Here is a 112,035-nt window from a genome sequence, read left to right as displayed (position 1 = left end):
TCCAAGCTGGGCGACGTTACCCTGTACGTCGACTGCGACGTGATCCAGGCTGACGGTGGCACCCGCACGGCGTCGATCACCGGCTCCATGGTTGCGCTGATCGATGCCTTGAAAGTCATCAAGAAGCGTGGCGGCCTGAAGGGCGGCGACCCGATCAAGCAGATGATCGCTGCGGTTTCCGTGGGCATGTACAAGGGGGAGCCTGTGCTCGACCTCGACTACCTGGAAGACTCGGCCGCCGAGACCGACCTGAACGTGGTGATGACCAGCGCTGGTGGCTTCATCGAAGTCCAGGGCACTGCCGAAGGCGCGCCGTTCCAGCCTGAAGAACTGAACGCCATGCTTGAGCTGGCGAAGAAAGGCATGAACGAGATCTTCGAACTGCAAAAGGCCGCATTGGCCGACTGACCGGACTGCTCCAGGCAAGGAGGACACCATGAGTGACGAACAACTGCCGCTGCCCACGCCGAGCCAAGAGGTGCGTCAGTGGGCGATGTTCTGTCACCTGTCCGCCCTGCTGGGGATCTGGATTCCGTTTGGCACGATCATTGGCCCGCTGATTCTCTGGCAAATGAAGCGCGAGATGGACCCGTTCATCGATGCCCAGGGCAAGGAGGCGCTGAATTTTCAGATCACCGTCGCGATCGCCTCGGCTATCTGCTTCCTGTTGATGCTGTTGATTATCGGGTTCTTCCTGTTTGGCCTGATCGCAATCGGTGCGCTGGTGCTGACGATCATTGCCGGGGTGAAGGCCAATGAAGGGCAGCCTTATCGGTATCCGTTCACCTGGCGATTGATCAAATAAACAGCGAAGTTCCCTTGTAGGAGCGAGCTTGCTCGCGATGGTCGGTCAGATACATTGATGTCGACTGACACACCATCGCGAGCAAGCTCGCTCCTACAGGAAAGCAAATCGCCCACAAAAAAGCCGACATTGCTGTCGGCTTTTTTGTGTCTGCGAAACGACGCTTAAATGGTCAGCGTCCAGTCGTAGTCCACGATCAGCGGCGCGTGTTGCGAGAACCGCGGCTGGCGTGGCAGGCGTGCGCTGCGTACGAAGCGGCGCAGGCCCGGGGTCAGCAGTTGATAGTCGAAGCGCCAACCGAGGTTGAGCATCTCCGCCTGTTCGTTGTCCGGCCACCAGCTGTACTGGTCGCCTTCACGGCTGACTTCCCGCAGGGCGTCGACATAACCCATGTTGCCGACAATCTCGTCCATCCAGGCACGTTCAGGTGCCAGGAAGCCCGGGGATTGCTGGCTGTCGCGCCAGTTCTTGATATCCAGCTTCTGTTGCGCCACGTACAGCGAGCCACAATAAATGTACTCGCGACGCTTGCGTCGCTGTTTATCCAGATAACGGGCGAAGTCGTCCATTAGCTTGAACTTCTGGTTCAAGTCTTCATCGCCGTTCTGCCCCGAAGGGAGCAGCAAGGTCGCGATGCTGACCTTGTCGAAATCGGCTTGCAGGTAGCGCCCGTAGCGGTCGGCCGTCTCGAAACCGAGACCGCTGATGACAGCCTTCGGTTGCAGCCGCGAATACAAAGCCACGCCACCTTGGGCGGGGACTTCGGCATCGCAGGCATAAAGGAAGTATCCATCCAGTTGGAAGGCTGGATCGTCCAGTTCAAAGGCGGAGGCGCGGGTGTCCTGCAGGCAGATGACGTCGGCATTCTGTGCCTGCAGCCAACTGAGCAAACCACGCTCGACTGCAGCCTGAATACCATTGACGTTCACACTGATGATCCGCATAAATGGCCCCAAAAATCGCGTGCGTGTATGATACACGGCGTCAAGCTAATTAGCTAAATCCGTGGTATTTGGGGTTTTTTCATGCAAGCGTATCAGCGCGATTTCATCCGTTTTGCCATCGATCGCGGCGTTTTGCGCTTCGGTGAGTTCACCCTGAAGTCCGGGCGCACCAGTCCTTACTTCTTCAATGCCGGCCTGTTCAACTCGGGTTCGGCCCTGGCGCAGCTGGGTCGTTTCTACGCCGCCGCCATTGCCGAGAGCGGTATTCCTTTCGACGTGCTATTTGGCCCGGCCTACAAGGGCATCCCTTTGGCGGCGACCACCGCCGTGGCCCTGGCCGAGCATCACAACCGTGACCTGCCATGGTGCTTCAATCGCAAGGAAGCCAAGGCCCATGGCGAAGGCGGCAGCCTGGTCGGCGCACCACTGACCGGCGACGTGTTGATCATCGACGACGTGATCACCGCCGGCACCGCGATTCGTGAAGTGATGCAGATCATCGCCTCCCAGGACGGCGCCAAGGCCGCCGGTGTACTGATCGCCCTGAACCGTCAGGAGCGTGGTAACGGTGAGCTGTCGGCCATCCAGGAAGTCGAGCGTGACTTCGGCATCCCGGTCATCAGCATTGTTTCGCTGAACCAGGTGCTGGAATTCCTCGCTGACGATCCGCAGCTCAAGCAGCATCTGCCTGCCGTGGAAGCGTACCGCGCCCAGTTCGGCGTTTAATCGCTATTCCCTGTGGGGCGCTTGTGTGGCGAGGGAGCTTGCTCCCGCTGGGCTGCGCAGCAGACCCAAGAATGTTGTGAGCACTGCGCACTCAAGCGGGAGCAAGCTCCCTCGCCACAAAAAAACAGCTTTCCATAGAGAATACGGCGCAAAAAAAGACCCCGCTCAGCCAGGCCGAGCGGGGTCTTTTTTGTATGCGCTAGCGCTTAAGGACGCTTGCGATTGCTGATCAGGGTGCCCACGCCGGTATCCGTGAAGATTTCCAGCAGGATCGCATTCGGTACACGACCATCAATGATCAGCGAGCTGCCCACGCCGCCCTGGACCGCTTCCAGTGCGCAACGGATCTTCGGCAGCATGCCGCCGTAGATGGTGCCGTCGGCGATCAGATCGTCGACCTGCTGGGTCGTCAGGCCGGTCAGGACCGTCCCTGACTTGTCCATCAGGCCGGCAATGTTGGTCAACAGCATCAGCTTCTCGGCTTTCAGCGCTTCGGCGACTTTACCGGCCACCAGGTCAGCGTTGATGTTGTACGACTCGCCGTTGGCGCCGACGCCGATGGGCGCGATCACCGGAATGAAATCACCCTTGACCAGCAGGTTCAGCAGGTCGGTATTGATCCCGACCACTTCGCCCACGTGGCCGATGTCGATAATTTCCGGGGTGGTCATCTCCGGGGTCTGGCGAGTAACGGTGAGTTTCTTCGCACGAATCAGCTCGGCATCTTTACCGGTCAGGCCGATGGCGCTGCCGCCATGACGGTTGATCAGGTTGACGATGTCCTTGTTGACCTGGCCGCCCAGGACCATTTCCACCACGTCCATGGTCGCGGCGTCGGTGACGCGCATGCCGTCGACGAAATGGCTTTCGATCGACAGACGCTTGAGCAGGTCACCGATTTGCGGGCCGCCGCCGTGAACCACCACCGGGTTGATGCCCACGGCCTTCATCAGCACGATGTCGCGGGCGAAGCCGGTTTTCAGCTCCTCGCTTTCCATCGCGTTGCCGCCGTATTTGATCACCAGGGTCTTGCCGACATATCGGCGGATGTAAGGCAACGCTTCGGACAGGACCTTGGCGGTGTTGGCGGCGGCTTCGCGTTCGAGGGTCATTCAGGGCTCCGGGTGAATCAGAACGGTAGTTGGAGATCAGGTGCAACACGCTTCAACTGGACTTTGAATACGTCCTTGATGCGCTGCAATTCAGCCTCGTCATCGGCCTCGAAACGCAGCACCAGCACCGGTGTGGTGTTGGATGCGCGTACCAGGCCCCAGCCTTTGGCGTAGTCGACTCGCACGCCGTCAATGGTGGTCAGGTCGGCGCCTGCGCCCCACTGCGCATCGTGCAATGCATCAATGATGCTGAATTTGCTCTCTTCGGTCACATGGATATTGATTTCCGGCGTAGAAATATCGTTCGGGAAGGTCGCAAACAGCTCTTCGGCCGAAGATTTTTCCTTGCTGAGGATTTCCAGCAACCGCGCGGCGCTGTAAATACCATCGTCGAAACCGAACCAGCGCTCCTTGAAGAAGATGTGCCCGCTCATTTCGCCGGCCAGCAGGGCGCCGGATTGTTTCATTTTCTTTTTGATCAACGAGTGACCGGTCTTCCACATCAACGACCGGCCGCCGTACTCCTTGATCAGCGGAATCAGGCGGCGGGTGCATTTGACGTCGAAGATGATCTCGGCGCCGGGGTTGCGCGCCACCACGTCACGGGCGAACAGCATCAGCAGGCGGTCCGGGTAAACGATGCTGCCGGTGTTGGTCACCACGCCGACGCGGTCGCCATCGCCGTCGAAGGCCAGGCCGATGTCTGCGTTGGTTTCCTTGACCTTGGCGATCAGGTCCACGAGGTTTTCAGGCTTGCCCGGGTCCGGGTGGTGGTTCGGGAAGTTGCCATCCACTTCGCAGAACAGCGGGATGACTTCGCAGTTCAGCGCTTCGATCAATTGCGGGGCGATCACGCCGGCCGCGCCGTTGCCGCAGTCGACGACCACTTTCAGGCGGCGGGCCAGTTTGATGTCCTGGACGATTTCGTTGTTGTAGCGCTCGAGGATCTCGACCTGGGTGATGCTGCCCTGGCCGCTGCTCAGGTCGTTGGTCTTGAGGCGGTCGTGCAGGGCCTGGATCTGTTCGTTGGCCAGGGTGTCGCCAGCAATGACGATCTTGAACCCGTTGTAGTTCGACGGGTTGTGGCTGCCAGTGAGCATCACGCCGGATTTGCCGGCGAGTACGTTGGCGGCGTAGTAGAGCGCCGGCGTCGGGACCAGGCCGACATCACTGACGTGACAGCCGCTGTCGGCGATGCCTTTGATCAGTTGCGCGACCAGTTCCGGGCCGGACAAGCGGCCGTCGCGACCGACGCAAACGTTCGGTTCGCCCTGGGCCAGGCTTTGGGAACCGACAGCGCGGCCAATCCAGTAAGCAGTTTCAGCGTTCAGGAATTCCGGGACGGTGCCGCGGATGTCGTAGGCGCGGAAGATACTGTCAGGGAACTTGGGTGCGATTTTGGCCGGGGTGTTCATCTGTGGAAATGCTCCATCTCGAAAGTGGCTGGACAGGCCGCCGATTCATTCGGCAACAGGTTCAAACTGAAGGGTATGACGGCGTTTTCCACAGAGAGTTCGTGGTGTGAAAGGGCCATGACGCCCCCGGCGGCAAGGGTTTGGCCGGGCAATGCCTTGATTTCCGGAGCTAAACCTTGCAGATGACAATTTGAATTTTGTGGTGAGAGAGCAGGCCCCGCTCACCACAATGCATCGCTCTCGAATCAACGAGTACCGGTATGGCCGAAGCCACCAGTGCCACGCTCGGTTTCAACAAACTCTTCAACCATCTCGAAGTGAGCCTGCACCACCGGCACCAGCACCAGTTGCGCCAGGCGCTCACCGACCGGCATGGTGAATTCGGTCTGGCCGCGGTTCCAGCAGGAGACCATCAATGGGCCCTGGTAGTCGGAGTCGATCAACCCCACCAGGTTGCCCAGCACGATGCCGTGCTTATGGCCCATGCCGGAGCGCGGCAGAATCAGCGCCGCCAGGTTCGGATCACCGATATAGACCGACAGGCCGGTGGGGATCAGCACGGTTTCACCCGGCTTGATCACGGTGTCCTGTTCCAGCATGGCGCGCAGGTCGAGGCCGGCGGAGCCTGGTGTGGCGTATTGCGGCAGCGGGAATTCGGTACCGATGCGGGGGTCGAGGATCTTGGCTTGCAAAGCGTGCATGTAAATTAAACCTGGTTCAGACGTTCGGCGATAAAAGTGATCAGCTGGCGAGCAATCTTGCTCTTGCTGGTCTGGGCGAAAAGTGTGGCGTGAAGCTCACGGTCGATGACGCTGCAGGCATTTTCTTCGCTGTTGAAGCCAATGCTCGGGTTGGCGACGTCGTTGGCGACGATCAAATCGAGGTTCTTGTCTTTCAACTTGCGCGCAGCGTAATCGAGCAGGTTTTCGGTCTCGGCGGCGAAACCGACACTGAACGGACGGTCGGGACGGGTGGCGATGGTGGCCAGGATGTCCGGGTTACGCACCATCTGCAGCAACAAGCCGTCGCCGTTCGTAGGATCTTTCTTGAGTTTCTGTGGGGCGACGACTTCCGGGCGGTAATCCGCGACGGCTGCCGAGGCGATGAACAGGTCGCAAGGGATCGCCGCTTCGCAGGCGGCCAGCATGTCGCGGGCGCTGACCACGTCGATGCGGGTAACGCGATCCGGGGTCGGCAGGTGCACGGGGCCGGTGATCAGGGTCACGCGGGCACCGGCTTCCACGGCGGCTTCGGCCAGGGCAAAGCCCATTTTCCCGGAGCTGTGGTTGGTGATGTAGCGCACCGGGTCGATGTTTTCCTGGGTCGGGCCGGCGGTGATCAGCACGTGTTTGCCGGTCAATGCTTGACGCTGGAAGCAGTCGGCGGCGCATTGGGCGAGGTCAGTGGCTTCGAGCATGCGGCCCATGCCGACGTCGCCACAGGCCTGGCTGCCGGAGGCCGGGCCGAAGCTCTTCAGGCCGCGACTTTCAAGGAGTTGCAGGTTGGCCTGGGTCGCCGGGTCGCGCCACATGGCCTGGTTCATGGCCGGGGCAACGGCGACTACGGCGTCAGTGGCCAGCACCAGGGTTGTCAGCAGGTCGTTGGCGATACCTTGGGCCAGACGGGCGATCAGGTCCGCCGTGGCGGGGGCGATCAGCACCAGATCGGCCCATTTGGCCAGTTCGATGTGGCCCATGGCCGCTTCGGCCGCCGGGTCCAGCAGGTCCAGGTGGACTGGGTGCCCGGACAGGGCCTGCATGGTCAGCGGGGTGATGAACTCTGCACCGCCCCGGGTCATGACCACGCGCACTTCGGCGCCCTGATCGATCAGGCGGCGAACCAGGTCGGCGCTCTTGTAGGCAGCGATACCGCCGCCGACGCCCAGAACAATGCGTTTCCGATACAGCCGCTGCATAGGCCTGCCTTTCAATTCGTTGGTGACATACGTGGCGAAACCCCCTCCCCAGGATGAATTCGCCCGCAAAAAAGATGGGCTACGATATCACAGCGACCGCTACGGAACAGCGGCGCCCACAGACAGGGAGGTGCTATGAGTATTCGCGATTGGCCGGCGGCGGAGCGGCCGCGGGAGAGGTTGCTTGAACAGGGCGCGGGAAGTCTTTCGGACGCCGAATTGCTGGCGATCTTTTTACGTACAGGCGTGGTAGGTAAAAGCGCTGTGGATTTGGCGCGACACCTGTTGAATCAGTTTGGCAGCCTGCGTTTGCTGCTTGAGGCCGATCAGGAAACGTTCAGCAAGCAGTTGGGGCTTGGGCCGGCGAAATTTGCACATTTGCAGGCTGCGCAAGAAATGAGCAGGCGTCATCTGGCCGAGCGTGCGCGCCAAAAATCGGCCCTGGAGAATCCTCACGCGGTTCGCGAGTACCTGAAGTCGATGCTGCGCCACGAGCCACACGAGGTGTTCGGTTGCCTGTTTCTCGACTCCAGGCACCAAGTACTGGCGTTTGAGACGCTGTTTCGCGGCTCTATCGACAACACCAGCGTACATCCGCGAGAGGTGGTCAAGCGCGCCTTGGCCAACAACGCAGCGGCATTGATCCTCTGTCACAACCATCCATCGGGCAGCACCGACCCCAGTCAGTCCGACCGGGTGTTGACCAAGCGCCTGCAAAAGGCTCTGGAGTTGATTGACGTGCGGATCCTCGACCATTTCATCATCGGTGACGGCGACCCGTTGTCGATGGCTGAGTATGGGTGGATGTAGCGCATGGCCCCTGTAGGAGCGAGCTTGCTCGAGATAAGCCCGAGAGCGCTGCGGGGTGTCTGGCTTCCCGCGTTATCGTTCACGACCATCGCGAGCAAGCTCGCTCCTACAGGGTTTTGTGTTGAGGTGGATTACTTGAAGTTCACCTTCGAGTAATCCTGCCGGCCAAACGGGCTGACCGAGTACCCCTCGACATCCTTGCGCGTCAGGGCGAAGGCCGTCGGGTGGGCCAGCGGTAGCCACAGCGCCTGCTGCTGGATCTGCGCCTGGGCCTGCTCGTAGAGCTTGCTGCGCACACCTTGCTCGCCGGTGGTCTTGCCAGCGCTGATCAGCTTGTCCAGGTCCTGGTTGCAGTAACGGGCGAAATTGGTCCCGGACTTGACCGCGGCGCAGGAAAACTGCGGCGTGAGGAAGTTGTCCGGGTCACCGTTGTCGCCGGCCCAGCCCATGAACAGCAAGTCGTGTTCACCAGCCTTGGCGCGGCGGATCAGCTCGCCCCATTCGATCACGCGGATTTCGGCCTGAATGCCGATTTCCGCGAGGTCGGACTGCAGCAGTTGAGCGCCGAGGCTTGGGTTGGGATTGAGCAGGCTGCCGGAAGGGCGGGTCCAGATGGTGGTCTGGAAGCCGTCCTTGAGCCCGGCCTTGGCCATCAGCGCCTTGGCCTTGGCGATGTCATGCGGATAACCCGGGAGGCTTTTCGCGTAGCTCCAGGTGTTCGGCGGATACGGACCGTTGGCCGCTTCTGCGGTGTCTTCGAACACCGCTTTGACGTAATTGGCCTTGTCGAAGGCGAGATTGATGGCCTGACGCACTTCTGGCTTGTCCAGCGGCGGATGCTGGCTGTTGATGCCGACGAATGCGGTCATGAACGCGTCAGTCTTTTCGACTTTCAGGGTCGGCTCTTTCAGCGCTTCCTGTACGTCCAGGGGCTTGGGTGACAGGGCGATCTGGCATTCATTGCGACGCAACTTCTGCAAACGTACGTTGGCGTCCGGCGTGATGGCAAAGATCAACGGATCTACGGAGGGTTTGCCGCCGAAGTAGTCGGGGTTGGCTTTGTAGCGAACCGAGGCGTCCTTCTGGAAGCGGGTGAACACGAACGGCCCCGTGCCGATCGGTTGGCTGTTGAGTTTTTCCGGCGTGCCGGCCTTCATCAGTTTGTCGGCGTATTCGGCCGAATAGATCGAGGCAAAACCCATGCTCAGGGTCGCCAGGAAGGTCGAGTCCGGGTGGTCGAGGGTGAAGCGCACGGTCTGCGGGTCAAGAGCGTCGATCTTCTTGATCAGTGCAGGCAACTGCATCGATTGCGCATGGGGGAAGCCACTCTGGGCGACTTTGTGCCACGCATTGGCCGGGTCGAGCATGCGGTCGAAGCTGAAAATCACGTCTTCGGCGCTCAGGTCCCGCGCTGGGGTGAAGTACTCGGTGCGATGGAATTTCACCTGCGGGTGCAACTTGAAGACATAAGTCAGGCCGTCGGGGCTGACTTCCCAGCTGTCGGCGAGGCTGGCGACCACCTTGCCGCTGGCCGTGTCGAAGTCCACCAGGCGGTTCATCAGCACATCGGCCGAAGCGTTGGTGGTGGTCAGCGAGTTGTACTGCACCACGTCGAACCCTTCAGGGCTTGCCTCGGTGCAGACGCTCAAGGCGGCAGCAAAGGCCTGTGGGCTCAGCAGGAGCGGGGCGAGCAACAGCGGTAGGGCAGCGAGGCGCATGGTCGGTTCCTTTACAGATCGAAGGCCCATCTGCAAGTGCAGTCTGGAAAAGTCTTACCCTAGTGGGCTCTTTTGCAAATGACTATCCCCTTTTTCATTTTGAGGTGACTATAGGCGCCTGATTTTGCTGTGCGGCGGTTGTGCAAAACCCCGGATTGACTCGATGACCGATTCTCTGCGACGAGCGGTCGGCATCGACGATAGCCTTTGTCCAAGGCGCTCGGAGCCCGGAAAACGGGGTTTTTGTGAATTCAACGCACACCGAATGTTGTTGCTCTCCAGTCTTTCTGGTATAAAGCAGCGCTCTTTTCTAGGGGCCCGGTTCCTTCACTGTAGGTGTAGCCGGTAAGACCCTTAAAGAAACGCGGCGCCTGGCGCCAAATGACTGAGAGATTAAGCGGCCAACCCATGCCGGGTTGGGCATGTGGTTTTAGAGGGCTGAGGCATGTCTAGAGTCTGTCAAGTTACCGGTAAGGGTCCGGTGACTGGGAATAACATTTCCCACGCAAACAACAAAACCCGTCGTCGTTTCCTGCCGAACCTGCAGCATCACCGCTTCTGGGTTGAAGAAGAGAAACGTTTTGTGCGTCTGCGCGTATCTGCCAAAGGCATGCGCATCATCGACAAGCGTGGCATCAGTGTCGTGCTGGCCGAACTTCGTCGCGATGGCAAGGTTTAAGGGAGCTAATCATGCGTGAATTGATTCGTTTGATTTCGAGCGCCGGTACTGGTCACTTCTACACTACCGACAAGAACAAGCGTACTACTCCGGACAAAATCGAGATCAAGAAATATGATCCGGTTGTTCGCAAGCACGTGATCTACAAAGAAGGCAAAATCAAGTAATTGATTTTTCCCTCTTACGAAAAAGGCCCGTATCGCGAGATACGGGCCTTTTTTGTTGCCTGTGGGTTTTGCGGGGCTTCTTAGGACGCCTTCGCGGGCAAGCCCGCTCCCACAGGGGGATACATTCCAAGTGTGGGAGCGGGCTCGCTCGCGAAGAGGTCGGTCGCCGCTACAAGGTTCTTCAGGCCTTCTGTTCGAACGCCACGTAAATCTTGCGGCATGTCTCCAGCACTTCCCAGGTGCCCTTGAACCCGGCAGGGATCACGAAGCGGTCGCCTGCGCGCAGGGTCTTGGCATTGCCGTCGTTGTCACGCAGCACCGAAACCCCTTGCTGGATCTCGCAGTACTCGTGCTCGGTGAAATTCACCGTCCACTGCCCGACTTCACCTTCCCATACGCCAGCGTTCAACTGGCCACAAGGACTGTTGTAGTGGTTGTAGACCGCTTGCTCCGGGTCACCCTTGAGCACTTTGGCCGGGTCTGGGCGGTAGCGTTCGGCGGCGGTGGTAGCCTGGCTGAAGTCGACGACGTTCTGGATGTTCATTGTTGTTATCTCCCCGTGATTGCGGCGCGAGTGGTGGATGTCCCCAAAGTCTATGTTTATTAAAATGAACATCGCAAGGCCGTTTGCCGGCGTTATGTCAAATATATTGAAACATTAGGGGTGGCTGGTTTAGGGTGACGGTTGCCTTGGGCCGAAAAGCAGGCTGGCCGGGCAGAATTCCTGACAGCGCCCGCGAAGAACGCGGGTGTCGTATTCAATAAGAGGAGGACACTCGCATGACCACCCTGACCCGTGCCGACTGGGAACAACGTGCCCGCGACCTGAAAATCGAAGGCCGCGCCTATATCAATGGCGAATACACCGACGCCGTCTCCGGCGAGACCTTCGAGTGCATCAGCCCGGTTGATGGCCGTCTGCTGGGCAAGATTGCCAGCTGTGACGCCGCCGACGCCCAGCGCGCCGTGGAAAACGCCCGCGCCACTTTCAATTCCGGTGTCTGGTCGCGCCTGGCGCCGACCAAGCGCAAATCCACCATGATCCGTTTCGCCGGCCTGCTGAAACAGCACGCCGAAGAGCTGGCCCTGCTTGAAACCCTGGACATGGGCAAGCCGATCAGCGACTCCCTGTACATCGACGTTCCCGGCGCGGCGCAAGCCTTGAGCTGGAGCGGCGAAGCCATCGACAAGATCTACGACGAAGTCGCTGCAACCCCGCACGATCAGTTGGGCCTGGTGACCCGTGAGCCGGTTGGTGTGGTCGGCGCCATCGTGCCGTGGAACTTCCCGCTGATGATGGCGTGCTGGAAACTCGGTCCTGCGCTGTCCACCGGTAACTCGGTAATCCTCAAGCCGTCGGAAAAATCGCCGCTGACCGCCATCCGCATCGCTGAACTGGCTGTCGAAGCCGGCATTCCGAAAGGTGTGCTGAACGTGCTGCCAGGTTACGGTCACACCGTCGGCAAGGCCCTGGCCCTGCACAACGACGTCGACACCCTGGTGTTCACCGGTTCGACCAAAATCGCCAAGCAGCTGCTGATCTACTCCGGCGAGTCGAACATGAAGCGTGTCTGGCTCGAAGCCGGCGGCAAGAGCCCGAACATCGTGTTCGCCGATGCGCCGAACCTGCAGGACGCTGCCGAAGCGGCTGCCGGTGCCATCGCCTTCAACCAGGGCGAAGTCTGCACCGCCGGTTCGCGCCTGTTGGTGGAGCGTTCGATCAAGGATAAATTCCTGCCGCTGGTGATCGAGGCGCTGAAAACCTGGAAGCCGGGCAACCCGCTGGACCCGGCGACCAATGTTGGCGCGCTGGTCGACACCCAGCAGATGAACACCGTGCTGTCCTACATCGAGTCCGGTCATGCCGATGGCGCCAAGCTGGTGGCCGGTGGCAAGCGTACGCTCCAGGAAACTGGCGGCACTTATGTTGAACCGACGATTTTCGACGGTGTGAGCAACGCGATGAAAATCGCCCAGGAAGAAATCTTCGGCCCGGTACTGTCGGTCATCGCATTCGATAGTGCCGAAGAAGCCATCGCGATCGCCAACGACACGCCGTACGGCTTGGCCGCGGCTGTGTGGACTGCCGACATTTCCAAGGCTCACCTCACCGCCCGCGCACTGCGTGCCGGTAGCGTGTGGGTCAACCAGTACGATGGCGGCGACATGACCGCTCCGTTCGGTGGCTTCAAACAATCCGGCAACGGTCGCGACAAGTCGCTGCACGCGTTCGACAAGTACACCGAGCTGAAGGCGACCTGGATCAAGTTGTAAGCTCGCGAAGGAGGCCTGCCGAATAGCAGGCCTCCCGAACGACACAGATCCCTTGTGGGAGCGGGCCCCCTCACCACAGGGCCCGCTCCCACAATGTTTTGTGGCGTCTGTAAAACAATAATTATCCACAGGAGCGTGGAACATGCGTTGGGCGACTTATTTCGCCGTTTTGGCCTCTGTCTTGAGTGTTGGCCTGGCCCTGGGTGTCAGCATGCCGCTGGTGTCGTTTCGCCTGGAAAGCTGGGGCTACGGCTCGTTTGCCATTGGTGTGATGGCGGCGATGCCGGCCATCGGCGTCCTGTTGGGGGCGAAGATTTCCAGTCATCTGGCGGCGCGATTCGGCACGGCCAATCTGATGCGCCTGTGTCTGTGGGCCGGGGCGGTTTCGATCGGTTTGCTGGCGCTGTTGCCGAGCTATCCGATCTGGTTGGTCTTGCGGCTGATGATCGGGGTGATCCTTACCCTTGTATTCATCATCGGTGAAAGCTGGATCAATCAACTGGTGGTCGAGGAGTGGCGCGGGCGGCTGGTGGCGCTGTATGGCAGCAGCTACGCGCTGAGTCAGCTGGCCGGGCCGGTGTTGCTGGGCTTCCTTGGCACCGGGCACGATTATGGTTTTTGGGTTGGCGTCGGTTTGCTGATGGCTGCTCCGTTTTTGTTGCTGGGCCGCAGTGGTGCGCCGAGCAGCGAGGCCAGCAGTGTGACCCTGCGTGATTTGCTTGAATTCTGTCGTGGCCTGCCCGCGATTGCCTGGGCGGTGTCGCTGTTCGCTGCGTTCGAGGCCATGATCCTGACGCTGTTGCCGGTCTATTGCCTGCGCCAGGGCTTCACCACGGAAATCGCCCTGGCGATGGTCAGTACGGTGGTGGTTGGCGATGCGGTGCTGCAATTGCCAATTGGTGCGTTGGCCGATCGCTTGTCACGCCGGGCGTTGTTTACGGGCTGCGCGGCTGTCTTGCTGCTGTCGAGCCTGGCGATTCCAATGCTGATCGACACGCTTCTGATCTGGCCTCTGTGGGTGTTGTTCGGCGCCAGTGCTGGCGGGTTGTTCACCCTGTCACTGATCCTGATTGGCGAGCGTTATCGCGACGACGCACTGGTGCGCGCCAACGCGCATATTGCACAGCTGTGGGGGATTGGTTGCCTGGTCGGGCCGCTGCTTGCGGGCGCCGGCAGCCAGTGGATCAGCGGCCATGCGTTGCCGTTGCTGATGGCGGTGGGGGCCTTGGGCGTGTTGATCGTGGTGTCGCGGCAAGGGGCATTTGGCACGGCTCAGCCGGCTTAGCGACGAGCGCGGAGTCTGTGGCGAGGGGGCTTGCCCCCCTTTCGGCTGCGAAGCAGTCGTAAAAGCAAACAACCCTGTAAGTCAGGCAAATGCGATTGCAGGGTTTGGCACTGCTGCGCAGCGCAACGGGGGCAAGCCCCCTCGCCACAAAAGCCCTGCTGACCCGGGATTACAACATCTTCTCCAGCCCAACCGTGTTGCTCAGCCAGGCATTGAAGCGCCGCCACCAACTCCCTGGCTCCTTGGTCAGGGTGTGCATTTTTCCGTCGTCTTCAGTGGTCCAGACGATCTGATCGTTTTCCAGCTCCACCTGATAGCTCAGGGCTGGCGCCATACCCTGCAGCGCCAGTTCGCGGACCCGTGCGGCCAACTCCGGGCTGTCCACCAGCACGCCGACTTCGGTGTTCCACAGTACCGAGCGCGGGTCGAAATTGAATGAGCCAATAAAGGATTTCTGCTGGTCGAAGATCATCGCCTTGCTGTGCAGGCTGGAGTCAGAGCCGTGATAGGAGCTGCTGGAAAACAGGTGCGGCCCGCTACCGCTGCCGCCTCCCTCGCCGGGTTGGCGACGCAGTTCGTAGAGCTTCACGCCGTGCTCCAGCAGCGCCCTGCGATAGGGCGCGTAACCACCGTGTACCGCCGGCACGTCCGTGGCTTCCAATGAGTTGGTCAGCAAACTTACCGAGACGCCAGCGTCGGCGCGCCCGGTCAGGTACACCAGCCCCGGTTGGCCGGGCACGAAATAAGCCGAAATCATGATCAGCTCTTTGCGGACGCCGTCGAGTTCAGGTGCCAGTTGGGTAGTCAGCAGCAGTTGCGGATCGGGCTCGCCCTTGGCCAATACCTTGCTCGGCGCATCCCACAATGCCTGGTTCCAGGCCCAGATCAGCTCGCGGCGCCAGATGTCCAGGCGCGGATGCGTGGTGAAGGTCATCAGGTGCTTGTAGAGCGCGTGATTCTGTTTGCGCGTTTGCGCCAGGGACTCTTCCAGTCGGACCCGGGTGTCTTCCAAGTCCTGGGGCGTGGGTTTACTCGACAGGAACTCGTCGATCGGCTTGCTCAGGGCACTGTTCCAGTACTGGTCGAAACTGTGCCCGAGTTGCTCGGCAACCGGGCCGACACCGAGCAGGTCGATGTCAGTGAAGTTCATGTTGGGCTCGGCATCGTAATACTCGTCCCCCAGATTGCGCCCGCCGACGATGGCCATGCTGTTGTCCGCCAGCCAAAGCTTGTTGTGCATGCGCCGATGTTGTTGCGACAGATTGAACAGCCGGCCCATGGTGCGCGTCACGCCGGTGCTGCGGCCAAGGTTCAGCGGGTTGAACACGCGAATCTGGATCTGCGGGTGCGCGGCGAGGGTGGCGATGACCCGGTCCAGGCCATCGCTGGTGGTATCGTCGAGCAGAACCCGCACCCGCACGCCCCGATCGGCGGCCTTGAGCAGTTCCTCGATCAACATGCGTGTGCTGATGCCGTCGTGCACGATGTAGTACTGCAAGTCGAGGCTGCTTTGGGCGTTACGGATCAGTTCGGCGCGGGCGGTGAAGGCCTCGGTGCTGTCCGATAGCAGGCGAAAGCCCGATTGTCCTTTGTAGGGTGCGGCTTGCGCCTGTACCGAACGGCCGAAGGCGGAATCTGAGGCCGGCAGCGCCTGGCTCGGTTCACGTCGAGCGTCGAGGCTGGAGCAACCGCCCAGGAACACGGCGAGTAGCAGAAGAGCAAGCAGGGGCTGTTTGACTCTCACGTGGGATCGTTCCGTTTGGCGGCGCAGATAGGCATATGGACGCTGATCCCCGAATAAAAGTCAGTCGCTTAGCTGATCGGTTTCCGCCAGCAGTTTGACCGCTGCCGCGCCGACCTTGCGCACCGCTTCTTCGATCTGCGGTGTTGGTTTGGCAGCGTAGTTCATGCGCAGGCAATTACGGTATTTGCCCGAGGCGGAAAAGATGCTGCCCACGGCAATCTGTACGCCCTGGTCGTGCAACGCACGATTCAGTTTCAGGGTGTCGAAGCCGTCCGGCAGTTCGACCCACAGCATGAAGCTGCCTTGCGGGCGACTGGCACGGGTGCCGGCCGGGAAGTAGCGGGTTACCCAATCGATCATCATGTCGCGATTGCGCTGGTATTGCGTGCGCATCCGCCGCAAATGCGGTTCGAAGTGCCCGCCCTTGAGGAACTCGGCGATGGCGATCTGCGGTTGTGGCGCGGTGGAGCCGGTGCTGATGTATTTCATGTGCAGCACCCGTTCCAGATAACGGCCGGGCGCGACCCAGCCGATACGCAGGCCTGGCGCCAGGGTCTTGGAAAACGAACTGCACAACAGGACGCGACCGTCCTCGTCGAAGGACTTGATCGTGCGCGGGCGCGGATAGGTATAGGCCAGCTCGCCATACACATCGTCCTCGATGATCGCCACGTCAAACCGCTGTGCAAGCGTCAACAACGCGCGTTTGCGCGACTCCGGCATGATGTAGCCCAGCGGGTTGTTGCAGTTGGGGGTCAACTGTATGACCTTGATCGGCCATTGCTCCAGGGCCAGCTCCAGCGCTTCGAGGCTGATACCGGTCAGCGGATCGGTGGGGATTTCCAGGGCTTTCATGCCCAAGCCCTTGAGGGTCTGCATGGCGCCGTGGAAGCTCGGCGAGTCCACCGCCACAATGTCCCCCGGCTCGCAAATTGCGCGAACGCTGGTGGACAGTGCTTCATGGCATCCAGTGGTGACCACCAGATCGCTGGCACTCAACTGGCAGCCGGAATCGAGCATCAGGCGAGCGATTTGTTCGCGCAGTTCGAGGTTGCCGTGGATGTTGTCGTAATACAGACCGGGCATGTCCTGCCGCCGGCTGATTCGCGCCAGGTCGCGCAGCAGCGGCTTCATGGTCGGGCTGGTGATGTCCGGCATGCCGCGCCCGAGTTGCACCACGTCTTTGCGCGGCACGGCGCGAATCAGTTCCAGCACCTGATCCCATTGAGAGATGTCCACCGGGCGTTGGGCCGGGCGACCGACCGCCGGCAAATCCGGCAGTTCGCGGCTGGCGGGAACAAAGTAGCCGGACTTGGGCCGTGGCATGGCCAACCCACTGTCTTCCAACATCCGATAGGCCTGCTGCACCGTGCTCAGGCTGACGCCGTGTTCGACGCTCAGCGCCCGAACCGAGGGCAGCCGGTCACCGGGGCGATAGAAGCCCTGTTCGATACGTGTGCCGAGCAACTCGGCGAGGTTGACGTAAAGGGTCATGGTGCAGCCTCGATAGAGGGGATTCGGTTAACCAGTACAGATCGGGCAAAAAATCGGGATTCAGTGACGGAATCGGTAAATCTGTATGGATTTAATACAGGCTCTTTGAATCTGTAATGCTTTTTCACGCCCATGCATCATGGAACCTCTGGCTACCCAAGTAAACAGGAGCATCCAAGATGAACGGTTTGAGCGATGTGCGGCTGACGTTACACAGTCAGGAACTGGCGGCAGGGCAAACGGACGCCGCACGCAATGTGCCTATGGGCAATGCGTCGTCCGGTCTGGGCCGCTGGGATCTGTTCTGGCGTCGGCTGCATACGCGCAAGGCGTTGCTGGCGCTGACGGCCGATCAGCTCAAGGATGTCGGGCTGACGCGGGAGCAGGCGCAGGAGGAGGGACTGAAGCCTTTCTGGCGGACCTGATTTTGTTGGCGTTCTTTCGGGCCTCTTCGCGGGCAAGCCCGCTCCCACAGGGGATTTGTGTGCCTCTGTGGGAGCGGGCTTGCTCGCGAAGGCGTCAGTTCTGACACCGCCAATCCTTCAGACCAACTTTTTAAGCCGATGCCACAACATCCCCAACGCCAGCAACGGCGAGCGCAAATGCTTGCCGCCGGGGAAGGTGATGTGCGGCACCTTTGCGAACAAATCAAAACCACCACTGTGCTGACCGCTGATGGCTTCGGCCAGCAGCTTGCCGGCCAGGTGCGTAGCATTCACGCCATGACCGGAATAGGCCTGGGCGTAATACACGTTCGGCTGGTCGTGGAGTCGTCCGATCTGCGGCAGGCGGTTGGCGCCGATACCGATCATGCCACCCCATTGATACTCGATCTTCACCCCGGACAGCTGCGGGAAGACCTCCAGCATTTTCGGACGCATATACGCGGCGATGTCTTTCGGGTCGCGACCCGAATAATGGCAGGCGCCGCCAAACAGCAGGCGCCGGTCCGCCGAGAGTCGGTAATAGTCCAGCGCCACCCGCTGGTCACAGACCGCCATATTTTGTGGCAGCAGGGCGTGGGCCAGTTCTTCGCTCAGTGGCTCGGTGGCAATGATGTAGCTGCCGGCAGGCAGGACTTTGCCGCTGAGTTGCGGGTTGAGGTTGTTGAGGTAGGCATTGCAGCCCAGCACCAAAGTTTTGGCGCGCACCGAGCCCCCGGCGGTATGGACCTTGACCTCGGGGCCATAATCGATGCGGGTCGCGGCTGATTGCTCGAACAACCGAACACCCAGTCGTTGTGCCGCGGCCGCTTCGCCCAGGGCCAGGTTCAGTGGGTGCAGGTGCCCCGAGCCCATGTCGATCAGGCCGCCGACGTAACGCGTGGAGCCGACCACGGTGTGCATCTCGTTGGCTTGCAGCAAGCGTGTCTCGTAGCGGTAACCGAGGCTGCGCAGCTCATCGGCGTCTTCGGCGAAACCTTCAAGGTCACGGGGCTTGTTGGCGAGATCGCAGTAACCCCAGGTCAGGTCGCAGGGAATCTGGAAGCGCTCGACCCGTTGCCGGACGATCTCCACGGCTTCCAGGCCCATGAGCTTCATCTGCCGTACGCCTTCGACGCCGATGATGTTGGCAAATTGATCGAGGCCGTGGCCAACGCCGCGAATCAGCTGCCCGCCATTGCGTCCACTGGCACCCCAGCCGATTTTGTTGGCTTCAAGCAACACCACGCTGAGGCCGCGCTCGGCCAGCTCAAGCGCCGTGTTCAACCCCGAAAAACCGCCACCCACCACACAGACATCGGCCAGCACTTCGCCCGCGAGCGCGGGGTGCTCGGGCTGCGGCAGGCTGCTGGCGGCGTAATAGGAAGCGGGGTGGTTCGCAGCAGGCTGTTGAGCACGGGCAATCATGTGCGTGATCCTGGTTCTGATGTTTAGAAAATTTGACGGAGCATAAGCCGGACCTTCCCGGACGGGCAACATTGGTCGGTTGCTGCTGTCTGGATCGGGGCTTTTGCGTCAGAATCCCGTTCTATTTCGCTATCGGTCACCGCTGCAATGAGTTGCAACAGCCAGACAATCCGCACCTTGCGCCAACAGATTCCCTCGTTCGAGTGCGTCCCCGGCTGCCATGACTGCTGCGGGCCGGTGACCACCTCGCCGGAAGAAATGTCGCGCCTGCCGCGCAAGACCCGCGCCGAGCAGGATGCCGCCATGGAAGAGCTCAACTGTGTGCATCTGGGGCCCGATGGCTGCACTGTGTATGGCGAGCGGCCGCTGATCTGCCGGTTGTTCGGCACCACCAAGACCCTGCCGTGCCCCAATGGGCGCGGGCCGGTGGAGTTGATTCATCCGCGGGTGGAGAAGCAGGTGTTCGAGTATATGGCTTCGAACCGGCAGGTGTTGGTTTAAGAAAGACCGAGTCGCCTGCATTCGCGAGCAAGCCCGCTCCCACATTCGATCTTCAGTGAACTCAGAGTTTGTGTTCGACACTGATCCACTGTGGGAGTGGGCTTGCTCGCGAATGCGTCTGAACAGACACCGCCAATCTCAATCCGGAATCGGTAACGTCAGGCTCTCCTTCACCTCTTCCATCACGATATAGCTCTTGGACTCGCGCACGTGGGGCAGCTTGAGCAGGATGTCGCCCAGCAATTTGCGGTACGAGGCCATCTCGGAAATCCGCGCTTTCACCAGGTAGTCGAAATCCCCTGACACCAGGTGACACTCCAGCACATGGGGCAATTTCAGCACCGCACGTCGGAACTCTTCGAAAGTATCGCCGGACTTGTAGTCCAGGCTGATCTCGACGAACACCAGCAGACTACCCTTCAGGTGCTGCGGATTGAGCCGGGCGTTGTAGCCCATGATGATCCCTTCGCGCTCCAGACGCCGGACCCGCTCAGTACAGGGCGTGGTCGAGAGCCCGACCTTTTCTCCTAGTTCCGTAAAGGAAATCCGCCCGTCCGCTTGCAGGATCCGCAGGATGTTGCGGTCGATCTTGTCCAGCTCACGTTTGGTCTGAGTGTTGGTACGCATAGGGGATGCGCCTCCGTGAAAAGGGTTTTTGCCGAGAATTGTCGCCAAATATAGGCGCTTATATAGTGAAAAGCACTGGCAAATCTTTTTTACACTGCGCGCATCTAAAGCTCTGAATAACAAACGTCAGCGGTCAGCCGCGATGAGGGATATGAAAATGCGCGTCATGGTCTTGGGTAGCGGCGTCATCGGTACCACCAGTGCTTATTATCTGGCCCGTGCCGGGTTTGAAGTGGTGGTTGTGGACCGGCAGCCGGCTGCTGCCATGGAGACCAGTTTCGCCAACGCCGGGCAGGTCTCGCCGGGTTATGCCTCGCCGTGGGCCGCGCCGGGTGTGCCGCTCAAGGCCATCAAGTGGCTGCTGCAGCGTCACGCGCCCCTGGCGATCAAGGCCACGGCCGACATCGACCAGTACCTGTGGATGGCACAGATGCTGCGCAACTGCACCGCTAGCCGTTACGCGGTGAACAAGGAGCGCATGGTTCGTCTGTCCGAGTACAGCCGTGACTGCCTCGACGAACTGCGCGCCGAAACCGGCATTGCCTACGAAGGCCGCAGCCTTGGTACGACCCAACTGTTCCGCACCCAGGCTCAACTGGACGGCGCCGCGAAGGATATCGCCGTGCTGAAAGAGTCCGGCGTGCCGTTCGAACTGCTCGACCGCGAAGGTATTGCCCGCGTTGAACCGGCGTTGGCCAGCGTCACGGACATCCTCGCCGGTGCCCTGCGCCTGCCGAACGACCAGACTGGCGACTGCCAGATGTTCACCACCAAGCTTGCCGAGATGGCCGCGAACCTCGGTGTGCAGTTCCGTTTTGGTCAGGACATTCAGCGCCTCGACTTCGCCGGTGACCGCATCAACGGTGTATGGATCGACGGCAAGCTGGAAACAGCCGACCGCTACGTGCTGGCTCTGGGTAGCTACTCGCCGCAACTGCTCAAACCGCTGGGCATCAAGGCGCCAGTGTATCCGCTCAAGGGCTACTCCCTGACCGTGCCGATCACCAACCCGGCGATGGCTCCGACTTCGACCATTCTCGACGAGACCTACAAGGTTGCGATCACCCGTTTCGACAACCGCATCCGCGTTGGCGGCATGGCTGAAATCGCCGGTTTTGACCTGTCGCTGAACCCTCGTCGGCGCGAAACCCTGGAGATGATCGTCAACGATCTTTATCCTCAGGGCGGCGATCTGGCCCAAGCCGATTTCTGGACCGGCCTGCGTCCAACCACGCCGGATGGCACGCCGATTGTCGGTGCCACCCCGTTCAAGAATCTGTTCCTAAACACCGGTCACGGCACGCTTGGCTGGACCATGGCCTGTGGCTCCGGTCGCTTGCTGGCTGATCTGATGGCGAAGAAAAAGCCGCAGATCAGCGCCGAAGGCCTCGATATTTCCCGTTATGGCAACAAAATCCAGGAGTCTGCAAAGCATGTCAGTCCAGCGCCAGCTCACCAATGAGCGCATGAGTCAGATCGTCACCCATAACGGCACGGTTTACCTGGCCGGGCAAGTTGGCGACGACTTCAACGCCGGGATTGAACAGCAGACCCGCGACGTGCTCGCCAATATCGAGCGCTTGCTCGATCTGGCCGGGACTGACAAACAGAATCTGCTTTCGGCGACGATCTACCTGAACGACATCGAGGCGCACTTTGCCGGCATGAATTCGGTGTGGGACCAGTGGCTGCCAAAAGGCACTGCCCCGGCCCGTGCCACCGTCGAAGCGAAGATGGCCAAGCCGAGCATCCTGGTCGAGATCTCCATCGTCGCCGCGTTGCCGTAAGATTTAACGATCCCTCTCCCGGTGCTGTTGGCGGTTCACGCCGTCAGCCAGCACCGGTTTTTCTTCCCGATAACCCGACCAGAAGTCTGCCGCCATGCGTCCTGCCCGTGCCCTGATCGACCTTCAAGCCCTGCGCAACAACTACCGAGTCGCCCGTGAGCTCACGGGGGCCAAGGCCCTCGCGGTGATCAAGGCCGATGCCTATGGCCATGGCGCGGTGCGTTGCGCCCAGGCGCTGGAAGCCGAGGCGGACGGGTTTGCCGTGGCCTGCATCGAAGAGGCGTTGGAGCTGCGAGCGGCGGGCATCCGTGCGCCGGTGCTGCTGCTGGAAGGTTTTTTCGAAGCCGATGAGCTGGCGCTGATCGTCGAGCATGATTTCTGGTGCGTGGTGCATTCGCTGTGGCAACTCGAAGCCATCGAGAAAGCCTCGTTGAGCAAACCGATCACTGTGTGGCTGAAACTCGATTCGGGCATGCACCGCGTGGGGCTGCATCCGGCGGATTATCAGGCGGCCTATCAACGGCTGCTGGCCAGTGGCAAGGTCGCGAAAGTGGTGCTGATGAGTCACTTTGCCCGCGCCGACGAACTGCACGAACAGGCAAGCAGCGAACAGGTGGCGGTATTTGAAGCGGCGCGCAAGGGCTTGTCCGCCGAGGTCAGTCTGCGCAACTCGCCAGCGGTGCTCGGTTGGCCGCAGATTCCGAGCGATTGGGTGCGCCCGGGCATCATGCTCTATGGCGCTACACCCTTCGAAGAAGCCAACGAAGTGGCCTCACGCCTGCAACCGGTCATGACCCTGGAGTCGAAAGTGATCAGTGTGCGCGAGCTGCCGGCTGGCGAACCCGTCGGTTACGGCGCCAAATTCATCACCCCTAAACCGATGCGCATTGGCGTGGTGGCCATGGGTTACGCCGACGGCTATCCGCGTCTGGCACCGACCGGCACGCCGGTACTGGTTGCCGGGCAGCGCAGCCAACTGATCGGTCGGGTATCGATGGATATGCTCTGCATCGACCTGACCGATGTGCCGCAGGCCGGTGTCGGTTCGACCGTCGAGTTGTGGGGCAAAAACATCCTCGCCAGTGATGTAGCCATAGCCGCCGGCACGATTCCTTATCAGATTTTCTGCAACCTGCGCCGAGTGCCACTGCTCTATTCCGGGGCTTAGTGCGCAAGGCTTGAGACCGGAAGTCGCCTCGCTGAGCAGGATTCAGGTCAAGGTGTTGTAAATACTGAACGCTGTCGCCATGATAACGCTCACTATTCCAACAATCTGAATCCTGGAGGCGCAAGCTTTGGACGTCGGTGAACGACTGCAATCCATCCGTAGGCTCAAAGGCCTTTCCCAGCGTGAGCTCGCCAAACGGGCGGGTGTCACCAACAGCACCATTTCGATGATCGAAAAGAACAGCGTGAGCCCTTCGATCAGTTCGCTGCGCAAGGTGTTGGGCGGGATTCCCATGTCCATGGTCGAGTTCTTTTCCGAAGAAATCCTGCAGGAAAAACCGACCCAGATCGTCTACAAGGCCAACGAGCTGATCGATATTTCCGATGGCGCCGTGACCATGAAACTGGTCGGTCGGGCGCACCCGAGCCGGGCTATCGCATTCCTCAATGAAATCTATCCGCCAGGCGCCGACACCGGTGACGAGATGCTCACCCATGAGGGCGAGGAGACCGGCATCCTGGTCGAAGGAAAGCTGGAACTGGTGGTCGGTCTCGAAACTTTTGTCCTCGAAGCTGGCGATAGCTACTACTTTGAAAGTACCAAGCCACACCGTTTCCGAAATCCGTTCGATGCGCCTGCGCGACTAATCAGCGCAGCCACGCCGGCGAATTTCTAAGAAAAGAGGCGTCCTGCCAGTATCGCAGAGGCGCCCAGGCTGTTTTTCCGTCGCGGCCTAAGACCCCTCCGACTTTGGGGTTGTTTCAGTGCGACGGGCTTACCGCTATACTTGCGCCCGCCTGCGAACCGTGGCCGTAGGCGTGACTAGCCACCATTGAGGGTGAACGCGTGAACCTAATTATGAAAATGCTGGCTGCACCAGCAACCGTATTGGCCCTATGGGCTGTCAGTGTCAGCGCTCAAGCTGCGACCAACGACGATATTGCCAAACGCCTTGAGCCAGTCGGCCAGGTTTGTGTTCAGGGTAAAGAGTGCAAGGGCATGGAGGTTGCCACTGCCGCCGGCGGCGGTGGCGGTGCGAAAACTCCGGATGAAGTGATTGCAAAACATTGCAACGCTTGCCACGGTTCAGGCCTGTTGGGCGCACCGAAAATCGGTGATGCCGCTGCCTGGAAAGAGCGTGCCGACCACCAGGGCGGCCTCGACGGCATCCTGGCCAAAGCCATTACCGGTATCAACTCGATGCCGCCTAAAGGCACCTGCGCCGACTGCTCCGATGCCGAGCTCAAAGGCGCCATCCAGAAGATGTCTGGCCTGAAATAAGCCTGAGTCTTCCCGCTAAAAAGCCGCTTCCGAGCGGCTTTTTTGTGCCCGCGGTTTCAATGAACACCGCCGCCCACCTGTAGGAGCGAGCTTGCTCGCGATGAGTTTGAATGCGCCTCGGGGTGTCAGGTTCTATGCGTTATCGTTGACGACCATCGCGAGCAAGCTCGCTCCTACGGTTTTTATAGGCTGTTCATTGCAGCAAAGACCCGGCAAGCTCGGTCCAGGCCCAAGTCATGGAACGTGAGGGAGGAAGCGATGGTGCAGTTGTGTTCTATCGAGCAGGCGGTCGATGACGTCCTGGCGCGGTTGCCGGACCACATTCACATGGGGCTGCCCTTGGGGCTGGGTAAACCCAACCCCTTCGTCAATGCGCTCTACCGGCGCGTTGCGCAGCTGCCCGAGCGGCGCCTGACGATCTACACCGCGCTGTGCCTGGGCCGTCCGCCCTTAGGCGACGGCTTGCAAAAACGCTTTCTAGAACCCTTTGTCGAGCGGGTTTTCGATGATTATCCAGAGTTGGATTTCCTCGCCGACCTGCGTCGCGATACGCTGCCAGGCAACATCCACATCCAACAGTTCTTCATGCAGCCCGGCAGCCTGCTCAACAGTGCCACGGCGCAGCAGGATTACGTCAGCAGCAACTACAGCCATGCAGCCCGGGACATCAACGCCGCCGGGTTGAACCTGGTGGCGCAAATGGTCGCCAGCCATGCCGAACATCCCGACCGCTTGAGCCTCAGCTGCAACCCGGACATCACCCTCGACCTGTTGCCGATGATCGCCAGGCGCCGCGCCGCCGGAGAAACCATCCTGATGGTCGGCCAGGTGCATAACGATCTGCCGTACATGCCCGGCGATGCGGAACTGGGTATCGATACCTTCGACCTGCTGATCGACCAGAAGGACAACACCACGCTGTTCTCCACACCGAACATGCCGGTGGGCTGCCAGGACCATTTCATCGGCCTGCATGCCAGCACACTGGTGCGTGACGGTGGCACGTTGCAGATCGGCATCGGCTCCATGGGCGATGCGCTGACGGCGGCGCTGCTGGCGCGACAAGCCGACAGCGACGCTTACAAGGCGTTGCTGGCCGAGGTGAACCTCAGCCAGTGGGCGCAACTGATCGAGCGCGAAGGCGGCATCGAACCCTTCGCCACAGGCCTGTATGGCTGCAGCGAAATGTTCGTCAACGGCTTGTTGGTACTGGCGGATGCCGGGATCGTGCGGCGCAAGGTTTACCCGGACGTGACGACCCAACAGCAGGCCAATGCTGGAACACTCGACGAAGCCGCGCAAACCGACGGCATCTCGGTGCATGGCGGCTTCTTTCTCGGGCCGCGCAGTTTCTATGAACGCCTGCGCGAGCTGCCGCAAAGCAAGCGGCTCGAATTCAACATGACCCGCATCAGCTACATCAACGAGCTTTATGGCCAGGAAGAGCTCAAGCGCTTGCAGCGTCTGGATGCGCGGTTCATCAACACCGCGTTCACCGTGACCTTGCTCGGTGCCGCTGTGGCGGATCAACTGGAAGATGGGCGTGTGCTCAGCGGTGTCGGCGGGCAGTACAACTTCGTGGCTCAGGGGCATGCGCTGCAAGGCGCGCGCTCGGTGTTGATGCTGCGCAGCTGGCGCGAGTCCGCCGGCGACGTCAGCTCGAACATCGTCTGGGAGTACGGGCACTGCACAATCCCCCGGCACCTGCGGGACATCGTGGTCACCGAATACGGCATTGCCGATCTTCGCGGCAAAACCGATGCGGCGGTGATCGAGGCTTTACTCAATATCAGCGACTCGCGATTTCAACAGGGACTGATCGAGCAGGCGCAGAACGTCGGCAAACTGCCGAAGGATTTCCGTCTCGATCCACGTTTTACCGAGAACAATCCACAACGATTGCAGGCGATTCAGGCGCGACATCCGCAGCTGTTTCCAGAGTATCCACTGGGTTGTGATTTCACCGAGGTCGAGCGGGATGTGTTGCGGGCGCTGAACTGGCTCAAGAGCAAGTTCAAGCTGAGCGAGGTGCTGGAGCTGGGCAAGGCTGCGCTGGATGCGCCGCCGGCGACAGCGTTCCCGGAGCATCTGGAGCGCATGCAGCTGAGCAATCCGGAAGGGCTGAAGGAGGATTTGTATCAGCGGTTGCTGCTGACCGGCCTCAAGGCCACTGCGCAATAACAGCCAATACAAGGTAAATGTGGGAGCGGGCTTGCTCGCGAAAGCGGTGTATCAGTCAAAAAATATGTCGACTGACACTACGCATTCGCGAGCAAGCCCGCTCCCACACTGGTTTGCGGTGTGGCGGCTTACTCGATAAAGGTCACGACACCACCGGCCAGCGATTTCACGCGGGCCAGCGACTCTACGCGATAACCCTGCGAATCCAGTTCCGCCCGGCCGCCCTGGAACGACTTCTCGATCACGATGCCCAGGCCTGCCACGGTAGCGCCGGCCTGCTTGATGATCGAGATCAGTGCCTGGGACGCCTTACCGTTGGCCAGGAAGTCGTCGATGATCAGCACGCGGTCGCTGCTGGTCAGGTGGCGCGGGGAGATCGCCACGGTGCTTTCGGTCTGCTTGGTGAACGAGTACACGGTCGCCGACAGCAGGTTCTCGGTCAGGGTCAGGGACTGGTGCTTGCGGGCGAAAATCACCGGCACGCCGAGGTTCAGACCGGTCATGATCGCCGGGGCAATGCCCGAGGCTTCGATGGTGACGATCTTGGTGATGCCCGAATCCTTGAACAGCGTGGCGAATTCGTCGCCGATCAGCTTCATCAGGGCCGGGTCGATCTGGTGGTTCAGGAAGGCGTCGACCTTCAGGACCTGGTCGGAAAGCACGATGCCTTGTTCGCGGATTTTCTGGTGCAGGGCTTCCATGAAGCTGTCCTCTGTTGGCGCCTTGTGCGCCCTAAGGTTTTAAAAAAGTGGTCAATTCTAGCGCTTTAACATCGCGCGTATATCCGCCAATGCGTTGTTGCCCCGCACGGCTTTGACTTCGGTCGGTGTGTCGTCGTTGCCTTCCCAGGCCAGATCGTCCGGTGGCAGCTCATCGAGGAAGCGGCTCGGCGCGCAATCGATGATTTCGCCGTACTGCTTGCGCTTGGCTGCGAAGGTGAAGGCCAGGGTCTGGCGCGCGCGTGTAATGCCCACGTAGGCCAGGCGGCGCTCTTCTTCGATGGTGTCGGCTTCGATGCTGGAGCGGTGCGGGAGGATTTCCTCTTCCATGCCCATGATGAACACGTAGGGGAATTCCAGGCCCTTGGAGGCGTGCAGCGTCATCATCTGCACACCTTCGGCGCCGTCTTCCTCTTCCTGCTGACGTTCCAGCATGTCGCGCAGGACGAGTTTGCCGATGGCGTCCTCGACGGTCATCTCGCCTTCTTCGTCTTTCTCCAGGGTGTTCTTCAGCGCCTCGATCAGGAACCAGACGTTACCCATGCGGTAGTCGGCGGCCTTGTCGCTGGAGCTGTTGGTGCGCAGCCAGTTCTCGTAGTCGATGTCCATGACCATGCTACGCAGCGCGGAGATCGGGTCTTCGCCGGCGCACTGCTCACGTACCCTGTCCATGAAGCGCTTGAAGCGCGACAGGCGATCGGTGAAGCGGCTGTCCAGATGCTCGCCCAGGCCGATTTCGTCGGTGGCGGCGTACATCGAGATTTTGCGCTCGGTCGCGTAGTTGCCGAGCTTCTCCAGCGTGGTCGAGCCGATCTCGCGGCGCGGTACGTTGATCACCCGCAGGAAGGCGTTGTCGTCGTCCGGGTTCACGATCAGGCGGAAGTAGGCCATCAGGTCTTTCACTTCCTGACGACCGAAGAAGCTGTTGCCGCCCGACAGGCGATATGGCACCTGGTGATGCTGCAATTTCAGCTCGATCAGCTTGGCCTGGTAGTTGCCGCGATAGAGGATCGCGAAATCACTGTACGGGCGGTCGGTGCGCAGGTGCAGGCTGAGGATTTCCATGGCCACGCGCTCGGCCTCGGCGTCCTCGTTGCGGCAGCGGATCACGCGGATCTCGTCGCCGTGGCCCATTTCACTCCACAGCTGCTTTTCGAATTCGTGGGGGTTGTTCGAGATCAGTACGTTGGCGCAGCGCAGGATGCGGCTGGTGGAGCGGTAGTTTTGCTCCAGCATCACCACTTTCAGGGACGGGTAGTCCTCCTTGAGCAGCATCAGGTTTTCCGGGCGCGCGCCACGCCAGGCGTAGATCGACTGGTCGTCGTCGCCCACCACGGTGAACTGGTTGCGTTTGCCGATGAGCATTTTCACCAGCAGGTATTGGCTGGCGTTGGTGTCCTGGTATTCGTCGACCAGCAGGTAACGCACCTTGTTCTGCCACTTTTCCAGGATGTCGGCGTGCTCTTCGAAGAGCTTCACCGGCAGCAGGATCAGGTCGTCGAAGTCCACCGCGTTGAACGCCTTGAGCGTGCGCTGGTAGTGGGTGTAGACGATGGCGGCGGTCTGTTCCTTGGGATTGCGCGCGTTTTCCAGGGCCTGGGCCGGTAGGATCAGGTCGTTTTTCCAGGCGCCGATCATGTTCTTGATCTCGTCGACACCGTCGTCGCCCGAGTATTCCTTCTGCATGATGTCGGTCATCAGGGCCTTGACGTCGGTCTCGTCGAAGATCGAGAAGCCCGGTTTGTAGCCCAGCCGCACGTGTTCCTTGCGGATGATGTTCAGGCCCAGGTTGTGGAAGGTGCAGACCGTCAGCCCGCGACCTTCACCGGCACGCAGCAGGGTGCCGACCCGTTCCTTCATTTCGCGGGCGGCCTTGTTGGTAAAGGTCATGGCGACGATGTACTGGGCGCGAATGCCACAGTTCTGGATCAGGTGCGCGATTTTGCGCGTGATCACGCTGGTCTTGCCGGAGCCTGCACCGGCGAGCACCAATAGAGGGCCGCCGACGTAGTTCACGGCTTCTTGCTGCCGGGGATTGAGTCGGGACATACGTAAATTCAGGAGTCAGTCACGAAATGGGCCGGCATTTTAACAGGCTCAGCGAATTGTGCTGCTCTGTCCGACTTGTGACGTACCACGCTATCTGTAATTGCCGGTTTTGTTACTTTCACGCAGGATGCGCAACGAATCTGCGGCTAATGTTCGTAATTCCAGATACAAAGGGCTCGTTTTGATAGCTGATGTCATTGTCATTAGTTATCGGGACGGCATAATGCCCGTCGCCTACATCTTTGCAGAGTCTAGGGAGCTAGCTTGTCTACGCCTGTCGAACCCTTGCGTTTGCTGCTACTGGCCGAAGAGCCAGCGTGGGCAGCGTTGTTGCGCGAGTGTCTGGCTCCTATGGGGAGCTCGGCCGTGCTCATCAGCGCGCCGAGTTGGGAGTCGGTCAGCAGCCTGTTCGATGACAACCGCAGCGCGGTGTTATTGACCATCCCGCAACTTCAACCGGCGCCGGGCCGTTGTAGCCTGCCGACGGTGTTGCTGCTCGACCATGAGCCACTGACCCCGCCCGACGGTGTGAGCGACTGGCTGGTGCGCGACCATCTCGACCCCGGCATGTTGCGCCGTTGCCTGCGCCATGTACGCGAACGTGGCGTTTTGGAAAACACTCTGCAACGCCTGGCCGAGCAGGATCCACTGACCGGCATCGCCAATCGCCAGGGCTTCCAGACCCTGCTGACGGCGCGACTGGCGGAAAACGACGGTCGTGGCCTGGCCCTCGGTCATCTTGATCTCGATAATTTCCGTTACGCCAACGACGCCCTCGGCCATCAGGCCGGTGACCGCCTGATCCTGCAAGTGGTGGCGCGGCTCAAGAGCCAGCTCGAGGCCGGCGATCAACTGGCACGCCTGGGCAGCGATGAATTCGCGCTGCTGATCGACACCCGCCGTGCTCCCCAGCGGGCCGAGTGGATGGCCGAGCGCATCAGCGAAGCATTGGCCGAACCTTATTGGGTCGATGGCGAAAGCCTGCTGATCGGTTCCAGCCTGGGCATTGCCCACGCCCGGGCCCAGGCCGGTGCGGATCCGCTGATGTGGCACGCGCATATCGCCATGCAGCAGGCCAAAAGCACCCAGGGCTGCACCTTTCACATTTTCAACGAACGCATCAACCGCAATGCCCGCAGCATCGCCGACCTCGAAACCGAGCTGCGCCGGGCGTTGCGTCGCGATGAGCTGGAATTGCATTACCAGCCACGCCTGAACCTCGAAGACGGGCAGATCGTCGGCCTCGAAGCCCTGGTGCGCTGGCGCCATGCCGAGCGCGGCTTGTTGCCACCGAGCGAATTCGTGCCGTTGGCCGAGCAAAGCGGTTTGATCGTGCCGCTGGGCTACTGGGTGATTTCCCGGGCCTTGCGCGACATGCAGGCGTTGCTTGAGCTGGGTTTACCGCCGCTGCACATGGCGATCAACCTGTCGTTCCGGCAATTCCAGGACAGCCAGTTGCTGTCGACCCTGAGCCGCCTGATTGCCGAACGTGGCGTCGAGGCGCAGTGGCTGGAGTTCGAGCTGACCGAAACCGCAGTCATGCGCCGCAGCGATCTGGTCAAGCAGACCATGGACGCCCTCGGTCGTCTCGGTGTGCGTTTCTCCCTCGACGACTTCGGTACCGGCTTCTCGTCTTTCGTGCACCTCAACAGCCTGCCGATCACCTTGCTGAAAATCGACAAGAGCTTTGTCGGCGGCATGGAACAGCGTGAGGAAAACCGAAAACTGGTCCACGCGATGATCAATCTGGCGCACAACCTCAACCTTGAGGTGGTTGCCGAAGGTGTGGAGACGCCGGAGCAACTGGATCTGTTGCGTGGGTTTGAATGCGATCAGGTGCAGGGATACTTGATCAGCAAGCCATTGCCGCTGGCCGAGCTGGTGGAGTATCTGATGTTTGGCTCCGGCGAACAGCCGGCACTGGAAATCGTCAGCTAAGGCGCCACAAATCCTCTGTAGGAGCCGGCTTTTGTGGCGAGGGGGCTTGCCCCCGATGGGTCGCGAAGCGGCCCCTTACCCTGCAACCGAGCTCTGTCAGGTACATCGCATTTTCTGGTTTTGCGGTTGCTGCGCAACCGAACGGGGGCAAGCCCCCTCGCCACAGGGCCTGCTCCTACAGGGATTTCATTGGGGTTGAATGGCTTCGAATCGTTCCGCTTGCGGCTCCCGCCGAATCATCCGCTTCATCTTCCACTCAAACCCCAGCGTCAGGCTCACCGCCGCGCACGCCAGCCCCAGCGCCAGGCCCCACCAGACACCCGTCGGCCCCCAGTTCAGGTGGAACGCCATCCACCACGCCGCCGGAGCGCCGATCAGCCAATAACACCCCAGACCCACCAGGAACGTGGTCTTGGCATCCTTGAGGCCGCGAATGCAGCCCATGGCGATGGTTTGCACGCCATCGAACAGCTCGAACCAGGCCGCCACCGCCAACAGGCTCACGGCCAAATTGATGACGTCGCGGAACGCCGGGTTGTTGTGGTCGAGAAACAGGCCGACCAACTGGTTCGGCAGCAGCCAGAAGACCATGGCGAAACAGAGCATCGCCGCCGCCCCGAAGGCAATGCCGACCCGCCCGGCAAGCCGCGCATCCAGCAGTTGCCCGGCGCCGTAATGCTGACCGATGCGCATGGTGATCGCGTAGGAGATACCCGCCGGAACCATGAACGCCACCGAGACGATTTGCAGGGCGATCTGGTGCGCGCCCAGCTGCGTGCTGCCCATGGTGCCCATGCACAGCGCGGCGAAGGCGAACAGCCCGACTTCCACTGCGTAGGTGCCGCCAATCGGCAGGCCCAGGCGCCACAGCTCCTTCAGGTACTGGCGGTTGAGCCGCGACAGGCCCTTGCGCAGCGGATAGGCCTCATAAGCCGGGTGCCGACGAATGTGCCACGCCAGCGCCAGGGCCATGAGGTTGGCGACAACCGCCGTGACCAGCCCGATGCCCATCAGCCCCAGTTTCGGCAGGCCGAACATTCCGGTAATCAGTGCATAGTTGAGCAGGAAGTTGGACACGGTGCCGCCCAGGCTGATGACCATCACCGGCGTCGCACGACCAATGGCGCTGGTGAATCCGCGCAGGGCCATGAAGCTCAGGTAGCCGGGCAGGGCGAACGGCAGGAAGATCAAGAACTGCCCGGCCATCTGGACGTTGCTTTCGGTCTGGCCGAACAGCAGCAGCACCGGTTTGAGGTTCCACAACAGCAAACCGGCGACCAGCGCCATCAGCCATGCCAGCCACAACCCGGCCTGGGTCAGCCGGGTAGCCCCGACGATATCGCCGGCACCCTGACGGATCGCCACCAGGGTGCCGACCGCCGCGATCACGCCGATGCAGAAAATCGACACGAACGAATAGGTCGCCGCGCCGAGGCCGCCACCGGCCAGCGCCTCGGGACTCAGGCGCGCCATCATCAGGGTGTCGGTGAGGACCATCAGCATGTGCGCCAACTGCGAGGCAATCAGCGGCCCCGCCAGCCGCAGGATGGCCCAGAGTTCAGTACGTGCTGGATGCTGCATGGTCATCACGCTCGATTATCAAGGGAAACAGGAAAGCACCGATTCTCGGCGCTTTGCGGGGTTTGCACAAAGGGATAAAAAGGATGGATGGCATGATTCAAACTCATGCTGGAGAGTTTCTGCTAGGGTGGGCAAACCCTGTTGTAGGAGCTTTCCGAATGTCCCGTCGTCTTCCTCCCTTGTATGCCCTGCGCGCATTCGAAGCGGCGGCGCGGCACAGCTCGTTTACCCGTGCGGCCGAAGAGCTGTCGATCACCCAAAGTGCGGTCAGCCGGCATATTCGTACGCTTGAAGAGCATTTTGCCTGCCGCCTGTTTCATCGCAGTGGCCGCAACCTGCAATTGACCGAGTCGGCGCGCTTGCTGCTGCCGGGCATTCGCGAAGGTTTTACCGCCCTTGAGCGCGCCTGCAATACCTTGCGCGCCGAAGATGACATCCTGCGCATGAAAGCCCCGTCGACCCTGACCATGCGCTGGTTGCTGGCGCGCCTCAGCCGCTTCCGTCATCTGCAGCCGGGCAACGAAGTGCAATTGACCAGTGCGTGGATGGACGTCGACTCGGTGGATTTCAACGACGAACCGTTCGACTGCGCCGTACTGTTGGGTAACGGCCATTTTCCCCCGGACTGGGAGGCGAGTTACCTGTTTCCCGAGGAATTGATCCCGGTCGGCGCGCCCAACCTGCGGGACGACCAGCCTTGGGATGTCGAGCGCCTGGCCAATACCGAGTTGCTGCACCCGACGCCGGACCGGCGTGACTGGCGCAACTGGCTGGAGCGCATGGGCCTGGCCGAACAGGTGTCGCTCAAGGGCGGCCAGGTGTTCGATACCCTGGAACTGGGCATGATTGCCGCCGCCCGAGGCTATGGCGTGTCCATGGGCGATCTGCTGATGGTGGCCGAGGATGTGGCCCAGGGCCGCTTGAGTTTGCCCTGGCCGACCGCCGTCGCCAGTGGCGAGTGTTATTACCTGGTCTGGCCGAAAACCCGGCCCGGCGGCGAGCGCATGCGCCGGCTCAGCGACTTTCTGCAAAACGAAGTCCGGTCCATGGAATTGCCGGATGTCGTGCATCTGAGCTGAAACGATGAAGCCGCCGCAATGACGGCTTCAGGCTATCTCCTGGTGAGTGACTCAAGTATTCAGCTTCGCCGCTGAAAATTTGCTGATTGGACCTTCGTTCAGGTCCCTGTATTCCACAGCGGGCTTGCGGCAGGAGGTTGACTACCGATCAATTGTCTTTCTAGGCATTTCTCGACTTTTACGCTTGCTGAAACGTTTCATCCTGTCTATAAAAATGGCACAACTCCAAGAAAGGCTATTTTCATGAACCCGCTCAAACTCTTCGTTGCCCTCAGCGCACTGTCCGCTGCCTCCCAAGCCCTGGCATGGGATTACGTCTTGCTCGACACCGACAAAGCCGCCCAGAACTGGCAAATCACCAGCCAGCAACTCGGCGTAAAAACCGACAAGCCTTTCAGCGTGACCCTGCGCACCTTGCACGGCGGTCGGCAGGAAGGCGTCAGCATCGTCGATATCGATAACGGCAAGATGAAACTCTCGGTAGTTCCAACTCGCGGCATGAACGTCCTGCAGGCCTCTGTCGGTAACGTGCGCATGGGTTGGGATTCGCCAGTCAAGGAAGTGGTCAATCCATCCTTCATCGAGCTCAACGGCCGTGGTGGTCTGGGCTGGCTGGAAGGCTTCAATGAACTGGTCACCCGCTGCGGCTACGAATGGGTCGGCCACCCCGGCATCGACAACGGCGAACTGCTGACCCTGCACGGTCGCGCTGCCAATATCCCGGCCAACAAAGTCACCCTGCACATCGATGAAAAACCGCCGTACGCCATCAGCCTGCGCGGCGAGCTGAAAGAGCAGGCTTTCAAGAAAGTCGACTTCTCGGTCGCGACCGAACTGGTCACCGAGCCCGGCAGCGTAGTTTTCGCCCTCAACGACACCCTGACCAACAACGGCGACTATCCGAAGGAATACCAGGCGCTGTATCACAGCAACTTCAGCACCCCATTCCTGGAGCAGGGCGCCCGCTTCGCCGCGCCGGTGAAACAGGTGTCGCCGTTCAACGATAAAGCCAAAAGCGATTTGCCGGACTGGCAAACCTATCGCGGACCGACCAAGGACTATGACGAAACGGTTTACAACGTAGTGCCGTACGCCGATGCCAAGGGCGATACGTTGACCGTCCTGCATAACAAGGCCGGTAGCCTGGGCGTCTCGGTCGGTTTCAACACTCAAGCACTGCCCGTGTTCTCCCTGTGGAAAAACACCGATACCCAAGGGCAGGGCTATGTCACGGGGCTTGAGCCAGGCACGAGTTTTTCCTACAACCGCCGGTATCAGCGGCCACTGAACCTGGTGCCAATGATTGGGCCGAAGGAGCAGAAGCAGTTCCGCATCAGCTACGCCTTGCTGGCGGATAAGACCGCTGTGGATAAGGCGCTGAAGCAGGTGAGCGAGATTCAAGGTGGGCGGGAGACTGAGGTGCGGCAGACGCCGTTGGTTGATCTCAGCAAGGGGTGATTTTCGCCTTCTTTTCGAAAAACCGCTTATTGGTCGAAAAAACACTTACAAATTTGAGCTACTGGCTTGTTGGCCGATATTGCAGCGCTTCGGCCAAGTGCTCGCGTCTGATCTCATCGACTTGTTCAAGGTCCGCAAGAGTGCGCGCTACTTTGAGCAGTCGATGGGCCGCTCGCAGTGACAAGGTCAGTCGTTCACACGCCGTCTCCAGCCAGGTTTCGTCTGTTGTGGATAATTTGCAGTGTCTGCGCAGGCCCGGCAAGTCGAGAAAGGCATTGGCACAGCCTTGGCGCTTTTGTTGCCGTTCTCGTGCATCGGCAACCAACTTGGCGGCGGTGGCAGTGTCGTCGCCGGCTTTTAACGCAGGATTCAATGCCGTGGCTTCGCGAGCAACCGTCAGGTGCAGATCAATACGATCCAGCAGTGGCCCCGACAGTTTGTTGCGATAGCGCTGAACCATGTCCGGCGTACAGGAGCAACGGCCACTCGGTTCGCCAAGATATCCACAGGGGCATGGATTCATCGCGGCGACCAGTTGAAAGCGCGCCGGGAAGCGTACGCGGTCCTTGGCGCGGGAAATCACGATGTGGCCGGATTCCAGTGGCTCTCTCAACACCTCCAATACCTTGCGATCAAATTCCGGGAGTTCATCGAGGAACAGCACGCCATGGTGAGCGAGGGTGATTTCGCCCGGTTGTGGTTTCGAGCCACCGCCCACCAGTGCCGGTCCTGAGGCGGAATGGTGTGGTTGTCGGAAGGGGCGCTGTGGCCAGTGGCTCAACGGCACACAACTGGCGACTGACTGAATCGCCGCGACCTCCAGTGCTTCACTCTCGGCCAGGGGTGGCAACAGCCCTGGCAATCGGCTCGCCAATAGCGTCTTGCCTGTACCCGGTGGCCCGCTGAACAGCAGGTTATGTGCACCCGCTGCCGCAATCAGCAGCGCGCGTTTGGCCGCCATTTGCCCCTGAACTTCATTCAAGTCGGGGTAGGGTTTGTTGGCGTAGAGCAAACCGTTGGAAACGTAAGGCTCGATGGGTGTGTGTCCGTTGAAATGCGCCACAGCCTGCAATAGATGGTCAACCGCGATGACCTTCAACCCTGACGCCAGACAGGCCTCTTCGGCATTCGCCTGCGGTACCATCAGCCAGCGCCCGGCCTTGCGTGCCGCCAGCGCCGCCGGCAACACCCCGCGAACTGCCCGCACCGCACCTGACAGCGCCAGTTCCCCCAAGCACTCCACGTCATCCAGTGTCAGCGTCGGCACCTGCACGCTGGCCGAGAGAATTCCCAGGGCAATCGCCAGATCGAACCGCCCGCCATCCTTGGGCAAATCCGCGGGCGCCAGATTCAACGTGATCCGTCGCGCTGGAAATTGCAGTCCCGAATTGATGATCGCGCTGCGCACCCGATCCTTGCTTTCCTTCACCGCCGCCTCGGGCAGGCCGACCATGGTCAGCGAAGGCAAACCATTGGCCAGATGGACTTCAACGGTAACGGCTGGCGCCTCCACGCCGACCTGGGCGCGGCTGTGGACGATGGAGAGGGACATGGTCGTTCCTTGAGCTGACGTTAGACCGCTTCCTGCGGTTGAGTGAAGGGTAGTCGGGTAACGAAGTAATGTCGGTGCAGAGTGGGTAGGAATGTTCGCAGGATGTTGCGAGAGTGCGAAGGGCAAAGTATTTTCCTCTGTGATGAGGGAGCAAGCTCCCTCGCCACAGCTATTGCAATGCACGAGTGGATTCAAAAATTATCGAATGGTTGGAGCGATTTATTTGGAAGATGTCGTGTTGTCAAACAAACTACTGCCCGTCAGCACATTACTTAAGAAGCTTTCGATATCCAACTTGTTTTTGCCTTCTGCAGTATGCGTGAAATAGTTGAAGTCCAAATCAATCCACCCCTGCAGTTTTGTTTCATAGTTATCGGGATACTGTGCTCGCTCAACTAAGGGAAGTTCCTTGTAATGATCAAGGACGCTTTGGAAGAATTTGGTGAGTTTTCCGGTGCTGTTATATTCATATTCTGCTTCGGCCACCACTTTCTGTCGCCATGCAAATTCTTGCTTGGCTGATTCTTCCAATGCTGCCCGCCTTTCATTGACGGTAAAGGTGCCGCTGTCATCGTAAGTAATTAAAGCAAGCTGATCCCTGGGCATCCCCGAAAACGGGTTCTTTCCGAGCCCGTTTGTATACTTTGTCGCATTTTTGGCGCGCGCTAATAATTCGGCATTGTCTGTGTCGGGAACTTCAGAGTCGTGTTTTAATTTGTTGCCAGTATAATGACCGCTGTCCAACTCGTTGAATGTGTTTTTAGCCATCCCACTCAGTTCCGTTCTAGTTAGGCGTGCATCCCGGGCCTGTGCACGTACTGAGGCTTCGCTCAATTGGCTAGCTAGCGTGGAAACGGTACTACTATCTAGTGCGTTGCCAATTGGGCCTTGGAGTGTATTTTGGCTCACGCCTTGGTTTTTGCCGGGAGTCTCTGTCAATTTTTTTGTTTCAGCTGGTGCTTGGCTGCTGCTAGTTGAAAAATTGTTTAGTGAATTAACCATTTTGTTGCCACTCCCTGTTCGATGACTAAAACATGATAGGTTGCCTAATGACTGTTGATGCTTTAGCAAGATTTTACAAGCCGCTTAAGGCCCGCTACATACTTTACTTCATTGTAATTACTACTGACCAAGCATAGGTGGACGGATTTGTTTTAGTTACTTTTATGGTGCAGGTCGCCCCACCACTAGGCGTGGCCGTATTATTCCATTTTGGAATTTTGCTTGCGCCAAAGCCAAGGGTGGTCACAAATGTCGCTAAATAAACACATTCCTTGTTGCCGATTTGATATCGTAAATTAGCATGGTTGTAATTAGGTGATATCTGGCTTTGTATGTCGTACGTATCCGAGCTTTTTGCAGTCACGGACGCTTGTGGAGTAGGTGATGCGTTTGCTTTCGTTATAGCTTCGTTGTTCGTTATGGGAGTATACGTAGCAGTCTGTGTTCCAAGGTTCTTGAATATGACTGTAACAGGCGGCCCAGCAACCGCTGAACTTATGTGAAATGCAGTAAATGCGAAAGCGACAATTAAAGACTTGGATATTTTCATGGGTGTTGCTCCTTGTGGTGTTGGTAACAGTATTCCATTTAAAAAGTTGTGCTCATTACAAGCTATTATCTAAGCTATGTAACATGGACTTAAATTTTTCAAGCGGATTGGTGAACCGGAGCCTGCGGAAATGCCGGCAGGCCCGAAGGTTTTCCATGCACGGCCATCATTCGAGAAAGGAATAAATCACTGGTTCGAACGTGGTCACGGTGCGTCGGGTGCTGCTCGAGTCGCCAAACCCGTTGCTGACTAATTAACTGGGAGTGAGCTTAGGAACCGGAGCTTTGCGGCGCAATCGGACGGGGAATGAGATCTTCGTAGGAAGTTGCCGGGATTCTTGCGGGCTTGAATGCCGTAGCCTGCGGCAATTCCTACAGGTCAATCTGAAGGTCGTTTCGGCTTTATCGCGAGCAGTCTCGCCCCAAGTAGATCTTCGATCTCCACCGGGTAATCGCCTGGAAGCGTTGAATGTCGACACCTACGGTGAACGACATCGTGCTCCAGCGTCAGGGTGTCAGTGCTGATATGGCTCTGAGGTTATCTATCTGTCTGGACACTCCCCCGGAATTCTGGCTGAACCCCCACGCCAACGCGTGGGGTTTTTATTCAAAATGCGTTAAGCATCTTTGCGGCTCTTTTCCACCAAGGCGCACTGATAGCAGGCCTTGAAGTCTCCTGGTCAGGCAGCATCTGCGGCACATCCTGCAACCGAATCCACGACTGGTTGTTCCAGTGCAGCAGGCTCAACGACATTTCCGGCCAGTTGAGCAGGCTCAGTTGCGGGCGTTCGATTGTAGTGGGGTATAGGGCGTCTCGCAGGGCGGGGACGACTTCGTGGGTGAGCCATTCACGCAGAGCTCGGTACTCGGGGCAGTAGTGGTAGACCAGTAATGTGTAGACGCCGGATTCGCTGATCAACAGGATGTTTTCGATGTGACCGTGGATGAGGGTTTTGGCTGTTTGGTATTGGTCGGGATCGAGTTTTCGGACGGCGCGTTCGTCGAGGTAGAGGCGCAGGAGGCGGCCGAGGTCACGGGCGCTGAACCAGGGTTGGTTTTGTATTAGGAGGGCGTGGAGGTGGAGTTTGTGGCGGGTGAAGGCGTGAGGTATTAGATAATTTTCGTCCATCGAGCAGTACCCAAATTCGCATGAAGGAAACTGCCGCTGATCGTCGCCAAACGAAAAGGGTGGCAGCTGTGCGCGGGTTGGCGAACCGGTGCATGCGAAAAACCGGCAGACCCGAAGGTCTCCCACGCCCAGCCGCCATAATTCGAGAAGGGAATAATGCCCAGTATCGAACGTGGTTGCGGTGCGTCACATGCTATCCGGGTCGCCAAACCCAGTGCTGAATATTCAGCCGAGATGAGCTTAGGAACCGGGGCTTAGCGACGCAATCGGACGGCGGTGTGATGTTTGTAGGACGTTGCCGGGATTTTTGCGGGGCTTAGGATCAAAAGATCGCAGCCTTCGGCAGCTCCTACAGGGGGCTGTGTTTCGAATCAGGATTGATGAGTTACTCGGTCGGCGGATTCAGCTTCGCCTCAAGCTCCGCCACCTTCGCCTCAAGGCTCTCCAGCCGCGCCCGCGTGCGCGCCAGTACAACCATCTGACTATCGAATTCTTCCCTGCTCACCAGATCCAGTTTGCTGAAGCCGCTTTGCAGCAACATTTTGAACTGGCTTTCGATTTCGGCTTTCGGCAGGGGCGTATCGCCGCTGAAGAGGCGGGAGGCGGTGCCGGTGAGGGCGTCGAGGAAGTCTTTTGGCGCGAGCATGGGCAATGTCCTGGAAACAATGACGGGCAGTGTATCACGCGGTGTCTATAGTCATTTGCGCGGGCCAGGGGTGCACGGTTTTCGCGCATTTGGACGGACGGTATCGCACCGTTGTTGTGCGTAACGTGCAGGGTGTTGTCGCGAAGTATCCACCATCCACCGGTAACGGCTTGAAAACAGTCATTTTTGTGGAGATGGCAAGCTTTCTGCTTAGATGCTGGTGACCCATGCACTGATGCAGTCGCTGTGACGAATGCAGTGCGCCAGGCGAAACGCGGGGAGTGTTTCGCAGGAGCGGTTAGCTGGCGTCGGACGGGCAGGTAAGGCCGACGATGCGTTACAAAGCCAGGCACTGCGCTTAGACTTGAGACGGGTTTGTTTTCCTGGGGCAAGTCCACCAATTCGGGAGAGAGTTTTCATGAAGCTAGTCACTGCCATCATCAAGCCGTTCAAGTTGGACGACGTACGCGAGTCGCTGTCCGAGATCGGCGTGCAGGGCATTACCGTCACTGAAGTCAAAGGCTTTGGCCGGCAGAAGGGTCACACCGAGCTGTATCGCGGCGCGGAGTACGTGGTCGATTTCCTGCCCAAGGTGAAGATCGACGTCGCCATCGACGACAAGGATCTGGACCGGGTAATCGAGGCCATCACCAAGGCTGCCAACACCGGCAAGATCGGTGACGGCAAGATCTTCGTGGTCAATCTGGAACAGGCGATTCGCATCCGTACCGGCGAAACCGATACCGACGCTATCTAAGCCGCCACAAACCCAACGCCCCAGGAGAAAACAATATGACTCTGCGTAAATTCGCAGGGCTAGGAGCCCTGTTGTCCATCGTAATGCCCAGCCTTGCTTTGGCGGCAGACGAAGTGGCGGCCCCAGTCCTCAACTCCGGCGACACCGCCTGGATGTTGACCTCGACAGCCTTGGTGCTGTTCATGACCATTCCCGGCCTCGCGCTGTTCTACGGCGGCATGGTTCGGTCGAAAAACATTCTTTCCGTGATGATGCAGTGCTTCGCCATTACCGGTCTGATCAGCGTCCTGTGGGTCATTTATGGCTACAGCATCGCGTTCGACACCACGGGCATGGAGCAGGGCGTCGTCAACTTCAACTCGTTCTTCGGCGGCATGGGCAAGGCATTCCTCGCCGGCATCACGCCAGCCAGCCTGACCGGTCCTGCGGCGCTGTTCCCGGAAGCGGTGTTCGTCACCTTCCAGATGACCTTCGCCATCATCACTCCTGCGTTGATCGTCGGCGCCTTCGCCGAGCGGATGAAGTTCTCCGCGATGCTGGTCTTCATGGGCATCTGGTTCACCCTGGTCTACGCGCCGATTGCGCACATGGTCTGGTCCGGTAACGGCGGCCTGATGTGGGACTGGGGCGTTCTGGACTTCGCTGGCGGCACCGTGGTGCACATCAACGCCGGTGTGGCCGGTCTGGTTGCCTGCCTGGTACTAGGCAAGCGCAAAGGCTTCCCGACTACGCCGATGGCGCCGCACAACCTTGGCTACACCTTGATGGGCGCGGCCATGCTGTGGGTTGGCTGGTTCGGCTTCAACGCCGGTTCCGCCGCTGCGGCCAACGGCACCGCCGGTATGGCGATGCTGGTGACACAAATCGCTACCGCTGCTGCGGCGCTGGGCTGGATGTTTGCCGAGTGGCTCACCCATGGCAAACCTAGCGCACTGGGTATCGCTTCGGGCGTGGTTGCCGGTCTGGTGGCAATCACCCCGGCTGCGGGCACCGTTGGCCCGATGGGCGCGTTGGTAATCGGTCTGGCTGCTGGCGTGGTGTGCTTCTTCTGCGCCACCACCCTGAAGCGCAAACTCGGCTATGACGACTCCCTGGACGCCTTCGGCGTACACGGTATCGGCGGTATTCTCGGCGCGATCCTGACCGGTGTGTTCGCCGCGCCGTCCCTGGGTGGCTTCGGCACCGTGACCGACATCGCCGCACAAGTATGGATTCAGTGCAAAGGCGTGGGCTTCACAGTGATCTATACCGCGATCGCCACGTACATCATCCTCAAGGTGCTGGATATGGTCATGGGGCTGCGCATCAACGAAGAAGAAGAGGCGGTCGGCATCGATCTGGCGCTTCACAACGAACGCGGCTACAACTTGTAAGCACGCGCATAAAAAATTGCCCGGCTTGCCGGGCATTTTTTTGTCTGAAATTTGTCATCGAAGGCTGAGCTGAAAGGTTTTTTCCTACAGGTTTTGCGATGTTTGCGTCGGGTGTTTTTGTGCGGTCGAAGGCTTACAAGATTCAAGGAATATTAGGGCCTTTGTTTTTTCCCAGAGCGCGCTAGAATGCGCCCCGAACGTGCGGAGAACTGTATGTGGCAACAGACTCTGATTACCTTGCGGGCGAGGCCCCGGGGCTTTCATCTGGTAACGGACGAGTTACTCGCCGGCCTGCCTGAACTCAAGGCGTGTCGGGTCGGTCTGTTGCATTTGTGGCTGCAGCATACCTCGGCGTCGTTGACCATCAACGAGAACGCCGATCCGGCGGTACGTCGCGACTTCGAACGGTTTTTCAATCGTCTGATCCCACAAGGAACAGACGGCTATGAGCATAACGACGAAGGCCTGGACGACCTCCCGGCGCACTTCAAGGCCAGCGTGCTTGGCTGTCAGCTCAGTTTGCCGATTTCGGCAGGCCGGTTGGCGTTGGGGACCTGGCAAGGCGTTTACCTGGGCGAGCACCGTGATCATGGCGGTGCCCGTAAAGTCCTCGCCACCGTGCACGGTGAAGAGGCATAACCGCTGGTCAGCAGCGGCTGTTGATTTTTTTCCGGCAGCCTTCGACAGAGGGCAAAGCTGGGCTATAACTAATCTGCTTTTCGCAAGTCATGAGGTAGAACATGAGCGACGATGATCTGGAAAACGACGACCTCGAAGTAGGCGACGACGACGAAACCGAAGAAGGTCTGGAAGCAGCGGCGGAAGACGTCGCTGAAGACGATGGCGGTGATGCGCCGGCTCCGACCGCCAAAGGCAAGGCCAAGGCAGCGGTGTCGGTCGATGAGCTGCCGAGTGTCGAAGCCAAGAACAAGGAACGCGATGCTCTCGCGCGGGCCATGGAGGAGTTTTTGGCCAAAGGTGGCAAGGTGCAGGAAGTGGAGGCCAATGTGGTCGCCGATCCTCCTAAGAAACCGGACAACAAGTACGGCAGCCGGCCTATCTGAGGCTGCTACCCGCTTGCTGAAAAAGCCCGCCGTCGCTGCGGGCTTTTTCATGCCTGGAACAAAAATTTCGGATGAGCACAATCCACTGTGGGAGCGGGCTTGCTCGCGAAGGCGTCGTGTCAGCCAGCATCAATGTCGACGGGTACGCCGCCTTCGCGAGCAAGCCCGCTCCCACATTGGTTTTGTATCAGGCCGAGACCTTGTTCCAACTCGCCAGCAACGCCGGCAACTCGGTCAGGCTGCGAATCTGCGCATCGGGAAACCGCTCGGCTTCCCAGGTTTTGCCCGCCGGGTTGAACCAGATTGCACGCAATCCCGCCTGCTGCGCCCCGGCAATGTCATCACCCGGATGATCGCCGATGTGTACCGCGGTTTCCGCGGTTGCACCACCCCGTTGCAATGCCTCATGAAACAGTCGCGCATCAGGTTTGGCGATACCGATGTCTTCGGCGCACAGCGCAAACTTGAAGTAATCCGCCAGGCCCAACCGACGCACATCGGCGTTGCCGTTGGTGACTACGCCGAGGGTGTAATGGTTGGCCAATGTTTCCAGGGTCGGTTGCACCTCCGGGAAGATTTCCAGCTGATGTCGGGCATGCAGAAACACTTCGAAGCTCTGATCGGCCAGGTCGGACGCTTCCTTGTGGGGGTAACCGGCTTCTTCCAGCGCCTGGAACAATACGCGGCGCCGCAGGGCGCTGATGCGATGCTTGAGGTTTGGCTCGATGCTCAGGATGCGTTCGCGTATGGCCCACAAATGCTCCACCGGCACGGCGCCCAGATTGGGTGCGTGCTTGGTCAGCCATTCACGCAAAACGGCTTCGGCGCTGACAATGACGGGGGCGGTGTCCCACAGCGTGTCGTCGAGGTCGAAGGTGATCAACTGAATATTCATGAATCGTCGCCTTTCATGCGTTTGGCCCGTGGGTGGGCGCTATCGTAGACCGTTGCCAGATGCTGGAAGTCCAGGTGGGTGTAGATCTGTGTGGTCTTGATGTCCGAGTGCCCGAGCAGCTCCTGCACCGCGCGCAGATCCTGGGAGGACTCCAGCAAATGGCTGGCGAAGGAGTGCCGCAGCATGTGCGGGTGCAGGTTCTGTCCCAGTTCGCGCTCGCCGGCAGCCTTGACCCGGATCTGGATCGCCCGCGGGCCGAGGCGTCGACCTTGTTGGCTGACAAACACCGCATCGTCCGCCGGGTTGGCCATGGCCCGCAGAGGCAGCCACTGTTCCAGGGCTTCGCGGGCTTTTTTCCCGACCGGCAGCAGACGGGTCTTGCTGCCTTTGCCGAGCACCTGGACCATGCCGTCTGCCAGGTCGAGTTGATCGAGATTGAGGCCTGTCAGCTCCGAAAGGCGCAGCCCGGAGGAGTAGAACAACTCCAGAATCGCCTGGTCCCGACGTGCCAGAAAGTCATCTTCAACGCCGCCTTCAAGCAATTGCAGCGCGCGGTCGGTATCGAGGGTTTTCGGCAGGCGGCGTTCGCCTTTGGGCGGCGCCAGGCCATTGGCCGGATCGTGATCGCACAGGCCTTCGCGGTTCAGGTAGTGATAGAGCCCGCGAACGGCCGACAGCAATCGCGCCAGGCTGCGCGATGACTGACCCTGGGCATGCAGGCGGGCAATCAGGCTGCGCAGGCGCTGGATGTCCAGCGCCGCCCAGCTGCCGATGTTCTGTTTGATGCACCAGCCCAGCACTTTATCAAGGTCGCGGCGGTAGGCCGACAGCGTGTGCGGCGACACCTGTCGCTCACTGCGCAGGTGTTCGCAGTAAGCGTCCAGTTGCCGTTCCATGTTCAGCGTACCGAGCGCAGGGAATTGTTGACCCGTGGCAGCACGCGACCCATGACTTCGGCGATGTAGCTCAGGAACAAGGTGCCCACCGAGCTTTTGTAGTGCTGCGGATCGCGGCTGGCGATGGCCAGGATGCCGTGGATGCCCTGGTGGCTGATGGCAACGACCGCGGTAGAGCCGATTTGCTTGCGCTGTTCTTCGCCGAACAGGAAGTCCAGTTCATGCTCGCGCAGGCTGCCGCTGACGCTTTTGTCTTCCGAGAGCAAGCCGCCGATGGCTACTTGTGCCTCGGCGTGAGTGACCCAGCGGCCGACCGGCATGGCGTTGTCACCGAGCAGGATAAGGCTGACGAAGGGCACCTGGAATTCCTGGCGCAGACTGTCTTCGACACTCATCACCACGTCTTCCAGGCTGGCGGCATCCATCAGCGCCAGGATCAGGCGACGGGTCTTCTCGAACAACCGGTCGTTGTCCCGGGCTACGTCCATCAACTGCGAGAGGCGATGGCGCATCTCGATGTTGCGGTCGCGCAGGATGGTCATCTGACGCTCCACCAGCGACACGGTATCGCCGCGCCGATGGGGAATGCGCAGGGACGGGAGCAGTTCTTCGTGCTCGACGAAGAAGTCCGGATGAGCCTCCAGGTACGCGGCAACAGCCGCCGCCTCCAGGCTTTCGGACGGTGATTCGTCAGCTTGTCGTGCGGGTACCTGAGGCTTGTCGGTCATGGGTTTCGCTCACTCAAAGACGCACTTGTCCTTCATATACACGCACTGCCGGGCCGGTCATCATCACCGGTTGGCCAGGGCCTGCCCATTCGATGGACAGGCGCCCGCCAGGCAGGTCGATCAATAGCGGCGAATCCATCCACCCCTGGCTGATCGCGGCCACTGCGGCGGCACAGGCGCCGGTTCCGCAAGCCTGGGTTTCCCCGGCTCCACGCTCCCAGACGCGCAACTGCGCGCGGCTCCGGTCGATGACCTGGAGAAAACCGACATTGACCCGTGCCGGGAAGCGCGGGTGATGTTCGATTTTCGGGCCCAGCTCATGCACCGGCGCGTTGTTGATATCGCTGACCCGCAGCACGGCATGGGGGTTGCCCATGGACACGGCGGCCAGATCGACCGGGGTGCCGTCGACGTCGACCTGATAGCTGGTGGCCTGCTCCGGCGCCTGGAACGGGATATCCGCTGGCACCAGGCGCGGGGCGCCCATGTTGACGCCGATCTGGCCGTCGTTACGCACATCCAGCTCGATGATGCCGCCTTTGGTTTCGACGCGGATCAGTCGTTTTGCGGTCAGGCGCTTGTCGAGCACGAAACGGGCGAAGCAGCGCGCACCGTTGCCGCACTGTTCCACTTCGGAACCGTCGGAGTTGAAGATCCGATAGCGGAAATCCACGTCCGGGTTGCTCGGTGCTTCGACGATTAGCAGCTGGTCGAACCCGATGCCGGTGTGCCGGTCACCCCATTGCTTGGCATGCTTGGGCAGGATGTGCGCGTGCTGGCTGACCAGGTCGAGGACCATGAAGTCATTGCCCAGGCCGTGCATCTTGGTAAAACGCAGCAGCATGGTTTTACTCCGGCAGCAGGCTTTCGCCAGCAAACAACTCGGCTACCGTTTCACGGCGACGCACTTCAAATGCCTGATCACCGTCCACCAACACTTCGGCGGTACGACCGCGGGTGTTGTAGTTGGAACTCATGACAAACCCGTAGGCGCCAGCCGAATGCACGGCCAGCAGGTCGCCTTCTTCCAGGGCCAGCTGACGATCCTTGGCGAGGAAGTCGCCGGTCTCGCAGATCGGGCCGACGATATCGTAGGCGCGGGCCGCAGAGGTGCGCGGGCGCACGGCGGTGACGTCCATCCAGGCCTGGTACAGCGCCGGGCGAATCAGGTCGTTCATGGCCGCATCGACGATGGCGAAGTCTTTGTGCTCGGTGTGCTTGAGGTACTCGACCTGGGTCAACAGCACGCCGGCGTTGGCGACGATGAAGCGGCCCGGTTCGAACACCAGCGCCAGGTCACGACCGTCGAGACGCTCGCGCACGGCCTTGATGTAGTCGGCTGCCAGTGGCGGCTCCTCGTCCTTGTATCGCACACCCAGGCCACCACCGAGATCGATGTGGCGCAGGTAGATGCCGCAATCGCCGAGGCGGTCGACCAGGCCCAGCAGGCGGTCGAGAGCGTCGATGAACGGCGGCAGGGTGGTCAGTTGCGAGCCGATGTGGCAGTCGACGCCGACCACTTCCAGGTTCGGCAGTTGCGCGGCACGCACGTACACGTCTTCGGCGTCGGCGATGGCGATGCCGAACTTGTTCTCTTTGAGACCGGTGGAAATGTACGGGTGGGTGCCGGCATCGACGTCCGGGTTGACGCGCAGCGAAATTGGCGCGCGAACGCCCAGTTCGGCGGCGACCACTTGCAGGCGTTCCAGCTCGTCGGTGGATTCGACGTTGAAGCAGTGCACGCCGACTTCCAGGGCGCGACGCATGTCGTCACGGGTCTTGCCGACGCCGGAGAACACGATCTTGTCGGCGCTGCCGCCAGCGGCCAGGACACGTTCCAGTTCACCACGGGAGACGATGTCGAAACCGGCGCCAAGGCGTGCCAGGACGTTCAGGACGCCCAGGTTGGAGTTGGCCTTGACCGCAAAGCACACCAGGTGCGGCGTGCCGGCCAGCGCATCGGCGTAAGCCAGGTATTGGGCTTCGATGTGCGCGCGCGAGTAAACGTAGGTCGGTGTACCAAAGCGCTCGGCGATGGCAGACAGGGCAACACCTTCCGCGAACAGTTCACCGTCACGGTAGTTAAAAGCGTCCATGAGGTTCCCTTATTGGTAGACGTCGTGCTTGTGTGCTTTGGAGGCAGGCTGCTGTTGCGACGACTTGGCCTGTTCGGTAGGGTCCTGGTTCTCGTCAGGCAGGTACAGCGGGCCTTTTTGACCGCAGGCCGACACAAGACAGGCAACCGCGAGTAGCGCAGCAAGGGAAGAGATCAGGCGCTTCATGGCGAAATCCTTGAAAATGCATTAATTGCGCCGGAGTATACCGGCCACCCGGCAGCTTGCCTATGCAACGGACCGCCCGTCCGGCGGGCCTTGGCCGCAAGCACATCGGCCCCTGTGGGAGCGGGCTTGCTCGCGAAGGCGTCGTGTCAGTCGACATCAACGTTGAATGTCAGTCCGTATTCGCGAGCAAGCCCGCTCCCACAGGTCGTTATTCTTTGCAATCGACGGGGCTCGGTCGTATCTTGCGGCGCTTGAGCCTGATCAGACACTTTTTGAGGTTGCCGTAATGAGTTTGTCCGAAGCGCGTTTCCATGACCTGGTCGATGTCACCCAGCAAACCCTGGAGGACATCTTTGACGACAGCGACCTGGATATCGACCTCGAAAGCTCGGCCGGTGTGCTGACCGTCAAGTTCGAGAACGGCAGCCAGTTGATCTTCAGTCGCCAGGAGCCGCTGCGCCAGCTGTGGCTGGCGGCGGTGTCCGGCGGTTTCCATTTCGACTACGACGAAGAAAGCGAGCGCTGGATGTGTGACAAGAGCGAAGAGCAACTGGGTGAAATGCTCGAGCGTATCGTCCAGCAACAGGCCGGTGTCGAATTCGATTTCGAAGGCCTGTAAGTCCGTGACCCAACCCGCTCCGATTCGTCCGCCCAAGCCGCTCTACAGCAATGTCAGCCCGGCGGTGCCATCGCCTTGCAGCGGGGTTTGCCGGCTGGACGAGCAGAAAGTCTGCCTGGGCTGTTTCCGTCATGTCGAAGACATCCGCGAATGGCGCTCGGCCGATGATCAGCGTCGGCGGGTGATTTGCGCCGAGGCTGCTCACCGCAAATCCTTGGCATAAAGGCTTTTGTGGCGAGGGGGCTTGCCCCCGTTCGGCTGCGAAGCAGCCGTAAAGATTCTGGGGTCGCTGCGCAACCCAACGGGGGCAAGCCCCCTCGCCACAAAGGCCGCGCGGAAGCTGTATCGCCCAGCTTGTTTATTTTTTGAGCTGTGATAGTGTCCGGAAATGCCTCAACCCATCGAGGCTTATGAAAACCCCGCCTTTTTCTGGCGGGGTTTTGCTTTTTTCGTGCAGAAGAAAGGAGTCTGCCCAGATCATGACCGCACCTTCCATCACCCTTACCCGTCTGGACGTCCAGCGTCTGGAGCGTCTGATCGACAGCCTGGACGACACGCTGCCGGGCGTTATTGCGCTGCAAACCGAGCTGGATCGCGCCGATACCCTGGTCGGCCACGATGAAGTGCCGGCGGATGTCGTGACCATGAACTCCCGTGTGCATTGCCGCGAAGAAGGCAGTGGCAAGGACTACCACCTGACCCTGGTGTACCCCAAGGATGCGAATGCCGACGAAGGCAAAGTCTCGATCCTGGCCCCGGTGGGCAGTGCGCTGCTCGGCCTGAAGGTTGGCCAGCACATCGACTGGCCGGCTCCGGGCGGCAAGACACTGAAACTGACTCTGCTGGAAGTGGAATCGCAGCCGGCCAATGGCGGCGACTTCCCCGAGTGACATCCCCTCAGACCTGATTGAGCGCCTCGTTCAATGCGTGCTCCAGGTCAGCCTTGTAGCGCAGGTACAGATGGGTAGAACTCTGCCCTTCGCCGAGCAGGCCTGACAGGTCGAGGTCGGTGATGTAGCAGCGGTAGCGTTCGGTCTCGCGACGCTGCCCAACGATTTCCCGGGCGACCACGCTGAACAGCTGGTCGCCATGCTCCAGTTCGGAAAACTCCCGTTGATTGCAGTACAGCGTCACCTGCACCTGACCCGGTGCGGCTTTGCCGACGATCGCCTGCACGTCGTAGAACGGTTTGTTCACCGGCGTCTGCGGTACCGGCCGGGCTTCGATGCGGCGCGCCCGGCCAGGGCCTGACGGCAGCAACTGGCAATACAGGGTGTCGAGGTTCTGGGGGGTGGCCGCATCCATTGGCAACAGGGCATCGCGACGGTACTGGATCGATTGCAGGAAGCGCTGCAGCGGCACCAACAGGCTTTGCTCATCGTGCCAGGGCAGGCGCTGTTGCCACAGGGCATTGAACTCATCGAGCGCGTACAGATCGGCCTGATCTTCGTTGACCCGATAGAACACTTGAATGCAGTCCGGCTGGCCCGTCGGCAGGAACAGCGCAAGGTCGTGGTCTTCCAGTGCCTTCGGATCAAGGTGCAATGGGCTGTAGCGGGTCATTTCCTCGCCCAGGTAATCGATCAGCGCTGGCAGGGTGGCCAGCGCGACGTGCTGGACCTGGCCCGGCACCAACTCCAGCACGTGGTAGTGCTGCTGGACCTGGATCAGGTAGCGATGATTGAGCCGGCTCAGCAGCAGGTTCTGCGCGGTTTCGAGGATGTCGTCGACCCGTTGGGCGATGAACTGCGCGCGGTTATGGCAGAAGCAGCGCACCCTCAGCTTCGGTTGTTGTGGCCCGATCGGCAGGTTGTTGAGGTAGTCACGGATGCAGTCGAGCAAGGCATGGGGGCCGTCGTAGCGACTGACCAGCACTTCGTTCCAGCTGTTGAGTGTGACCTGGTCCAGGGTCAGCACCAGATTTTCCCGGACCCCGGCATAGCTCAGGGAATCCGTGCGCTCGGTAGTCATCAGGATGTTCAGGTCGCGATGGTGCTTGAGCGGATCAATGCCGACATTCACCAGAATCAGCACTTCGCTTGGCACGCTGGCGCGCAGCAGGGGCTCTTCGGCGACAGTGGGCAAGGGCAGGGCAATGGTCTGTTGCAGGCTGCCGAGCAGGTTGAACAGTTCGAATTCGCTCAGGTCGCTGGTGCCGGGGTGCAAGGCCAGGCGGGTGCTGCTGTCGATCACGCCATTGCGGTGGCACCAGGTCAGCAGTTCCAGCAAGTGGCGGCTGCGTTTGATCGGCGCGAAATGTTCCCACTCCAACGCCGTCAGGCTGCCGTTGTACAAGCCCCACTGGCCTTGCCCCGGTTCTTTCTTGTTCGGTGCGTGCACCAGCGTCAGGGTGTCTTCCGCCAGGTCCGGGGCGATACCTGGGTTGATGAATTCGACTTTGCCGGCCTTGCGCTCGAACGCGGCGTACAGCCGACGGCCGAGAACACTCAGGTCGCGCTTGTTGATGCGACTGACGGTTTGTTCGTGGCGGGCGAACTGGGTGAGGAAGCGGTAGCTGTAGTTCAGCTCGTTGACCAGCGCCCGCCGCTCTGAGCTGACCTGACGGACTTTCCACTGGCTGCGGCTGTCGAGCAGGGTCAGTTGACGCTGGTCCCAGTGCCATTCGTGGGCCAGGCGCTCAAGCAGTGCGCGTTGCCAGTTCTGGGTGCGGCTGTTGCCGGTCAGCTTGCGATTGACCTTCAGGTACAGCGCGCGACGCACCAGTTCCAGGCGTTCCGGTTCGTTGCGGGCGATCAGGTATTCCTCGATGCGCCGGTACACCACGACGTACGGGTCCAGTTCGTCGAGGTCGAGCCGGTTGGCGAACACCGCTTGCTTGAAGCGCAGGCTCAGGCAATGGACCCTGGGGTGCTCACTGGCGTACACCTCGGTCAGCAACAGCTTGAGCACCGACTTGTAGGGCGATTCGATGCCCTTGAACAACTGCCAGAGCCCGGCGCCGATGAATTCGCCGGGCGGGATGTAGGCCAGGTTACCGAGGTCGAGGGTTTCATCGGCACGGATGAAACGTTTGGAGATCAGTGTATGGGTGTAGCGGTCGTAGCTCGACTCTTCATAAACCGGCACCAGCCACCAGATCGGTGTTCGCCCGGCCAGCCAGATCGCGGTGCGGTAGAACTCGTCCAGCAACAGGTAGTGCTGGGTGGTACCGCAGTCTTCTGAGCTCAGTTGGGTATCGCGTTCGCCACGGACGAAACGGCTCGGGTCGATCAGGAAGAAATGCGCCTCGGCACCCTGGCTGGCAGCCCAGGTTTCCAGCAATTGGCATTTTTTGCGCAGTTCGGCGAGTTCGCCTTCGGTCAAGTCCGGTCCATGGCAGACCCACACATCCATGTCGCTCTGGTCGGCCTGGGCCAGGGTGCCGAGGCTGCCCATCAGGAACAGTCCGTGAATCGGCCGGGGCGGGTTGCTGCCGTGGCGCGGTTTGTAGGAGAACGAACGGGTCAGGCGCTGGGCTTCGGCGAGGACGTTGGCATCCGGCTCGAAATTCGACAGCCCGGCCGGTGTACTGCCGGAAACATAGCCGGGCAACAACGGATGATTAACGTGGAAAAACAGCGGCAGCAAGGTCAGGACCCCTTGCTGGCGGGTCGACAACCCTTCCATGGCGCGAGCCATGCGTCCTTCATTGAGTTTCAGAAAGCGTGCGCGCAGCTGGCTGAGAACCTTGCGGTCGATTCCTTCGTCCAGATCAGGGCGGATTTCATGGGTGCGCGTCATGTCAGCTCAAACCGGCTCGCAGGGCTCGGATGTGGGGCTCTTCGGATGAGGGGCAGTTTAGCGCCTTGAGGCGAGGACTTTTAAGCTGATTTTGTTTTTCTGGCGTCAGATTTCTAACGGTTGGAGGCGGTAATCAGGGGGATGTGCCCGCGGAAATCCCTGGGTCGGGGTCTCCGTGGGCGACACGGCAGAATTCAGGCTGTTACTTCGGCGTTAAGAATGGTCAGCACGGTTTGCACATTTTGCGCGGCGTCACGACCCAGGCTGGTCAGGTAACCGCCATCAGGCTGGTCGGTCAGTTCTTTTTCAAAGAGGCGTTTGGCGGCGGCAATGTGTTTCGGGGCAGCGGTCTGATGAATTTTCAGGCCTTCCTGGGAACTGTCCAGGTTGAAGAGTGCGAGGACTTCCAGTTCGGCAACCAACTCAGGGGTAAGCGACATAAGGACTCCAGACTTTCTAGGAATTGGACGACAGCGCCCCTAAGGTGAACCCGCTTGTCCGGCATGTCCAGTGCCCGCGACAGGGTTTTTTCTCTGTAGGAGCGAGCTTGCTCGCGAAGGTCATCAACGATGACGCTGGAAACCTGACGCCCCGCGGCGCTCTCGGGTTTTTCGCGAGCGAGCTCGCTCCTGCAGGGAGCAGGTAGGGCTTACTGCTTTTCCGGCGGTAGCTCGGGCAATGCGCGCAGTGCAGCTTCGTACCATTCGGTGTTGAACGCGCGGTCTTCTTCGAGGATTGCGTCGATTTCTACCGCCAAAACGTGAGCCATCAAGTTGAGGATTTCTTCCCGCTCGTAACCCACCAGCGTCAGCTTGTTGAACGTCGCCTTGGCCGCTGGCGGGTTGTCGCTTTCGATCTGGTTTTCGATGGCCTGGATCAGGGTACTTTCGGCGAACTCTTCTTCGTCGTTGTCGATATCGTTCGGCTCGCTCATGGCAGGCTCCTCAGGGAAAGGTGGCCAGTTTAACCGCATTCAGCGGCGTGATGCTGCTGGCAAGAATCCCGGCGACGTTCTATAAACAGGCACTGCCCACCCCCGCACGGCCTGGAGGCTTTGTGATGATCAAGCTTTATGGATTCTCCGTCAGTAACTACTACAACATGGTCAAACTGGCGCTGCTGGAAAAAGGACTGCCCTTCGAAGAAGTACCGTTTTACGCCGGTACCAGCCCCGAGGCACTGGCCATCAGTCCGCGTGGAAAGGTTCCGGTCCTGCAGGTAGAGCAGGGCTTCATCAATGAAACCAGCGTGATCCTCGAATACATCGAGCAGAGCCAGAAAGGCACGCCGCTGCTGCCGAGCGATCCGTTCGAGCGCGCGCAGGTGCTGGCATTGGCCAGGGAAATCGAGTTGTACATCGAATTGCCGGGGCGGGCCTGCTACGGCGAAGCCTTTTTTGGCATGACCCTGCCGGATGCGCTCAAGGAAAAAACCAAAGCCGAATTGTTGCTGGGGATGGCGGCGCTGGGCCGGCACGGCAAATTCAGCCCTTACGTGGCTGGCGACAGCTTGAGCGTGGCGGATCTGTACTTTCTGTACAGCGTGCCATTGGCCTGCGGCGTGGCCAGGAAGCTGTTTGATATCGATTTGTTGGCTGAGTTTCCGGCGGCCAAGGCGCTGTTGCAGCGGCTGGAACAGAATCCGAACGTACAGCGGATTGCGGCGGACAAGGAGGCAGCGATGCCGGCGTTCATGGCGATGATCGCGGCCAAGAAGTAGGTTTTTGTAGTGCTCTGAAGTCAGCTATCGCGGGCAAGCCCGCTCCTACAAGGGTCACACTGAACCTGTGGGAGCGGGCTTGCTCGCGAAGCTTTTGGCGATTTAGCGGCTGGCGAGCAACGCCTGGCCGCGCGCTACCGCAGCCTTCACCTGCACCGGTGCGGTGCCGCCGATGTGGTTACGGGCATTGACCGAGCCTTCGAGGGTCAGCACGGCGAACACGTCCTGATCGATCTGGTCGCTGAACTTGCGCAGTTCTTCCAGGCTCATTTCCGCCAGGTCCTTGCCACTGTCCACACCGTATTTCACGGCATGGCCAACGATTTCGTGACAATCACGGAATGGCAGGCCGCGACGCACCAGGTAGTCGGCCAGGTCGGTGGCGGTGGAGAACCCGCGCAGGGCCGCTTCGCGCATCATCGCGTGCTTGGGCTTGATTGCCGGAACCATGTCGGCGAAAGCCCGCAGCGAGTCGCGCAGGGTGTCGGCGGCGTCGAACAGCGGTTCCTTGTCTTCCTGGTTATCCTTGTTGTAGGCCAGAGGCTGGCCTTTCATCAGGGTCAGCAAGCCCATCAGCGCGCCGAATACACGGCCGGTCTTGCCACGCACGAGCTCCGGCACGTCCGGGTTTTTCTTTTGCGGCATGATCGAGCTGCCGGTGCAGAAACGGTCCGGCAGATCGATGAACTGGAACTGCGCGCTGGTCCACAACACCAGCTCTTCGGAGAAACGCGACAGGTGCATCATCGCGATGCTGGCGGCCGAGCAGAACTCGATGGCGAAATCACGATCGGAGACGTTATCCAGCGAATTGCCGCCAACGGCGTCAAAACCCAGCAATTGGGCGGTGTATTCGCGATCGATGGGGTAGGTGGTGCCGGCCAGTGCGGCGCTACCCAGCGGCATACGGTTGGTGCGCTTGCGGCAGTCGACCAGGCGCTCGTAGTCGCGGCTGAGCATTTCGAACCAGGCCAGCATGTGATGCCCGAACGTCACCGGCTGTGCGGTCTGCAGGTGGGTGAAGCCCGGCATGATGCTGGCGGCTTCGCGCTCGGCCTGCTCCAGCAGGCCCTTTTGCAGGCGGGTGATTTCGGCCAGGATCAGGTCGATCTCGTCACGCAGCCACAGACGGATGTCGGTGGCGACCTGATCGTTACGGCTGCGACCGGTGTGCAGTTTTTTACCGGTCACGCCGATGCGGTCGGTCAGGCGCGCCTCGATGTTCATGTGGACGTCTTCGAGGTCGATACGCCAGTCGAACTGGCCGGCCTCGATTTCACCCTGGAGGGTCTTCAGGCCATCGATGATGCTGTCGCGCTCGGCATCGGTCAGCACGCCGACCTTGGCCAGCATGGTAGCGTGGGCAATCGAGCCCATGATGTCGTGGCGATACAGGCGCTGGTCGAAGGTGACGGAGGCGGTGAAGCGGGCGACGAAGGCGTCGACGGGTTCACTGAAGCGGCCGCCCCAGGACTGATTGGTCTTGTCAGTGCTCATGAATTCGCTCGTATCGGCTTGAAGAAAGAAGGCGTGGAACGCTGGCGCGGATAATAACAGGGTTGCCAATCCTGTCGCTGACACTGGTCGACACGTTTTTTTTCGGGGGATGAGCCATGGCCCGGGTAAGGCCCGCGCATTTTTGCCGAACGATATTTGCCAATTGAGCTATATCGTCCCGGCAACCGTCTACAGTTGGACAGTAGGATCAGCGCACTTCTCGGTGCAGCCGCTGACTATAAGAAGAGGGGGGTGATCATATTGCGTATCAGCAAACCCTGTGGCGATGTGTCGCCAATGCGGGCCTGGGCCGCCAATCGCCCGGCAGATGAAAATTTAGCCGCCGGACCAGCGGCACTTTTTGACGCTCGCGCTAGTCTTAGCGTGGATCGCGGTGACGGACGTCACTTCACCTGTCTACGCTATCCTTGTGCGAGACTCACGCAGGAATCCAGCGCAATATGAATGTCCTGATCGTTGATGACGAACCCTTGGCCCGCGAGCGCCTGAGCCGAATGGTTGGCGAACTCGAGGGATACAGTGTCCTGGAGCCTAGTGCCACGAATGGCGAAGAGGCGTTGGCACTGATCGACAGCCACAAGCCGGATATCGTGCTGCTTGATATCCGCATGCCCGGTCTCGATGGCCTGCAAGTGGCTGCTCGGTTGTGCGAACGCGAAACTCCGCCCGCCGTGGTGTTCTGCGCCGGGCCCGATGAATTTGCCGTGGAAGCCTTACAGGCCAGCGCCGTAGGCTATCTGGTGAAACCTGTGAGAACTGAACAGTTACATGACGCATTAAAGAGAGCCGAGCGCCCCAATCGTGCCCAGCTCGCCGCCCTGACCCGTCCTGCTGCCGACAGTGGCAGCGGCCCGCGCAGCCATATCAGCGCCCGGACCCGAAAAGGGATCGAGCTGATTCCGCTGGATCAGGTGGTTTACTTCATTGCCGACCACAAATACGTAACCTTGCGTCACGAAGCCGGTGAAGTGCTGCTCGATGAGCCGCTCAAGGCCCTCGAAGACGAATTCGGTGACCGTTTCGTGCGGATCCATCGCAACGCTCTGGTGGCTCGTGAGCGTATCGAGCGATTGCAGCGCACACCCCTGGGGCATTTTCAGTTGTTCCTCAAGGGCCTCAACGGTGATGCGCTGATCGTCAGTCGGCGTCATGTGGCTGGCGTGCGCAAGATGATGCAGCAGCTTTAAAACAGCTGTCCGCAGGCAAATTTCACACCCGATTGCCGGACATCCGGGGCCAGGGAGGCCGAGTAGTATCTGATACAAGTCAAAGTGGATTTGGCTGAGCTGTTATTATCCGCCGTATCTATTCAGTACGGATTGATCCATGTCCTCTCGCGAAATCCGCATCGCCACCCGCAAAAGCGCACTCGCCCTGTGGCAGGCCGAATACGTCAAAGCCCGTCTTGAAGCAGCTCATCCGGGCCTGCTGGTGACCCTCGTCCCCATGGTCAGCCGTGGTGACAAGCTGCTTGACTCACCGCTGTCGAAAATCGGCGGCAAGGGCCTGTTCGTCAAGGAACTCGAAACCGCGCTGTTGGATAATGAAGCCGACATCGCCGTGCACTCCATGAAGGACGTGCCGATGGACTTCCCCGAAGGCCTTGGCCTGTTTTGCATTTGCGAGCGGGAAGACCCGCGCGATGCCTTCGTTTCCAACACCTACGCCAATCTGGATGAGTTGCCCCAGGGCAGCATCGTCGGCACCTCCAGCCTGCGTCGCCAGGCTCAATTGCTGACCCGTCGCCCGGACCTGGAAATCCGCTTCCTGCGCGGCAACGTCAATACCCGCCTGGCCAAGCTCGATGCCGGTGAATACGACGCCATCATCCTTGCCGCTGCCGGCCTGATCCGCCTGGGCTTTGAAGATCGCATCACTTCGGCCATCAGTGTCGACGACAGCCTTCCGGCCGGTGGCCAGGGCGCGGTGGGTATCGAATGCCGTAGCGCCGACAGTGAAATCCATGCACTGCTGACGCCCCTGCATCACCAGGACACCGCCACCCGCGTGACCGCCGAACGTGCCCTCAACAAGCACCTCAATGGTGGCTGCCAGGTGCCGATTGCCTGCTACGCCGTACTGGAGGGCGAGCAGGTCTGGTTGCGCGGGCTGGTGGGCGATCCAGCCGGTGGCCTGCTGCTCAGCGCACAGGCCCGCGCCCCTCGTGGCGATGCCGAGGCGCTGGGTGTGCGAGTGGCCGAAGACCTGCTCAGCCAGGGTGCGGACGCCATTCTCAAAGCGGTGTATGGCGAGGCTGGCCACGAGTGACCGGTTGGCGCTTGCTGCTGACGCGTCCCGCCGAAGAGGCGGCGGCGCTAAGCAGTCTTTTGGCCGAGCAGGGGATATTCAGTAACAGTCTGCCGCTTTTGGACATCATGCCCATTGCGGCCACTGACACAATGCGCCAGGTGATTGCGGCGCTGGATCAGTTCTGCGCCGTCATCGTGGTCAGCAAACCGGCAGCCCGGATCGGCGTCGAACTGCTTGAGCGGTATTGGCCAACACCGCCGGGTGTGAAGTGGTTCAGTGTCGGCGCGGCGACTGCGCAGATCCTCGAGGGTCGCGGGCTGGACGTGAGCTTCCCGGCAGAGGGCGATGACAGTGAAGCCTTGCTCGAACTTTCCCGACTGCGCGAGGCTATCGCACGACCCGATGCGCGAGTGCTGATTCTGCGCGGAGAGGGCGGGCGCGAGTTGCTGGCTGAGCGTTTGCGTGAGCTTGGTGCTAGTGTCGAGTATCTGGAGTTGTACCGCCGGGCACTGCCGATTTACCCGCCGGCCGCGCTAGCGCAACGGATCCAGGCGGAACGCCTGAACGGGCTGGTGGTCAGCAGTGGACAAGGTTTTGAGCACCTGCATCAATTGGCCGGCGACGCCTGGCCGCAGTTGGCGCGGTTGCCATTGTTTGTACCAAGCCCCAGGGTTGCCGAAATGGCGCGTGCCGCCGGGGCCAAAACAGTTGTGGATTGTCGCGGCGCGAGTGCCGCGGCCTTGCTGACGGCGTTACGGGAGCATCCCGTACCCGTTTTCTAATGCAAAGGATGGATACGTGAGCGAAACAGCCTTGCCTAAAGATGACTCGCGACCGGTGCTCGATGCACCTGTAGATGCATTTGTTGAAGAACTGCCGCCGCCGCCACCAGCTGCCGAGCAGCGTCGAGGCAATGGTCTGGCAATCATCGCGCTGCTGTTGGGTGCGGCCGGTGTCGCGGTGGGTGGTTGGGGTGTCTGGCAGGTGCGTCACCTGCAGGCCAACAATCAGCAGCAACTGAACCAGGTACAGGCGTTGAACGACCAGGCGCAGAGCCTCAAGCTCAATGAGGAACGCCTGAGCGCACGCCTGGCGCAATTGCCTGCCGCCGATGAACTGGAAGCACGCAGTCGTCTGGTGATCCAGCTGCAAGGTGATCAGCAGCGTCTGAACCAGCGTCTGGAAACCGTACTCGGCGCCAGCCGCAAGGACTGGCGTCTGGCCGAGGCCGAGCACCTGCTGCGCCTGGCCAGCCTGCGACTGTCTGCATTGCAGGACATCAGCAGCGCCCAGGCATTGGTCCAGGGGGCCGACGAGATACTGCGCGAGCAGAATGATCCGGGTTCCTTTGCCGCTCGCGAGCAGGTGGCCAAGACCCTGATCGCCTTGCGCAGTACCGAGCAACCGGATCGCACCGGGCTGTTTCTGCGCCTGGGCGCGCTGCGCGACCAGGTGACCAGCCTCACCGAGCTGGCACCGGAGTACAAGGATCGTGGCGATTCGTTGCTGGGCCTGACCTCCGATGGCGACGGTGCCAGTCGCTGGGCGCAATGGTGGGACCAGATTTCGCGCTACATCCGTATCGATTTCAATGCCGACAAAAACGTTCGCCCATTGCTCGCCGGCCAGAGCCTGAGTCAGGTACGCCTGGCCCTGAGCCTGGCGCTGGAGCAGGCACAGTGGGCCGCACTCAATGGCCAGGCGGCGGTTTACTCCCAGGTGCTGGACGAAGCGCGGGACATCCTCAAGGGCAACTTCAACCCGGACAACGCGCAAAGCAAAATCATGCTTGAGCAGGTGGCCGAGCTGAGCAAGCAACCCGTCACGGTCGTCACACCGGATATGACCGGCACCCTGAGCGCGGTGCAGGGGTATCTGGAGCGGCGCAACGTCAACGCCGAAGACTCGGTCAAACCACTGGCCAAGCCTGCCGCGAACACCGCGCCGGAGGCCACGCCATGAGACGCCTCTTTGTGATCGTGTTCCTCGTTGTCGCCGCTACCGCTGCGCTGGGGTTGGCGATTGCCGAACATTCCGGTTACGTGCTGGTTGCCTACAAGACCTTCCGCTACGAGTCGAGCCTGTGGGCTACCTTGGCGCTGGTGGCTGTGCTCTGGCTGGTGATCTGGGGCATCAAGGCGCTGGTCGAACTGGTGATGACTTCCAGCGGCGTGGTCAATCCGTGGTCACGGCGTAACCGCAGCCGTCGGGTGCAGGTGGCGATCGAACACGGTCAGCTGGACCTGGCCGAGGGTCGCTGGGCCAGCGCGCAACGGCACTTGCATCGGGCCGCCGAAGCCGAGCGCCAGCCGCTGCTTTACTACCTCGGCGCGGCCCGTGCCGCGAACGAACTAGGCCATTACGAAGAAAGCGACAACCTGCTGGAGCGCGCCCTGGAGCGTCAGCCTCAGGCCGAGTTGGCGATCGCCTTGAACCACGCCCAGTTGCAGACTGACCGCGGTGATACCGAAGGTGCCCTCGCTACCCTGCAAGCCATGCGTGAGCGCCACCCGCATAACGCACAGACCCTGCGTCAGTTGCAGCGCCTGCTTCAGCAGCGTGGTGACTGGTCGGCACTGATTCGCCTGCTGCCGGAGCTGCGCAAGGACAAAATTTTGCCGGCGGCTGAACTCGCCGAGCTTGAGCGTCGGGCCTGGGGGGCGAACCTGTCTCTGGCGGCGCAACGGGAAGACGACGGTGCGGTGGGGCAGCAATCGCTCGAACGCGCCTGGCAGCAACTGACTTCGGCACAACGCCAGGAGCCGCAACTGGTGCTCGCGTATGCCGAACAACTGCGGCAGTTAGGGGCTCATGTCGAGGCCGAAGAAGTGCTGCGAACTGCTCTGAAACGCGGCTACGACAGCCATCTGGCTCGTATCTACGGGCTGGTTCGCGGCAATGATCCGACCCGCCAGTTGCAGACTGCCGAAGGTTGGCTCAAGGACCATCCGGCCGATCCGGGCCTGCTGCTGACACTGGGTCGCCTGTGCCTGCAAAACAGTTTGTGGGGCAAGGCGCGGGACTATCTGGAAAGCAGCCTGCGTGTACAACGCAATCCGGAAGCCTGTGCGGAGCTGGCACGCTTGCTGGCGCAAATGGGCGATACCGAACGCAGCAACCAGCTGTTTCAGGAAGGCCTGGGGTTGTTGGATGAACGCTTGCTCGCGGCCCCTCTGCCAGTGCCCGTCCGCGCTTGACCCATTCGCTGGCGCCGGGCTCTGGCGTCTGAGCGATGAACTGCGGCGAGGGAGCAATTGCCCTCGCCGCAGTACGAAAATTGGTTGAAATTCAGTCGCCAAATCTCGTCGCAGGCAAAGTCCTACAAAGGACTACATTTTATCCCCTCACCTGCGTCGGGATTTCCCTACACCTGCGCTGAAGTCTCTGTGGGCACTTGCCTTGAAAGGCCGTCGCGCTTTCCTCTACCGTAACGGTCTGTCACTACTTTTACGGAAAAGCCATGTCATTGGCCTGCTCACGCTCCTTGTTTTTCATGGCTTTCATTGCGGGTGCCCTGGCGATGGGCGTGTCCTTCTACCTGGAATATGCGGTCGGCCTGCGGCCTTGCGGTTTGTGTCTTGCGCAACGGGTTTGTCTGGCGCTCCTGACCGCTGTCTGCCTGATGGCTTCGGTCCATGGTCCGGGTCGCATCGGAAACGTTCTGTATTGGCTGCTCAGTCTTTGTTGCAGCCTGGCCGGCACTGTCACGGCGTGGTGGCAGGTTCTGCTGCAAAACCTTCCGATGGAGCACGCAGCGGCATGCTCGACTCATCTGGCGGATCTGTTCGCCAGTTCTCCGTGGCTGTCCGTGCTACGGCAAGTGTTCAAGGGGGCTGCCGATTGTGTGGAAATTTCCTGGACGCTGTTCGACCTGAGTATCACGGAGTGGAGCCTGCTGCTCTTCGTCGCGATGATGGTTCTGGCCGTTTACCAGTCGTTGCGACTGGTCTGGATCAGCTATCAGCGACCACTCAGCGGCGAGTCGTCGCACCGGGCCTTTGCCGGCGATTAAACACTTGTATGAACTTTATCGCGTGCGTACCTTGAAGCGAGTGACGTGCGGGCATAATCTGGCCCGCACGTGTCATTGGAATTATGTTGCTCGATGACGCTCTGCCTGACCGCCCACCGACGTTACAAGAGGCGAGCGGGCATAGAGCAGCTGACCCACAAGGGAAGAGAGATCACCATGCTCGAAAGTTGTCAGAATGCTCAGGAACGCTGGGGTGGAGTGCACCTGCTGATCGATCGCTGGTTACAGGAGCGCAAAGAACTGATCGATGCATACGACAAGCTCGGTGCCGATCCTGAGGCACTGTCCACGAATCGCAAGCCTTTGCAGGAGTTCTGCGGCGTGCTGGTCGATTATGTATCGGCCGGGCATTTCGAGATCTACGAGCAGCTGACGGGGGAGGCCAAGGCCTTCAACGACAAGCGTGGGCTGGAGCTCGCCGAGACTATCTACCCGCGCATCGATGTCATCACCGAGAAGCTGCTTGCGTTCAATGACCTTTGCGACGAAGGAAAATGCGTTGCGGATAAGTTCAAGGAGCTGGGTGGCCTGTTGCACGAACGCTTCGAACTGGAAGATTGTCTGATCGAAGTGCTGCACACCGCCCACAAGGAAGTCGATCAGGTTCAGGCCTAAGTCGCTTCCCGCAAGACCCTCAAACGGCGTGCCACGGCACGCCGTTTTTCATTTCCGCTGTCAGCTGGTTGCACCACGCAATTCAACTTCGAACACCAGTGGAGTGAACGGTGCGATCACATCACCGGCACCGTCGGCGCCATAGGCCTGGGCCGATGGAATCACCAGTCGCCATTTCGCCCCGACCGGCATGTTTTGCAATGCGCTGCGCCATCCGGCGATCACGCTGTCGAGACTGAACCATTGTGGCTGACTGTTCTGATCGAACACCGTGCCGTCGGGCAAGCGACCGATGTACAGCACCTGCACCTTGCCGTTCGGTCCGGCCTTGGCGCCAGTACCCGGCGTCAACTCGGTCAGCAGCACGCCATCAGCCAGTTCGCGTACGCCGGGCCTGGCTTTCTCGGCGGCGAGAAAGCTCTGTTCTTTTTCCAGTGCCATTTCGCTTTGCGGCTCGGCTGACTGCATGGCGATTCGTGCTTCATGCTCGGTCAAAATCTGCTGGATCTGCTCGTCCTTCAGCGCCAGCGGTTTGCCCTGGTAGGCCTGTTGCAAACCTTCGACCAGTGCCTGGAGTTGCAGGTCGGGAGCCTCCTGGCGCAAGCGTTCGCCAAGGCTTGCGCCCAGGCTGTAAGCGAGATCGTGGGCTTCATTCTCCTGTGTTGTTTCGGCGGCTTGGGCCACCGAAAAAAACACGCACAGCGATAAAAAAAGGTAGCGCGACATGGGCACTCTCCGACCTGAATTGCGGGCGATTATGCCAGTGAGAATGTGCGCAACGGTGAACTGCTTTCGCGCCGACGTAGAAGTTTTTCAGTCCTTTGCAACACAACGCTTTCGATAGTGTCAACATGCCCTAGCGGCGGTTGCAGCAGAGGTCTAGTATGAGCCGCACTCACTTCAGCCAGGAGGTAAACCATGTCGGCCACCAAGAAGCCAGTAAACACTCCGTTGCACCTGCTCCAACAACTCTCGGGCAGCCTGCTCGAGCATCTGGAAACCGCTTGTTCCGAAGCCTTGGCTGATGCTGAAAAACTGCTCGCCAAACTGGAAAAGCAGCGCGGAAAAGCGCAAGAAAAACTGCACAAGTCCCGCACCAAATTGCAGGATGCTGCAGCGTCCGGAAAAGCCAAGGCACAAGCCAAGGCGAAGGGCGCAGTGGGCGATCTTGAGGAGCTGCTCGACGCCCTCAAGGATCGTCAATCGGAAACCCGCGGCTACATTCTGCAACTCAAGCGCGATGCTCAGGAAAGCCTGAAACTGGCCCAGGGCGTCGGTCGTGTACAAGAGGCTGTCGGCAAGGCGTTGTCCCTGCGTGCGGCCAAGCCTGCTGCGGCACCTGCGAAGAAAGCCGCTGCTAAACCGGCTGCTGCAAAAGCACCGGCCAAGCCTGCTGCTGCCAAGCCAGCCGCTGCCAAACCAGTAGCGAAAACTGCCGCAGCCAAACCTGCTGCAAAACCTGCTGCGAGAAAACCGGCTGCTGCCAGCGCCGCAAAACCCGCCGCTAAAACCACGGCTGCCAAACCAGCCGCTGCACGACCTGCCGCTGCAAAAGCCGCTGCTGCCAAACCAGCCGTGGCTAAAACCGCCGCCGCTAAACCGGCTGCAAAACCGGCTGCAAAACCGGCAGCCAAACCAGCCGCTAAACCGGCTGCAAAACCAGTAGCCAAAGCAGCTGCAAAACCGGCCGCTAAACCAGCTGCCCGGACCGCTGCGGCGAAACCTGCTGCCAAGCCGGCAGCCAAACCCGTCGCTGCAAAACCAGCAGCCAAGCCCGCTGCCAAACCTGCGGCAAAACCTGCTGTAAAAGCGGCTGCCAAACCTGCTGCTAAACCAGCCGCAAAACCAGCTGCAGCGAAACCAGCAGTCGCCGCCAAGCCGGCCGCTGCCAAGCCAGTTGCCGCCAAACCTGCTGCGGCAAAACCCGCTGCAAAACCAGCAGCCAAACCTGCAGTGAAAAAGCCGGTTGCCGCCAAGCCAGCCGCCGCACCGGTTGCCAAGCCAGCCAACCCGGCTCCGGTAGCAACGTCTGCTTTAGCAGCAGCCACCTCGACAGCCACGCCAGCGCCAACGCCGGCCGCCGCATCGATCGCAGCAACCACCCCAACCAGCGCTTCCTAAGTGCCGGTTACCGCGACGCGCAGCTGATGCAGCGCGTCGCGGTGCAGGTGGGCGGCACCCGCCGCCGCACCTTCCAGCCAGGCCGATAGATCGGTCTCGGCATCTTGTGGCCAACTCTGTGCCGCTTTCTCCAGCCGCAACAACAGATGCCGCTCGGCTTCCAGCTCCAGTGCCTTCACTTGTTCACGCAGGTTGTGCAAATCGGCGTCTGCCGTGGCAGCGGCCTTCCATTGCGTGCGCAAGGTGCGTAACGGTCGCACGACATCGCTGTCCCAAGAGACGGCCACACTGCGTAGATGCTGCAAACGCTGCTCATCGCAGGCCACGCCTCGTTGTCCCAACCAGGCAGCACACAGCAGCAGACACACGTTGACCCCCGCCGACTGCAATTGCAGGCATGCCTGCTCAATGCCCGGTCGAGCGTAAGTGTTCAGGGAAAAGCTCCACAGGTCAGAGGACATAGTGCTACTCGCGCCAGTTGCGAGCGAAGCTGGTAGACTCCGCCGCCATTATGATTCGACTTCAGAACCTGACTTTACAGCGTGGCCCGCAACGTCTGCTAGAAGACGCCGAGCTGACCCTGCACGCCGGCCATAAAGCCGGCCTCATTGGTGCCAACGGCGCCGGCAAATCGAGCCTGTTCGCCTTGCTTCGGGGCGAACTGCACCCGGACTCGGGTGATTGCTTCCTGCCGGCCGACTGGCGTATCGCCCACATGCGCCAGGAGGTCGATACCCTCGAACGCCTGGCGGTCGACTACGTGCTCGATGGCGACCTGCGTCTGCGCCAGGTGCAACGTGACCTGGCGGCAGCCGAAGCGGCCCATGACGGTGCCGCACAGGCCCGCCTGCACTCGGAACTCGACAGCGCCGACGGGTACACCGCCGACGCCCGGGCGCGCAAGTTGCTGGCCGGCCTTGGGTTCACCAACGAGCAGATGGATCGTCCGGTCGGGGATTTCTCCGGCGGCTGGCGGATGCGCCTGAACCTGGCGCAGGCCTTGATGTGCCCATCGGACCTGCTGCTGCTCGACGAGCCGACCAACCACCTGGACCTCGACGCCATCATCTGGCTTGAGGAATGGCTCAAGAGCTATCCAGGCACCCTGATGCTGATTTCCCACGACCGCGACTTCCTCGATGCCGTGGTCGATCACGTGGCTCACGTCGATCAGCGCAAGATCACCCTGTACCGCGGTGGCTACAGCGCCTTCGAACGCGCCCGTGCCGAACGTCTGGCCCAGCAACAGCAGGCCTACGAGAAGCAGCAGGTGCAGCGTGCGCACATGGAAAGCTACATCGCCCGCTTCAAGGCCCAGGCCACCAAGGCCCGCCAGGCCCAGAGCCGGATCAAGGCACTGGAGCGGATGGAAGAGCTGACCGCTGCCCACGTCGATTCGCCGTTCGATTTCGTGTTCCGTGAATCGCAGAAGATTTCCAGCCCGCTGATCGACCTGTCCGATGCCCGCTTGGGTTATGGCGACAAAACCGTGCTGGAGAAGGTCAAGCTGCAACTGACCCCGGGTGCACGAATTGGTCTGCTCGGCCCGAACGGCGCCGGTAAATCGACCCTGATCAAGAACCTTGCCGGTGAGCTCTCGCCATTGGCCGGCCGCTTGACCCGTGGCGAGAACACCGTGGTCGGTTACTTCGCCCAGCATCAACTTGACTCGCTGGATGCCAAGGCCAGCCCATTGCTGCACTTGCAGCGCCTGGCGCCGACCGAGCGCGAACAGACCCTGCGCGACTTCCTCGGTGGTTTCGACTTCCGTGGCGCGCGGATCGACGAGCCGGTGCTGAATTTCTCCGGTGGCGAGAAGGCGCGCCTGGCACTGGCGTTGATCGCCTGGGACCGGCCGAACCTGCTGCTGCTCGACGAACCGACCAACCACCTGGACCTGGAAATGCGCCTGGCGCTGACCATGGCCCTGCAGGAATTCAGTGGCGCGGTACTGGTGGTCTCCCACGACCGTCATCTACTTAAAAGCACCACCGACAATTTCTATCTGGTGGCGGACGGCAAGGTCGAAGAGTTCGACGGCGACCTGGAGGACTACACCCGCTGGCTGGTGGAGTATCGCCAGCGCAACGCCCCGGTCAGCAACACGCCGGTCAATCCGGACAAGACCGACAAGAAAGCCCAGCGTCAGGCTGCCGCTGCGTTGCGTCAGCAACTGGCGCCGCACAAGCGCGAAGCTGACAAGCTTGAAGTCGAGCTCGGCAAGCTCCACGAAAAACTGGCGAAGGTCGATGCCAGCCTCGGCGACAGCGACATCTACGAACCGGCACGCAAGAATGAATTGCGTGATCTGCTGGCCGAACAGGCCAAGCTGAAGGTGCGTGAGGCGGAACTGGAAGAAGCGTGGATGGAAGCCCTGGAGTTGCTGGAAAGCATGCAGGCGGAGCTGGAGGCGCTGTCCTGATGGATGCCTTCAAGCTGCCGCTACCGGCAGTGTGGGCCGAGCCGATCTGGCTTGGCGTGCAAATTTTGCTGATCCTGCTCGCCGGCTATTTCACCCAGCGCTTCGTTGCGAAAGGCCTGACCCGCCTCGGTGAGCGTTACCCGTTCCCGCCGCAGCTGATGTTGCCGCTGCGGGGCGGTTTGCGCTGGCTGATCATGGGCAGCGCGCTGATCTTCGTGCTGGAGCGACTCGGTGTATCGGCCACGGTGCTCTGGACTGCGTTGTCCGGTTTCGTCGCGGTCGCGGCGGTGGCGTTTTTCGCCATGTGGAGCGTGCTGTCGAACCTGCTGTGCGCGATCCTGATCTTTACCGTCGGCCCGTTCCGCCTAGGTGATGTGGTCGAGTTGGTGGACACCACCGACAAGCCTGGCGTCAAAGGTCGGGTGGTGGCGATCAATCTCCTCTACACCACGCTGATCGAGGCCGAAGAACTCGGTACGGGCAGCGCCATGGTGCAGGTGCCCAACAGTCTGTTCTTCCAGCGATCGGTGCGGCGCTGGCGCGGGACGGATGTGTTTCCTTCCAGCGGGTTTGAAAAGTAAGCCTGTTGTTGCCTGATACACCGCTTTCGCAAGCAAGCCCGCTCCCACCTTTGTGGCCACTGAAGATCAACTGTGGCAGCGGGCTTGCTCGCGAAGAAGCCCTCACGCCGCAAACGCTGGTCGGCTGTCGACACATCCGGCAAAAAATCGGTAGTCATCCAACCAAAGCCGCATTAGCTTAGACGTCTGTCACGAGTCCGAGTCGAGGTGTGCAATGGAGCTTCAAACATGGCTGGCGTTTTTTGCCGCCTGCTGGGTGATCAGTCTGTCCCCCGGTGCCGGCGCCATTGCGTCTATGTCCAGCGGTCTGCAATACGGTTTCTGGCGCGGCTACTGGAACGCCCTGGGCCTGCAACTGGGTCTGGCTGTGCAGATCGCCATCGTCGGTGCCGGTGTTGGCGCCATTCTCACGGCTTCGGCCTCGGCCTTCTACGCCATCAAATGGTTTGGCGTGGCGTATCTGGTTTACCTCGCGATCAAGCAATGGCGCGCGTTGCCCAGCGATATGAGCGATGACGCGGCGGTGCGCCAGATCGGCAAGCCGATGGCCCTGGTGTTCCGTGGTTTCCTGGTGAACATCAGCAACCCCAAGGCGCTGGTGTTCATGCTGGCGGTGTTGCCGCAGTTCATCGACCCCCATGCTCCGCTGCTGATTCAGTATCTGGTGATCGGCGTGACCATGATCTGCGTCGACCTGATCGTCATGGCCGGCTACACCGGCCTGGCGTCCAAAGTGCTGCGTCTGCTGCGCACACCGAAACAGCAAAAACGCATGAACCGGACCTTTGCCGGGCTGTTCATTGGGGCGGCGGCGTTTATGGCAACGCTGCGCAGAGCCGCCGTCTGAATCGGCAGGAACCCGAAAAGGCGACCCATGCGGTCGCCTTTTTTGTTGGCGTATCAGTACTTTGGAGCGCCTGCACTTTGGCAGGAAGTCCCAACAAAGCTTGAGCGAAACCGGTTGGGCGTTAACAATATGTAACTTCGTTTTTCCAATTGAGATTCATTCATGATTGCCCCCTCCCGTTTTCTGGCCTGGCTGGTGCTGCCGCTGTTCGCGGTGTGCAGCTTTCAGTCGGTGGCCGCACCCGTCGAAGGTGCTCCGCAGGCGCTGCACTTGCTCGATTACATCGGCGCGGATTACCCGGACACGGTGCAGGCGGGCAGCATCATCGATCAGGCCGGATTTCACGCGCAGCAAGAGTCGGTCAAGACGCTGGGAAGTTTGATGGCGGGCATGCCGGCCAAACCGGAAAAAGCGGCGCTGGAGCAAAGCCTGGTCACGCTGGAAAATTCAATCAGCGTCCGTCAGGACGGTGCCGACGTCACTCGCCAGGCCCGGCAACTGGGTGCGAAGTTGGCCGTGGCCTATGAAGTCAGCCAGGCCCCGGTCATTACGCCAGACCCGTCGCGTGGGGCGCCGCTGTACGCTCAGCATTGCTCGGTGTGCCATGGCGACACCGGGGCCGGAGACGGCCCGGCGGGTGTCGGCATGACGCCAGCGCCATCCAACCTGCGTGATACCACGCGGCAGGATCGACTGAGCCTCTACGCGCTCTACAGCACCTTGGGCCAGGGCATTGAAGGGACTGACATGCCGGCCTTTGCCGACCAACTGGATGATCGCCAGCGTTGGGACCTGGCTACCTACATCGCCAGCTTCAGTGTCGACCCGGCGACAGCCCGTGCCGAGAAAACCTACAACATCGCCGATCTGGCCCGTCAGACCCCGGCCGAAGTGCAGGCTGTCGAAGGTCCCCAAGCCGCCGCGACGTTTCGTACCCAGCGGGCGCAACCGCCGCAGGTCAAGCGTGGCCCGGCACAACTGCTCGACTACACCGCAGCCACTCTGGACAAGAGCGTCGCGGCGTATCGTGCCGGCGAGCATGATCAGGCTTATGACTTATCGGTAGCGGCCTACCTTGAAGGCTTCGAGCTGGTCGAAAGCTCGCTGGACAACATTGACGCCAACGTCCGAAAAGACACTGAAAAATCCCTGATGGCCTACCGTCAGTCCTTGCAGGATGGCCTGCCGGTGACAGACGTCGAACAGCGTCTGGACGCGGCCAAGGCCAAGTTGAAGGCATCGGCCGATCTGTTGGGCAACGACGGTTTGAGCTGGTCGCTGAGTTACATTTCCGGCTTGCTGATCCTGCTGCGCGAAGGGCTGGAGGCGATTCTGGTGCTGGCGGCGATCCTGGCTTTCCTGCGTAACACTGGTCAACAGGCGGCGGTGCGCAGCGTCAACGTCGGTTGGGGCCTGGCATTTCTGGCGGGGCTGGGTACCTGGGCGCTGGCAGCCTATGTGATTGATGTCAGCGGTTCGCAGCGTGAATTGCTTGAGGGTGCGACAGCGTTGTTTGCCAGCGTCATGGTGTTGTGGCTGGGCGTGTGGATGCATGACCGTCGTCACGCGGCGGCCTGGCAGGATTACATCAAGTCCAGCCTGGTGGGTGGCGGCGGGCGTTTCGGCTTTGCGACCCTGGCGTTTTTCTCGGTGTATCGTGAACTGTTCGAAGTGATCCTGTTTTACGAAACCCTGTGGTTGCAGGCAGGTCCGGCGGGGCATAACGCGGTGCTGGCCGGTGGTGCGACCGCTGTGGTGCTGCTGATCGGCCTGGCCTGGGTGATTTTGCGCGGTTCGGCGAAGCTGCCGCTGGCGCTGTTCTTCAGCATCAACGCTGGTCTCTTGTGCGCCTTGTCGGTGGTGTTTGCCGGACATGGCGTGAAAGCGCTGCAGGAAGCCGGGATCTTCGGCACGCGGCCTGTGCCGTTCTTTGAGTTTGACTGGCTGGGGATCCATGCCGATGCGTATTCGCTGAGTGCCCAGGCTGTGGCGATCCTTGCGATTGTCGTGCTTTATGGGCGTAGTCGGATGGCTGAGAGGCGGCGGGTGCAGGTTTCTTAAACGGCATTCGCTTCGCTCATATTCGCGGGCAAGCCCGCTCCCACAGGTTTAGCGTTAACCTGTGGGCGCGGGCTTGCCCGCGATGCTTTTCAACAGAGGAAAATTAAATGCGTGTGTGGATCGACGCCGATGCCTGCCCCCGGCAGGCCAAGGATCTGGTGGTGAAGTTCGCCCTCAAGCGCCAGTTCGAAGTGGTGCTGGTGGCCGGGCAGCCGCAGACCAAGCCAGGTCTGGCGCTGGTCAAGCTGATCGTGGTGCCGAGCGGTCCGGATGCGGCCGATGATTACCTGGTGGAACACGCAGTACCCGGTGAGCTGGTGATCTGCAGCGATGTGCCGTTGGCAGATCGCCTGGTGAAGAAGGGTGTGGCTGCGCTCGATCCGCGGGGCAAGGAGTTTGATGCGCAGAACATGGGGGAGCGGCTGGCGGTGCGCAATCTGTTCACCGATCTGCGCGAGCAGGGGCAAATGGGCGGAGGACCAGCGCCGTTCGGCGATCGTGAGAAGCAGGCGTTCGCCAATGCGCTGGACCGGATCCTTACCCGCCTGACGCGCAAACTGTAGGAGCGAGCTTGCTCGCGATGGACGTCAACGATGACGAGTGCTGGCTGGGTGTACGTGGCGCTCTCACGTCTTTCGCGAGCAAGCTCGCTCCTACAATAAATCGTGTCAGGCATCGTTTTCGTGGGTCAGTTCAAGTACCCGGTCGACCAGCTTGTTGATGCCGGACGCCACTTCACTGATCGATTGCGCCAGCATGTAAGCCGGGGTGCTCACCAGTTTGCGCGCCTTGTCCTCGACAATGTCACTGACCGCGCAATCGGTATGGGTCGCGCCCATCTTGTTCATCGCGGCAGCGGTGTCAGTGTCATTGCCGATGGTGCAGATGACGCCGGGGCCATAGATCTTCGCCGCCAGGGCCGGTGAAATGCACATCAACCCCACTGGCTTGCCGGCCTCGGCAAAGGCTTCGGTCAGGGCCAGGACATCCGGTTGAACGGTGCAGCCGGCGCCTTCGATGGCGAAGTTGGACAGGTTCTTGGCCGAGCCGAAGCCGCCGGGCACGATCAGCGCATCGAACTCGTCGACGTTTGCGTCACGGATGTCCTTGATGTTGCCCCGGGCAATCCGCGCCGACTCCACCAGCACGTTGCGCGACTCGGGCATTTCTTCGCCGGTCAGGTGATTGATCACATGCAACTGCGCAATGTTCGGTGCGAAGCACTGCACCTGGGCTCCGCGCTGGTCCAGGCGCAGCAGGGTGATGACGCTCTCGTGGAGCTCGGCGCCGTCGTACACGCCACAACCGGAAAGGATCACTGCAACTTTTTTGCTCATGGGCTTTTCTCCAGATTCATGGCGTTAAATGTCCACTAATTTGTCACTCGTTGCCATAGGGTTAATTCACAGTTACACATAGCATCTGTCCGCAGGATTCCGACCAGGGCGCGTCATGGATTTCATTCTGTATGCGGTGCCGTTCTTCTTTGTGCTGATCGCTTTCGAGCTGATGGCCGACCGTTGGCGCGGGGTGAGCAACTATCGGCTGGCGGACGCGATCAACAGCATCAGCACCGGCGTGCTGTCGACCACCACGGGGCTGCTGACCAAAGGCGCGGGATTGCTGACCTATGCGTTCGCCCTCAAGCATCTGGCGCTGTTCGAGTTGTCGGCCGACAGCGTCTGGACCTGGGTGCTTGCCTTTGTCTTCTACGACTTCTGCTACTACTGGCTGCATCGCATGGGCCACGAGCGCAACATCCTCTGGGCCGCGCATTCGGTGCATCACCAGAGCGAGGACTACAACCTGTCCACGGCGTTGCGCCAGACCAGTACCGGATTCCTCCTGAGCTGGATCTTCTATCTGCCGATGGCCGTGTTTGGCGTACCGCTGCTGGTGTTCGTCAGTGTCGCGGCGTTGAACCTGCTGTATCAGTTCTGGGTGCACACCCGACACATTCCCAAGCTTGGCTGGTTCGAATGGTTCTTTGTCACGCCTTCCAATCATCGGGCCCACCATGCACAGAACGCTCTCTACATGGATCGCAACTACGGCGGTGTGTTCATTATTTGGGACCGTCTGTTTGGCTCGTTCCAGGAAGAAGACGACAACGAACCGGTGGTCTTCGGTGTGACCACACCGTTGGCGAGCTGGAATCCTGTGTGGGCGAACGTGCAGTTCTATGCGCAGTTATGGGCAGATGCACGGCGTGCCGAAAGCACTTGGGACAAACTTCGGATCTGGTTCATGCGCACCGGTTGGCGCCCGGCGGACGTGGCCGCCAAATACCCGATGAACAAGCCTGACCTGGGCCTTTTCCGCAAATTCGAGGTGCCACTGGACGGACGTCAGCAGCTCTACGTGCTGTTGCAGTTCTGTTTCTATATCGCACTGGGCAGTTACTTGATGAATCTTGAGCCGAAGCTGCCAGTCGCCGCCCTGGTGTTGGGCTGGGGCTCAGTGGCGTTCGGTCTGTTTGTGCTGGGCGTGGCCCTGGAGAATCGCCCGTGGGCGTTGAAGCTGGAGCTGTTGCGGCTGGGGTCGAATCTGCCATTGGTATGGCTGGCCCCGCTAGTGGGGCTGTGGCCGGTCAGCGCGGCGGGCTGGATCGGCCTGCTCAGTTACAGCCTGTTGAGCGTTATCGGTCTCTACTGTTGCAGAAACCGCATCACTCGGTTGGCGTCGTAGGGCCTTCGGTTTTGGTCCTCTTCAGGGCTTGTTCGTCGGCGTAGATCTGTTTGGCCAGGCGGGCATTCTTGAAGCGCCGACGCAGCCACAGCACGAGTCCCAGGACCAGCAGGGCGCCGAGCACCCAGAGTTCGTACTTCTTCACACTGCCGAGCATGCCTTCGAGCACGGCGCCGAAATGGTACGCGGCCGCCGCCAATGCAGCGGCCCAGATCGCCGCTCCAATCCCGTTGAGCAGCAGGTAACGGCCCGGGGGATAGCCCGACAGACCGATAGCCACCGGCATGACCGTACGCAAACCGTAGACGAAGCGGAAACTCAGGACCCAGATGTCCGGATGCCTGCGAATGTGTTCCAGCGCCCGGTCACCCATCATTTGCCAGCGCGGCTTGCGCGCCAGCAGCTTGCGGCCGTGCTTGCGCCCCAGGAAATACCACAGTTGGTCGCCGGCGTAGCTGCCGAAGAAGGCCACGACCACCACCAGGTTGATGTCCATGTATCCGCGGAACGCGAGGAAGCCCGCGAGTACCAGGATGGTTTCGCCTTCGAAGAACGTGCCTAGAAAAAGGGCAAAGTAGCCGAAGTCATGCAGAAATTGTTGGAGCATTGTCTGGGTGCTGGCGAAATGAACGCGCAGCCTAACCCTTCGGGCACATTCAGGAAAGTGTCCAAATGTGTCTCGACGTGAACATTTCCTACAACGACAATGGAATGCGGCTACGTGTCACAGCGTGCACATAACTGTAATACGTTCGTCATAATGGCCGCTTATAACTGTCACGCTCGCCCGTAAGCGCGGGCTCAGGAGTCTGCCGTGAGCTTTACCCCCGCCAACCGTTTGTTCCCCGCAACCCGCCTGCGCCGCAACCGTCGTGACGACTTCTCGCGTCGTCTGGTCCGTGAAAACGTCCTGACCGTCGATGACCTGATCCTGCCGGTATTCGTGCTGGATGGGGAAAACCGTCGCGAAGCGGTGGCCTCGATGCCGGGCGTCGAACGCCTGACCATCGACCTGCTGCTGGAAGAAGCGGCCAAGTGGGTCGAGCTGGGGATTCCGGCACTGGCGCTGTTCCCGGTGACTCCGGCTGAACTCAAGTCCCTGGACGCCGCCGAAGCGTGGAACCCCGAAGGCATTGCCCAACGCGCGACCCGTGCGCTGCGTGCGCGATTCCCGGAGCTGGGCGTGATCACCGACGTCGCCCTGGACCCGTTCACCACCCACGGTCAGGACGGCATCCTTGATGAAGAAGGCTACGTGCAGAACGACATCACCGTCGATGCACTGGTCAGGCAAGCCCTGTCCCACGCCGAGGCCGGCGCTCAGGTCGTGGCGCCATCGGACATGATGGACGGTCGCATCCAGGCGATCCGCGAAGCCCTCGAGGTGGCCGGTCACGTCAATGTGCGCATCATGGCCTACTCGGCCAAGTACGCCAGTGCCTATTACGGCCCGTTCCGCGATGCGGTCGGTTCGGCGCTGAACCTGGGCAAGGCCAACAAGGCCTCCTATCAGATGGACCCGGCCAACAGCAACGAAGCCCTGCACGAAGTGGCGGCGGACTTGTCAGAAGGTGCAGACATGGTCATGGTCAAGCCAGGCATGCCGTACCTGGACATCCTGTGCCGGGTAAAAGAAGAATTCAAAGTGCCGACCTTTGTCTATCAAGTCAGCGGCGAATACGCCATGCACATGGCGGCGATTCAGAATGGCTGGTTGAGCGAAGGGGTTATCCTCGAATCCCTGACCGCTTTCAAACGTGCAGGCGCTGATGGCATCCTGACGTACTTTGCCGTTCGTGCCGCTCAATTGTTACGAGAGCAGAAATAGCCCTCCCAGGAACATGTGATGAATACCGAAGGACTCACTGAAGTTGCCGTACAAGACGCCCAGCCCGTGGTAGAGCAGATCGCCGAGACCCCGCCGGAGTTGGAGCCTGCTCCGCCCGCGGCGGTCGTCGAACCCGCTGCGGCGGCACCGGCGATTGCCATTCCCGGCCTGGACGACAGCAGCCTGTACATCCACCGCGAGCTGTCGCAACTACAGTTCAACATCCGCGTGCTGGAACAGGCGCTGGACGAGTCCTATCCATTGCTGGAGCGGCTGAAGTTTCTGCTGATCTTCTCCAGCAACCTGGACGAGTTCTTCGAGATTCGCGTCGCCGGCCTGAAGAAGCAGATCACCTTCGCCCGTGAACAGGCGGGCGCCGACGGTCTGCAACCGCATCAGGCATTGGCGCGCATCAGCGAGCTGGTGCACGGTCACGTCGACCGTCAGTACGCGATCCTCAACGACATTCTGTTGCCGGAGCTGGAAAAACATCAGGTCCGCTTCATCCGTCGCCGCCACTGGACGACCAAGCTGAAAACCTGGGTCCGACGCTATTTCCGCGACGAAATCGCGCCGATCATCACCCCGATCGGCCTCGACCCGACTCACCCGTTCCCGTTGCTGGTGAACAAGAGCCTGAACTTCATCGTCGAGCTCGAGGGTATCGATGCCTTCGGACGGGATTCCGGTCTGGCGATCATTCCGGCACCGCGCCTGCTGCCGCGGATCATCAAGGTTCCGGAAGAGGTTGGCGGCTCTGGCGATAATTATGTGTTCCTGTCGTCGATGATCCACGCCCATGCCGATGACCTGTTCCAGGGCATGAAGGTCAAGGGCTGCTACCAGTTCCGCCTGACCCGCAACGCCGACCTGGCGTTGGACTCCGAGGACGTCGAAGACCTGGCTCGCGCCCTGCGCGGCGAACTGTTCTCCCGTCGCTACGGTGACGCAGTACGCCTGGAAGTTGCCGACACCTGCCCGAAACACCTGTCCGACTACCTGCTCAAGCAGTTCAACCTGAGCGAGAGCGAGCTGTATCAGGTCAACGGTCCGGTGAACCTGACGCGGCTGTTCAGCATCACTGGCCTGGACAGCCAGCGCGAGCTGCAATACCTGCCGTTCACCCCGCAGATCCCGAAACTGCTGCAGAACAGCGAAAACATTTTCAGCGTAATCAGCAAGCAGGACATCCTGCTGCTGCACCCGTTCGAATCGTTTACCCCGGTGGTCGACCTGCTGCGCCAGGCCGCCAAGGACCCGCACGTGCTGGCGGTGCGCCAGACCCTGTATCGCTCCGGTGCCAACTCGGAAATCGTCGATGCGCTGGTGGATGCTGCGCGTAACGGTAAGGAAGTGACGGCGGTGATCGAGCTGCGCGCGCGGTTCGACGAAGAGTCCAACCTGCAACTGGCCAGCCGCCTGCAAGCGGCCGGTGCGGTGGTGATCTACGGTGTTGTCGGCTTCAAGACCCACGCCAAGATGATGCTGATCCTGCGTCGCGAGGCCGGTGAAATCGTCCGTTACGCGCACCTCGGCACCGGTAACTATCACGCCGGTAATGCACGCCTGTACACCGACTACAGCCTGCTGACTTCCGACGACGCCTTGTGCGAAGACGTTGGCAAGCTGTTCAGCCAGTTGATCGGCATGGGCAAGACGCTGCGCATGAAGAAGTTGCTGCACGCGCCGTTCACCCTGAAAAAGGGCATGCTCGACATGATTGCCCGCGAAACCCAGTTCGCCCTCGACGGCAAGCCGGCGCACATCATCGCCAAGTTCAACTCGCTGACCGATCCGAAGATCATCCGCGCGCTGTACAAGGCCAGCCAGTCAGGTGTGCGCATCGACCTGGTGGTGCGTGGCATGTGCTGCCTGCGACCGGGCATCGCCGGGGTGTCCCACAACATCCACGTGCGCTCGATCATCGGCCGCTTCCTGGAACACACCCGGGTCTTCTACTTCCTCAATGGCGGCGACGAGCAGATGTTCCTGTCCAGCGCCGACTGGATGGAACGCAACCTCGACAAGCGCGTCGAGACTTGCTTCCCGGTGGAAGGCAAGAAGCTGATCATGCGGGTCAAGAAAGAGCTGGAGTTGTATCTGACCGATAACACCCACAGCTGGAGCCTGCAGTCGGACGGGCGTTACATCCGTAACACACCGACCGGCAACCAGAACCCGCGCAGCGCCCAGGCAACATTGCTGGAGAGGTTGGGTAGCCCGATTCTGGCGGTTCGATAACTCCAGATCCTAGTAAAAAAAGGCGATCCCTCGGGATTAATGCCAGTCAGTTAAGCTGACTGGCATTTTTATTTTTGATCGGATACTTCGGGGATTTGAGCCTGATGGCCCGGGGGTAAATGCGCTCCGCCCGTCGATGAGGCAGTACATACTGCGGGGCTGAGGCATGCAGCTCGGCCAGGTACTTGGGGATGTTCCCGGAGCGGTCGGCCGAGACGCTGTTGATAAACCCGAGGATCGCCCAGGTGCAGGCGGTAAAACTCATTTCACATGGGTAAATGCCGGGGCAGTGGCGACTCATTTCCACCATTTGATAGCGCAACAAGTTGTAGCCCAACAACACTCCCCATAATTCCTGCTCGATCATCTCGGGCGTTTTGCTGCGCAACGTATAGCTGCTGTTGAGCAGCGTCTGTTTCATTTCCCGAAAGCCTAATTCGATCTCCCATCGCTGACTGTACAGATCAACGATTTCGTCGGGCGGGAAGCGCAGCGGGTCGGCCATTGAGGTCAGGATCTGACATACCTTGCCTTTGACGGTTTTGCTCAGGAGTCGCGCGGTCAGACGCTCCGGCAGCCCCGGCCATTGCTTGCGAGCCTGCGGCGAAGTGCTTAACGAAACCACCGCATCCTGGCGACCCAGACGCTGAACCACTTCGTACTGCGCACCTTTGCGCAATGGCATCAGCCAATGGCGCTCGGAGCCGGCCTGCTGCCACTGGTGCAGCAAACCCAAGGAATAAAAGCCGCGATCGAACAGCGTCAACGAGTGATCGGGCGTGGTTTCGATCAGTTGTTCTGCCAGCTTCATTTCGTTGCTGCGGTAGCCGTCAAACGCACTGCCGATCAACAAGTGGCTGGTCAACTCCATTTGGCAGACCATGCGCACCTGAGGGAAACCAGTGTCGCCATGCTGGTTACTGGCCGAGTCGTAACGCGCACGGTTTTCGGGGGTATCGGGTGTTCGCCAGACGACACCGTCGACGCCCAGTAAGCGCAAACCGGCCCAAGTTGGATGAGCGGCCGCTTCATGCCAACTTTTCTGAGTCAGATCGAAGACCTGTCGTACAGCTTCGCTGCCTAATCGCTGACGGGCCTGGACTACGGCGCTGGGCGCTACCAGCGGACGCTGTCCCGGCAGCATGATGTTCATGCGGCTGACCACATCCCAGGCCGACATACGTCGAAAGAACGACATGGAGATCACGCACCAAAGCATCATTTCCAGCGGCAAACGCCGCTTGCGCAGGGTCGCTACACCGGCCTGCTCAAGTGCCTGTTCGACCAAAGAAGGGTCGAGTAAGGAATCCAATCCATCGATGGCGTTGGGAGTGGAGGCGATGTTGTGGGTCAGTTCCAGTGCCCGAGCGAGACGCATAAAAAAATCCGATGCCAGTACAGGCATCGGATTTTGATTTCTTGCGGCCAAAGGTCAAGCGAGAAGGCTTAACTGATCGGCATTAATCCCTCGGGATCGCCTTTTTTGTGTGCGAAACAAATTGGTGGCGGAGAAAGTTCTTTGCATACCATGGGGGCGCTTACCACGGATCATGTGGTTGGATGATGGACTGCCACCTCTGGAAACACCTTCTCGATATGTTGTCGTAGGAAAAGTTTGATTTTCTTAGGCGAAATTTCCTTATCCGCATGTCGGCCCTGCCGCCGGGATCGCGACGCTGTTAGCGTCCATCGCACTATTCACACGTGACCACCCGCATAGCTCGTATGCATGTCGAGCTGAGTGCCTTAGTAGGTGGTACTCACGCAGTGATGGTCGCAACCAATGGTCGGAACATCCTGGACCCGATCGGATGAAAAGGAAAACAACCAATGAGCAAAGGTTACTTCATCGGCCTGAACGACAAGACCACCTGCGGTGGCACCGTCCTGGATGGTGATACCCGGATCATGCTGTATGGCATCGCCCATGCCAAGGAAGGCGACAGGGTAACCTGCGGAAAGAGTGAGGGGATTTACCAGATCGTCGGCGGTATATCGCACATTATCAGCCATGGCAAACACATGGCGGGCACGCTGGATAGCTACAGCAATTGCCCTTGCAAGGCGCAACTGATCCCCTCGGTACTCACCGCTATCTACGGGAATACCGCAAGGCCTGCACCGCAGGCCGCTCAGATGAGCGCGCCTGCGACAACCCCGCACTCGACAGCGCCGCAACAGTCCTCTTTTGCGCCGTCCAACCAACCAGCGCCAACAGCATTCAGCACAGCCGATGTGGCGGAGCCGGGCTTTTACGTCGTCCCCAACAGCATGACCCGCGAACAGCTGGAAGCCACGCTGTTTCCTTCTCGCTCTGCTGCCGTAATGAGTAAATTTCAGGCGCTCAACCCCGGTACAGGGGATATCAAGGCGGGTTCGATGATCGTCCTGAGCGATCCGAACAACACTTCCTGTACCTATCAGGAAGCCCAATTGATGCGGGTCGCACAAGAGGTCAAGACCGCCCTTGACCCGCTGACACCGCAAGAAGCCGACTTCATGCATCTTCATGCGGCCGAGATCGCCATTTTTACCGGTGATACGTCGACCTGGCTTGGCGTTGGCGCGGTGGTGTTGGAAAAACACCTAGCCAGCTTGCGCGACATCCTTCAAGACATCGAGCGCCTGCATCAGGACAATTATCGTCAGCACGGCCATCTGCGGTCGCCATCGTTCTTCGCCGATCGCAAGCACCTGCTGACCCAGTTGGATGCACATCTGCTGAATTCCACTCGCCTGCGTGGCCAGACTACCTTGGGCGATCACCCCAAATTGAAAACGGCCCTTGGCATTTCCACTCGCAGCTTGGTGCACCGCTGGGACAAGGCTGGTGCGCCGGGGCCGATACCTGGGTATTCCAATCACGTGAGCGCGATCAGTCGTGCTGCAAAGTACATGCAGGCGGGGGGTTACATCGGTATTGGTATTGGTGGAGTTTCTTCGTTGCTTGCTGTTCAGGAAGTTTGCGTTGGTGATTCTGGAACAGCCTGCAAAAAAGTGAAATTTACTGAGGGAGGCAAATTTGTGGGAGGCACAGTTGGTAGCGTTGTAGGTGCGGGAATTGCCCAGCGCACCGCTGGCCCGATCTGCGTCGCCCTGGGAGTATCCACAGTAGTTGGAGGAGTTGTATGCGTTGCTGCAGTGATAGGAGTTGGAGCATGGGCGGGTGGGGCATATGTTGGTGAAGGTGGTGAGCTTGCTGGTGAGATTTTGTACGAGAAAACGCAGAAATGATGGGGGAAGAGTTTCGTACATCCTGGTTCGCTTTCTGGTTACTGGCTGGCCCGATCCTGGTGGGGGCTGTGCATATCGTATTCAGTCTGTACCTGAGCCAGCGCCACCTGGACACTATGATTCAAGCCTTGAACAATAGTCGCTACATCCATATCTGGGGAATGAGATGGAGGGATCAGGGTTGGTTTGGACGATTCGTATTGACCAACAAAATTGGGGGCATGGTGTTGTGGTCGAAAGCCTACATTCGCATCGGAGATGTGGATCCTGTCGATATTAAAAAATTCCCTCCTCATCTCAAGCGACTTCTGCAAATTGACGCAGTGATGCTCTTTGGTTGTGCAATTTTGGTATCGTTTGGCTATGTTCTAATGAAGCTCGGCTAGTTCGTTACGTGACAATCTACAATCAAATTCAGCGCTCGATACATCCAGTTTTAACTGGATGCACACCCGAATAGGCCTGCATCCTTTACCTCGAACGCTGGCAGCCACCTTAGTGGTTAGTACATGTTTGGCGGGATTTCATCGATATTTGCTGTTCGGGAGATGGTTTTGATTCCGAAACAGCTTGCGAGAGGATCAATGTAACTGGAGGGGAAAATGGCGATCCGTATGGATCGCCATTTCGTTTTCAACGAGCCTGTTTCAGCGAGCGGTCAACACGATGTCGACCCGTGTCAGCCATTGCGCTTCGATTTCAAAGTCGGCCTGGGTCAGTTGGTTTTCGTCCAGCCAGTTCTCCGGGAACACCACTTCCAGGCTGTTGCCATTGGCGTTCAGTTCCACCTGGGGCATTTGCTGGGTGCCACGGATGTGGTGGAACAGGATCGCAAAGCGCAGCAGCACGCACAGGCGAATCAGCTTGGTGCCGTCATCGCCGAAATCGGCGAACTTGTCCTTGGGGATGTTGCGTCGGTGGCCGCGCACCAGTAGCGCGAGCATCAACTGGTCTTCCCGGGAGAACCCGGCGAGGTCGGAGTGCTCGATCAGGTAGGCGCCATGCTTGTGGTACTGGTAGTGAGCGATGTCCAGGCCCACTTCATGGACCTTGGCCGCCCAGCCGAGCAGTTCGCGCCAGACGCCGTCCTCCAGATCCCAGTCTTTGGCCACCTGGTCGAACGCATGCAACGCCTTGCGCTCGACCCGAACCGCCTGTTCCTGATCGACGTGGTAGCGCTCCATCAGCGAAGTGAGGGTGCGCTCGCGCACGTCCTCGTGATGATGGCGGCCCAGCAGGTCATAGAGCACGCCTTCACGCAGGGCGCCTTCGCAGTGATCCATGCGTTGCAGTTCGAGGGAGTCGAAGATCGCTTCGAGGATCGCCAGGCCCGCCGGGAAAATCGCCCGGCGATCCGGCTTGATCCCTTCGAAATCGATTTTCTCGACGTCGCCCAGCTTGATCAGTTTGCGCTTGAGCCAGGCCAGGCCTTCGGCGTTGACCTCGCCGGTGCCGTGGCCGCCAGCCTTCAGTGCCAGACCTATGGCGCGGATGGTGCCCGAGGAGCCGATGGCTTCATCCCAGGTCAGGCGGTGCAGGGCGTGCTCGATGCTCATGATCTCCAGTCGCGCCGCGGTGTAAGCCTGGGCATAACGGGCCGGGGTGATCTTGCCGTCCTTGAAATAGCGCTGGGTGTAGCTGACGCAACCCATCTGCAGGCTTTCGCGCAACAGCGGTTCGAAGCGCTGGCCAATGATGAATTCGGTGCTGCCGCCGCCGATATCAGCCACCAGGCGCTTGCCCGGGGTGTCGGCGAGGGTGTGGGACACGCCGAGGTAGATCAGGCGTGCTTCTTCACGACCGGAAATGACTTCCACCGGGTGGCCGAGAATTTTTTCGGCGCGACGGATGAATTCGGCGCGGTTGCGGGCTTCACGCAAGGCGTTGGTGCCGACGATGCGAACGGCACCGGCGGGCATACCGTTGATCAGTTGGGCGAAGCGCTTGAGGCAGTCGAGGCCGCGCTGCATCGATTCTTCGTTGAGGTGGCGATCTTCGTCGATGCCAGCGGCCAGCTGAACCTTCTCCCCGAGGCGCTCGAGAATACGGATCTCGCCGTTCTGGGCCTTGGCCACGACCATGTGAAAGCTGTTGGAGCCCAGGTCGATTGCGGCGATCAGGGACAGATTCTTGGCTTGGGATTGCGGCATGGTCGGGGGTCTCGGTCGATAACCTCGACATCGTGCCACGATCAAAGGCTGCCGCCAACGCGCAGTGTTCAATGCATTGATCCAATACAGCTCCTGTGGCGAGGGGGTTTACCTCCGTTGGGCCGCGAAGCGGCCCCAAAGCCATTCAGCGCGGTGTGTCATTGATACTCGGTGGAAAGGTTTCAGGGCTACTTCGTAGCCCAACGGGGGTAAACCCCCTCGCCACAATGACTCAATTTCCCGCCTCGACCGTCCCGATGAAATTCGCCAGCTCCGCCGTCTGCGGATTGGCGAACAGTACTTTTGGGTCCCCAACCTCATGCACCTTGCCCTGATGCATGAACACCAACTTATCCCCAACCTCCCGGGCGAAGCGCATTTCGTGGGTGACCATGATCAGCGTCATGCCTTCCCTGGCCAGTTGCCGGACCACGCTCAACACTTCGTTGACCAGTTCCGGGTCCAGCGCCGAGGTGATTTCGTCGCACAGCAACACTTTCGGTGACATCGCCAGGGCACGGGCAATCGCCACCCGCTGTTGCTGCCCGCCGGACAACCGATCCGGGAAGGCATCGAATTTTTCCCCCAGGCCAACCCGTTCCAGCATCTCCCGCGCCAACTCTGCTGCCTTGGCCTTGGGCACTTTCTGCACCACCTGTGGCGCCAGCATCACGTTCTCCCCCACGGTCAGGTGCGGGAACAGGTTGAACTGCTGGAACACCATGCCGACTTTTTGCCGCAGGCTGCGCAGATCGGCGCGGGCGGCGTCGAGGTATTCGCCGTCGACTTCGATCACGCCGTCGTTGATCGACTCCAGGCCATTGAGGGTGCGCAGCAAGGTCGATTTGCCCGAGCCACTGCGGCCGATGATCGCCACCACCTGGCCTTCCTCGATGCACAGGTCGATGCCTTTGAGCACATGATGGTCGCCGTAGTATTTATGCAGGGCGGAAATTCTAAGCAGAGGCATGCAGTCTCCTTTCCAGGTAGCGCGCACTGAGCGACAAGGGGTAGCAGAGCAGGAAGTAGCCGAGGGCGACGAGGCCGTAGACCATGAAGGGTTCGAAGGTGGCGTTGGCGAGCATGCCGCCGGTCTTGGTCAGCTCGGTGAAGCCGATGATCGAGGTAACGGCGGTGCCTTTGACCACTTGCACCGAGAAACCCACGGTCGGCGCCACGGCGATGCGCAGGGCCTGCGGCAGGATGACGTAGCGCAGTTGCTCCAGCGGGTTCAGCGCCAGGCTCGATGAAGCCTCCCATTGGTCGTTCGGGATCGATTCGACGCAACCGCGCCAGATCTCCGCCAGGTAGGCGCTGGTGAACAACGTCAGCGCGATCGCCGCCGCCATCCACGGCGAAATCTCCAGTCCTGCCAGTGCTACACCGAAAAACACCAGAAACAGCTGCATCAACAACGGCGTGCCCTGGAATAGCTCGATGTACGTGCGGGCGAAACTGCGCGGCAGGGATTTTTTCGAGATGCGCATGACCATGATCAGCAAGCCGATCAGCCCGCCGCCAATGAACGCCACCAGCGACAGCGCCAGCGTCCATTGCAGGCCGGTGAGCAGGTTGCGCACGATGTCCCAGAAGGTGAAGTCGCTCATCGGCTGCTCCTTGCGATGAACCGCTGGCCGATCCAGTTCAGCAATTGCCGGATCAGCAGTGCCATGCACAGGTAGAGCAGCGTGGTCAGCGCGTAGGTTTCAAAAGCGCGGAAGTTGCGCGACTGAATGAAGTTGGCGGCGAAGCTCAGCTCCTCCGTAGCAATCTGCGAGCACACCGCCGAGCCGAGCATGACGATGATGATCTGGCTGCTCAGGGCCGGCCAGACTTTACCCAGTGCCGGTAGCAACACTACATGGCGGAACGCTTCGAAACGTGTCATCGCCAGTGCCGCCGCGGCTTCCAGCTGACCCCGGGGGATCGCCTGGATGCCGGCGCGGATGATCTCGGTCGAATAGGCGCCGAGGTTGATGACCATCGCCAGCACCGCTGCCTGCCATTCGGAGATCTGCACGCCCAGTGATGGCAAGCCGAAGAAGATGAAAAACAACTGCACCAGGAATGGCGTGTTGCGGATCAACTCGACGTAGACCGCGAAAATCCCCGCGAAAGGCCGGATGTTCCACGCCCGCACCAACGCCCCGACGATGCCCAGCCCCACGCCGAGCACAGCGCCGATGGCGGTCAGCTCAAGGGTGAACAACGCACCGCGCAGTAACAGATCGGTGTTGTTCACCACCGGCAGGAAATCGAACTGATATGCCATAAAACGTCTCCAGCGCGCCGAATCAGAGATCGGCCGGCAGCGGTTCTTTCAGCCAGGTCAGGGCGTTCTTTTCCAGTGCGCCGTCAGTCCTGGCGGTCACGAGGATCTGGTTGACCTTATCCAGCAGCGCCGGCTCGTTCTTGTTCACACCGACGTAGACCGGCGAATCCTTGAGCTTCACTTTCAGCGCCGGCACGCGTTTCGGGCTCTTTTCGCTGATCGCGACCATCACCACGTTGCCGCTGGCGATCAGGTCGACTTGCCCGGCCAGGTACGCGGCGATGGTCGAGTTGTTGTCTTCGAAGCGTTTGATGGTCACGCCTTCGGGGGCAACCTTGGTCAGCTCGATGTCTTCGATGGCGCCGCGGGTGACGCTGATGGTCTTGCCCTTGAGGTCGTCCAGGGTCTTGATGTCGGTATCTGGCGGACCGAACACGGCGAGATAGAACGGCGCGTAGGCGCGGGAGAAGTCGATGACCTTCTCACGCTCCGGGTTCTTGCCGAGGCTGGAAATCACCAGGTCGACCTTGCCGGTGGTCAGGAACGGGATGCGATTGGTGCTGTTGACCGGGGTCAGTTCGAGTTTGACCTTGAGCTGGTCCGCCAGCAGTTTCGCGGTGTCGATGTCGAGGCCACGGGGCTTCATGTCCGGCCCGACCGAGCCGAAGGGCGGGAAGTCCTGGGGCACGGCAACCTTGAGCACGCCGCGCTTGACCACATCCTCCAGACCGTCGGCGTGGGCGGGTGCCTGGCTCAGCATCAGGCTGGCAAACAGGGCTGCGAGGAGGGCGCTGTAACGCTGGGTCATGGCAAATCTCCGGATCGGCAAGAAGTGATTTCTGCGGATCGACAGAGCATGGGCCATGCCAACATGGCTGTTTGAGGGTGCCAGAGTGCGGTTTTGCTGGCGTTGCACGGTCTTACTGGTCTGAACAGTAAGGTTGCGTTTCGCACCCCGATGGCGCAGCCGTGAAAATCACCGAACCCCCATGGGGCACGACTTGCCGGGCGTCGCGAATAGCTTTACAACTGAGCGCACATTGGCCTGGTTCGTCTGGAAAACCATGAACTCGATCTCCCGCGCGGTACCCGAGGTGGCGCTGCAAGCCATTCGCAAACTGATTACCGAGCAGGGCTTCGGGCCAGGGGATGCCTTGCCTTCGCAACGGGACCTGGCGCTGCAACTGGGCGTAAGCCGGGCTTCTTTACGGGAGGCCTTGTCGTCCCTGAGTGCGCTGGGCGTCATCAGCATCCAGCCGGGTAAAGGTGTGTTCGTGCAGGCGCCGGTGGAGCTGCCGCGAGGCGAGGCAGCGCCGGGCTGGCCGTTCGCGGCGCAGGCTTCGCCGCTGGATATCTTCCAGTTGCGTTATGCGCTGGAGGGCTTTGCGGCCGGGTTGGCGGCGGTAACCTTGAGTACCGACGAGCTCGATGTACTGGAAGACAATGTCGCCGCCATGCGCAGCGAACTGAAGTCCGGCGACTTCGAGGCAGCGGCGCGCCTGGACTTTGAATTCCACCGGCGCATCCTGCTGGCCAGCGGCAATCAGGCAATGCTGAGTATCCTGACTGCCAGCGCCGACATCTTCCTGGAGAGCCAGAAGCTACCGTTCATCCGGGCCGAGCGGGCCATGGAAACCTGGCAGGAACACCGCAAGATCCTTCGTGCGCTGGCTCGCCGAGCGTCTGGCGCCGCGCAAAAAGCCATGCAAGAGCACGTACGCAATGCCGCTTTGCGTACCGGAATTGCGTTCATCGCTCCCGCCACTGCATGACCTGAGCTATACCCAAACTCATGAATCACCATAGCGAGACTCAATCATCTGCACCTTCCTGAACGAGGGAAGGGCAGCTATGATGGGCCACGTTTTTTTGCTTACAACCTGGAGAATTCCATGAGCAGCGATCTTATCAAACACGTTAGCGACGCTAGCTTCGAAGCCGACGTACTCAAGGCCGAAGGCGCTGTCCTGGTCGACTACTGGGCTGAATGGTGCGGCCCTTGCAAAATGATCGCTCCGGTTCTGGACGAAATTGCCGAGACTTACAAAGGCAAGCTGACCGTTGCCAAGCTGAACATCGACGAGAACCAGGAAACCCCGGCCAAGCATGGCGTGCGCGGTATCCCGACTCTGATGCTGTTCAAGAACGGCAACGTTGAAGCGACCAAGGTCGGCGCACTGTCGAAGTCGCAACTGGCTGCTTTCCTCGACGCCAACATCTAAGCGTCGCTGCAAAGTGTCATGAAAAAGCCCCGCAAATAGCGGGGCTTTTTGCGTATTCAGGGCTAGACGCTCCCAAACTCAGGTGGTACATTCGGCCCCGCACTGGTTTCTCCATTGCCCCCTGCTAGCCGTCGCCGACGCACTCCTTTTCGAATAAGTACGCGATCCTGTCGCCTTCTCAGCGGCGCGGCCTCATTAAGCCAAAAGCTTAATTTCCCCCCTCCATAAATGATTACGTCATTCCTATATGAATCTGACTGAACTCAAGCAAAAGCCGATTACCGAACTGCTCGAATTGGCCGAACAGATGGGCATAGAAAATATGGCCCGTTCGCGCAAGCAGGACGTGATTTTCTCCCTGCTCAAGAAGCACGCGAAAAGCGGTGAGGAAATCTCCGGTGATGGCGTGCTGGAGATTCTCCAGGACGGCTTCGGCTTCCTGCGCTCCGCTGACGCTTCCTATCTCGCCGGCCCAGACGATATCTACGTCTCGCCGAGCCAGATCCGCCGTTTCAACTTGCGCACCGGTGACACCATCGTTGGCAAGATCCGCCCTCCGAAGGAAGGCGAGCGTTATTTCGCGCTGCTCAAGGTCGACACGATCAACTACGACCGTCCGGAAAACGCGAAAAACAAGATTCTCTTCGAGAACCTGACCCCGCTGTTCCCGACCGTGCGCATGAAGATGGAAGCCGGTAACGGTTCCACCGAAGACTTGACCGGTCGAGTCATCGACCTGTGCGCCCCGATCGGCAAAGGCCAGCGCGGTCTGATCGTTGCACCGCCGAAAGCGGGCAAGACGATCATGCTGCAGAACATTGCCGCGAACATCGCGCGTAACAACCCGGAAGTTCATCTGATCGTGCTGCTGATCGACGAACGTCCGGAAGAAGTAACCGAAATGCAGCGCACCGTGCGCGGCGAAGTGGTTGCCTCGACGTTCGACGAGCCACCAACCCGCCACGTGCAGGTTGCCGAAATGGTGATCGAGAAGGCCAAGCGCCTGGTCGAGCACAAGAAGGACGTGGTGATCCTGCTCGACTCCATCACCCGTCTGGCCCGTGCCTACAACACCGTGATCCCGAGCTCCGGCAAAGTGCTCACCGGTGGTGTCGATGCCCACGCCCTGGAGAAACCGAAGCGTTTCTTCGGCGCCGCGCGGAACATCGAAGAAGGCGGCTCGCTGACCATCATCGCCACCGCACTGGTTGAAACCGGTTCGAAGATGGACGAAGTGATCTACGAGGAATTCAAAGGCACCGGCAACATGGAGCTGCCTCTGGATCGTCGCATCGCTGAAAAGCGCGTGTTCCCGGCCATCAACATCAACCGTTCCGGCACCCGCCGCGAAGAGTTGCTGACTGCCGACGACGAGCTGCAGCGCATGTGGATTCTGCGCAAGCTGCTGCATCCTATGGATGAAGTCGCTGCCATCGAGTTCCTGGTCGACAAGCTGAAAACGACCAAGACCAACGATGAGTTCTTCCTGTCGATGAAACGCAAGTAAGTCGAGCAGGCACAAAAAGCCGGGGAAACCCGGCTTTTTGTTATCTGAATTTTGCTCAGGCGGCAGTTCATGGTTCTGAACCGGAGGGTTCGGCGCTAAACTGCCTGCCCCGAACGCCACGGCCAACACGAGGCTTACGCATGCAGTATCGCGACTTGCGCGACTTTATCAGCGGCCTGGAACAGCGCGGTGAACTCAAGCGCATCCAGGTTCCGGTGTCCCCAGTACTCGAAATGACCGAGGTCTGCGACCGTACCTTGCGCGCCAAGGGCCCGGCCCTGCTTTTCGAAAAGCCCACCGGCTATGACATCCCGGTGCTCGGCAACCTGTTCGGTACCCCCGAGCGGGTGGCGCTGGGCATGGGCGCCGAGGCGGTCAGCGAACTGCGCGAAATCGGCAAGCTGCTGGCGTTCCTCAAGGAACCCGAGCCGCCGAAAGGCCTGAAGGACGCCTGGTCCAAGCTGCCGATCTTCCGCAAGATCATCTCGATGGCACCCAAGGTGGTCAAAGACGCGATCTGCCAGGAAGTGGTCATCGAAGGCGACGACGTCGACCTCTCGACGCTACCAGTACAGACCTGCTGGCCAGGCGACGTTGCGCCGCTGATCACCTGGGGCCTGACCGTCACCAAGGGACCGAACAAGGATCGACAGAACCTCGGTATCTACCGTCAGCAGGTGATTGGCCGCAATAAAGTCATCATGCGCTGGCTGAGTCACCGTGGCGGTGCGCTGGATTATCGCGAGTGGTGCGAAAAGCATCCGGGCCAACCGTTCCCTGTTGCCGTCGCGCTGGGCGCTGACCCTGCGACCATTCTCGGCGCCGTGACGCCGGTGCCCGATAGCCTTTCCGAATACGCCTTCGCAGGCCTGTTGCGCGGTAACCGCACTGAGCTGGTGAAGTGCCGCGGCAACGACCTGCAAGTGCCAGCCACCGCCGAAATCATCCTCGAAGGCGTGATCCACCCGGGCGAGATGGCCGATGAAGGTCCGTACGGTGACCACACCGGTTACTACAACGAAGTCGACAGCTTCCCGGTGTTCACCGTCGAGCGCATCACCCACCGGATCAAGCCGATCTATCACAGCACCTACACCGGCCGTCCACCGGATGAGCCAGCGATACTCGGCGTGGCGTTGAATGAAGTGTTCGTGCCGATCCTGCAGAAGCAGTTCCCGGAGATCACCGATTTCTATCTGCCGCCCGAAGGTTGCTCGTACCGCATGGCCATCGTGACCATGAAAAAGTCGTATCCGGGCCACGCCAAGCGGGTAATGCTGGGTGTCTGGTCGTTTTTGCGACAGTTCATGTACACCAAGTTCGTTATCGTCACCGACGACGATATCAACGCCCGGGACTGGAATGACGTGATCTGGGCCATCACCACGCGCATGGACCCCAAGCGCGACACGGTGATGATCGACAACACGCCGATCGACTACCTGGACTTCGCTTCGCCGGTGTCCGGCCTGGGGTCGAAAATGGGCCTCGATGCCACGCATAAATGGCCGGGCGAAACTACCCGCGAGTGGGGCCGCGTCATCGTCAAGGACGATGCCGTGACCCAGCGGATCGATGCCATCTGGAATCAGTTAGGAATAGATTGATGCGTGTAACCTTGCAGCCCTCCGGAGCAGTGCTTGAGATATTGCCCGGCGAGCGGATTCTCGATGGCGCGCGACGACTGGGCTACGAGTGCCCGCAAAGTTGCCGCAACGGCAATTGCCACGTGTGCGCGGCGCTGCTGGTGGAAGGGCGGGTCGAGCAGACCGGCGATGTGCGTGATCATGGCGAGTTCTACACTTGCATAGCGGAGCCGCTGGAAGACTGCATCGTGCTGTGGGATGGCGTGCTCGCGCTGGGAGAACTGCCGGTGCGTAACGTGTCGTGTCAGGTCATTGAGTGCAAGGACGTGGGCGGCGACACCTGGCGCGTGCGACTGCGGGCCCCGGCCGGCAAACCGCCGCGCTACCACGCCGGTCAGTACCTGATGATCGAACGCGAGAACGGCGAAAAGTCCGCTTTCTCCCTGGCCTCGGCACCCCACGCGGGGCGCGACCTGGAAATCCACGTACTGGCGCGCGAATCCAGTGCGCTGAGCCTGATCGAACAACTCCAGCGCAACAGCATGGTGCGGGTCGAGTTGCCGTTTGGCGACACCCACCTGGAGGAGTTGCCGGACGGTCCTCTCGTATTGATCGCCGCCGGTACCGGCATGGGCCAGGTCCACGGTCTGATCGAACATTGCCGGGCCTCGGGTTTCAAGCATCCGGTGCATCTGTATTGGGGCGTGCGTCGTCCAGAAGACTTTTATCAAGTCGAACATTGGGACGAATGGCTGAAGCTGCCCAATCTGTTCTTGCACAAGGTCGTCAGCGATCAATGCAGTTGGGAAGGGCGATGCGGCATGTTGCATGAAGCGGTCTGCGAAGATTTTCCTGATCTCAAGCCGCTGCACGTATATGCCAGCGGCTCTCCGGCCATGGTCTACGGCACGCTGGATGCGCTGGTTGAAGCTGGGATGGATGCCCATCAGATGCGCGCCGATGTATTTGCGTATGCGCCTAGATCCTGATGCGAGCCCCTGTAGGAGCGAGCCTGCTCGCGATGGACTCATGAACGCCGCGGGCAGCCAGACTCCCCGCGTCATCGTTAACGACCATCGCGAGCAGGCTCGCTCCTACAGGTTATAACCCCCTATATAGCCTATCGGTATTTATAAACTTTTATAAATTTCGGTAGGTTATATCCCTGTCAGGCGATTACTTAAGAACGATGCCATGGCATTTAAATTGCCTTAAAACTTATGTGCCTTATTGTTACAGCGGTGCGTTCTATTAAGTAATTCTTCACCCGCGGGGAGCTGAACGCTATTCGCCATGAGCGCCATCGAATCTGCTTTTTTGAATCTGGCTTACCCTCCGCGGCTCGATCTGGGGCCGCAGCTCACTCACGAACAATTACTCAGCTCGATGCAGTCGACCATGGCCCGCCACAAGGGTGGACCGGTATGGTTGTTTGCCTATGGTTCGCTGATCTGGCGCCCTGAATGCACGGCGGTTGAGCGGGTTCGCGGCCGGGTGCATGGCTACCATCGCGGGTTGTACCTGTGGTCCCACGAACATCGTGGTACGCCGGAGATGCCCGGCCTGGTGTTTGGCCTTGATCGCGGCGGCTCTTGCAGCGGTTTCGCCTATCGCCTGCCCGAAGAGCAACTCGAGGCCTCGTTGTACGCACTTTGGCAGCGCGAGATGCCTTTCCCTTCCTACCGCCCGCACTGGCTCAACTGCCGTCTCGAAGATGGCAGCCAGGTTCAGGCATTGGGATTCGTTCTGGAGCGACATCTGCCCAGCTATGCCGGCAACTTGCCGGACCATGTGCTGAGCCATGTATTCGAAAACGCTTGCGGGCGCTACGGCACCACTCGCGATTATGTCGAGCAGACCGCGCACGCCCTGCGCAGCCACGCCATGCCAGACCGGAATCTGGAGGCGCGGCTCAAGCGCTGTAAATCAAAGGCCGATCAAGCGAGTGCTTCGCGGCCCTGACTGGCGACTTGTTTGTGCCGTAGCGTCGGGGCCAGGAAGGCCATCGCCAGCAGGCAAGCGCCGACCAGCAGCACGAAGCCGCCGTCCCAACCGAAATGGTCCACGGTGTAGCCCATCGCTGCACTGGCCGCGACCGAACCGCCCAGGTAACCGAACAGGCCGGTGAAGCCTGCCGCCGTACCGGCCGCTTTCTTCGGTGCCAGTTCCAGTGCCTGCAGGCCGATCAGCATCACCGGGCCGTAGATCAGGAAGCCAATGGAAAGCAGCGCGATCATGTCGACCATCGGATTGCCGGCCGGGTTGAGCCAGTAAACCAGCGTCGCGACCGTCACCAGTGCCATGAACACCATGCCGGTCAGGCCACGGTTGCCACGGAAGATCTTGTCCGACATCCAGCCGCACAGCAGCGTGCCCGGGATACCAGCCCACTCGTAGAAAAAGTACGCCCACGAGGTTTTATCCACGGTGAAACCCTTGGCCTCCTTGAGGTAGGTCGGCGCCCAGTCGAGCACGCCATAGCGCAGCAGATAGACAAAGACGTTGGCCATGGCGATATACCAGAGCATTTTGTTGCGCAGCACGTATTTGACGAAGATTTCCTTGGCGCTGAATTCCTCTTCGTGGCTGGCGTCGTAGCCTTCCGGGTAGTCGTTCTTGTACTGCTCGATCGGCGGCAGGCCAACTGATTGCGGGGTGTCGCGCATGGTCACAAAGGCAAACACCGCTACCGCCAGCGCCACGGCTGCCGGCACGTAGAACGCGGCGTGCCAGTCATTGAACAGGCCCATGCCGATCAGGAACAACGGGCCGATCAGGCCGCCACCGACGTTGTGCGCCACGTTCCACACGGACACCACGCCGCCTCGTTCCTTCTGCGACCACCAGTGCACCATGGTCCGGCCGCTCGGCGGCCAACCCATGCCCTGCGCCCAGCCGTTGATGAACAGCAGAATGAACATCATGGTCACGCTGGACGTCGCCCAAGGCGCGAAACCGAATACGAACATCACCCCGGCCGACACCAGCAGGCCGAACGGCAGGAAGAAGCGCGGGTTGGAACGGTCGGACACCAGGCCCATCAGAAACTTCGACAAGCCGTAGGCAATCGCGATAGCGGACATCGCCAGGCCCAGCTGGCCACGGGAGTAACCTTCGTCGATCAGGTACGGCATGGCCAGGGAGAAGTTCTTGCGCAGCAGGTAGTAACCGGCATAGCCAATGAAGATGCCGGCGAAAATCTGCCAGCGCAGGCGTCGGTAGGTGCTGTCTATTTTTTCTTCAGGCAATGGAGCCTGATGTGCGGCAGGACGAAAGAAAGCAAACATTCAAGAGCTCCAAATTTCTTGTTTTGACTGCGGATACGAATGTTACAGTTTCGTTACCGAAAATAGCACCGGTTCTCATCGGCAAAACAGCGGAAATGTTGGATATCGAGTGTTCCTTTATGAACATGTCGCTCAGGTGTAAGTGAGGGGCGTTGTAGGAAGCGTTACCTGTTTTCGTATTGAGGACTTTGATGTGCTGAAAACAGGGCAGGTTTTTGGGAAAGGTCCTTCGTTCAAAGCGGAAGCCATGACGTTATGCCGGACGACATCGCCCCGTAACCTTTGTGCTGTTGCCAGGTCTGGCGTTGCAGGCGAAGGGAGAGGGAGATGCGGTGGTGGTTGTGTGGGCTCTTATTGCTGGTTTCTGCGGATGTCAGGGCCGGGGAAGTATTCCTGATACCCGAGAATAATCCCAAGCCGGTTTATCCAGTGGCGCTTTACCGCGCCGGTGTTGTCGGCATGGTGCGTGTCAGCCTGACCGTTAAGGCCAATGGTTCAGTCAGCAACGCCGAGATTTTGGAAGATGCGCATCCCGAACTCGGTGAGGCTTCACTGGCAGCCGTCAACCAGTGGCGGTTCAAACCATGGAAGATTACCGAGGATCAGCCTGCGCAAGTCATCGTGATCGCGCCCATGAATTTCAGGCTGGACAGCGAACATCCTTTCCACGTCAACAAGGAGTTGAAGCGGCTCAAATGCAGTGCCATCGCACGGGCATCGTTGAGCATTGCCACTTCCTCATGGGTGGACCTGCCGGTTTTCAGCTGGACCCGCGGTTACCTGACCCACTCGCTTTCACCGACTCAATTGCCGGAGGAGAAACGTTTGGCGCTGATTGCCAAGCTCAATGCCAGCGCTCATTCGATCGTGCAGCGCTGTAATGTGCATCCGGCGAGCCGCTACGTGCATTTTTTGCCGAAGGAGATACAGGTGTTGCTTTGACGGCAAAAAAGAGCGCGGCTAGTTGGCCGCGCTTTTTTTGCAGATAGAGCTTCAGCGAACCTGCACCACCACTTTTCCGACTGCTTTACGCTGGCCAAGGTCATTGATGGCCTGCGCTGCGTTGCCCAGCGGATACACCTGCGACACCAGTGGCTTCAACTTGCCTTCGGCAAACCAGCCAAACAGCTGCTGGAAGTTCGCCGCATTGTCTTGCGGCTGGCGCTGGGCGAAGGAGCCCCAGAACACGCCGAGCACCGCCGCGCCTTTGAGCAGCGCCAGGTTCACTGGCAATTCGGGGATGCGCCCGCTGGCGAAGCCGACCACCAGCAGGCGGCCGTTCCAGGCGATGGCGCGGATGGCCTGGTCGAACAGGTCGCCGCCGACCGGGTCGTAGATCACGTCGGCGCCCTGGCCGTCAGTCAGGCGTTTGATTTCGTCCTTGAGGCTGGTTTCGCTGTAGTTGATCAGCTCATCGGCACCGGCGGCCTTGGCGACGGCGAGTTTCTCCGCGCTGCTGGCAGCGGCGATCACCCGGGCGCGCATGGCCTTGCCGATTTCAACCGCGGCCAGGCCGACGCCGCCGGAAGCACCCAGCACCAGCAGGGTTTCGCCCGGTTGCAGGTTGCCGCGCTGCTTGAGGGCATGCATCGAGGTGCCGTAGGTCATGCTGAAGGCGGCGGCGGTGTTGAAATCCATGGACGGCGGGATCGGCAACACGTTGTAGCCCGGCACGGCGACCTGTTCGGCAAAACTGCCCCAACCGGTCAGGGCCATGACCCGGTCACCGACTTTCAGGTGGCTGACCTTTTCACCCACGGCGCCGACCACGCCTGAGGCTTCGCCACCCGGAGAGAACGGGAAGGGCGGCTTGAACTGGTACTTGCCCTCGATGATCAGCGTGTCGGGGAAGTTGACCCCGGCGGCGTGCACGTCCAGCAGGATTTCATTTTTCTTCGCGACAGGGCTGGCGACCTCTTCCAGCACCAGCGATTCGGCAGGGCCGAAGGCTTTGCACAGCACGGCTTTCATCAGGGCTATTCCTTTGGGAGTGATGGCCGATAAGTGTAGGTGTGTGAGTTGATGGGTCAACGAGCATGCCTGGCCCTGATAGTCAGCCATAAGCTTGTGCTGGCGTGGCGGGTCGTTATGCTAGGCCGCAAACCGGATAAGGAGCGAATTGTGAAAGCGTGGATCATGTTGTTGCTGGCCCTGTCTCTGCCTGTGGCAGCGGTGGCCGAAGAAGCCAAAGAAGGTGAAGCTGCGCCAAAGGTCAACTACATCACCTTGAGTCCGCCGTTCGTGGGTAACTACGGGCTGGATGGCACGCCCAAGCTCAAGGTTTACAAGGCGGATGTGGCCTTGCGGGTGACCGGTGACGAGGCGACCAAGGCGGTAAAGGCCAATGAACCTTTGATCCGCAATCAATTGGTCGCGCTGTTCGCCCAGCAGACCACCGAGACGATGAACAACGTCGAGGCCAAGGAAAAGCTGCGTCAGGAAGCCCTGAAGCAGACCCAGCAGGTAATGAACGACGAAACCGGCAAGCCGGTGGTTGAGGATCTGTTGTTCAACAACCTGATCATCCAATAAGACTTTCGCTGTCCTGACGGGCCTCTTCGCGAGCAAGCCCGCTCCCACAGGGTTGCGTGGTGGACTTATGATCCTGTTCCAACACCAATCCACTGTGGGAGCGGGCTTGCTCGCGAAAAGGCCGGTACAGGCAACAAATGACTCAAGGCTTTAAAGCAACCACCGCCGCCCACTGCTCCGGCGTCACCGGCATCACCGAAAGCCGCGAACCTTTCTGCACCAACGGCATCTCGGCCAGTGCCGTCTGCTGCTTCAGATAATCCAGCTTCAGCACCCGGGCAAACGTCTCGACATGGGCGACGTCGATCGCACTCCAGGCATTTTTGTCCGTGGTGGCCTTGGGATCGTAGTAATGACTTTCCGGCTCCAGTGCTGTCGGGTCCGGATACGCGGCTTCGACAATTTTGCCGATTCCGGCAATTCCCGGCTCGGGACAGCTGGAATGATAGAAAAAGAACTCGTCCCCCACCGCCATGGCCCGCAGGAAATTGCGTGCCTGATAGTTGCGAACCCCATCCCAGCGCGCTTTTCCGAGCTTTTCCAGGCCTTTGATCGAGAGTTCGTCGGGCTCGGATTTCATCAGCCAATAGGCCATGTCTGTTGCTCCTTGCGAGGTGTTTGAGCAGCTTGTCGACAATTTTATGACAAACCGACGGTCGGTTGACGTCAGCATTTGCGCAGCGGTTCACGTTGCCGCAAAATGCCGGCCTTCAATGCTTGACGCTGCTGCACGGCCTACAAACGGAAACCGCTGCTGTCATCGTGTAGATATGCCTTTGGGGGGCAATCGATGAAACGCAAACCGGATTTACTATGGATTTTGGTCATTTTGTTTGGCCTTGGCGTCGTGACCACTGGCTACGCCCAGAGCCTGTGGGCCAACAAGACCGATGCGCCGGTCGAGCTTGCCCAATTGCAGCAACAGTCGACCGCCTTCAAGCGCTGATCCTGTTGCCTCGGCGCCACTGATCGAAGTGGCGCCTAGCCTGCGTAATACCAGGCCTTGTCCGTTACCGTTCCTTGCAGCGGCACATCCCAGCTCGCCTGAGCCAATCGCTCAACCTTCTGACATTCATGGGCCAGCCCCAACAGCGTCGGCTTGCGCCAGTCGTTTCGTCGTGCCAGATAAGCCAGGCTCCGGTCGTAGAAGCCGCCGCCCATCCCCAGGCGTCCGCCGACATCGTCAAACCCCACCAATGGCAACAGCACCAGGTCCAGCGCCCAGATCTTGCGCTGCCGGGCGAGGTTGGCCCGTGGCTCGAGAATACGGAAGCGATTGGGTTTGAGTTTTTCCCCGGGACGGATGCGCTGGAACACCATTTTGGTTCGCGGCCAGGCGCTCAGGACCGGTAGATAAGTGGCCTTGCCCCGGCGCTGTGCGGCACGCAGCAACAGTCGCGGATCAATTTCACCGTCGGTCGGCAGATAGAGCGAGATGTGTTTGGCGCGGCGGAACAGCGGTTGCTGGGCCAGTTGCTTATACAGCCCGCGAGCGGCCAGGCGCTGCTGACTGGGTGTCAGGGCGCGGCGGGCCTTGCGCAGCATGCGTCGAAGTTGCGGGCGGGGGAGCAGCGCAGGTTCGGTCATGGATTTTGGCTTCGGCAATACGGTTACGTAAAGCGCCTCTGTAAAAAAGCAGAGCAGTAAAAACGCCAATGCCGGTATTAAAACCGGCATTGGACTGGAATCAGGCTCCCCGAATGTGTCGCTGTCGACTTAGCCCTTGAACCCGAAAGTTCAAGGTGGAAGATGCAGTAGGCTTTAAGGCTTTCCGTCTAGCGGACATGCACACCAGCCCAACGTGCAACCTCCAGGGTATAGCAAATCGGCTCAGGGACATCGCCAACTGGCAAACACCCCAGGGAGTGAGGGCAGTATAACGCAAGCGACGACGCGAATCAGCCTTTGGTGACGTCCGGATCGGTGGCGAGCACCAGATCGACGCGATCGAGCAGGTCGCGAACCTGTTCGCGGGTCGAGCCGCTGGCCTGGATATCCGGGCGTTCTTCCTTGTGCAGCAGATCGTGGGTGATGTTCAGCGCAGCCATCACGGCGATACGGTCGGCGCCGATGACTTTGCCGCTGCTGCGAATCTCGCGCATCTTGCCGTCCAGATAACGGGCGGCGCTGACCAGATTGCTGCGCTCTTCCTGAGGGCAGATGATCGAATACTCTTTGTCGAGGATCTGCACGGTGACGCTATTGCTTGAACTCATGAGTCTTGCTCCAGGGCCTTGAGGCGCGAAATCATCGATTCGACCTTACGCCGGGCGATTTCGTTTTTTTCAATGAGGTGCGCGCGTTCCTCGCGCCAGGTCTTTTCCTGAGCTAGTAAGAGTCCGTTTTGACTCTTAAGTTGCTCGACTCGAGTAATCAGCAACTCGAGTCTGGCCATCAGCGCTTGCAGGTCGGTGTCTTCCATTGTCTTCACTGTCTGATGGGTGGCGGACTGTAGGAGCGAGCTCGCGATGAACCTGAGAGCGCCGCGGGGCGTCAGGTACCCAGCGTTATCGTTGGCGACCATCGCGAGCAAGCTCGCTCCTACAGGGGTAGTCGATGTAGGATACAAGGCCTTCATTCTAGACATAGCGCCGTCTGGCGCCTAGCTGCCCATGACCATTCAGAATTCCCCGTACCAAGGTTTCGCCACCCTGCTGACTTCCAACGGTCACAACGTCTCGCCTGCTGAACTGCACGGCCTGTTGCTCGGCCGCAGCTGCGCCGGTGCCGGTTTCGACGCCGAAGGCTGGCTGATCGACGCTGCAGAATTGCTCGAAAGCGAGCCGCAGGACAACGTTCGCAATGCCCTGATCGGCCTGCAAGCGATGGTGAAAGGCGAACTCACCGGCGATGACGTGACCGTCGTTCTGCTGTTGCCTACCGACGATGCCCCGCTCACCGAACGTGCCGTCGCGCTGGGCCAGTGGTGCCAGGGTTTCCTCAGCGGCTTCGGCTTGAACTGCCGTGACAGCAGCATGCTCAGCACCGAGGCCACCGAAGTGTTGCAGGACCTCGCGGCTATTTCCCAGGTACAAGACGCCCTGGAAGAGTCCGAAGACGGCGAAAGCGACTATATGGAAGTCATGGAGTACCTGCGCGTCGCTCCGCTGCTGCTGTTCTCCGAGACCAAAAAAGACGTGCCGGCTGCCGCCAAACCGTCGCTGCACTAATCGTTTGCCAGGGAACGCCATCTGCCCATGATCCATATCCCGAAATCGGAATACAGCCGTCGCCGCAAGGCCCTGATGGCGCAGATGGAACCCAACAGCATCGCCATCCTGCCCGCCGCCGCGGTGGCCATTCGTAACCGCGACGTCGAGCACGTTTACCGCCAGGACAGCGACTTCCAGTACCTCAGCGGTTTTCCCGAGCCCCAGGCCGTGCTGGTGTTGATGCCGGGCCGGGTGCATGGCGAATACATTCTGTTCTGCCGCGAACGCAACGCCGAGCGCGAGCTGTGGGATGGCCTGCGTGCCGGGCAAGAAGGCGCGATTCGCGACTTCGGCGCCGACGACGCCTTTCCCATCACCGATATCGACGACATCCTGCCGGGCTTGATCGAAGGCCGTGACCGGGTGTATTCGGCCATGGGCAGCAACCCGGAATTCGACCGCCACCTGATGGAGTGGATCAACGTGATCCGCTCCAAGGCCAACCTCGGTGCCCAGCCGCCGAACGAGTTCGTTGCCCTGGATCATCTGCTGCACGACATGCGCCTGTATAAATCGGCGGCAGAAGTGAAAGTGATGCGCGAGGCGGCGCGGATTTCCGCCCAGGCGCATGTGCGGGCGATGCAGGCTTGTCGCGCTGGCTTGCACGAATTCAGCCTGGAAGCCGAGCTCGATTACGAATTCCGCAAGGGCGGGGCGAAGATGCCGGCCTACGGGTCGATCGTCGCGGCGGGGCGCAACAGTTGCATCCTGCATTACCAGCAGAATGACGCGTTGCTCAAGGACGGTGATCTGGTGCTGATCGACGCCGGTTGTGAGATCGACTGCTACGCCAGCGACATCACCCGCACCTTTCCGGTCAGCGGCAAGTATTCAGCGGAACAGAAAGCGATTTACCAATTGGTGCTGGCTTCCCAGGAAGCCGCCTTTGCTGAAATCGCCCCGAACAAACACTGGAATCAGGCGCACGAAGCGACAGTCCGGGTCATCACGGCCGGGCTGGTCAAGCTGGGGCTGCTCCAGGGCAACGTCGACGAACTGATCGCCAGCGAAGCCTACAAAGCGTTTTACATGCACCGCGCCGGTCACTGGCTGGGCATGGATGTACATGACGTCGGCGAGTACAAGGTCGGCGGCGAGTGGCGCGTGCTGGAAGTCGGCATGGCGCTGACCGTGGAGCCGGGAATTTACATCGCCCCGGACAACCAGAACGTGGCGAAGAAATGGCGCGGCATTGGCGTGCGCATCGAGGACGACGTAGTGGTCACCAAAACCGGCTGTGAAATATTGACGGGCGGCGTGCCGAAAACCGTCGCCGATATCGAGGCCCTGATGGCCGCTGCACGGACACAAGCGGCATGAGTCGAGTCAACCTGGCAATCATTGGTGGCGGGCTGGTCGGTGCGAGTCTGGCGCTGGCCTTGCAGGCCGGAGCCAAGGCCCGGGGCTGGAAGATCGTGCTGATCGAGCCGTTCGCACCGGGGGATACGTATCAACCGAGTTACGATGCGCGTTCCTCGGCGTTGTCCTTCGGCTCGCGGCAGATTTATCAACGGTTGGGCGTCTGGCAGGAAGTCTCCCGCCGCGCCGAGCCGATCAAGCAGATTCATGTGTCCGACCGTGGGCGTTTCTCGACGGCTCGGTTGTCGGCGATGGAAGAGGGCGTTCCGGCGCTGGGTTATGTCGTTGAAAACGCCTGGCTCGGCCAATGCCTGTGGCAAGGCCTGGACAAGGATGTGATCAGTTGGCGCTGCCCGGCGGAAGTCACCCGCATGGAGCCGCTGACCGATGGCTATCGCCTGACCCTCAACGATGAAACCATCCTGGAATGCGACCTCGCGGTGCTCGCCGATGGCGGCCGCTCCGGCCTGCGCGAGCAACTGGGGATCGGCATTCGCAAGCGTCCGTACAACCAGAGCGCGTTGATCGCCAACATCACCCCGAGTGAAGCGCACAACGGCATGGCCTTCGAGCGGTTCACCGACGAAGGCCCGATGGCGTTGCTGCCGCTGCCGGAAAATCGCTGCGCGCTGGTCTGGACTCGCCTGGGCATGGACGCGCAACGCCTGGCGGCCCTGGATGAGCGCAGCTTCCTCAGCGAGTTGCAGGGTGTGTTCGGTTATCGCCTCGGCACCTTGAAACAGGTGGGGGCACGGCATCTGTATCCGCTGACACTGGTCGAGGCCGAAGAACAGGTGCGTCCGCATCTGGCGGTGCTCGGCAACGCGGCACACAGCCTGCATCCGATTGCCGGCCAGGGGTTCAACCTGTCCCTGCGCGATGCCCAGGCCCTGGCCGATGCCTTGCTCGCCAGCGAAAAAGCCTTGGGCGATTTCGCCACGTTGCAGGCCTACCGCGAACGCCAGCGTCTCGATCAGAACCTCACCGTGGGCTTCTCCGACCAGGTCACGCGCCTGTTCGGCAGCACCCAGCCGCTGGTGTCCCTGGGGCGCAACATCGGCTTGCTCGGTCTCGACCTGTTGCCACCGGCCAAGCGCTGGTTCGCCCGGCAGGCGATGGGGCTGGGGACGCGACCGGATGCGTAACTGGTTGATCCGCCGATTCGGAAAGGCCCGCCTGATGCGCTTTTTCATGAGCTTTTACCCGCCGTACTTCGGTGCAGGCGTGCGGGTGCAGCACATCAGCGATGATTTTCGCGACGTGCGGGTCTCCATGGGGCTGGGCTGGTACAACCGCAACTACGTGGGCACCCAGTTCGGTGGCAGCCTGTACTCGATGGTCGATCCGTTCTTCATGCTGATGCTGATGGAAAACCTCGGGCGCAAGTACATCGTCTGGGACAAGGCCGCCGACATCGATTTCATCGCGCCGGGCAAAGGTCCGGTATTCGCCCGCTTCACCATCGACGACACCTTGCTCGACGAGATCCGCCGGCAGACGGCGAATGGCGAAAAGTACCTGCCGCAATTGCAGGTCGACATTCATGACGGCGCCGGTCACCTGGTGGCGCGGGTCGGGAAAACCCTTTACGTGCGGCTCAAGCCGCAAGAGAGACAGGCTTAAAGCATGGAAATGCGCGCAGATCTGCTGATTGTCGGGGCCGGAATGGTCGGCAGCGCCTTGGCGCTGGCGTTACAGGACAGCGGGCTGGAAGTCTTGCTGCTGGACGGCAGCCCCATGAGCGTCAAACCGTTCAACGCCCAGGCCGCGTTTGAACCGCGGGTGAGCGCCCTATCGGCCGCCAGCCAGCGGATTCTCGAGCGCCTTGGCGTCTGGGATGGCATCGCCGGGCGGCGCAGCAGTCCCTACACCGACATGCAGGTCTGGGATGGCAGCGGCACCGGGCAAATCCATTTTTCGGCGGCCAGTGTGCATGCCGAGGTGCTGGGGCATATCGTCGAAAACCGCGTGGTCCAGGATGCCTTGCTCGAGCGCCTGCACGACTGCGACCTGGGGTTGCTGGCCAATGCACGGCTGGAGCAGATGCGCCGCTCCGGCGATGACTGGCTGCTGACCCTGGCCGATGGCCGCACCCTGCGCGCGCCACTGGTGATCGCGGCGGATGGCGCCAACTCGGCGGTGCGACGCCTGGCCGGTGTCGCGACCCGGGAATGGGATTATCTGCACCATGCCATCGTCACCAGCGTGCGTTGCGCCAAACCGCATCAAATGACGGCATGGCAGCGCTTCACCGACAACGGTCCGTTGGCGTTTCTGCCGCTTGAGCGCGACGGCCAACAGGATTGGTGTTCGATCGTCTGGTCGACCACACCCGGCGAAGCCGAACGCCTGATGGCGATGGATGACCAGGGTTTCTGCAAGGAACTGGAGCGCGCCTTCGAAGGGCGACTCGGTGAAGTGCTGAGCGCCGACCCGCGCCTGTGTGTGCCCCTGCGCCAGCGCCATGCCAAGCGTTATGTTGCTGAAGGCCTGGCGTTGATCGGCGACGCGGCCCACACCATTCACCCGCTGGCGGGGCAGGGTGTGAATCTCGGATTCCTCGATGCCGCCGTGCTGGCCGAAGTGTTGCTGCAAGCGACAACCCGTGGCGAACGCCTGGCGGATGTGAAAGTCCTCAGCCGTTACGAGCGTCGGCGCATGCCCCACAACCTGGCGCTGATGGCGGCGATGGAAGGGTTCGAACGGTTGTTCCAGGCCGATCCGTTGCCGGTGCGCTGGTTGCGTAATACCGGGTTGAAACTGGTTGAGCAGATGCCCGAGGCCAAGGCCTTGTTCGTGCGTGAAGCGCTGGGATTGACCGGGGACTTGCCGGCGCTGGCCAAACCCTGAAGCGGGCATGGCCCTGTGGCGAGGGGGCTTGCCCCCGTTCGAGCGCGAAGCGATCGCAGACCGGATTGCAGGATTTATCTGGATAAAATCCCAGGACTGCTTCGCAGTCCAACGGGGGCAAGCCCCCTCGCCACAATGGTCAGCTGAATCTGCGCAACATCTGGTAACTCCTCCACAGCCAGCTTCGATTGAGAAGGCAAATGTGAGTCCTTATCATTTGGACTCATTTTTCAATCGAGGGACCGCTCCCATGTTGGCACCGAAGCGTCTACTGACTGCACTGGCCTTGACCCTGATCGGCAGCACCGCCGCCCAGGCCGCTGACGAAGTGGTGGTCTACTCCTCGCGAATCGACGAGCTGATCAAGCCGGTATTCGATGCCTACACCGCCAAGACCGGCGTGAAGGTGAAGTTCATCACCGACAAGGAAGCGCCACTGATGCAGCGGCTCAAGGCCGAGGGCGCGAATACGCCGGCCGACCTGCTGCTCACCGTCGATGCCGGCAACCTCTGGCAAGCCGAGCAGATGGGCATCCTCCAGCCATTCACCTCGAAAACCATCGACGCCAACATTCCGCTGCAATACCGGGCCGCCTCCCATGCCTGGACCGGCCTGAGCCTGCGGGCGCGGACCATTGCCTACTCCACTGACCGGGTGAAACCGGGTGAACTGACCACGTACGAAGCGCTGGCCGACAAGCAATGGGAAGGCCGCCTGTGCCTGCGCACGGCGAAGAAGGTCTATAACCAGTCCCTGACCGCGACCATGATCGAAGTGCACGGCGCCGACAAGACCGAGGAAATCCTCAAGGGCTGGGTCAAGAACCTGTCCACTGACGTGTTCTCCGACGACACCGCCGTGCTGGAAGCGATCAACGCCGGCCAGTGCGATGTCGGTATCGTCAATACCTACTACTACGGTCGTCTGCACAAGCAGAAGCCAGACCTGCCGGTGAAGTTGTTCTGGCCGAACCAGGTCGACCGTGGTGTGCATATCAACCTGTCGGGCATCGGCCTGACCAAGAATGCACCGCACCCGGAAGCGGCCAAGGCCCTGGTGGAGTGGATGACCACCCCTGAAGCGCAGAAAATTTTCGCCGACGTGAACCAGGAATTCCCGGCGAACCCGGCCGTGCAGCCATCGGCTGAAGTCGCCGCATGGGGCAAGTTCATCGCTGATACCTTGCCTGTGGAAATCGCCGGCAAGCGTCAGGCGGAAGCGATTCGCCTGATGGACAAGGCTGGCTGGAACTGAGTCAATCTACCCCCCTGCTTGTAAGCCAAGGCTGAACATTATCCCTGTGGCGAGGGAGCTTGCTCCCGCTTGAGTGCGCAGCACTCACAAAATGGATGCTGGTAGCCAGATTTTGGGGCTGCTTCGCATCCCAGCGGGAGCAAGCTCCCTCGCCACAAACAGGGTGCAAACTGTAATTTCTAGAGAACTCCCTTGGCCCATCCCGCCCAACGCCGCTGGTATCCAGTCGTCTTCGCCATCGCTGCGCTGGTCCTGTTGCCCCTGAGCGTACTGCTGCTTTCCTGGCAAACCATCGACGTTCAAATCTGGTCGCACCTGTGGGAAACACAGATGCCGCGCCTGCTGGGCAACACGCTGACGCTGGTACTCGGTGTCGGTGCTGGTGTCACCCTGCTGGGCGTCAGCCTTGCCTGGCTGACCAGCCTCTGTGAATTTCCCGGTCGACGCTGGCTCGATTGGGCGCTGATGCTGCCCTTCGCGATACCTGCCTACGTACTGGCGTTTGTGTTTGTCGGCCTGTTGGATTTCGCCGGACCCGTGCAAACCCTGCTGCGCGAGTGGTTCGGCAGTGGCCTGCGGTTGCCGCGCGTGCGCTCCACGGGCGGTGTGATCGTGGTGCTGGTGCTGGTTTTCTATCCCTACGTATATCTGCTGGCCCGCACGGCTTTCCTCGCCCAGGGTAAAGGTCTGATGGAAGCGGCGCGGGTCCTTGGCCAATCGCCCTGGCAAGCGTTCTGGCGGGTGGCATTGCCCATGGCGCGGCCGGCCATCGGTGCGGGTGTGGCATTGGCGCTGATGGAAACCCTCGCGGACTTCGGCGCAGTGTCGGTGTTCAACTTCGATACCTTCACCACGGCGATCTACAAGACCTGGTACGGTTTTTTCAGCCTGTCCTCCGCCGCGCAACTGGCCAGCCTGTTGCTGCTGGTGGTGATGCTCGTGCTGTACGGCGAACGGCGTGCCCGTGGGGCCAATCGGGCGAGTAACGAGCGCCCACGGGTCAAGGCGCTGTATCACCTGCGGGGCTTCAAGGCTCTGGCGGCCACGACCTGGTGCGCGCTGGTGTTTGCCTGCGCTTTCGTTATTCCGATGCTGCAATTGGCGGTGTGGTTCTGGCAGCGTGGGCGCTTCGATCTCGACGAGCGCTACACCGGGTTGATCGTCCATACCTTATATCTGGGGGCGATGGCGGCGTTGATCACCGTTAGCGTTGCCTTGTTACTGGCGTTTGCCCGACGACTGGCGCCCACCCGGGCCATTCGTTCCGGGATCAGTCTGGCCAACCTGGGCTATGCCTTGCCGGGTTCAGTGCTGGCGGTGTCGATCATGCTGGCGTTCAGTTACCTGGATCGCGAACTGGTGATCCCGCTCTCGAGCTGGCTCGGCGGCGCGGGCAAGCCGCTGCTGCTGGGCAGTCTGTCGGCGTTGTTGCTGGCCTATCTGGTGCGCTTCGTTGCGGTGGCCTACGGGCCGTTGGAAAGCAGCCTGGCGCGTATACGGCCATCTTTGCCCGAAGCGGCACGTAGCCTTGGCGTCAGTGGGCCGCGACTGTTTTTCAAAGTGTATCTGCCATTATTGCTACCCGGTACGTTGAGCGCTGCGCTGCTGGTGTTCGTCGATGTGCTCAAGGAAATGCCCGCGACCCTGCTGATGCGCCCGTTTGGCTGGGACACGCTGGCGGTGCGAATCTTCGAAATGACCAGCGAGGGCGAATGGGCGAGAGCATCTTTGCCGGCGTTGACGCTGGTGCTGGTCGGGCTGTTACCGGTCATCGGATTGATCCGGCGCTCGGCACATCGAAACAGCTAGGTGTCAGTCCTACACCTTGCGGCTACAATGCGCGGCATTCGGTGCGGTCCGTCTGACAGACCAGGTAGCTGAAATCGGCTGAAGGCCCTTTGTTTCAAGGCATTCAGTCCGTGCAGCACTTGCCCGCGCCTTCGCCACGCCCGGAAGGAGAAACCCATGGGACAGCGTACGCCTCTGTATGACCTTCATCTCGCACTCGGCGCGAAGATGGTCGATTTTGGCGGTTGGGACATGCCTCTGCATTACGGATCGCAGGTCGAGGAACACCATCAGGTGCGCCGCGATTGCGGTGTCTTCGATGTATCCCACATGACCGTAATCGACGTCGGCGGCTCCCAGGCCAAAGCCTGGCTCCAGCATTTGCTGGCCAACGATGTCGAACGCCTGCACAGCCCCGGCCGTGCGTTGTACAGCACCATGCTCAACGAGCAGGGTGGCATCGTCGACGACATGATCGTCTACCGTCTCGATGAGGGTTATCGCCTGGTGGTCAATGCCTCCACCCGCGATCAGGACATGGCCTGGATGCAAGCCCATCTCGACGGTTTCGACGTGCAACTTCGCGAGCGTTCCGAGTTGGCGATGCTGGCCATCCAGGGCCCCCACGCCCGGCATAAAATTGCCGAACTGGTCAGCCAGTCCCGCGGCAACCTGATCCAGCTCCTCAAGCCCTTCGAAGGTCTGTCCGATGGTGACTGGTTTCTCGCGCGCACCGGCTATACCGGCGAAGACGGCCTGGAAATCATTCTACCCGCCGATCAGGCACCAGGCTTTTTCAACGATCTGGTCGGTGCCGGAATTTCCCCCATCGGCCTTGGCGCGCGGGATACCTTGCGGGTCGAAGCCGGCATGAACCTTTACGGTCAGGACATCCAGCAAGATGTTTCACCGCTGGCGTCCAATATGGCCTGGACCATCGCCTGGGAACCTGCCGCCCGGCAGTTCATCGGGCGCAAGGCCCTGGAAGCCGAGCAGGCTGCCGGCGTGCAGCACAAACTGGTCGGTCTGGTCCTTGAGGAGCGCGGTGTTTTGCGCGCTCATCAGGTGGTTCGTATCGCGGATGTTGGCGAAGGGGAGATCACCAGTGGTAGTTTCTCTCCTACGCTAAGCAAGTCGATTGCACTGGCGCGCGTGCCGATGGCAACTGCCGACCGCGCTGAAGTGGAAATCCGTGGCAAGTGGTATCCGGTCCGGGTGGTCAAACCGACCTTCGTACGCCACGGCAAAACCTTGATCTAATATTTTCTGGCGGGCCTGCCCGCCGACCATTTCCTGAGGACACAGAACATGAGCGATATCCCTGCCGACCTGCGTTTTGCCGAAAGTCACGAATGGGCACGTCTGGAAGCCGATGGCACCGTCACCGTGGGCATCAGCGATCACGCGCAGGAAGCGCTGGGTGACGTGGTGTTCGTCGAGCTGACTGAAGTCGGCAACGTGTTTGCTGCCGGTGATCAGTCGGGTGTCGTCGAATCGGTTAAGGCCGCTTCCGACATTTATGCACCGATCAGCGGTGAAGTGATCGCCGTCAATGAGGCGCTGAGCGGTGAGCCTGAGCTGCTCAACTCCGATCCGTACGGCGCGTGGATCTTCAAGCTCAAGCCAAGCAACACCGCCGAGCTGGAAAAACTGCTGGATGCCACCGGCTACAAGGCTGCCATCGGCGAGTAATGCTCGCCCCTGTAGGAGCCGGCTTGCCGGCGATGGCGTCTTCAAGACCGCCATCGCCGGCAAGCCGGACTCCTGCAAGGGTAAATCAAGCCTTGAGTACCGCCTTCACCGCCGCCACCGAACGCTCGACATCCGCTTTGCTCATCGCCGTGAACATCGGCAGCGAGACAATCAGCCGACCGACCCGCTCGGCAACCGGGAACATGCCCTCCTTGAAACCGCACTCGCGGTACAGGCTCAACAGGTGAATCGGCGGGTAGTGATAACCGATCCCGACACCCAAAGCCTGCATCTGCTCCATGAAAGTCGCCCGCGCCGGTTTGCCATCCGTGCGTTCCGGTAATACCAGCTGGAACAGATGCCAGTTACTGTTCTCGAAATCCGCCGGAGGCAGTTGCGCTCCGTACTGCGCTTCGAAATCCGCGCCAAAGCAGGTGAAATAGTGCCGGGCCAGTTCACGCCGATGAGCGGTGATGGCGTCGATATGGGCAAATTGCCCCAGGCCAATGGCCGCGGCGACGTCGGTCATGTTGAATTTGCCACCCAGCACGTCGACGTCCAGGCCATCGAAGCCATTGCGGGTAACACCCTGCAGCCGGTATTTCTCTGCCAGGCGTACTTCTTCAGCCGTATTCAGCACCAGGCAACCGCCCTCGGAGGAGGTGACGTTCTTGTTCGCCTGGAAACTGAAGGACACGAAATCACCGGTCGAGCCAATGCGCTGGCCATTCCAGCTGGAGCCCAATGCCTGTGCCGCATCTTCGACGATTCGCAGGCCGTGCTTGTTCGCCAGGGCGTACAACCGCGTCATGTCCACCGGCAAACCGGCGAGGTACACCGGGATAATGGCTTTGGTGCGCGGCGTGATCGCCGCTTCCAGTTGATCGAGATCGATATTGCGGGTCACCGGGTCGATGTCGGCAAATACCGGAGTGGCGCCGACTTCCAGGATGACGTTGGCGGTGGCCACCCAGGAAATCGGCGTGGTGATCACTTCGTCGCCCGGCCCGACCCCGGCAATGCGCAAGGCGATTTCCATGGTGCAGGTGCCGGAATTGAAAGTGCGCACCGGGCGCCCGCCAAAATACTCCGAAAGTTGTGCTTCGAAGGCCTGGACCTTGGGGCCACTGGTGATCCATCCCGAGCGCAACACGTCGCCTACGGCGGCGATCGTGGCTTCATCGATGGTGGGTTTGGAAAACGGCAGGAAAGGCAATTGGCTCATGGATTCAGGTACCCGATCGACGGACATTAGATAGGCGGCGGACATGATGATCCGGATTGGTCGACCGCGCCACGTCATCCGCGCGAAGATCGACTGCTATGCTGGTTTGACCGTGTTGCATCGACGCTGAGCGCCAGTCAAGAGAGAGCCCGTCATGTCCCAGTTGCCGTCCCTGAGCCAGTTACGCGACCCCAATGCCTTTCTGCGCCGCCACCTTGGACCCGATGCCGCCGAGCAACAGGCAATGCTCGACAGCCTCGGCCTGGGCAGCCGGGTCGAATTGATCGAGCAAACCGTGCCGCCGGGCATCCGCCTCAACCGGGCGCTGGACCTGCCCCCGGCACTCGATGAAGAGGCCGCGCTGGCCAAGCTGCGCGGCTATGCCGAGCAGAACCAGGTCTGGACCAGCCTGATCGGCATGGGCTACCACGGCACCCTCACGCCGGCCGTCATTGTACGTAACGTGCTGGAAAATCCTGGCTGGTACACCGCGTACACCCCCTATCAACCGGAGATCGCCCAAGGGCGGCTCGAAGCGCTGCTGAACTTCCAGCAACTGACCATCGACCTGACTGGCCTGGAACTGGCCAACGCCTCGCTGCTTGATGAGGCTACCGCCGCGGCGGAAGCCATGGCCCTGGCCAAGCGGGTCGCCAAGTCGAAAAGCAACCTGTTCTTTGTCGACGAAAACTGCCATCCGCAAACCATTTCCGTGGTGCAGACCCGCGCTGAAGGTTTCGGCTTCGAGCTGATCGTCGACACTGTGGATAACTTGAAGCAGCACCAGGTGTTCGGCGCCCTGCTGCAATACCCCGACACCCACGGTGAAATCCACGACCTGCGGCCGCTGATTGATCACCTGCACGCGCAACAGGCCCTGGCCTGTGTTGCCACGGATTTGCTGAGTCTGTTGCTGCTGACCCCGCCGGGTGAACTGGGCGCCGATGTGGTGTTCGGCTCGTCCCAGCGATTTGGCGTGCCCATGGGCTACGGCGGGCCGCACGCGGCATTTTTTGCCAGCCGCGATGAATACAAGCGAGCGATTCCCGGGCGGATCATCGGGGTCTCGAAAGATGCGCGGGGCAACACTGCCCTGCGCATGGCCCTGCAAACCCGCGAGCAACACATCCGTCGGGAGAAGGCCAACTCCAACATCTGTACGGCCCAGGTGCTGCTGGCCAATATCGCCAGTTTCTATGCGGTCTACCACGGCCCCGAAGGACTCAAGCGGATCGCCCAGCGGGTTCATCGGCTGACCTGCATCCTTGCCGCCGGGCTTGAACGCAAGGGTATCACCCGGGTCAACCGGCACTTCTTCGACACCCTGACGCTGGAAGTCGGTGGAACCCAGACCGCGATCATCGAAAGTGCCCGGGCCGCGCAGATCAATCTGCGCATACTCGGGCGCGGACAGTTGGGCTTGAGCCTCGACGAGGCCTGTGACGAAACCACCGTGGTGAAGCTGTTTGACGTGTTCCTGGGGGCCGATCACGGCCTGCGCATTGAAGACCTGGATGCCGAAGTCTTGCCTGGCGGAATTCCCGAAGGGTTGGCGCGAACCTCGCCTTATCTGCGCCATCCGGTGTTCAGCGCCCATCACAGCGAAACCGAGATGCTGCGCTATCTCAAACAACTGGAAAACAAGGACCTGGCGCTCAATCAATCGATGATCCCGCTGGGCTCCTGCACCATGAAGCTCAACGCCACCAGCGAAATGATCCCGATTACCTGGCCGCAATTCGCCAACCTGCACCCGTTTGTACCCAAGGAACAGGCAGCCGGGTATGGGCTGATGATCGAAGAGCTGGAGCGCTGGCTGTGCGCGATCACCGGTTTCGACGCGATCTGCATGCAACCCAACTCCGGCGCCCAGGGCGAGTACGCCGGGCTGCTGGCGATCCGCAAATACCATGAGAGCCGGCAACAGGGTGGCCGCGATATCTGCCTGATTCCTTCGTCGGCTCACGGCACTAATCCCGCGTCGGCGCAAATGGCCGGGATGCGCGTGGTGATCGTCGAGTGTGACGAGGCGGGCAACGTCGACCTGGACGACCTCAAGGAAAAAGCCGCACAGGCCGCCGACAAACTCGCCTGCCTGATGGCGACCTATCCTTCGACCCATGGTGTGTATGAGGAGGGCATCAGCGAAATCTGCGAAGTGATCCATCAGCACGGCGGTCAGGTGTACATGGATGGCGCCAACCTCAACGCTCAGGTCGGGCTGGCGCGGCCGGCGGATATTGGTGCCGATGTCTCGCACATGAACCTGCACAAGACCTTCTGCATACCCCATGGTGGCGGTGGGCCGGGCATGGGGCCGATTGGTGTTCGGGCGCATCTGGCGCCGTTCGTGGCCAACCATCCGGTGGTGCCGATCGACGGGCCGCACCCGCAAAACGG

Annotated in this window: 109 protein-coding genes, 1 other RNA gene and 3 pseudogenes (2 of these 113 running past the window's edge); 66 read left to right on the top strand and 47 right to left on the bottom strand. The window is 60.3% G+C overall.

Features of this window, described 5'->3' with window-relative positions; translation table 11 throughout:
• Together rph and QMK54_RS30495 are read left to right on the top strand one after the other, a co-directional pair.
• Positions 1-408, top strand: the 3' portion of a protein-coding gene (gene rph / locus QMK54_RS30500; RefSeq protein WP_056726850.1) for a ribonuclease PH. It extends 315 nt beyond the left edge of the window; only the last 408 of its 723 coding nucleotides appear in the window; the start codon falls outside the window, past its left edge; it ends in the stop codon at positions 406-408.
• 28 nt (positions 409-436) lie between these two features.
• Positions 437-805 carry a DUF4870 domain-containing protein gene (locus QMK54_RS30495; protein WP_103395943.1) on the top strand — a complete coding sequence of 123 codons (369 nt, stop codon included), beginning with the start codon at positions 437-439 and terminating at the stop codon, positions 803-805.
• A 164-nt stretch (positions 806-969) separates the two neighbouring features.
• On the opposite strand, the gene QMK54_RS30490 is transcribed toward QMK54_RS30495, so the two are convergent.
• Positions 970-1,749 carry an exodeoxyribonuclease III gene (locus QMK54_RS30490; protein WP_003176915.1) on the bottom strand — a complete coding sequence of 260 codons (780 nt, stop codon included), beginning with the start codon at positions 1,747-1,749 and terminating at the stop codon, positions 970-972.
• 81 nt (positions 1,750-1,830) lie between these two features.
• On the opposite strand from QMK54_RS30490, the gene pyrE reads away from it, so the two are divergent.
• Positions 1,831-2,475: an orotate phosphoribosyltransferase gene (pyrE, locus tag QMK54_RS30485; protein ID WP_011336558.1), complete on the top strand. Its 645-nt coding sequence runs from the start codon at positions 1,831-1,833 to the stop codon at positions 2,473-2,475.
• A gap of 206 nt (positions 2,476-2,681) precedes the next feature.
• On the opposite strand, the gene argB is transcribed toward pyrE, so the two are convergent.
• The 4 genes and pseudogenes from argB to coaBC form a co-directional block, all read right to left on the bottom strand.
• On the bottom strand, positions 2,682-3,587 hold the full coding sequence (gene argB, locus QMK54_RS30480; RefSeq protein ID WP_008047078.1) for an acetylglutamate kinase: 906 nt from the start codon (positions 3,585-3,587) through the stop codon (positions 2,682-2,684).
• A gap of 17 nt (positions 3,588-3,604) precedes the next feature.
• Positions 3,605-4,981, bottom strand: a pseudogene (locus QMK54_RS30475) (phosphomannomutase/phosphoglucomutase); the annotation flags it as partial.
• Between the two features lie 266 nt (positions 4,982-5,247).
• Entirely contained in the window at positions 5,248-5,703 is a 456-nt protein-coding gene (gene dut, locus QMK54_RS30470; RefSeq protein WP_007975171.1) for a dUTP diphosphatase, read from the bottom strand.
• 5 nt (positions 5,704-5,708) lie between these two features.
• On the bottom strand, positions 5,709-6,917 hold the full coding sequence (gene coaBC / locus QMK54_RS30465) for a bifunctional phosphopantothenoylcysteine decarboxylase/phosphopantothenate--cysteine ligase CoaBC (RefSeq protein ID WP_223590424.1): 1,209 nt from the start codon (positions 6,915-6,917) through the stop codon (positions 5,709-5,711).
• 135 nt (positions 6,918-7,052) lie between these two features.
• On the opposite strand from coaBC, the gene radC reads away from it, so the two are divergent.
• On the top strand, positions 7,053-7,727 hold the full coding sequence (radC, locus tag QMK54_RS30460) for a RadC family protein (protein WP_110660334.1): 675 nt from the start codon (positions 7,053-7,055) through the stop codon (positions 7,725-7,727).
• 131 nt (positions 7,728-7,858) lie between these two features.
• On the opposite strand, the gene QMK54_RS30455 is transcribed toward radC, so the two are convergent.
• The gene (locus QMK54_RS30455) at positions 7,859-9,445 is read right to left on the bottom strand and encodes an ABC transporter substrate-binding protein (protein ID WP_223590430.1); all 1,587 of its coding nucleotides are present in this window, start codon (positions 9,443-9,445) and stop codon (positions 7,859-7,861) included.
• A gap of 445 nt (positions 9,446-9,890) precedes the next feature.
• Between QMK54_RS30455 and rpmB the strand changes: the two genes are divergently transcribed.
• Positions 9,891-10,124: a 50S ribosomal protein L28 gene (gene rpmB / locus QMK54_RS30450; RefSeq protein ID WP_003177273.1), complete on the top strand. Its 234-nt coding sequence runs from the start codon at positions 9,891-9,893 to the stop codon at positions 10,122-10,124.
• Positions 10,125-10,135: 11 nt separating this feature from the next.
• Complete coding sequence (gene rpmG / locus QMK54_RS30445; RefSeq protein ID WP_003177274.1) at positions 10,136-10,291, top strand: 50S ribosomal protein L33; 156 nt, start codon at positions 10,136-10,138, stop codon at positions 10,289-10,291.
• A gap of 181 nt (positions 10,292-10,472) precedes the next feature.
• Here the strand turns inward: rpmG and QMK54_RS30440 are convergent, their stop codons facing one another.
• Positions 10,473-10,835: a cupin domain-containing protein gene (locus QMK54_RS30440; RefSeq protein ID WP_110660332.1), complete on the bottom strand. Its 363-nt coding sequence runs from the start codon at positions 10,833-10,835 to the stop codon at positions 10,473-10,475.
• 236 nt (positions 10,836-11,071) lie between these two features.
• On the opposite strand from QMK54_RS30440, the gene QMK54_RS30435 reads away from it, so the two are divergent.
• Positions 11,072-12,565 carry an aldehyde dehydrogenase gene (locus QMK54_RS30435; protein ID WP_007996504.1) on the top strand — a complete coding sequence of 498 codons (1,494 nt, stop codon included), beginning with the start codon at positions 11,072-11,074 and terminating at the stop codon, positions 12,563-12,565.
• 142 nt (positions 12,566-12,707) lie between these two features.
• On the top strand, positions 12,708-13,850 hold the full coding sequence (locus QMK54_RS30430; RefSeq protein WP_110663163.1) for an MFS transporter: 1,143 nt from the start codon (positions 12,708-12,710) through the stop codon (positions 13,848-13,850).
• 169 nt (positions 13,851-14,019) lie between these two features.
• On the opposite strand, the gene QMK54_RS30425 is transcribed toward QMK54_RS30430, so the two are convergent.
• Both QMK54_RS30425 and QMK54_RS30420 read right to left on the bottom strand, forming a co-directional pair.
• On the bottom strand, positions 14,020-15,594 hold the full coding sequence (locus QMK54_RS30425) for a phospholipase D family protein (RefSeq protein WP_320401804.1): 1,575 nt from the start codon (positions 15,592-15,594) through the stop codon (positions 14,020-14,022).
• Between the two features lie 60 nt (positions 15,595-15,654).
• Positions 15,655-17,088 (bottom strand): PLP-dependent aminotransferase family protein, encoded by a 1,434-nt coding sequence (locus QMK54_RS30420; RefSeq protein WP_320401803.1) that lies wholly within the window; start codon positions 17,086-17,088, stop codon positions 15,655-15,657.
• A gap of 179 nt (positions 17,089-17,267) precedes the next feature.
• On the opposite strand from QMK54_RS30420, the gene QMK54_RS30415 reads away from it, so the two are divergent.
• Positions 17,268-17,513: a DUF1127 domain-containing protein gene (locus tag QMK54_RS30415; RefSeq protein WP_320401802.1), complete on the top strand. Its 246-nt coding sequence runs from the start codon at positions 17,268-17,270 to the stop codon at positions 17,511-17,513.
• A gap of 117 nt (positions 17,514-17,630) precedes the next feature.
• Here the strand turns inward: QMK54_RS30415 and QMK54_RS30410 are convergent, their stop codons facing one another.
• The gene (locus QMK54_RS30410) at positions 17,631-18,938 is read right to left on the bottom strand and encodes an FAD-binding oxidoreductase (RefSeq protein ID WP_320401801.1); all 1,308 of its coding nucleotides are present in this window, start codon (positions 18,936-18,938) and stop codon (positions 17,631-17,633) included.
• A gap of 147 nt (positions 18,939-19,085) precedes the next feature.
• On the opposite strand from QMK54_RS30410, the gene QMK54_RS30405 reads away from it, so the two are divergent.
• Entirely contained in the window at positions 19,086-19,439 is a 354-nt protein-coding gene (locus QMK54_RS30405) for a YkgJ family cysteine cluster protein (RefSeq protein ID WP_110659793.1), read from the top strand.
• A 138-nt stretch (positions 19,440-19,577) separates the two neighbouring features.
• Here QMK54_RS30405 and QMK54_RS30400 read toward each other — a convergent pair whose 3' ends face one another.
• Positions 19,578-20,066 (bottom strand): Lrp/AsnC ligand binding domain-containing protein, encoded by a 489-nt coding sequence (locus QMK54_RS30400; RefSeq protein ID WP_007975155.1) that lies wholly within the window; start codon positions 20,064-20,066, stop codon positions 19,578-19,580.
• Between the two features lie 157 nt (positions 20,067-20,223).
• Between QMK54_RS30400 and dadA the strand changes: the two genes are divergently transcribed.
• From dadA to QMK54_RS30370, 6 genes are all read left to right on the top strand, one after another.
• The gene (gene dadA / locus QMK54_RS30395) at positions 20,224-21,528 is read left to right on the top strand and encodes a D-amino acid dehydrogenase (RefSeq protein ID WP_110659798.1); all 1,305 of its coding nucleotides are present in this window, start codon (positions 20,224-20,226) and stop codon (positions 21,526-21,528) included.
• The gene (locus tag QMK54_RS30390) at positions 21,500-21,853 is read left to right on the top strand and encodes a RidA family protein (RefSeq protein WP_110659794.1); all 354 of its coding nucleotides are present in this window, start codon (positions 21,500-21,502) and stop codon (positions 21,851-21,853) included. Before dadA ends, QMK54_RS30390 begins: the two co-directional genes overlap by 29 nt.
• A 94-nt stretch (positions 21,854-21,947) precedes the next feature.
• Entirely contained in the window at positions 21,948-23,021 is a 1,074-nt protein-coding gene (gene alr / locus QMK54_RS30385; RefSeq protein WP_320401800.1) for an alanine racemase, read from the top strand.
• A gap of 127 nt (positions 23,022-23,148) precedes the next feature.
• The gene (locus tag QMK54_RS30380; protein ID WP_007975150.1) at positions 23,149-23,697 is read left to right on the top strand and encodes a cupin domain-containing protein; all 549 of its coding nucleotides are present in this window, start codon (positions 23,149-23,151) and stop codon (positions 23,695-23,697) included.
• Between the two features lie 182 nt (positions 23,698-23,879).
• Positions 23,880-24,302 (top strand): c-type cytochrome, encoded by a 423-nt coding sequence (locus QMK54_RS30375; protein WP_110659796.1) that lies wholly within the window; start codon positions 23,880-23,882, stop codon positions 24,300-24,302.
• Positions 24,303-24,560: 258 nt separating this feature from the next.
• Complete coding sequence (locus QMK54_RS30370) at positions 24,561-26,483, top strand: acetyl-CoA hydrolase/transferase C-terminal domain-containing protein (protein WP_320401799.1); 1,923 nt, start codon at positions 24,561-24,563, stop codon at positions 26,481-26,483.
• Positions 26,484-26,611: 128 nt separating this feature from the next.
• On the opposite strand, the gene QMK54_RS30365 is transcribed toward QMK54_RS30370, so the two are convergent.
• The gene (locus QMK54_RS30365; RefSeq protein ID WP_008022089.1) at positions 26,612-27,184 is read right to left on the bottom strand and encodes a xanthine phosphoribosyltransferase; all 573 of its coding nucleotides are present in this window, start codon (positions 27,182-27,184) and stop codon (positions 26,612-26,614) included.
• 57 nt (positions 27,185-27,241) lie between these two features.
• The gene (gene rep / locus QMK54_RS30360) at positions 27,242-29,251 is read right to left on the bottom strand and encodes a DNA helicase Rep (protein WP_095943382.1); all 2,010 of its coding nucleotides are present in this window, start codon (positions 29,249-29,251) and stop codon (positions 27,242-27,244) included.
• Positions 29,252-29,515: 264 nt separating this feature from the next.
• On the opposite strand from rep, the gene QMK54_RS30355 reads away from it, so the two are divergent.
• The gene (locus QMK54_RS30355) at positions 29,516-31,189 is read left to right on the top strand and encodes a putative bifunctional diguanylate cyclase/phosphodiesterase (protein ID WP_223590441.1); all 1,674 of its coding nucleotides are present in this window, start codon (positions 29,516-29,518) and stop codon (positions 31,187-31,189) included.
• A gap of 186 nt (positions 31,190-31,375) precedes the next feature.
• Here QMK54_RS30355 and QMK54_RS30350 read toward each other — a convergent pair whose 3' ends face one another.
• Positions 31,376-32,770 (bottom strand): NorM family multidrug efflux MATE transporter, encoded by a 1,395-nt coding sequence (locus QMK54_RS30350; protein ID WP_320401798.1) that lies wholly within the window; start codon positions 32,768-32,770, stop codon positions 31,376-31,378.
• 158 nt (positions 32,771-32,928) lie between these two features.
• Between QMK54_RS30350 and QMK54_RS30345 the strand changes: the two genes are divergently transcribed.
• Both QMK54_RS30345 and QMK54_RS30340 read left to right on the top strand, forming a co-directional pair.
• Positions 32,929-33,849 (top strand): LysR substrate-binding domain-containing protein, encoded by a 921-nt coding sequence (locus QMK54_RS30345; protein ID WP_110660031.1) that lies wholly within the window; start codon positions 32,929-32,931, stop codon positions 33,847-33,849.
• A 243-nt stretch (positions 33,850-34,092) separates the two neighbouring features.
• Positions 34,093-35,307 carry an aldose 1-epimerase family protein gene (locus QMK54_RS30340; RefSeq protein WP_320401797.1) on the top strand — a complete coding sequence of 405 codons (1,215 nt, stop codon included), beginning with the start codon at positions 34,093-34,095 and terminating at the stop codon, positions 35,305-35,307.
• Between the two features lie 58 nt (positions 35,308-35,365).
• On the opposite strand, the gene QMK54_RS30335 is transcribed toward QMK54_RS30340, so the two are convergent.
• The 3 genes from QMK54_RS30335 to QMK54_RS30325 form a co-directional block, all read right to left on the bottom strand.
• Positions 35,366-36,859 (bottom strand): YifB family Mg chelatase-like AAA ATPase, encoded by a 1,494-nt coding sequence (locus QMK54_RS30335; protein ID WP_110660029.1) that lies wholly within the window; start codon positions 36,857-36,859, stop codon positions 35,366-35,368.
• A gap of 219 nt (positions 36,860-37,078) precedes the next feature.
• Complete coding sequence (locus QMK54_RS30330) at positions 37,079-37,861, bottom strand: hypothetical protein (RefSeq protein WP_223590448.1); 783 nt, start codon at positions 37,859-37,861, stop codon at positions 37,079-37,081.
• A 103-nt stretch (positions 37,862-37,964) separates the two neighbouring features.
• Positions 37,965-38,411, bottom strand: coding sequence for a hypothetical protein (locus tag QMK54_RS30325; protein ID WP_110660028.1), 447 nt, complete (start codon positions 38,409-38,411; stop codon positions 37,965-37,967).
• A gap of 468 nt (positions 38,412-38,879) precedes the next feature.
• On the opposite strand from QMK54_RS30325, the pseudogene QMK54_RS30320 reads away from it, so the two are divergent.
• A pseudogene (locus QMK54_RS30320) lies at positions 38,880-38,990 on the top strand (addiction module antidote protein, HigA family); the annotation flags it as partial.
• A gap of 27 nt (positions 38,991-39,017) precedes the next feature.
• Here QMK54_RS30320 and QMK54_RS30315 read toward each other — a convergent pair.
• On the bottom strand, positions 39,018-39,539 hold the full coding sequence (locus QMK54_RS30315) for a Bro-N domain-containing protein (RefSeq protein ID WP_110660027.1): 522 nt from the start codon (positions 39,537-39,539) through the stop codon (positions 39,018-39,020).
• A gap of 385 nt (positions 39,540-39,924) precedes the next feature.
• Entirely contained in the window at positions 39,925-40,185 is a 261-nt protein-coding gene (locus QMK54_RS30310) for an accessory factor UbiK family protein (protein WP_046038993.1), read from the bottom strand.
• Between the two features lie 418 nt (positions 40,186-40,603).
• On the opposite strand from QMK54_RS30310, the gene glnK reads away from it, so the two are divergent.
• The 4 genes from glnK (at position 40,604) to sutA (ending at position 43,379) form a co-directional block, all read left to right on the top strand.
• A complete protein-coding gene (glnK, locus tag QMK54_RS30305) occupies positions 40,604-40,942 on the top strand; it encodes a P-II family nitrogen regulator (RefSeq protein ID WP_002555808.1) in 339 nt (112 codons plus the stop codon).
• Positions 40,943-40,977: 35 nt separating this feature from the next.
• A complete protein-coding gene (locus tag QMK54_RS30300) occupies positions 40,978-42,315 on the top strand; it encodes an ammonium transporter (protein ID WP_110660026.1) in 1,338 nt (445 codons plus the stop codon).
• 213 nt (positions 42,316-42,528) lie between these two features.
• Positions 42,529-42,954, top strand: coding sequence for a secondary thiamine-phosphate synthase enzyme YjbQ (locus QMK54_RS30295; protein WP_008015517.1), 426 nt, complete (start codon positions 42,529-42,531; stop codon positions 42,952-42,954).
• Between the two features lie 101 nt (positions 42,955-43,055).
• The gene (gene sutA, locus QMK54_RS30290; RefSeq protein WP_095943368.1) at positions 43,056-43,379 is read left to right on the top strand and encodes a transcriptional regulator SutA; all 324 of its coding nucleotides are present in this window, start codon (positions 43,056-43,058) and stop codon (positions 43,377-43,379) included.
• A gap of 187 nt (positions 43,380-43,566) precedes the next feature.
• Here sutA and QMK54_RS30285 read toward each other — a convergent pair whose 3' ends face one another.
• The 6 genes from QMK54_RS30285 to lptM are packed head-to-tail and all read right to left on the bottom strand — an operon-like array spanning position 43,567 to position 48,180.
• Complete coding sequence (locus tag QMK54_RS30285) at positions 43,567-44,274, bottom strand: HAD family hydrolase (RefSeq protein ID WP_223595056.1); 708 nt, start codon at positions 44,272-44,274, stop codon at positions 43,567-43,569.
• Positions 44,271-45,170, bottom strand: a complete 900-nt coding sequence (gene xerC / locus QMK54_RS30280) for a tyrosine recombinase XerC (protein ID WP_110662936.1) — start codon at positions 45,168-45,170, stop codon at positions 44,271-44,273. Before xerC ends, QMK54_RS30285 begins: the two co-directional genes overlap by 4 nt.
• Before the next feature lie 2 nt (positions 45,171-45,172).
• The gene (locus tag QMK54_RS30275) at positions 45,173-45,898 is read right to left on the bottom strand and encodes a DUF484 family protein (RefSeq protein WP_223595058.1); all 726 of its coding nucleotides are present in this window, start codon (positions 45,896-45,898) and stop codon (positions 45,173-45,175) included.
• A gap of 13 nt (positions 45,899-45,911) precedes the next feature.
• Complete coding sequence (gene dapF, locus QMK54_RS30270) at positions 45,912-46,742, bottom strand: diaminopimelate epimerase (RefSeq protein WP_320401796.1); 831 nt, start codon at positions 46,740-46,742, stop codon at positions 45,912-45,914.
• A gap of 4 nt (positions 46,743-46,746) precedes the next feature.
• Positions 46,747-47,994 (bottom strand): diaminopimelate decarboxylase, encoded by a 1,248-nt coding sequence (lysA, locus tag QMK54_RS30265; RefSeq protein ID WP_103395914.1) that lies wholly within the window; start codon positions 47,992-47,994, stop codon positions 46,747-46,749.
• Between the two features lie 9 nt (positions 47,995-48,003).
• Complete coding sequence (gene lptM / locus QMK54_RS30260; RefSeq protein WP_110662928.1) at positions 48,004-48,180, bottom strand: LPS translocon maturation chaperone LptM; 177 nt, start codon at positions 48,178-48,180, stop codon at positions 48,004-48,006.
• Positions 48,181-48,466: 286 nt separating this feature from the next.
• On the opposite strand from lptM, the gene cyaY reads away from it, so the two are divergent.
• The 3 genes from cyaY (at position 48,467) to rnk (ending at position 49,689) form a co-directional block, all read left to right on the top strand.
• On the top strand, positions 48,467-48,799 hold the full coding sequence (cyaY, locus tag QMK54_RS30255) for an iron donor protein CyaY (RefSeq protein WP_110662514.1): 333 nt from the start codon (positions 48,467-48,469) through the stop codon (positions 48,797-48,799).
• 4 nt (positions 48,800-48,803) lie between these two features.
• Positions 48,804-49,022 carry a DUF1289 domain-containing protein gene (locus tag QMK54_RS30250; protein ID WP_320401795.1) on the top strand — a complete coding sequence of 73 codons (219 nt, stop codon included), beginning with the start codon at positions 48,804-48,806 and terminating at the stop codon, positions 49,020-49,022.
• Between the two features lie 256 nt (positions 49,023-49,278).
• Positions 49,279-49,689: a nucleoside diphosphate kinase regulator gene (gene rnk, locus QMK54_RS30245; protein WP_103395910.1), complete on the top strand. Its 411-nt coding sequence runs from the start codon at positions 49,279-49,281 to the stop codon at positions 49,687-49,689.
• A gap of 7 nt (positions 49,690-49,696) precedes the next feature.
• Here the strand turns inward: rnk and QMK54_RS30240 are convergent, their stop codons facing one another.
• The 3 genes from QMK54_RS30240 to QMK54_RS30225 all read right to left on the bottom strand — a co-directional run bounded on the left by QMK54_RS30240 (position 49,697) and on the right by QMK54_RS30225 (position 53,474).
• Positions 49,697-52,540: a class I adenylate cyclase gene (locus QMK54_RS30240; protein WP_320401794.1), complete on the bottom strand. Its 2,844-nt coding sequence runs from the start codon at positions 52,538-52,540 to the stop codon at positions 49,697-49,699.
• 194 nt (positions 52,541-52,734) lie between these two features.
• Positions 52,735-52,980 (bottom strand): TIGR02647 family protein, encoded by a 246-nt coding sequence (locus QMK54_RS30235; RefSeq protein ID WP_057712785.1) that lies wholly within the window; start codon positions 52,978-52,980, stop codon positions 52,735-52,737.
• Positions 52,981-53,189: 209 nt separating this feature from the next.
• Positions 53,190-53,474 (bottom strand): hypothetical protein, encoded by a 285-nt coding sequence (locus QMK54_RS30225; protein ID WP_110659847.1) that lies wholly within the window; start codon positions 53,472-53,474, stop codon positions 53,190-53,192.
• A 125-nt stretch (positions 53,475-53,599) separates the two neighbouring features.
• Between QMK54_RS30225 and QMK54_RS30220 the strand changes: the two genes are divergently transcribed.
• Positions 53,600-54,259 (top strand): glutathione S-transferase, encoded by a 660-nt coding sequence (locus tag QMK54_RS30220; protein WP_320401793.1) that lies wholly within the window; start codon positions 53,600-53,602, stop codon positions 54,257-54,259.
• A 102-nt stretch (positions 54,260-54,361) separates the two neighbouring features.
• On the opposite strand, the gene argH is transcribed toward QMK54_RS30220, so the two are convergent.
• The gene (argH, locus tag QMK54_RS30215) at positions 54,362-55,756 is read right to left on the bottom strand and encodes an argininosuccinate lyase (RefSeq protein WP_320401792.1); all 1,395 of its coding nucleotides are present in this window, start codon (positions 55,754-55,756) and stop codon (positions 54,362-54,364) included.
• A 342-nt stretch (positions 55,757-56,098) separates the two neighbouring features.
• On the opposite strand from argH, the pseudogene QMK54_RS31335 reads away from it, so the two are divergent.
• The 8 genes and pseudogenes from QMK54_RS31335 to rsd all read left to right on the top strand — a co-directional run.
• A pseudogene (locus QMK54_RS31335) lies at positions 56,099-56,221 on the top strand (sensor histidine kinase); the annotation flags it as partial.
• Positions 56,218-56,964, top strand: a complete 747-nt coding sequence (locus QMK54_RS30210) for a LytR/AlgR family response regulator transcription factor (RefSeq protein WP_103395904.1) — start codon at positions 56,218-56,220, stop codon at positions 56,962-56,964. The pseudogene QMK54_RS31335 and the gene QMK54_RS30210, both read left to right, overlap by 4 nt.
• A 139-nt stretch (positions 56,965-57,103) precedes the next feature.
• Positions 57,104-58,045 carry a hydroxymethylbilane synthase gene (gene hemC, locus QMK54_RS30205; protein WP_223595075.1) on the top strand — a complete coding sequence of 314 codons (942 nt, stop codon included), beginning with the start codon at positions 57,104-57,106 and terminating at the stop codon, positions 58,043-58,045.
• Positions 58,042-58,809 (top strand): uroporphyrinogen-III synthase, encoded by a 768-nt coding sequence (locus QMK54_RS30200; protein ID WP_223595077.1) that lies wholly within the window; start codon positions 58,042-58,044, stop codon positions 58,807-58,809. Before hemC ends, QMK54_RS30200 begins: the two co-directional genes overlap by 4 nt.
• Positions 58,810-58,825: 16 nt before the next feature.
• On the top strand, positions 58,826-59,989 hold the full coding sequence (locus QMK54_RS30195; RefSeq protein ID WP_223595079.1) for a uroporphyrinogen-III C-methyltransferase: 1,164 nt from the start codon (positions 58,826-58,828) through the stop codon (positions 59,987-59,989).
• Complete coding sequence (locus QMK54_RS30190) at positions 59,986-61,224, top strand: heme biosynthesis protein HemY (protein ID WP_320401791.1); 1,239 nt, start codon at positions 59,986-59,988, stop codon at positions 61,222-61,224. The genes QMK54_RS30195 and QMK54_RS30190 overlap by 4 nt, the downstream gene beginning before the upstream one ends.
• A 263-nt stretch (positions 61,225-61,487) precedes the next feature.
• On the top strand, positions 61,488-62,039 hold the full coding sequence (locus QMK54_RS30185; protein WP_223595081.1) for a disulfide bond formation protein B: 552 nt from the start codon (positions 61,488-61,490) through the stop codon (positions 62,037-62,039).
• 177 nt (positions 62,040-62,216) lie between these two features.
• Positions 62,217-62,675: a sigma D regulator gene (gene rsd, locus QMK54_RS30180; protein WP_110659855.1), complete on the top strand. Its 459-nt coding sequence runs from the start codon at positions 62,217-62,219 to the stop codon at positions 62,673-62,675.
• A 60-nt stretch (positions 62,676-62,735) separates the two neighbouring features.
• Here rsd and QMK54_RS30175 read toward each other — a convergent pair whose 3' ends face one another.
• Positions 62,736-63,401 (bottom strand): FKBP-type peptidyl-prolyl cis-trans isomerase, encoded by a 666-nt coding sequence (locus QMK54_RS30175; RefSeq protein WP_110659856.1) that lies wholly within the window; start codon positions 63,399-63,401, stop codon positions 62,736-62,738.
• Positions 63,402-63,593: 192 nt separating this feature from the next.
• Here QMK54_RS30175 and QMK54_RS30170 point away from each other — a divergent pair, with 192 nt between their 5' ends.
• Entirely contained in the window at positions 63,594-64,796 is a 1,203-nt protein-coding gene (locus QMK54_RS30170; RefSeq protein WP_320401790.1) for an AlgP family protein, read from the top strand.
• Here the strand turns inward: QMK54_RS30170 and QMK54_RS30165 are convergent.
• Positions 64,793-65,257, bottom strand: a complete 465-nt coding sequence (locus tag QMK54_RS30165; RefSeq protein WP_110662453.1) for a TIGR02444 family protein — start codon at positions 65,255-65,257, stop codon at positions 64,793-64,795. The two genes, QMK54_RS30170 and QMK54_RS30165, sit on opposite strands and share 4 nt — an antisense overlap.
• Positions 65,258-65,307: 50 nt before the next feature.
• On the opposite strand from QMK54_RS30165, the gene QMK54_RS30160 reads away from it, so the two are divergent.
• From QMK54_RS30160 to QMK54_RS30140, 5 genes are all read left to right on the top strand, one after another.
• Positions 65,308-67,218 carry an ATP-binding cassette domain-containing protein gene (locus tag QMK54_RS30160; RefSeq protein ID WP_320401789.1) on the top strand — a complete coding sequence of 637 codons (1,911 nt, stop codon included), beginning with the start codon at positions 65,308-65,310 and terminating at the stop codon, positions 67,216-67,218.
• A complete protein-coding gene (locus tag QMK54_RS30155; RefSeq protein WP_223595092.1) occupies positions 67,218-67,799 on the top strand; it encodes a mechanosensitive ion channel family protein in 582 nt (193 codons plus the stop codon). The genes QMK54_RS30160 and QMK54_RS30155 overlap by 1 nt, the downstream gene beginning before the upstream one ends.
• Before the next feature lie 214 nt (positions 67,800-68,013).
• Entirely contained in the window at positions 68,014-68,646 is a 633-nt protein-coding gene (rhtB, locus tag QMK54_RS30150) for a homoserine/homoserine lactone efflux protein (protein WP_223595095.1), read from the top strand.
• Positions 68,647-68,808: 162 nt separating this feature from the next.
• Positions 68,809-70,707: an FTR1 family protein gene (locus QMK54_RS30145; RefSeq protein WP_320401788.1), complete on the top strand. Its 1,899-nt coding sequence runs from the start codon at positions 68,809-68,811 to the stop codon at positions 70,705-70,707.
• Positions 70,708-70,814: 107 nt separating this feature from the next.
• Positions 70,815-71,270, top strand: a complete 456-nt coding sequence (locus QMK54_RS30140) for a YaiI/YqxD family protein (RefSeq protein ID WP_110657865.1) — start codon at positions 70,815-70,817, stop codon at positions 71,268-71,270.
• Between the two features lie 105 nt (positions 71,271-71,375).
• Here the strand turns inward: QMK54_RS30140 and elbB are convergent, their stop codons facing one another.
• The gene (elbB, locus tag QMK54_RS30135; RefSeq protein ID WP_320401787.1) at positions 71,376-72,044 is read right to left on the bottom strand and encodes an isoprenoid biosynthesis glyoxalase ElbB; all 669 of its coding nucleotides are present in this window, start codon (positions 72,042-72,044) and stop codon (positions 71,376-71,378) included.
• A gap of 115 nt (positions 72,045-72,159) precedes the next feature.
• Between elbB and QMK54_RS30130 the strand changes: the two genes are divergently transcribed.
• Positions 72,160-73,395, top strand: a complete 1,236-nt coding sequence (locus tag QMK54_RS30130; protein WP_320401786.1) for a sterol desaturase family protein — start codon at positions 72,160-72,162, stop codon at positions 73,393-73,395.
• Here the strand turns inward: QMK54_RS30130 and QMK54_RS30125 are convergent.
• On the bottom strand, positions 73,376-74,002 hold the full coding sequence (locus tag QMK54_RS30125) for a DedA family protein (RefSeq protein ID WP_110657858.1): 627 nt from the start codon (positions 74,000-74,002) through the stop codon (positions 73,376-73,378). The two genes, QMK54_RS30130 and QMK54_RS30125, sit on opposite strands and share 20 nt — an antisense overlap.
• Positions 74,003-74,209: 207 nt before the next feature.
• Here QMK54_RS30125 and hemB point away from each other — a divergent pair, with 207 nt between their 5' ends.
• Positions 74,210-75,223 carry a porphobilinogen synthase gene (hemB, locus tag QMK54_RS30120; RefSeq protein ID WP_046039035.1) on the top strand — a complete coding sequence of 338 codons (1,014 nt, stop codon included), beginning with the start codon at positions 74,210-74,212 and terminating at the stop codon, positions 75,221-75,223.
• Between the two features lie 18 nt (positions 75,224-75,241).
• Positions 75,242-77,464: a polyphosphate kinase 1 gene (ppk1, locus tag QMK54_RS30115; RefSeq protein WP_110657856.1), complete on the top strand. Its 2,223-nt coding sequence runs from the start codon at positions 75,242-75,244 to the stop codon at positions 77,462-77,464.
• 46 nt (positions 77,465-77,510) lie between these two features.
• Here the strand turns inward: ppk1 and QMK54_RS30110 are convergent, their stop codons facing one another.
• Positions 77,511-78,842 (bottom strand): IS4 family transposase, encoded by a 1,332-nt coding sequence (locus QMK54_RS30110; RefSeq protein ID WP_223588473.1) that lies wholly within the window; start codon positions 78,840-78,842, stop codon positions 77,511-77,513.
• 452 nt (positions 78,843-79,294) lie between these two features.
• Between QMK54_RS30110 and QMK54_RS30105 the strand changes: the two genes are divergently transcribed.
• Both QMK54_RS30105 and QMK54_RS30100 read left to right on the top strand, forming a co-directional pair.
• The gene (locus QMK54_RS30105) at positions 79,295-80,698 is read left to right on the top strand and encodes a PAAR domain-containing protein (RefSeq protein ID WP_110657854.1); all 1,404 of its coding nucleotides are present in this window, start codon (positions 79,295-79,297) and stop codon (positions 80,696-80,698) included.
• A complete protein-coding gene (locus QMK54_RS30100) occupies positions 80,695-81,084 on the top strand; it encodes a hypothetical protein (RefSeq protein ID WP_110657852.1) in 390 nt (129 codons plus the stop codon). The genes QMK54_RS30105 and QMK54_RS30100 overlap by 4 nt, the downstream gene beginning before the upstream one ends.
• 261 nt (positions 81,085-81,345) lie before the next feature.
• Here the strand turns inward: QMK54_RS30100 and ppx are convergent, their stop codons facing one another.
• The 5 genes from ppx to QMK54_RS30075 all read right to left on the bottom strand — a co-directional run bounded on the left by ppx (position 81,346) and on the right by QMK54_RS30075 (position 85,928).
• On the bottom strand, positions 81,346-82,848 hold the full coding sequence (ppx, locus tag QMK54_RS30095) for an exopolyphosphatase (protein WP_110657850.1): 1,503 nt from the start codon (positions 82,846-82,848) through the stop codon (positions 81,346-81,348).
• Between the two features lie 232 nt (positions 82,849-83,080).
• A complete protein-coding gene (locus QMK54_RS30090; RefSeq protein WP_320401785.1) occupies positions 83,081-83,818 on the bottom strand; it encodes an amino acid ABC transporter ATP-binding protein in 738 nt (245 codons plus the stop codon).
• Positions 83,805-84,455, bottom strand: coding sequence for an amino acid ABC transporter permease (locus QMK54_RS30085; RefSeq protein ID WP_320401784.1), 651 nt, complete (start codon positions 84,453-84,455; stop codon positions 83,805-83,807). The genes QMK54_RS30090 and QMK54_RS30085 overlap by 14 nt, the downstream gene beginning before the upstream one ends.
• Complete coding sequence (locus tag QMK54_RS30080) at positions 84,452-85,120, bottom strand: amino acid ABC transporter permease (protein WP_007978873.1); 669 nt, start codon at positions 85,118-85,120, stop codon at positions 84,452-84,454. Before QMK54_RS30080 ends, QMK54_RS30085 begins: the two co-directional genes overlap by 4 nt.
• A gap of 22 nt (positions 85,121-85,142) precedes the next feature.
• Positions 85,143-85,928 carry a transporter substrate-binding domain-containing protein gene (locus QMK54_RS30075; protein WP_320401783.1) on the bottom strand — a complete coding sequence of 262 codons (786 nt, stop codon included), beginning with the start codon at positions 85,926-85,928 and terminating at the stop codon, positions 85,143-85,145.
• A gap of 256 nt (positions 85,929-86,184) precedes the next feature.
• Here QMK54_RS30075 and QMK54_RS30070 point away from each other — a divergent pair, with 256 nt between their 5' ends.
• The 6 genes from QMK54_RS30070 (at position 86,185) to QMK54_RS30045 (ending at position 92,397) form a co-directional block, all read left to right on the top strand.
• Complete coding sequence (locus QMK54_RS30070) at positions 86,185-86,892, top strand: FadR/GntR family transcriptional regulator (RefSeq protein ID WP_110657867.1); 708 nt, start codon at positions 86,185-86,187, stop codon at positions 86,890-86,892.
• A gap of 120 nt (positions 86,893-87,012) precedes the next feature.
• The gene (gene trxA / locus QMK54_RS30065) at positions 87,013-87,342 is read left to right on the top strand and encodes a thioredoxin TrxA (protein WP_003206727.1); all 330 of its coding nucleotides are present in this window, start codon (positions 87,013-87,015) and stop codon (positions 87,340-87,342) included.
• Positions 87,343-87,589: 247 nt separating this feature from the next.
• Positions 87,590-88,849 (top strand): transcription termination factor Rho, encoded by a 1,260-nt coding sequence (gene rho, locus QMK54_RS30060; RefSeq protein WP_046039047.1) that lies wholly within the window; start codon positions 87,590-87,592, stop codon positions 88,847-88,849.
• A 140-nt stretch (positions 88,850-88,989) separates the two neighbouring features.
• On the top strand, positions 88,990-90,456 hold the full coding sequence (gene ubiD / locus QMK54_RS30055) for a 4-hydroxy-3-polyprenylbenzoate decarboxylase (protein ID WP_110657844.1): 1,467 nt from the start codon (positions 88,990-88,992) through the stop codon (positions 90,454-90,456).
• Positions 90,456-91,424, top strand: coding sequence for a CDP-6-deoxy-delta-3,4-glucoseen reductase (locus QMK54_RS30050; protein WP_110657842.1), 969 nt, complete (start codon positions 90,456-90,458; stop codon positions 91,422-91,424). The genes ubiD and QMK54_RS30050 overlap by 1 nt, the downstream gene beginning before the upstream one ends.
• A 304-nt stretch (positions 91,425-91,728) precedes the next feature.
• Positions 91,729-92,397, top strand: coding sequence for a gamma-glutamylcyclotransferase (locus QMK54_RS30045; RefSeq protein WP_007978886.1), 669 nt, complete (start codon positions 91,729-91,731; stop codon positions 92,395-92,397).
• Here QMK54_RS30045 and glpT read toward each other — a convergent pair.
• Positions 92,373-93,722, bottom strand: a complete 1,350-nt coding sequence (gene glpT / locus QMK54_RS30040) for a glycerol-3-phosphate transporter (RefSeq protein WP_110657840.1) — start codon at positions 93,720-93,722, stop codon at positions 92,373-92,375. The two genes, QMK54_RS30045 and glpT, sit on opposite strands and share 25 nt — an antisense overlap.
• A gap of 327 nt (positions 93,723-94,049) precedes the next feature.
• On the opposite strand from glpT, the gene QMK54_RS30035 reads away from it, so the two are divergent.
• Positions 94,050-94,664: an energy transducer TonB gene (locus QMK54_RS30035; RefSeq protein ID WP_320401782.1), complete on the top strand. Its 615-nt coding sequence runs from the start codon at positions 94,050-94,052 to the stop codon at positions 94,662-94,664.
• A gap of 51 nt (positions 94,665-94,715) precedes the next feature.
• Here the strand turns inward: QMK54_RS30035 and QMK54_RS30030 are convergent, their stop codons facing one another.
• On the bottom strand, positions 94,716-95,693 hold the full coding sequence (locus tag QMK54_RS30030) for an NADPH:quinone oxidoreductase family protein (RefSeq protein WP_320401781.1): 978 nt from the start codon (positions 95,691-95,693) through the stop codon (positions 94,716-94,718).
• Between the two features lie 150 nt (positions 95,694-95,843).
• On the opposite strand from QMK54_RS30030, the gene QMK54_RS30025 reads away from it, so the two are divergent.
• Entirely contained in the window at positions 95,844-96,254 is a 411-nt protein-coding gene (locus QMK54_RS30025) for a flagellar basal body-associated protein FliL (protein WP_103395874.1), read from the top strand.
• A 142-nt stretch (positions 96,255-96,396) separates the two neighbouring features.
• Here the strand turns inward: QMK54_RS30025 and QMK54_RS30020 are convergent, their stop codons facing one another.
• Positions 96,397-96,849, bottom strand: a complete 453-nt coding sequence (locus QMK54_RS30020) for an EVE domain-containing protein (protein ID WP_110662340.1) — start codon at positions 96,847-96,849, stop codon at positions 96,397-96,399.
• Between the two features lie 195 nt (positions 96,850-97,044).
• Between QMK54_RS30020 and QMK54_RS30015 the strand changes: the two genes are divergently transcribed.
• Positions 97,045-97,200, top strand: a complete 156-nt coding sequence (locus QMK54_RS30015; RefSeq protein ID WP_007982896.1) for a hypothetical protein — start codon at positions 97,045-97,047, stop codon at positions 97,198-97,200.
• Positions 97,201-97,235: 35 nt separating this feature from the next.
• Here QMK54_RS30015 and QMK54_RS30010 read toward each other — a convergent pair whose 3' ends face one another.
• From QMK54_RS30010 to QMK54_RS29995, 4 genes are all read right to left on the bottom strand, one after another.
• Positions 97,236-97,841, bottom strand: coding sequence for a 5-formyltetrahydrofolate cyclo-ligase (locus QMK54_RS30010; protein ID WP_110662339.1), 606 nt, complete (start codon positions 97,839-97,841; stop codon positions 97,236-97,238).
• Between the two features lie 102 nt (positions 97,842-97,943).
• Positions 97,944-98,122, bottom strand: a non-coding RNA gene (gene ssrS, locus QMK54_RS30005) — 6S RNA.
• A gap of 30 nt (positions 98,123-98,152) precedes the next feature.
• Positions 98,153-98,470 (bottom strand): cell division protein ZapA, encoded by a 318-nt coding sequence (locus tag QMK54_RS30000; protein ID WP_008055229.1) that lies wholly within the window; start codon positions 98,468-98,470, stop codon positions 98,153-98,155.
• Positions 98,467-98,676 carry a TIGR02449 family protein gene (locus QMK54_RS29995; RefSeq protein WP_007982902.1) on the bottom strand — a complete coding sequence of 70 codons (210 nt, stop codon included), beginning with the start codon at positions 98,674-98,676 and terminating at the stop codon, positions 98,467-98,469. Before QMK54_RS29995 ends, QMK54_RS30000 begins: the two co-directional genes overlap by 4 nt.
• A gap of 190 nt (positions 98,677-98,866) precedes the next feature.
• On the opposite strand from QMK54_RS29995, the gene QMK54_RS29990 reads away from it, so the two are divergent.
• The 9 genes from QMK54_RS29990 (at position 98,867) to gcvH (ending at position 108,410) form a co-directional block, all read left to right on the top strand.
• Positions 98,867-99,424, top strand: coding sequence for a YecA family protein (locus QMK54_RS29990; RefSeq protein WP_320401780.1), 558 nt, complete (start codon positions 98,867-98,869; stop codon positions 99,422-99,424).
• 27 nt (positions 99,425-99,451) lie between these two features.
• On the top strand, positions 99,452-100,786 hold the full coding sequence (gene pepP / locus QMK54_RS29985) for a Xaa-Pro aminopeptidase (RefSeq protein WP_223589441.1): 1,335 nt from the start codon (positions 99,452-99,454) through the stop codon (positions 100,784-100,786).
• The gene (gene ubiH, locus QMK54_RS29980; protein WP_223589443.1) at positions 100,783-101,970 is read left to right on the top strand and encodes a 2-octaprenyl-6-methoxyphenyl hydroxylase; all 1,188 of its coding nucleotides are present in this window, start codon (positions 100,783-100,785) and stop codon (positions 101,968-101,970) included. The genes pepP and ubiH overlap by 4 nt, the downstream gene beginning before the upstream one ends.
• A complete protein-coding gene (locus QMK54_RS29975; RefSeq protein WP_110661970.1) occupies positions 101,963-102,448 on the top strand; it encodes a DUF4442 domain-containing protein in 486 nt (161 codons plus the stop codon). The genes ubiH and QMK54_RS29975 overlap by 8 nt, the downstream gene beginning before the upstream one ends.
• A gap of 9 nt (positions 102,449-102,457) precedes the next feature.
• Positions 102,458-103,675 carry a 2-octaprenyl-3-methyl-6-methoxy-1,4-benzoquinol hydroxylase gene (locus QMK54_RS29970; RefSeq protein ID WP_181432125.1) on the top strand — a complete coding sequence of 406 codons (1,218 nt, stop codon included), beginning with the start codon at positions 102,458-102,460 and terminating at the stop codon, positions 103,673-103,675.
• A gap of 250 nt (positions 103,676-103,925) precedes the next feature.
• Entirely contained in the window at positions 103,926-104,930 is a 1,005-nt protein-coding gene (locus QMK54_RS29965; RefSeq protein ID WP_110661968.1) for an extracellular solute-binding protein, read from the top strand.
• Between the two features lie 192 nt (positions 104,931-105,122).
• Positions 105,123-106,739 carry an iron ABC transporter permease gene (locus tag QMK54_RS29960; protein ID WP_320401779.1) on the top strand — a complete coding sequence of 539 codons (1,617 nt, stop codon included), beginning with the start codon at positions 105,123-105,125 and terminating at the stop codon, positions 106,737-106,739.
• 156 nt (positions 106,740-106,895) lie between these two features.
• Positions 106,896-107,978, top strand: a complete 1,083-nt coding sequence (gcvT, locus tag QMK54_RS29955) for a glycine cleavage system aminomethyltransferase GcvT (RefSeq protein ID WP_110662127.1) — start codon at positions 106,896-106,898, stop codon at positions 107,976-107,978.
• 48 nt (positions 107,979-108,026) lie between these two features.
• Positions 108,027-108,410, top strand: coding sequence for a glycine cleavage system protein GcvH (gene gcvH / locus QMK54_RS29950; RefSeq protein WP_223589447.1), 384 nt, complete (start codon positions 108,027-108,029; stop codon positions 108,408-108,410).
• 85 nt (positions 108,411-108,495) lie between these two features.
• Here the strand turns inward: gcvH and QMK54_RS29945 are convergent, their stop codons facing one another.
• On the bottom strand, positions 108,496-109,635 hold the full coding sequence (locus tag QMK54_RS29945) for a DegT/DnrJ/EryC1/StrS aminotransferase family protein (protein ID WP_320401778.1): 1,140 nt from the start codon (positions 109,633-109,635) through the stop codon (positions 108,496-108,498).
• A gap of 154 nt (positions 109,636-109,789) precedes the next feature.
• On the opposite strand from QMK54_RS29945, the gene gcvP reads away from it, so the two are divergent.
• Positions 109,790-112,035, top strand: the 5' portion of a protein-coding gene (gene gcvP, locus QMK54_RS29940) for an aminomethyl-transferring glycine dehydrogenase (RefSeq protein WP_320401777.1). Its footprint extends 628 nt past the window's final position; 2,246 of the gene's 2,874 nt are visible here — the first part of the coding sequence; its start codon is at positions 109,790-109,792; its stop codon lies beyond the right edge, outside the window.

The organism is Pseudomonas sp. P5_109 (assembly GCF_034009455.1).
Lineage (GTDB): Bacteria > Pseudomonadota > Gammaproteobacteria > Pseudomonadales > Pseudomonadaceae > Aquipseudomonas.
This window is presented reverse-complemented; position numbering and strand designations above follow the sequence as displayed.

Coding starts and splice junctions, on each gene's coding strand:
- elbB (WP_320401787.1), bottom strand. CDS start 72,044: ATGAGCAAAAAAGTTGCAGTGATCCTTTCCGGTTGTGGCGTGTACGAC.
- ubiD (WP_110657844.1), top strand. CDS start 88,990: ATGCAGTATCGCGACTTGCGCGACTTTATCAGCGGCCTGGAACAGCGC.
- hemC (WP_223595075.1), top strand. CDS start 57,104: ATGTCCTCTCGCGAAATCCGCATCGCCACCCGCAAAAGCGCACTCGCC.
- rsd (WP_110659855.1), top strand. CDS start 62,217: ATGCTCGAAAGTTGTCAGAATGCTCAGGAACGCTGGGGTGGAGTGCAC.
- QMK54_RS30190 (WP_320401791.1), top strand. CDS start 59,986: ATGAGACGCCTCTTTGTGATCGTGTTCCTCGTTGTCGCCGCTACCGCT.
- QMK54_RS30185 (WP_223595081.1), top strand. CDS start 61,488: ATGTCATTGGCCTGCTCACGCTCCTTGTTTTTCATGGCTTTCATTGCG.
- QMK54_RS30225 (WP_110659847.1), bottom strand. CDS start 53,474: ATGAGCGAGCCGAACGATATCGACAACGACGAAGAAGAGTTCGCCGAA.
- QMK54_RS30415 (WP_320401802.1), top strand. CDS start 17,268: ATGAACGGTTTGAGCGATGTGCGGCTGACGTTACACAGTCAGGAACTG.
- QMK54_RS30365 (WP_008022089.1), bottom strand. CDS start 27,184: ATGGAAGCCCTGCACCAGAAAATCCGCGAACAAGGCATCGTGCTTTCC.
- QMK54_RS30410 (WP_320401801.1), bottom strand. CDS start 18,938: ATGATTGCCCGTGCTCAACAGCCTGCTGCGAACCACCCCGCTTCCTAT.
- QMK54_RS29995 (WP_007982902.1), bottom strand. CDS start 98,676: ATGGAAGACACCGACCTGCAAGCGCTGATGGCCAGACTCGAGTTGCTG.
- QMK54_RS30145 (WP_320401788.1), top strand. CDS start 68,809: ATGATTGCCCCCTCCCGTTTTCTGGCCTGGCTGGTGCTGCCGCTGTTC.
- rep (WP_095943382.1), bottom strand. CDS start 29,251: ATGTCCCGACTCAATCCCCGGCAGCAAGAAGCCGTGAACTACGTCGGC.
- QMK54_RS30300 (WP_110660026.1), top strand. CDS start 40,978: ATGACTCTGCGTAAATTCGCAGGGCTAGGAGCCCTGTTGTCCATCGTA.
- QMK54_RS30035 (WP_320401782.1), top strand. CDS start 94,050: ATGCGGTGGTGGTTGTGTGGGCTCTTATTGCTGGTTTCTGCGGATGTC.
- QMK54_RS30235 (WP_057712785.1), bottom strand. CDS start 52,980: ATGTCGCTTACCCCTGAGTTGGTTGCCGAACTGGAAGTCCTCGCACTC.
- QMK54_RS30370 (WP_320401799.1), top strand. CDS start 24,561: ATGGTGCAGTTGTGTTCTATCGAGCAGGCGGTCGATGACGTCCTGGCG.
- cyaY (WP_110662514.1), top strand. CDS start 48,467: ATGAGTTTGTCCGAAGCGCGTTTCCATGACCTGGTCGATGTCACCCAG.
- QMK54_RS30110 (WP_223588473.1), bottom strand. CDS start 78,842: ATGCGTCTCGCTCGGGCACTGGAACTGACCCACAACATCGCCTCCACT.
- gcvH (WP_223589447.1), top strand. CDS start 108,027: ATGAGCGATATCCCTGCCGACCTGCGTTTTGCCGAAAGTCACGAATGG.
- QMK54_RS30170 (WP_320401790.1), top strand. CDS start 63,594: ATGTCGGCCACCAAGAAGCCAGTAAACACTCCGTTGCACCTGCTCCAA.
- QMK54_RS30345 (WP_110660031.1), top strand. CDS start 32,929: ATGTCCCGTCGTCTTCCTCCCTTGTATGCCCTGCGCGCATTCGAAGCG.
- QMK54_RS30435 (WP_007996504.1), top strand. CDS start 11,072: ATGACCACCCTGACCCGTGCCGACTGGGAACAACGTGCCCGCGACCTG.
- dadA (WP_110659798.1), top strand. CDS start 20,224: ATGCGCGTCATGGTCTTGGGTAGCGGCGTCATCGGTACCACCAGTGCT.
- QMK54_RS30350 (WP_320401798.1), bottom strand. CDS start 32,770: ATGCAGCATCCAGCACGTACTGAACTCTGGGCCATCCTGCGGCTGGCG.
- QMK54_RS30295 (WP_008015517.1), top strand. CDS start 42,529: ATGTGGCAACAGACTCTGATTACCTTGCGGGCGAGGCCCCGGGGCTTT.
- radC (WP_110660334.1), top strand. CDS start 7,053: ATGAGTATTCGCGATTGGCCGGCGGCGGAGCGGCCGCGGGAGAGGTTG.
- glnK (WP_002555808.1), top strand. CDS start 40,604: ATGAAGCTAGTCACTGCCATCATCAAGCCGTTCAAGTTGGACGACGTA.
- QMK54_RS30155 (WP_223595092.1), top strand. CDS start 67,218: ATGGATGCCTTCAAGCTGCCGCTACCGGCAGTGTGGGCCGAGCCGATC.
- QMK54_RS29975 (WP_110661970.1), top strand. CDS start 101,963: ATGCGTAACTGGTTGATCCGCCGATTCGGAAAGGCCCGCCTGATGCGC.
- argB (WP_008047078.1), bottom strand. CDS start 3,587: ATGACCCTCGAACGCGAAGCCGCCGCCAACACCGCCAAGGTCCTGTCC.
- QMK54_RS30490 (WP_003176915.1), bottom strand. CDS start 1,749: ATGCGGATCATCAGTGTGAACGTCAATGGTATTCAGGCTGCAGTCGAG.
- coaBC (WP_223590424.1), bottom strand. CDS start 6,917: ATGCAGCGGCTGTATCGGAAACGCATTGTTCTGGGCGTCGGCGGCGGT.
- rho (WP_046039047.1), top strand. CDS start 87,590: ATGAATCTGACTGAACTCAAGCAAAAGCCGATTACCGAACTGCTCGAA.
- QMK54_RS30400 (WP_007975155.1), bottom strand. CDS start 20,066: ATGCGTACCAACACTCAGACCAAACGTGAGCTGGACAAGATCGACCGC.
- QMK54_RS30090 (WP_320401785.1), bottom strand. CDS start 83,818: ATGCCTCTGCTTAGAATTTCCGCCCTGCATAAATACTACGGCGACCAT.
- xerC (WP_110662936.1), bottom strand. CDS start 45,170: ATGGAACGGCAACTGGACGCTTACTGCGAACACCTGCGCAGTGAGCGA.
- dapF (WP_320401796.1), bottom strand. CDS start 46,742: ATGCTGCTGCGTTTTACCAAGATGCACGGCCTGGGCAATGACTTCATG.
- QMK54_RS30130 (WP_320401786.1), top strand. CDS start 72,160: ATGGATTTCATTCTGTATGCGGTGCCGTTCTTCTTTGTGCTGATCGCT.
- QMK54_RS30175 (WP_110659856.1), bottom strand. CDS start 63,401: ATGTCGCGCTACCTTTTTTTATCGCTGTGCGTGTTTTTTTCGGTGGCC.
- QMK54_RS30010 (WP_110662339.1), bottom strand. CDS start 97,841: ATGACCGAACCTGCGCTGCTCCCCCGCCCGCAACTTCGACGCATGCTG.
- glpT (WP_110657840.1), bottom strand. CDS start 93,722: ATGTTTGCTTTCTTTCGTCCTGCCGCACATCAGGCTCCATTGCCTGAA.
- lysA (WP_103395914.1), bottom strand. CDS start 47,994: ATGGACGCTTTTAACTACCGTGACGGTGAACTGTTCGCGGAAGGTGTT.
- QMK54_RS30165 (WP_110662453.1), bottom strand. CDS start 65,257: ATGTCCTCTGACCTGTGGAGCTTTTCCCTGAACACTTACGCTCGACCG.
- QMK54_RS29945 (WP_320401778.1), bottom strand. CDS start 109,635: ATGAGCCAATTGCCTTTCCTGCCGTTTTCCAAACCCACCATCGATGAA.
- QMK54_RS30405 (WP_110659793.1), top strand. CDS start 19,086: ATGAGTTGCAACAGCCAGACAATCCGCACCTTGCGCCAACAGATTCCC.
- QMK54_RS30390 (WP_110659794.1), top strand. CDS start 21,500: ATGTCAGTCCAGCGCCAGCTCACCAATGAGCGCATGAGTCAGATCGTC.
- QMK54_RS29965 (WP_110661968.1), top strand. CDS start 103,926: ATGTTGGCACCGAAGCGTCTACTGACTGCACTGGCCTTGACCCTGATC.
- QMK54_RS30100 (WP_110657852.1), top strand. CDS start 80,695: ATGATGGGGGAAGAGTTTCGTACATCCTGGTTCGCTTTCTGGTTACTG.
- QMK54_RS30050 (WP_110657842.1), top strand. CDS start 90,456: ATGCGTGTAACCTTGCAGCCCTCCGGAGCAGTGCTTGAGATATTGCCC.
- QMK54_RS30430 (WP_110663163.1), top strand. CDS start 12,708: ATGCGTTGGGCGACTTATTTCGCCGTTTTGGCCTCTGTCTTGAGTGTT.
- QMK54_RS30160 (WP_320401789.1), top strand. CDS start 65,308: ATGATTCGACTTCAGAACCTGACTTTACAGCGTGGCCCGCAACGTCTG.
- QMK54_RS30325 (WP_110660028.1), bottom strand. CDS start 38,411: ATGAAAATATCCAAGTCTTTAATTGTCGCTTTCGCATTTACTGCATTT.
- QMK54_RS30310 (WP_046038993.1), bottom strand. CDS start 40,185: ATGCTCGCGCCAAAAGACTTCCTCGACGCCCTCACCGGCACCGCCTCC.
- ppx (WP_110657850.1), bottom strand. CDS start 82,848: ATGCCGCAATCCCAAGCCAAGAATCTGTCCCTGATCGCCGCAATCGAC.
- QMK54_RS30020 (WP_110662340.1), bottom strand. CDS start 96,849: ATGGCCTATTGGCTGATGAAATCCGAGCCCGACGAACTCTCGATCAAA.
- rnk (WP_103395910.1), top strand. CDS start 49,279: ATGACCGCACCTTCCATCACCCTTACCCGTCTGGACGTCCAGCGTCTG.
- QMK54_RS30000 (WP_008055229.1), bottom strand. CDS start 98,470: ATGAGTTCAAGCAATAGCGTCACCGTGCAGATCCTCGACAAAGAGTAT.
- QMK54_RS30105 (WP_110657854.1), top strand. CDS start 79,295: ATGAGCAAAGGTTACTTCATCGGCCTGAACGACAAGACCACCTGCGGT.
- QMK54_RS30240 (WP_320401794.1), bottom strand. CDS start 52,540: ATGACGCGCACCCATGAAATCCGCCCTGATCTGGACGAAGGAATCGAC.
- rhtB (WP_223595095.1), top strand. CDS start 68,014: ATGGAGCTTCAAACATGGCTGGCGTTTTTTGCCGCCTGCTGGGTGATC.
- dut (WP_007975171.1), bottom strand. CDS start 5,703: ATGCACGCTTTGCAAGCCAAGATCCTCGACCCCCGCATCGGTACCGAA.
- QMK54_RS30085 (WP_320401784.1), bottom strand. CDS start 84,455: ATGAGCGACTTCACCTTCTGGGACATCGTGCGCAACCTGCTCACCGGC.
- QMK54_RS30285 (WP_223595056.1), bottom strand. CDS start 44,274: ATGAATATTCAGTTGATCACCTTCGACCTCGACGACACGCTGTGGGAC.
- QMK54_RS30495 (WP_103395943.1), top strand. CDS start 437: ATGAGTGACGAACAACTGCCGCTGCCCACGCCGAGCCAAGAGGTGCGT.
- rpmB (WP_003177273.1), top strand. CDS start 9,891: ATGTCTAGAGTCTGTCAAGTTACCGGTAAGGGTCCGGTGACTGGGAAT.
- ppk1 (WP_110657856.1), top strand. CDS start 75,242: ATGAATACCGAAGGACTCACTGAAGTTGCCGTACAAGACGCCCAGCCC.
- QMK54_RS30070 (WP_110657867.1), top strand. CDS start 86,185: ATGAACTCGATCTCCCGCGCGGTACCCGAGGTGGCGCTGCAAGCCATT.
- QMK54_RS29990 (WP_320401780.1), top strand. CDS start 98,867: ATGACCATTCAGAATTCCCCGTACCAAGGTTTCGCCACCCTGCTGACT.
- QMK54_RS30375 (WP_110659796.1), top strand. CDS start 23,880: ATGAAAATGCTGGCTGCACCAGCAACCGTATTGGCCCTATGGGCTGTC.
- QMK54_RS30315 (WP_110660027.1), bottom strand. CDS start 39,539: ATGGACGAAAATTATCTAATACCTCACGCCTTCACCCGCCACAAACTC.
- QMK54_RS30330 (WP_223590448.1), bottom strand. CDS start 37,861: ATGGTTAATTCACTAAACAATTTTTCAACTAGCAGCAGCCAAGCACCA.
- QMK54_RS30015 (WP_007982896.1), top strand. CDS start 97,045: ATGAAACGCAAACCGGATTTACTATGGATTTTGGTCATTTTGTTTGGC.
- QMK54_RS30045 (WP_007978886.1), top strand. CDS start 91,729: ATGAGCGCCATCGAATCTGCTTTTTTGAATCTGGCTTACCCTCCGCGG.
- pepP (WP_223589441.1), top strand. CDS start 99,452: ATGATCCATATCCCGAAATCGGAATACAGCCGTCGCCGCAAGGCCCTG.
- QMK54_RS30275 (WP_223595058.1), bottom strand. CDS start 45,898: ATGACCGACAAGCCTCAGGTACCCGCACGACAAGCTGACGAATCACCG.
- QMK54_RS30210 (WP_103395904.1), top strand. CDS start 56,218: ATGAATGTCCTGATCGTTGATGACGAACCCTTGGCCCGCGAGCGCCTG.
- QMK54_RS30080 (WP_007978873.1), bottom strand. CDS start 85,120: ATGGCATATCAGTTCGATTTCCTGCCGGTGGTGAACAACACCGATCTG.
- QMK54_RS30030 (WP_320401781.1), bottom strand. CDS start 95,693: ATGAAAGCCGTGCTGTGCAAAGCCTTCGGCCCTGCCGAATCGCTGGTG.
- trxA (WP_003206727.1), top strand. CDS start 87,013: ATGAGCAGCGATCTTATCAAACACGTTAGCGACGCTAGCTTCGAAGCC.
- rpmG (WP_003177274.1), top strand. CDS start 10,136: ATGCGTGAATTGATTCGTTTGATTTCGAGCGCCGGTACTGGTCACTTC.
- lptM (WP_110662928.1), bottom strand. CDS start 48,180: ATGAAGCGCCTGATCTCTTCCCTTGCTGCGCTACTCGCGGTTGCCTGT.
- QMK54_RS30075 (WP_320401783.1), bottom strand. CDS start 85,928: ATGACCCAGCGTTACAGCGCCCTCCTCGCAGCCCTGTTTGCCAGCCTG.
- QMK54_RS30220 (WP_320401793.1), top strand. CDS start 53,600: ATGATCAAGCTTTATGGATTCTCCGTCAGTAACTACTACAACATGGTC.
- QMK54_RS30455 (WP_223590430.1), bottom strand. CDS start 9,445: ATGCGCCTCGCTGCCCTACCGCTGTTGCTCGCCCCGCTCCTGCTGAGC.
- argH (WP_320401792.1), bottom strand. CDS start 55,756: ATGAGCACTGACAAGACCAATCAGTCCTGGGGCGGCCGCTTCAGTGAA.
- QMK54_RS30335 (WP_110660029.1), bottom strand. CDS start 36,859: ATGTCCCTCTCCATCGTCCACAGCCGCGCCCAGGTCGGCGTGGAGGCG.
- QMK54_RS30125 (WP_110657858.1), bottom strand. CDS start 74,002: ATGCTCCAACAATTTCTGCATGACTTCGGCTACTTTGCCCTTTTTCTA.
- QMK54_RS30420 (WP_320401803.1), bottom strand. CDS start 17,088: ATGACCCTTTACGTCAACCTCGCCGAGTTGCTCGGCACACGTATCGAA.
- gcvT (WP_110662127.1), top strand. CDS start 106,896: ATGGGACAGCGTACGCCTCTGTATGACCTTCATCTCGCACTCGGCGCG.
- QMK54_RS30140 (WP_110657865.1), top strand. CDS start 70,815: ATGCGTGTGTGGATCGACGCCGATGCCTGCCCCCGGCAGGCCAAGGAT.
- alr (WP_320401800.1), top strand. CDS start 21,948: ATGCGTCCTGCCCGTGCCCTGATCGACCTTCAAGCCCTGCGCAACAAC.
- QMK54_RS30340 (WP_320401797.1), top strand. CDS start 34,093: ATGAACCCGCTCAAACTCTTCGTTGCCCTCAGCGCACTGTCCGCTGCC.
- ubiH (WP_223589443.1), top strand. CDS start 100,783: ATGAGTCGAGTCAACCTGGCAATCATTGGTGGCGGGCTGGTCGGTGCG.
- QMK54_RS29970 (WP_181432125.1), top strand. CDS start 102,458: ATGCGCGCAGATCTGCTGATTGTCGGGGCCGGAATGGTCGGCAGCGCC.
- QMK54_RS30440 (WP_110660332.1), bottom strand. CDS start 10,835: ATGAACATCCAGAACGTCGTCGACTTCAGCCAGGCTACCACCGCCGCC.
- pyrE (WP_011336558.1), top strand. CDS start 1,831: ATGCAAGCGTATCAGCGCGATTTCATCCGTTTTGCCATCGATCGCGGC.
- sutA (WP_095943368.1), top strand. CDS start 43,056: ATGAGCGACGATGATCTGGAAAACGACGACCTCGAAGTAGGCGACGAC.